This window comes from Rossellomorea aquimaris, from assembly GCF_000935355.1.
Taxonomy (GTDB): domain Bacteria; phylum Bacillota; class Bacilli; order Bacillales; family Bacillaceae_B; genus Rossellomorea; species Rossellomorea aquimaris_B.
Map to the genome: position 1 here is coordinate 115,343 of NZ_JXZC01000004.1, position 115,343 is coordinate 230,685.

Sequence of the window (115,343 nt, forward strand, 5' to 3'; positions counted from 1 at the left end):
CATCTTCCGGAACAAGTGGAAAGCCAACGGTTGTAGGGTATACCCAGAACGACATCAACATGTGGGGAGAAATTGTGGCCAGGGCCATTGCCATGTCAGGCGGGAAACCGGGGGACGTCCTGCATAATGCATATGGGTACGGACTATTCACAGGTGGTTTGGGCCTTCATTATGGAAGTGAGAAGCTTGGGATGATCACGGTGCCGGTATCAGGTGGAAACATGTCCAGACAAATTACATTATTAGAAGATTTTCAGCCAACGGTCATATGCGGCACGCCATCTTACGTTCTCAATTTAGCAGAAGCGATGGAGGCCCAGGGGAAGGATCCGGCTTCACTATCCTTGCGATATGGGATATTCGGCGCGGAGCCTTGGTCTAACGCGATGAGAGAAACGTTGGAGAGAAAGATGGATATTAAAGCGTGCGACATTTATGGCTTAAGTGAAGTCATTGGACCAGGGGTTGCCATGGAATGTCACGAAGCCCGGGATGGTCTACATATTGCAGAGGATCATTTCCTTGTGGAAGTCATAGACCCTGATACGTTAGAGCCTCTCCCGGAAGGGGAAATCGGGGAGCTTGTCTTTACGAGTTTAACGAAAGAAGCCTTTCCGATCATCCGCTATAGAACCGGTGATATTGCTTCGATTCAGTACGGAACTTGCTTGTGTGGACGAACAACGGTGAAGATGTCCAGAGTGAAAGGTAGAGTGGATGACATGCTCATCATTAGAGGGGTAAACGTGTTTCCATCTGAAATGGAACACTTCCTTCTTCAAATAAGTGAGCTTGCACCACATTATCAGGTTCACTTAAAGAAAAAAGGGGCACTCGATTTGGTGGAGCTTCAGGTTGAAGTCACAGATGAATGCTTTCAAGGAGTGTCTAACGATTTAAATCATGAACACTTGAATCAGTTGGAAGCAAAAGTGAAGAGCCTCATGAAAGACCGTTGCTACGTTTCCATGGATGTGAAAATCAGGGGACCGAAAGAAATCCCCCGTTCAGAAGGGAAAGCCATCCGGATTGTGGATCTTAGAGGAGAAGGAATGCTTCAGTGAAATTTTTTTTGAGGAAAATAGTTATCACACAATATGGTCATCACGTAGGAACTGTGTGATAAAGGAGGGTTACAATGAGTGATTTATTGTCTAATCAACAGATGACGGAAGAAGAGCATATGGCTCATTTTATGAGAAAGATCGAAAACGATGAAAAGATTGAAGCAGATGATTGGATGCCGGATGAATACAGGAATGCTTTGATCAAGCTGATTTCCATGCATGGGATCAGTGAAATCATGGGGGCTCTTCCCGAGAAGGAATGGGTTCCGAAAGCACCTACACTAAGAAGGAAGCTTGGCATCATGGCGAAGGTTCAGGACGAGATGGGCCACGGACAGCTTTTGCTTCGTGTAGCGGAAGACTTAATGAAGCCTTACGGGAAAACACGTGAGCATATTATGAGAGATTTGTTTTCAGGGGATTTGAAGTTTCATAACGTCTTCCACATGGAAGCACCTACCTGGGGAGACGCTGGGTTGATCGGCTGGCTTGTTGATGGGGCGGCAATCATCACACAGACGAATATGCTCCATGCCTCATACGGGCCATATGCCCGGGCGCTTAAACGAATTTGTGCGGAAGAAGTGTTCCACGCACAGCATGGTGAAGCTATCATCATGGCTCTGGCAGAAGGAACTCCCGATCAAAGGGCGTTAGTTCAGGATGCAGTGGACCGCTGGTGGGAATCGCTTCTTATGTTCTTTGGACCGGGTGATGCGAAAACGACAGGTTCCTCTAAACAGGACATCACTATTAAATACAACATCCGGACGAAAACAAATGAACAGCTGAGACAGGACTTTTTCACGAAATATGTTCCAAGGATGCTGTCGTTAGGACTGACACTTCCCGATGAGACAATGTATTTCGATGAAGAGCAGGATTTATGGATCTATAAGCAGCCCGATTGGGACCGCTTCAAGGAAATCATTCGGAACAAGGGTCCGAAATCAAAGGATCGCCTTCGTTTAAGAGAACTATCCTACGACAATAATGCGTGGGTTCGGGAAGCATTAAGCCCTAGTGACCAAGTAAGCTAGAAGGGAATGAGAAGGATGTCTGACAAGGGGCAGAATTTTTATCAGGAATTTGAAGTATTTAGTAAAAGGTCGGACGGGGCACAGATGCAGCATCAATTCAGCTTGTTAGCCCCGAATCATGAGCTGGCCATGGTGATGGCCCAAGAGAATTTCATGAGAAGAGAGCCGGTCTCGGATATATGGGTTGTGAAGCGGTCGGACGTCCGGATGATGACACCCGAGGAAAGAGAGAGTGTCGGTCGTCTTGATAATAAAGATTACCGGAACGCCAAAGGCTACGGTTATCTCAAGAAGAAGTGGAGACAGTACGAACAGGAAATGCTCGATGAGAAAGAAATCATGTCATGGGGAGAGTTGGTGAAGAAGAAATGATGAAAGTGAAAAGTCCTAATGACATTCCGAACGCAGATTATAAAGAAGCGCTTCTGAGCCTGCTCTATCAACTGGCCGACGATGATTTCATCCTTGCTTACCGTGGGTCTGAATGGCTGGGGCTCGCTCCTCATATTGAAGAGGACGTCGCGTTTTCATCCATTAATCAAGACACGATGGGGCATGCCACCATGTTCTACCAGCTCCTTGAAGAGTTAGGGGAAGGGGATCAGGACCATCTGGCACATGGAAGGAAGGCTTCTGAACGAAGGAATGCCATCTTATTGGAAGAAGTGAATGGACCCGGACACTACTTACAAGAACCCCGCTACGACTGGGCCTTTGCTGTTGTAAGACATTATTTCTACAGCGTCGCCAAAAAGGTGCGAATTGACTCATTAAAGAACTCCTCCTACGAACCACTTGCCGAAATGGCGATCAAAATCAACACAGAATTATATTATCACCTGCTGCACTGGAAAACCTGGTTCATTCAATTAATGAGTGCCGGCGGCGAAGCAAGGGAGCGAATGAATAAGGCGATTGAAAGAGTGCTGGATGAATTCCAGGGAGTTCTGACCTTAGGGCCTAAAGGAAAAGAAATGGCACTTATGGCGCTGATCGAAGGAGAAGAGAATCTATCGAAGCGATGGGAGCTTGCCCTTCAGCCGGTCTTCCAATCGACTCAACTATCCTTTCCTCCGAATGTACGCATGAAAAAAGGGAATGGACGCTTAGGTGAACACACTCCTGAACTTGATACGGCACTTTCCACATTAAGCGAAGTCTATAACACAAATCCCGCAGCTAGCTGGTAAAGGATGAAGGAAAAATGACTACAACCGTTTTAGATGTTCTTCAAACTGTGAAAGATCCTGAAATTGATTCCATCAGCATTGTGGATCTAGGTATGGTCAATCGTATAAACCATCACGAAGATTCTCTCATGATTGAACTTCTCCCAACCTTTGTAGGCTGTCCTGCCTTGGACATTATTAAAGGGAATGTGGAGAAGGCGTGTCGGGAGCAGCTGGGAATTCAATCCGTACAGGTTCATTTCGTGTATTCTCCTCCCTGGACATCCGACAGGTTAACCGAAAATGGCCGGGAAAGATTGAAGGAATTCGGCATCGCACCCCCGCCTGAACAGTTCACAGGGGAAGAAGATTGGGAGATTCACTGCCCGTATTGCGATTCCCCCTATACTTCAATGGAGAATCTGTTCGGTCCAACCGCCTGCAGAAGCATCCTCTACTGCAAGCAATGCCGCAACCCGTTTGAGGCCATGAAGCCGATATCCACCATGATGTGAAAAATCTATTAAACTATTGAAAATCAAAGGAGAGATTCCACTATGGTAAAACTGATCGCATTGTATAAACACCCTGAAAACAAAGAGAAATTTGATGAGCATTACTTCAATACCCACGCTCCGATCACAGCAAAAATTCCAGGACTTAAGAAGATGGATGTTACGAAAATCGTCGGCTCACCTATGGGTGGAGAAGGCAAATACTACTTAATGTGCGAAATGTATTATGACAATCATGAAGAGCTGAAAGCAGCCATGAAATCCGATGAAGGCAAAGCCTCCGGAAAGGACCTTATGGGCTTCGCCGCAGAGTTAGTCACTCTCATGATCGGTGAAGAAGTGAATGAATAAAGAGTACGAATATATCGTAGTGAGCGAAAGGGACGGACTTGGTTTCATTGAATTGAATAGACCCAAAGTTCTGAACGCCATCAATCGTCCTATGGTATCGGAGTTAGTTCATGCATTCGAGGCATTCGACCGGAACGACAGTGTGAAAGCAATTGTCTTATCCGGCAGGGGCAGAGCCTTCGCTGCAGGAGCAGACATCGATGAAATGGCGGAAGACGGGGCCATTGATTTAGAGCTCTTAAATCAATTTACCGAATGGGACCGCCTTGCCTGGATCAAGAAACCGATCATTGGAGCGGTCCAGGGATTTGCACTGGGAGGCGGATTTGAGTTAGCCCTTTGCTGCGACATTCTATTCGCTTCTGAGGATGCGGGCTTCGGTTTCCCGGAAGTGAATCTTGGGGTCATGCCGGGAGCGGGCGGTACCCAGAGGCTCACAAAGCTGATAGGGAAATCACGGGCAATGGAATGGCTGTTATCGGGAGACATGTTTACAGCAACGCAAGCCCTTGAATGGGGAGTCATCAACCGCGCCATTCCGAAAGAGCTATTAATAGAAGAAACCGAGAAATTCGCCAGAAAATTAGCTGCAAAGCCACCGCTTTCCCTTCGTTTGATCAAAGAATCAGTTCATAAAGCCGTTGATTCCTCGATTTATGAAGGGATGCAATATGAGCGGAAGAACTTCTATCTTCTCTTTGCCTCTGAAGATCAGAAAGAAGGCATGAAGGCTTTTGTGGAAAAACGGAAACCGAATTTCAAAGGGAAATAAGGAGGCTGCCGCATGTTTGAAACGATTAAGTACGAAGTGAAGAATAATGTAGCCTGGATTACCTTGAATCGCCCGGATAAACTGAATGCTTTCATTCGTCAACTCAATCTGGAAATCCAAAAGGCCGTGAAGGACTCCTCTCGAAATGAAGAAGTGAGAGCCATCGTTATCACAGGTGAAGGTCGGGCTTTTTGCTCGGGGCAGGATTTGAGTGAAGTAGATGAATCCATGGATCATGGAGAGGTGCTTCGAAATAATTACGGACCTATGGTGAAAGAAATCGAGCAGTGTGAAAAGCCGGTGATTGCAGCCGTCAATGGAGTGGCTGCAGGAGCGGGATTCAGCCTGGCCCTTGCCTGTGATTTCAGGCTCGTATCAGAGAAAGCGAGCTTTGTGCAGGCATTTGTTCATGTTGGATTAGTCCCGGATTCAGGTAATCTCTATTACTTATCGAAGATTGTTGGCTATGCCAAAGCACTGGAACTGGCTGTTTTTGGAGAAAAATTAAAAGCAGAAGAGGCTGAAAAGCTTGGCCTGGTCACAAAAATTATCTCTCTCGACCAGTGGCAAGAAGAAACAGCTGCATTTGCCGAAAGAATCGCCTCCATGCCAACGAAGGCAATCGGTTTGATGAAGCGTTTATTAAAGGGAAGCGCAGATCTATCCTTCAACGAATACTTAGAAAAAGAAGCCTGTGCCCAGCGGATCGCAGGAATGACACAAGATCATCGCGAAGGTGTAACGGCTTTTATGGAAAAAAGAAGGCCAGCCTTTCACGGAAAATAATTCAATCAAAAAGGAGATGGAGTTATGTCTACAGTAAAAGAGCAAAGCTTTGAAGTCCTTGAAATGAAAAGAGAACATTATTCATTGGTTATCAACGGTCAACGTATGGAAAGTGGTTCAGGTGAAACCTTTACGACGTACAATCCAGCGACAGGTGAAGCGATTGCCACTGTCTCACTGGCATCTGTAGAAGATGCTGAAAAAGCGGTTGAAGCAGCACGAAATGCTTTTGATTACGGCAAGTGGAAGAAGTTCCCGATCAATAAACGATCCCGCGTGCTTAATAAAATTGCAGGCATTATGAGATCACGCTTTAATGAACTTGTCACTCTTGAAATCATGGATAGCGGGAAATCACTATCAGCTGCACAAGGTCAAGTGATGCAAGCGATCGAAGACTTTGAATTCTATGCAGGAGCGATTGTGGGCCATCGTGGCACGGTCAATAATGTACCAGGTCAATTCATGAATGTTGCGGAGAAAGAGCCGGTCGGTGTATGTGCTCAGATCATTCCGTGGAATTATCCATTGATGATGGCAGCGTGGAAAATTGCGCCGGCGATTGCGGTAGGCTGCTCGGTTGTCGTAAAACCTGCAACTCTTACACCGCTGACAGCCATCGTACTTGGTGAAATCTGTATTGAAGCCGGAGTTCCTGAAGGTGTTGTAAACGTCATTCCTGGTGCAGGTTCTTCTGTCGGCAATTACTTAGTCGAGCATGAAAAGGTTGATAAGGTTGCCTTCACAGGTTCAACACCTATCGGTAAAAACATTATGGAAAAAGCGTCCCAAACGTTAAAGAGAGTGACTCTCGAATTAGGAGGGAAATCACCTAATATCGTTTTTGAAGACGCAGATGTTGATGCAGCAGTGGATGGATCCCTGTTCGGAATCTTCTATAACACAGGTCAATCCTGTGAAGCGCGCTCAAGATTATACGTACACGAAGATATTTACGATGAGTTCATGGAAAAGTTCGTTGAAAAGACGAAGAAGCTGAAATTGGCTGACCCACATGATAAAGGCACTCACATCGGGGCGATCATCAACCAGGATCAGCTTGATACGATCGATGGATATGTTCAGTCTGCCAAAGAAGAGGGAGCAACGATCCTGGTCGGGGGAAGCCCTGCGAAGGTAGAAGGGTTCGAAAAAGGCTACTGGTATGAGCCAACCATCATTACGGATGTAAATCACGACATGAAGGTTGTAAAAGAAGAAATCTTCGGCCCTGTAGTGGTGGTAATGAAATTCAAGGATGAAAAAGAAGCGATCAAAATGGCCAACGATAGCGAATATGGTCTCGGTTCAGCTGTTTGGACTCAAAACCACGGGCGTGCGACAAGAGTATCGAAAGCGATCCAAGCCGGAATCGTGATGGTGAATTGCCCGTTCTCTGCATTCCCGGGTACTCCATTCGGAGGCTACAAGCAGTCGGGATTCGGACGTGAGCTTTGCGTTGAAACGCTTGATCTTTACACAGAAACAAAGAGTATCATTTCTTACTTCGGAAATCGACCGTTAAATCCATTTGGTGTGTAAGAAGACATAAACAAGCAGGGGGGGTGTCCTATCAGGGTCAACCCCTTATTGCAAGAAAGGGGAAGACAGACATGACACAGCATATCGTAGTTGTAGGTTCCGGCGTAATGGGAAGAGGGATCGCCTATGTAAGTGCAGTAGGAGGCTTCAGGACCACACTGGTGGATATAAATCAAGAACAGTTGGATCACGCCAGGAATGAAATTCAACATATCTTTCAAAAAGGAATCGAAAGAAACAAGCTCACTCAACAGCAGTACGTAGAAGCAAAAGAACTTATGAGCTATTCAACGAATCTTTCGATTGCCGTACGGGATGCCGATGTGGTCATCGAAGCCGTCCCGGAAAAGACAGATATCAAGCGTGGCGTATTCGAAGTACTGGATGCCCATGCCCCGGAGTATTGTTATCTGGCGACGAATACCTCCACCATGAGCCCGACTGAAATCGGCTCCTTTACGAAACGGCCAGACAAAGTGATTGCCATGCACTTTTTCAATCCTGTACATAAAATGCCTCTCGTGGAGATCGTAAAGGGATTGGAAACAAGTGATGAAACGACAGAAGTCATTCAGCAGGTTGCCCGCCTGATGGGGAAGGAAACGGTAGTCATCAATGAGTTCCCCGGTTTTGTCACAAGCAGAATCTCTGCCCTTGTCGGCAATGAAGCCTTTTACATGCTGCAGGAAGGACTGGGGTCACCTGAGGAAATTGATAAGGCGATCAAGCTTGGACTCAATTATCCAATGGGTCCGTTTGAACTCGGCGATTTAGTCGGGTTGGATACACGATTGAATAACCTTAAATACCTTCATGAAAAGCTTGGTGAAAAATATCGTCCGGCTCCTCTTTTAGAAAAATATGTGAAGGCCGGGCGCCTTGGCCGAAAAACGGGTAAAGGCGTTTATGATTATTCTGAGGCAATGGAAAAGGAGCATCAATCATGAGAGAGGTTGTCATTGTCGATGCCGTCCGGACTCCCATTGGAAAATACAAAGGCTCCTTAAAAGAGGTGCGTCCCGATGACTTAGGAGCTCATGTCATAAAAGCCCTGGTGGAACGAAATCCTCTAGTGCCGGTTCATACCATCGAAGAGGTGGTTCTTGGAAATGCTAATGGTGCCGGGGAAGATAATCGGAATGTAGCCCGGATGTCGACACTTCTCGCTGACCTCCCAGTTGAAGTCGGTGCAACCACCATCAATCGCTTGTGCGGATCAGGACTGGATGCCGTGAACTATGCAGCGAGAGCCATATCGGCGAATGAAGGGGATGTTTTCATTGCAGGCGGGACTGAAAGTATGACGCGTGCTCCTTACGTCATGGCAAAGCCTTCAAAGGATTTCCCAAGAGGCAATATGGAGATGTTCGATACGACAATCGGATGGCGCTTCGTTAATTCCCGTCTGGAAGAAAAGTTCGGAACTCATTCTATGCCGGAAACAGCCGAGAATGTGGCGAAGCAGTTCGGCATTTCAAGGGAAGAGCAGGACCACTTTGCTTACTGGAGCCAAATGAAAGCGAAGCGTGCCATGGATGAAGAACGGTTCAAAGAGGAAATCGTGCCCGTCGAGTTACGTGACCGTAAAGGGAACCTATCTACGTTCCATCTCGATGAGCACCCAAGGCCCGATACCAATAGTGAGAAACTGCAGAAGCTTAAGCCGTTATTCCAAGGAGGAACGGTGACGGCCGGGAATGCATCAGGAGTCAATGATGGTGCATCTGCCCTATTATTAATGAGCAGGGAGAAGGCAGAAGAATTAGGCGTTACACCGCTGGCACGCTACATGACATCGGCCACTTCAGGACTTGAACCTTCAGTGATGGGGCTGGGACCGATCTATGCCACACAGAAGGTACTGAAGAGGTCAGGGCTTGCCCTTGACCAAATCGGCCTAGTGGAGCTGAATGAAGCATTCGCTGCACAATCCATTGCCTGCATCCGTGAGCTTGGATTGAATGAAGAGATCGTCAATGTCAATGGAGGAGCCATCGCATTCGGGCATCCATTGGGAGCCAGTGGAGCACGTATCCTCACCACCCTTTTATATGAAATGAAAAAGAGAAAGGTACGCTACGGCTTGTCCACCATGTGCATCGGTGTAGGTCAGGGAATTGCGACTTTAGTAGAGAACATCGAAACTTAATAGCTCGAGTCCTGTATGTGCAGGGCTCTTTTTGTGATTAGAATGGCCACTTTTTAGAAAAGATAGAAGTGAGGTGAGTAAGATGGAATTTGAAATCATGACAAAAGAAAGCGAGATTCCTTGTCTGGTAGTTGCGGATGAGGACAACGGAAGGTATTTGATAAGAAATGCCGATACCAGCGGGGAAGTGTTCAATAGTCAGGAAGAGCTCGTGAGATGGATCGAGGCGAATTGGTCGAAGGAGCAGGTTGTCAATACGTATGATTATGTTAAAATGCTTGAGATGTTGAGGGTATATCATTGAGGATCAGGCTCTGTAGATGAGCCTTTTTTTTGTGTGAGAAATTCCCGGTAAAAGATGAAAAATCAAGAATATTCATTTATTTTAATCGATTGTTTATGATAATATATAAACTAAACGTAAATTAAACGTCATAAACAAACGGAATATATCTAAAGGAGAGGCACCGATGAATACACGATCAATGATCTTTACACTATATGGGGATTACATACGGCACTATGGCAATAAGATATGGATTGGCAGTTTGATTCGCTTGCTCAATGAATTTGGTCACAATGATCAAGCTGTTCGTGCAGCGATTTCAAGAATGAATAAGCAGGGGTGGGTCCAGGCGGAAAAACAGGGAAACAAAAGCTACTATTCCCTGACTGAACGCGGTGTGACTCGCATGGAAGAAGCGGCAAATAGGATTTTTAAGCTGAAGCCCGAGCAATGGGATGGTAAATGGAGAATCCTTATGTACTCGATTCCTGAAGAGATTAGGAGTATTCGGGATGAGTTGAGAAAAGAGCTGGTATGGAGTGGATTCGGAACCCTCTCAACAAGCACGTGGATTTCTCCAAACAATCTTGAAAAACAGGTACAGTCCCTAATTGGAAAATACGACATTAAAGAATACGTCGATTTCTTCATTGCTGAATATGAAGGGCCCAATGAGAATAAACGACTGATCGAGAAAAGTTGGGACCTGAACGAAATCAATGACCGCTATCAGGAATTCATTTCTCACTATAGTCAACAATACATGATCGACAAAAGTAAGATAGGAAAAGGGCAAATGAGCGATGCAGAATGCTTCGTCGAACGAACCAAACTTGTGCATGAATACCGCAAATTCCTGTTCGTCGATCCCGGCTTACCGGAAGAGCTTCTGCCTGGGAAATGGCTGGGGTCACACGCTGCCACACTGTTCGGTGAATACTACAAAGAACTTGCAGAACCAGCATCACGCTTCTTTGAAAGTGTCTTCGAAGACGGCAACGAACTTAAAAACAAAGACCAAAGCTACAACGTCATGACCCATCCATTATTACTGGATTAAAAAAAACCACTTGCCCGTTCCATCCGGCAAGTGGTTTTTTTGAGGGACGGACCTCGAGAATCTTGAGGGGGTACTTGTCTAACAATTCTAAAAAGTATAACATTAATTTAACGAAGGAGGATTTTTATGAATAACCTAACCGAACTATTACATATAAAATATCCAATTATTCAAGGTGGAATGGGGAATATCAGCAATGCCCCGTTGACCGCGGCCATCTCGGAAGCCGGGGCGCTCGGTACGATCGGTGTAGGTACCATGGGTGTGGAGGAAGTGGAAACAATCATCGTTGAAACGAAAAAAAGAACCAGTAAACCATTCGCTCTAAATATCCCAATTTCCATCACCCCTTACTTGAAGGAAATGATTCGCTTAGTGGTGACACACGGGATACCGGTCGTTTCCTTATCAGCAGGAAATCCAACCCCACTGATTCCCTATTTCCACGAGCACAACGTAAAAGTGATCTGTGTCGTCGCTTCTAAAAAGCAGGGAAAGAAAGCGGAAGATGCCGGGGCAGATGTCATCGTTGCAGAAGGCTATGAGGCTGCCGGGATCAACTCCAATCTTGAAACGACAACGCTTGCCCTTATTCCACAACTCGTCGATGCAGTGGACATTCCTGTCGTCGCGGCAGGAGGAATCGGTGATGGAAGGGGTCTCGCTTCCATGCTCGCTCTGGGTGCCAGTGGTGTGCAAATGGGAACGCGGTTCATTGCTACACAGGAAGCACCTTTTCATGAGAACTATAAATCTACATTAGTGGAAGCAAAAGATGATAGCACGATCATCGTCGGGCGTTCTGTCGGAAGAGTGAGAAGGGTCATGAAAACGCCTTATGCTGCACAACTGATTCAAAAAGAACAAGAGGGGGTCGCCCTTGAAGAGTTCAGTCAAATGACCTCGGAGGATTATCACCGTGTCGGGGCACTGGAAGGGAAGCTGGATCAGGGATTCATCAACGGAGGGCAGGTGTCCGGCCTTGTGTCGGATGTTCCGGCTGTGAAGGAACTGGTAGAGAGAATGATGAATGATGCCCGTGGGATTTTCAGGAAGCTTTCGGGCAGCGGTGTGGAATCTTAATAGATTATGTGAAAGGCGCTTTTCCTTTATTGGGGAAGGGTCTTTTTTATGGTAGTGTTTCACAATTTGGCAAAAGTTTTGGTGAAAGTGGCACAAGTTTAGTAGATTCCGGCACAACAGCAAGAAAAGAAGAATGAGAAGTAGAAAAACTATAGTACGAAACTATTGAATATCCAGGATCATTGGAGTGATTCAGCTCCTCATCCACACAACCACAGAAAATTTTCTCCAAATCCCTCTAGAAATCACCGCCAATACCGACTATACTAGTAATAATTTTTAAATTTTCCGAATATTATTGACTATTTTGTGACAGGAGTGATAATATAACGTTGTATTTACGCTGATGATCATTTTTATCATACTTGGGTTTGCTAGTCTAATAGACTACTGATCATAAATTAGGAAGAGAAAAAGGGGGATTTCTGTGAAGAAGAAGAGTTTATTACTTGTTGTCATCTCAATGATGCTGGGAATGCTGGTTTTAGCGGGTTGTGGTAGTGATACAAGCTCAGGTGGAGGCGATGGTGAGAAACAATATGTTATCGGGGTAACCCAAATTGTGGAACATCCGTCTTTAGATGCAGCCTTTGAAGGTTTTAAAAAGGCTTTAGCTGAAAATGGCCTTGAAGAAGGTAAGAATGTGAAGTTTGATGTTCAAATTGCTCAAGGGGATCCTACGAATTCACAAACGATCGCCAAGAACTTCGTTGGTGATGGCGTCGACCTCATCTTTGCAAACTCAACCCCAAGTGCTCAGCACGCATTAAATGCTACAAAGGAAATTCCAATCGTGTTCACGTCAGTGACTGATCCCGTTGGTGCAGAGTTAGTGAAGTCCTTCGAGGAGCCTGGTGAGAATATCACAGGAACCACAGATACTCATCCTGAAGCAATCTCTAAGACGATTTCATTTATTACAGATGAAATGAAAGCGAAAAATATAGGTGTTATTTATAACTCTGGTGAACAAAACTCTGTTGTACAGGCAGAAGAAGTGAAAAAGCTTGCTGAAGAAAAGGGAGCAAAAGTTGTTGAAGCTTCAGTATCTACGTCAGCAGATGTAAAGCAAGCGGCAGAATCACTGGTAGGTCGTGTGGATGCGATTTACGTTCCAACTGATAATACGGTTGTATCGGCATTGGAATCAGTCATCAGTGTCTCCAATGATAAAGATATTCCTTTATTTGTGGGTGAACTGGATTCAATGAAAAAAGGTGCGATTGCAGCTAGTGGATTCAGCTACGAAGATCTTGGTTACGAAACGGGCCTGATGGCTGCAAAAATTTTAAAAGGTGAAAAGAAACCTTCTGAAATCAATGTTGAGTATCCAAAGAACTTCAAGTTAATGATCAATAAGCAGGCCGCTGAAGAGCAAGGTGTAGAAGTCCAGGATGCATGGTCTGATTTAGGGGAATTTTACGAAGAGAAATAAGAAAGGATGATGATTCGTGCCAACAGCAATATTCGCATCCTTTGAATCTGGAATCATTTACGCTATTATGGCCCTCGGAGTCTACCTGTCCTTTCGGATATTGGATTTTCCTGATTTAACCGTCGATGGCAGCTTCGTTACAGGAGCCGCTGTCGCAGCAACCATGATTGTCAGTGGCGTAAATCCAGTCATCGCAACCATTACAGCGATTGTCATCGGATTTGTTGCAGGATGTATAACAGGATTGCTTCACACATTTGGAAAAATCAATGCCTTATTATCAGGGATTTTAATGATGATCGCCCTTTATTCCATCAACCTCAGGATAATGGGGCGTTCGAATGTACCTTTACTTAGTCAGGATACTGCTTTTACAGGAGTGGAAGGGTTTTGGTCTCCACTGGGGATCGATGCCGCTCTCAATAAAATGTGGATGGCTGTGGGACTTGGGGAGCCTGTCCCGGGAACCTGGAGCATTTTATTTATCATGACGATCATTACCCTTGTGATCAAATTTTTGACGGATGGATTTTTGAAAACAGAAATCGGGTTGGCTTTAAGGGCGACAGGGGATAATCAGCGGATGATTCGCAGTTTCTCCGCTAATACCAATCTGATGATCATTCTTGGTTTAGGGATTTCGAATGGGATGGTCGCTCTATCCGGTGCCTTGATTGCCCAGTACAGTCGATTTGCAGATGTGGGAATGGGGATCGGGATGATCATCATCGGACTTGCTTCGGTTATCATCGGTGAGGCATTATTCGGAACCAAGACGATTGCCCGTACGACCTTAGCCGTTATCGGTGGGGCAATCATCTACCGTTTGGTCGTTTCCATGGCCCTTCGCGTCGATTTCCTGGAAACAGGGGATATGAAGCTGATCACGGCGACAATCGTGATTCTTGCACTTGTGATGCCTAAAGTGATGGATCGCTACAAGGATAAGAAACGAAAAGCTCAACGAATGGCAGAACGAATAAACAAGGCTCCAATCACAGATGGAAAGGGTGAGAGCGGTGTTACAATTAAATAGAATTCACAAAGTATTTAATGAGGGGACACCCGACGAAAAAATCGCCCTTGATGACATCCAGCTGAATCTGAAACCAGGGGATTTTGTCACTGTGATCGGAAGTAACGGAGCCGGGAAATCGACATTGATGAACATCGTTTCAGGTGTGCTTCTGCCCGATATCGGAAATGTTCTCATTGATGATCATGACGTCTCAAAGGTTTCCGAGTATAAACGATCAAAGCTCATCGGTCGTGTGTTCCAGGATCCAATGGCAGGAACGGCACCTTCCATGACGATAGAAGAAAATCTGGCCATGGCGTATTCACGAAATCGTACACGTACCTTTAAAATGGGGGTAACCAAAAAACGGAGAGTGTTTTTTAAAGAAGTACTGGAAACTCTTCACTTAGGGTTAGAAAACCGATTGAACGCAAAGGTAGGATTATTATCGGGCGGGGAACGGCAAGCGCTCTCTCTATTGATGGCGACATTTACTGAGCCTTCGATCCTCCTGCTGGATGAGCATACGGCAGCGTTGGATCCTGCGAGAGCCGATCTGATTACAAACCTTACAAAAGAGATTGTAGAGAAGTATAAGCTCACAACCCTAATGGTGACGCATAACATGCAGCAGGCATTGGATCTTGGAAACCGCTTGATCATGATGGATAAGGGCCAAATCATCTTAGAGGTAAATGAAGAAGAGAAGAAGCACCTCACGGTCGAGGGACTTCTACACGAATTCCAACGCATACGTGGAAGCAAACTGGCCAGCGACCGGGCACTTCTTTCATAAGATTAACAACCTTCTACAAAAAGCAACGGGACTTTGTTCCGTTGCTTTTTTGTGTTAGGAAGATTTTAATTGTCTATCTGGAAAAGAGAGTCGTCCAGCTCCGGCGGCTAGAGGCTCGAGGTCATAAGGCGAACAGGCCAAAAAGGCAAAAAACGCCTTTCTGGCCTGTTCGCCTTATGCTTGTCGCCTCTGGGCAAGCCACCTCCGCTTTTGAGTGAGGGACGGACCTTCGGCTTCGCCGATAGGTCCGTCCCTCTGCATAACTTATATTAATATAATATTTTAAATATTTTAACAATTTATTGACTATTTATAAAACAAAATGTTATTATATCGTTGAATTAACGTTATATAAAAATATATAATTTGTTGGTTTAAAGGGGGAAAGCAATGAAGTCTGGATTAGCAGAAGGACATACGGCAGTCGTCACAACAGAAGTAACCCCCAGCATGTACGCCCAGTTCGAAGGAAACGTGGTTCACCCCGTGTATTCAACGGTTTCAATGGTGTATCACATGGAATGGGCTTCGAGAAAAATCATTCTACCCTATTTGGAAGATCACGAAGAAGGGATGGGGGCAAAGGTGAACGTCGAGCATATGGCTCCGGCGAAAACCGGTTCCTCTCTTGAAATTAAAGCGAGCGTTATTAAATATGAACGAAATATCATCGTAACCGAAGTGACTGTCAGAGATAGAGAGAATGACAGACTCATTGGAAAAGGTGAAGTAAAACAAGTCGTCCTGCCTAAAGAAAAAATAAAAGAAAGAATAAAAGAAAACTAGTTTTGAGTACTTCTTGAATAAGAATGTAAAAGGAGGAAGCTTTAGTGTCCAACATAACGACAAAAGTGAAAGCGGTTACAAATAGAGAGCCGGCGGGGGGAATAGAAATGGATATGTTTCAAAAAATACAAAACCATGAGCAGGTTGTATTCTGCAACGATGAAGAAACAGGACTCAAAGCCATCATCGCCATACATAATACCACTCTCGGACCTGCACTGGGCGGATGTCGAATGAGACCTTATGCATCAGTGGATGAAGCATTGGAGGATGTTTTACGTTTATCAAAAGGAATGACCTACAAATGTGCCGCGGCCGATGTGGACTTTGGAGGAGGAAAAGCGGTAATTATCGGGGATCCCGAAAAAGACAAACATCCGGAGCTGTTCCGGGCTTTCGGTCAATTCGTTGAATCCCTTAACGGACGATTCTATACAGGGACAGACATGGGGACCACGCCTGATGACTTTGTTTATGCCTTGAAAGAAACGAACTGTATCGTGGGCGTCAATGAAGAGTATGGAGGCAGCGGGGATTCATCCGTCCCGACTGCCATGGGAGTCATTTATGGCTTACAGGCAACCAACCAAAATGTGTGGGGCTCAAAGGATCTTCATGGAAAAAGCTACGCCATTCAAGGGTTGGGGAAAGTGGGATATAAGGTAGCCGAGCGCCTACTGGAAGAGGGAGCGGACCTCTATGTAACGGATATTAGCCAGAAATCCATCGATCAGTTGGTTTCCAAGGCGAAAAGTATGGGAGCGGCGATCAAGGTCGTAGCCGGGGATGAAATATACTCTGTTGATGCGGATGTATTCATACCGTGTGCCATCGGCGGGATCATCAACGATCATACAGTAGATCAACTAAAAGTAAAAGCGGTTGTAGGATCTGCCAATAACCAATTATTAGACATGACCCATGGAATGAAGCTGCATGAAAAAGGAATTCTTTACGCACCTGATTACATCGTCAATGCAGGCGGATTGATTCAAGTGGCTGACGAATTATACGAACCGAACAAAGAACGCGTACTCCAAAAAACAAGTGCCATCTATAACAGCCTTCAGAATATTTATCTGCAATCAGAAAACCAGCACATGACTACAGTCGAAGCAGCCAATCGTTTCTGTGAAGACCGCATTCATTCACGCACAAGAAGAAACAGCTTCTTCTCCCACGCGAAACGTCCGAAATGGTCGGTCAGGACATGAAATAGTAAATCAAGTGTTTACCGTAACAAAAAAAAGCACCACAAGAGGTGATGAAATGAACGAGGAATTTCAATTGGTCCAGGTGATGGATCAAAAAGGACAATTGGTTCAAGACGGGTATGAAAAGGACATTTCAGAAGACTTGGTCCGTACATTTTATCGGCATTTAATCAGGATCCGTACCTTTGATAAGAAAGCGGTGAGCCTGCAGCGACAAGGCCGGATCGGGACCTATGCTCCTTATGAAGGACAGGAGGCATCCCAGGTGGGGAGCGCACTTGCCCTAAAGGATAAAGACTGGTTATTCCCGTCCTATCGCGATCATGGCGCAACCATGACATTCGGACATTCCCTGCTTCATATTCTCCTATTCTGGAAAGGTCGGAATGAAGGGTGTGTGCCACCGGAAGGAAAGAATATTTTCACTCCCGGTATTCCGATAGCGACTCAGCTTCCACATGCGGTGGGTGCGGCTTTCGCCGAGAAGAGAAAAGGAACACGGAATGCAGCGATTGTATATTTTGGTGATGGTGCCACTTCAGAGGGTGACTTTCATGAAGGATTGAACCTGGCAAGCGTCTGGGAGGCCCCGGTTGTATTTTTTAATCAAAATAATCACTACGCCATCTCTGTTCCCATGCACAAGCAAATGAAAACGAAAACCATTGCCCAGAAGGCAATCGCGTATGACATTCCAAGCGTACGCATCGACGGCAATGATATTTTTGCTGTTTATTTTGAAACGTTGAAAGCATTGGAGCGAGCAAGGAACGGGGACGGACCTACCTTGATCGAGTCCGTGACCTGGAGATATGGTGCCCACACGACCGCCGATGATCCGACCAAGTACCGTGATCAGCAGGAAAGTGAGATCCGTCGCAAGGAGAACGATCCTGTCGAACGCTTAACGAGATTCATGAAACAAAGAGGCTGGTTCGATGAGGAGTGGATGACTTCCGTTCAAAAGGAATGTGCGAAGGAAGTGGACCTTGCTGTCGAGGAGTTGGAAGCCTACCCGGCCGCAGATCCGAGTCTGATCTTCGATTATGTGTTTGCCACTCCGACGTGGACAATCCAGGAACAAAAAGAAAAGCTCCTTGAGCTATGGAGAGGTGAGTAGAATGAGCACCTTAACAAAAATGAAGACATTGACGATGGTTCAAGCCATCACGGACGCCATGAGGGTGATGCTTGAAGAAAACGAGGATGTCCTGTTAATGGGCGAAGACATCGGAACGAATGGTGGGGTATTTCGGGCAACGGACGGTCTTCAACAGGAATTTGGGGAAGACAGGGTTCTCGATACACCATTAAGTGAAGCAGGCTTTATTGGAGCGGCTATTGGAATGGGGTTAAACGGTTTTCGTCCTGTAGCTGAGGTCCAATTTTTAGGATTCATCTATCCAGCATACGAACAGATCATGACCCATGCTTCCCGCTTGCGTTCCCGTACTCTTGGTCATTTTACCTGCCCGTTGGTGATACGTGCTCCTTATGGGGCTGGAGTCAGAGCACCTGAAATTCACTCCGATAGTACAGAAGCGCTTTTTACACATATGCCGGGAATAAAAGTTGTTTGTCCAGCAACACCGTATGATGCGAAGGGACTGTTGATTGCTGCCATTGAAGATCCGGATCCCATTCTTTTCTTGGAGCCTATGAGATGCTATCGATCTTCCCGTGAAGAAGTGCCGGAGGAAAAGTATACGGTGGAAATCGGGAAAGGAAAAGTAGTCAAAGAGGGTGAAGATGTCACGATCATCGCTTGGGGAGCCATGGTGAAGGTTGCCGAGGATGCTGCTAAGGAAGCGGCAGGTAAAGACATTTCCTGCGAAGTCCTTGATTTAAGGACACTCTATCCCCTGGATAAGGACCTCATTTCAAGTTCTGTCCAGAAAACGGGAAGAACCGTGATTGTACATGAAGCCCATGCCACTGGTGGAGTCGGAAATGATGTGCTGGCGATTATCAATGATACATCCTTTTTATATCAAAAGGCTCCGACTGAACGGGTGACTGGATTCGATACCCCTGTTCCTTATTTCGGATTTGAAGATTTCTATCTGCCTGACAGCAAACGTGTAGTAGCGGCAGTGGAAAAAGTAGCACGCTATTAGATAAGGAGGGAGTCCATGGAAGTTAAGCTTCATGATATTGGGGAAGGCATGACCGAAGCCAATATCAATCACTTTCTTGTAAAAGTGGGAGATGTCGTAAAAGCCGATCAACCATTAGTAGAGGTTCAAACAGATAAAATGACTGCGGAAATTCCGGCACCTTTTTCAGGTGTGATCAAGGAGTTTACGGTAAGTGAAGGGGAAACGATTCCAGTGGGATCCACGGTTCTGTTGATGGATCAAGAACACGTGAAGCAGTCCTTAGGCAAGCGTTCCATTTCACAAACAACGCAAGTGATGAAGAAAAGAAGGATCCTTGCATCCCCGTATACGAGGAAAATAGCAAGGGAGAATGGTATCAACCTAGAAGAAGTGGTTGGTTCCGGAGCGGGAGGAAGAATCCTTGATGAAGATATTTTCCTCTATATGAAAGGAGAAAGTCAGACATCTCCACAGCCGGTTGAAGAATCTAAAACCGTTACTCCTGTAGCATCAAAAGAACCCGACACGATGACGATTCCATTCCGGGGAAGACGCAAACAAATTGCATCTAAAATGTCACAGTCACTCAGAACGATCCCGCACTGTACCCATTTTGAAGAAATCGATGTTACGAACCTGCTATCCTGGAAAGATAACATGAAAGCGGGGCGCGGGTCCATTTCTATGGGAGCTTATTTTATCAAAGCCATTTCTATCTGTTTAAAAGAGTTCCCGATCTTCAACGCCCGCCTCAATGAACAGGAGGAATGTGTCGAGATCCAGTCCCATCACAATATTGGAATCGCTGTAGATACGGACGAAGGGCTGATCGTTCCTGTCATTAAACAGGTCGAGCTGAAAACAATGAGGGACATCCATAGGGAAATGAAGGAACTGACCGTTAACGCACAGGAAGGCAAGTTAACGATGAAAGATATCAAAGGCGGAACCTTCACGATCAGTAACGTAGGACCCCTGAACGGGTCGATCGGAGCCACTCCGATCATTAACGAACCGGAAGTTGCCCTCCTTGCTTTCCATAAAACGAAGAAGCGTCCGATGGTGAATGATAAAGATGAAATTGTCGTCCGTTCAATGATGAATGTGTCTATGTCATTTGATCATAGAGTGGTAGATGGCGGAACGGCCGTTAAGTTTACGAATCGATTACGGGATTTGATTGAACAGCCCGAGTCCATGCTTTTGGAGTTGATGTAAATGGTAGTGGGAGAGATCACGGAAGATAAAGAGATTGTCGTCATCGGGGGAGGTCCGGGCGGCTATCATGCAGCCATCCGGGCTGCGGGTTTAGGACTGAAAGTGACCCTGATCGAAAGAGAAGAGCTGGGAGGGACCTGCTTGAATAAAGGGTGCATCCCATCAAAAGTCTTTACCCATTTTGCCCAAGAATTTAAAAAGACGAAGCACCTGAAGGAGATGGGGATGGAGTTTGGGGAAGTAGAAGCAAACCTCTCTTCTCTTCAACACTATAAAAATAAAAAGATCACCCAGCTTCGTACAGGGATAGAATCCCTGTGCAGAGCGAATAAGGTTGAAATCGTCAAGGGTTCTGCATCCTTCCTGTCAGAATCCCGTATTGGAGTTGAAAACGGCCATGAGTTTTCCCTTTTCAATTTCAAGCAAGCCATTGTCGCGACCGGTGGTGAATTTCATTACCCGGAAGGAATAGAATTTGATTCGATTCATGTACTAAAGGAGAGAGAAATCTTTCAGCTGGAGGAAATACCAGAGGAACTCATTGTATATGGGACCGATTATATTTCCCTAGAGATCGCGTCTGTTTTCTCTATATTGGGAAGTCATGTCACCCTTATTTTGAACGGGGAAATTCCATTTGACTCTGCCATATCCAAAGAGCTGTTCAGACAGTTAAAAAAGCAGAAGGTCAATGTAATCAAGAATTCTCCGCTGCAAGCTGCCAGTCAAGCTGAAGCAAAAGTCACAGTGAACCTTGACAGGGGGAACGGAGAAGTCGTTTCAATCGAAGGCTCACATTTTGTCGCAAGCGGAAAAGTTAAGCCGAACCTATCAGACCTCGGCCTTGACCGTCTCCGTGTTGAATTAACCGATGAGGATTATATCCGGACAGATCGGGAGGGACGGACCTCCATACCGAATATTTGGGCGATCGGCGATGTCACGGAAGGTCCGTCCCTCGCAGTCAAGGCGATCAAACAGGGGAAGGCGGCAGCCGAGGCAATGGCTGGGCTTCAAGTGGAAGTAGATCTTCAGTTTGTGCCGACGGTGGTGCAGATGAGTCCTCCTATTGCATGCGCAGGAATGACGGAGGAAGAAGCCGGACGGGCAGGTTATTCGGTTAAAGTAAGTGAAAACCCTCTCAGAGGAAACGGGTACGCTCAGCTGACAGAGGAGAAGGATGGATTCGTGAAAGTCGTGTCAGACAGTGAAACGGATTTGATCCTGGGTATTCATATAATGGGGATGGGAGCAGCCGAGTTGATCACCTCAGGGGTACTTGGTCTTGAAATGGCAGCGAGAGATGAGGACTTTCGTTTTCCACTTTACCCCCACCCAAACATGAATGAAAGTCTTCTGGAAGCGGTCGAAGGATTAAAGGGGGACGCCGTGCATATGCCTCCCAGAAAAAAAGAGCCCGCGAGATAAAAAGCGGTCGTGACTTCATCGCAGAGAAGCGTTTAAGCTTTACTAGCCGCTCTTGAGAAGTTCTATAAAACTATTTAATATAATATTCAGAATATACTAACGTTCAATGGAGGGATTGAGATGCAAGAGAATGTAGCAAAAAAGCAGGTTAAAGTAGAAGAAGTCTTCCCTGTAAGAGATGTTGATTATTTAGAGTATTATACGGGGAATGCAAAGCAGGCCGCCCATTTCTTCTGTACAGCATTCGGATTTAAGACCGTTGCCTATTCAGGACTGGAAACAGGAAATCGCGACACAGTATCCTATGTACTGCAACAAAATAAAGTACGATTGGTTATTACAGGAAGCCTGCACGAAGGAAGCCGTGTGTCCCAATTCGTGAAACATCATGGAGACGGCATTAAAGATATCGCCCTTGTGGTGGATGATGTTGAAAAGGCTTACACTGGAGCGGTGTCCCGCGGTGCGATTGAAATCATGTCACCTTCGACGCTCGAAGATGATAACGGAAAACTAAAAAAAGCCATCATTGGTACATACGGGGATACAATCCATACCCTTGTGGAGCGTAAAGATTATAAGGGAATCTTCATGCCAGGCTTTGAAAAGTATGATTCCGCTCTTAAAAATGAAGATGCCGGTATCATCGCTGTCGACCATGTAGTAGGAAACGTGGAGCGCATGGAAGAGTGGGTGGAATATTACGAAAAAGTGATGGGCTTCAAGGAAATGCGCCATTTCACAAATGAAGACATTACAACGGAATACTCCGCCCTTATGTCCAAGGTCATGCATAACGGCGGTCGCATCAAATTCCCGATCAATGAGCCGGCCGAGGGAAAACGTAAATCACAAATCCAGGAATACCTTGAGTTCTACGGTGGTCCAGGAGTTCAGCACATTGCCATCTTAACTGAAGACATCGTGAAAACAGTCGGTATTTTAAAAGAAAACGGGGTAGAATTCCTTAACACGCCGGATTCCTATTACGACATGCTTTCAGAGCGTGTAGGAGAAATCGACGAAGAGATTTCTAAAATCAAAGAGTTGAATATTTTAGTAGACCGTGATGACGAAGGCTACCTGCTTCAAATTTTCACAAAGCCAATCGTTGATCGTCCGACCCTATTCATTGAAGTGATTCAACGAAAGGGTGCAAGAGGATTCGGAGAAGGAAACTTCAAAGCATTATTCGAATCCATCGAGCGGGAGCAGGAACGCAGAGGAAACCTATAAAAATAAAAAATAGATAGATAGATAGAACATATATAACGGGGGTCAAAGGACCGGTCAGGGGGTTAACTCATGAAGAGATTAGCTGCTTCTACTTATAATATTGTACGCACTGCGGGTACTATATTTGAACGAGAAGATAAGCTAACACGTGAGTCAACCCCCTTCATCCATGAGAAAGGCGGGGATTCATGTATGACACTAAAGTTCAAAACAAGAGAAGCGGTCACACATATCGCTCCATATGTGCTGGGGAAAACGCTCTCAGACTTACAGAAAGAGCATGGTCTGAGCTCTATCAGAAAGCTATCAGAAAATGAAAACATATATGGCTGCTCTCCAAAAGTGAAGCAGTGGTTTAAAGAAAACGGAAGCGACTTGTTTTTGTATCCGGACGGAGCTGCCGTCGACCTTAGTCATAAGGTAGCGACATTTTTAGGCGTGCCTAAGGAACAGCTCGTGTTTGGGAATGGCTCGGATGAAGTGATCCGATTATTGACGAGAGCCTATTTGAGCAGCGGGGATGAAGCCATCATGGCCGACGTTACATTTCCCAGGTATCAAACCAATGTGTCCTTAGAAGGGGGTACCCCGGTTATCGTTCCTTTAGTCAACGGTACCCATGACCTGCAAGCGATGCACGACCAGATCACTCCGAACACCAAGCTGATCTTTGTGTGTAATCCTAATAATCCAACCGGAACCATCGTCGGTAAAAACGAACTACTGCAGTTTATCGAGAGCGTGCCGTCACACATCCTGGTAGTAGTGGATGAAGCGTATATGGAATACGTCACAACCGATGATTATTTAGAAACCCTGCCGCTGCTGTCGGCATTCGAAAATCTGATTGTTCTCAGAACTTTTTCCAAGATATATGGCCTTGCGGGTTTAAGAGTCGGCTTCGGGGTCATGAACGAAGAAGTTGCCGAACAGCTCCGAAAAGTGAAAGATGTTTTCAATGTTAATACGGTTGCTCAGAAGTCAGCGATCATCGCACTTGAGGATCAGGCATTTATAAGAGAGTGCACCCATAAGAACGAGCGGGGTCGCCTCTTTTTAGAAGGGGAGTTTGACCGTCTGGGTGTATCCTATTTCCCCTCTCAATCGAACTTTATCATGGTGGATACCGGATTGAATGGTGACACGGTCTCCTATGAGCTTGTAAAAAGGGGACTGGTTGTCCGTTCAGGAACTCTTCTTGGGTACCCCACGACCGTACGGGTCACGATTGGAACAGAAGGGGATAACAAGAGGTTCATACAGGCATTGGAAGATATATTACAAAGTGAAGGGGTGAAATAAATGGATATCAAACCTCGTACCCTTCAGTGGCAGGACGCTTATAAATTAATGGTTGGTTCGATTTTACCTCGTCCGATTGCATTCGTTTCATCTCTTGATGAAGGAGGGAATGCGAATCTTGCACCATACAGCTTTTTTACGGCCATTTGTGCCGACCCGATGCTCGTTTGCTTCTCTCCCATGAGAAAGGGAAAGGATGGCAGCAAAAAGGATACCCTTACAAATATCGAGAACACGAAGGAATTCGTCATCAATATCGTGAGTGAAGAGTTCGTGGACAAAATGAATAATTGTGCCATTGAATATGAATCGGGCGTTGATGAATTCGAACAGGTCGGTCTGACGAAGAAAGAGTCCATCACGGTAAAGCCTCCAGGAGTATTTGAAAGCAAGGTTCAATTGGAATGCGTTCTTCATGAGGTTCTTCACTTCGGCGATCATCCCGGTGCAGGGAGTCTCGTGATCGGAAAGGTAGAATGTGTAAGAATCGATGACGAACTCTATTACGACGGCAAAATAGATTCAGAGAAATTAAAGCCGGTAGGTAGACTGGCTGGACAAATGTATACCAAACCATTATCCGATTCATTTGAATTGATTCGAAAAAGGTGATGACAAGTGAAGCTTGTTAGCTTTGTAAAAGAAGGAGAATTAAGAGCAGGTATCGTTCAAGGTGAACTTGCAGCGGACCTGCATGCCATTAGCCAAGGAACTCTCCCTAAGGATATATTGTCCATTATCGATCTTGGGGAAGAAGGATTGAAAAAGATAAAAGAGATCGGACCCTTTTCTGCTGGAGATAAGGGAGTGTATCATTTGCGTGATATCACGCTAAAGGCGCCGATTCCGAGGCCTGTCAGCATACGGGATTTCTATGCTTTTGAAGAGCATGTGAAAACGGCACGGAAGCGGAGGGGACTTGAAGTGGTCCCGGAATGGTATGACGTCCCTGTATTTTATTTCACCAATCATTTAGCAGTGAAGGGTCCGAACGAGCACATTGAAAAGCCTGTTGACTGTGAGTGGCTGGATTATGAACTGGAAATCGCCTGCGTCATTGGAAAAGAAGGCAGAAACATTTCAAAGGAAACAGCAGAAGATCATATTTACGGTTATTTTATCATGAACGACTGGAGTGCAAGGGACATTCAGAAACATGAAATGAAAGTCGGTCTCGGGCCAGCGAAAGGGAAGGATTTTGCCACTTCATTCGGTCCTTATTTGGTGACGGGGGATGAACTGGAGTCTAATCGGAGAGGAAACCGTTTTGATCTGTCCATGACGGCCAAAGTGAATGGGAAGCTCTTGTCCCAAGGGAATTATCTCGATATTCATTATACGTTCGCTGATATGATCGAACGTGCCTCAAAAGACGTCACCCTTTATCCGGGAGAGGTCATTGGGTCAGGAACCGTCGGAACAGGCTGCATATTAGAACTTGGTCCTGAGACACATCCCTGGTTAAAACCAGGGGATGTGGTGGAATTAGAGATTGCCGGTCTGGGAATTTTGCGTAATACAGTTGCAAGCAGAAGAGAGGGGGAAGACCATGTATTATCGACAAATGGGGAAAATACCTCACAAACGTCACACCATGTTTAAAAAGGACGATGGCACGCTCTACAGGGAGCAGGTCATGGGAACAAAGGGGTTCTCGGGAACACAGTCGATTTTGTATCATCATCATTTGCCGACGGCTGTGGCGAAAACGGACTATTTAGGGAGTTATATGCCGGAGTTTGAGGAAGAAGGTGCACTTCGTCATCGACATTTCTTTACGGACAGAGTGGAGAAAAAAGGCTGTGCCTTAAAAAGTCGTGAATATTTACTCGGTAACACTGATCTGTTGATCGGAACCGCCTATGTCACAGAAGAAATGAAGAGCTTTTATCGCAATGGGGATGGAGATGAAATGCTATATATTCATTTCGGTAAAGGAAAAGTGGAGACGATGTTTGGAACGATCTCCTATGGAAAAGGGGATTATGTGGTGATTCCGATTGGAACGATCTATCGCGTCGTTCCTGAAGAAGAGACCAAAATGCTGATTGTTGAATCCTTTAGCCAGATTACAACACCTCGCCGCTATCGTAATGAATATGGTCAGCTTTTGGAGCACAGCCCGTTTTGTGAACGGGATTTACGGGGGCCTGAAGAATTGCAAACCGTAAATGAAGAAGGCGAATTTGAGGTGATCACGAAATCAAGAGGGGCTCTTCATTCACATATGTTAAATCATCATCCGCTGGACGTAGTCGGTTGGGACGGCTATTTGTATCCATGGGTATTTAACATTGAGGATTTCGAACCGATCACAGGACGTGTCCATCAGCCGCCTCCTGTACATCAAACGTTTGAAGGGCATAACTTCGTTGTGTGTTCATTCGTGCCGAGATTATACGACTACCATCCGGAATCGATTCCTGCTCCTTATAATCACAGTAACGTAAATAGTGATGAGCTGCTGTATTACGTCGAAGGAAACTTCATGAGCAGAAAAGGAATTAAGGAAGGTTCGATCACCCTTCATCCGAGCGGGATTCCACATGGTCCACATCCAGGAACGACGGAAGCCAGTATCGGGAAAAAAGAAACCCTGGAGCTTGCCGTTATGATCGATACCTTCAAACCATTGAAAATCGTCAAGAAAGCCAGAGATGTCGAAGATCCAAATTATATGTTTACATGGGTGTAGAAAAAGAATCAGTCCAAGACCTTGTGGGTTACTTGGATTGGTTCTTTTATTTATATACAGTTTAATAAAGGTGAACGACATACTATGGGGATTATTTGTTTCTGCGAAAAAATATTCAAGATAATAGAAGGAAGTTGAAGGATTGAAGTTGGAATTTGGAGTCCGAAAAACAAATAAATAGTAAGGATTGTCGTCTGTGAGTTGAATCAGTCCTTTTTTGCTGATTGTATTTTCTGCTGAATAAAAATTCAATCTGATATTTTATAGTAGAAAAATATTCTCAATTATATAAAGTGAATGAGAATAAACCACTCCCTCACAACGTAGGATAAAACTCCCCAAACCTCCATTCTCATGGGATTTTGTCGAAATATTTCATATAGCGACCAAGTCGAAAACTGAACCCCTATTCACCCACTGAAATAAAAAAATCCAAAAAAAATTTTATTCCCAATAAACTCTATAAGGACAAAGATGTAAGCGTTTACTTATAATCAGATAAATCTAAATAGTCAAAAAATTTACGAAAATCCTGTTGACCTTCCCGGAAAACGGGAGTAATATTGTCCTCAATTAAAAAAATATGAGCCAGCAGGAGGCAACAGCCAAAACTATTCCAACCTGCTGTTCAACAGGCTCCAAACAAACTGAAGAAATAGTCCTTCAGTGCGAAAATAAAATTCGAAAAAATCAAATAAATTCTCACCGGAAAGGAATGATTAACATGAACGAACAATGGATCTACTTAGACGGGCAATACGTAAAAAAGGAAGACGCAGTTGTATCTGTGTACGACCATGGTTTTCTATATGGAGATGGAGTGTTCGAAGGGATTCGAATGTACGATGGGAATGTGTTCCGTCTAGAAGAACATGTTGATCGCCTTTATGACTCTGCAAAATCAATCATGCTGAATATCGAAGTATCGAAAGAAGAGATGAGCGACATCATCGTCGATACATTGAAAAAGAATCAACTAGAGAATGCCTACATACGTGTGGTCATTTCTAGAGGTGTTGGAAACTTAGGTTTGGATCCATTTACTTGTAGAAAACCACAAATCATTGTCATTGCAGAACAATTAGCCCTGTTCCCTAAAAGCTTATACGAAACGGGCATCGATATCGTTACAGTAGCAAGTCGCCGTAACCGCGCGGATGTTCTTTCACCAAAGGTTAAATCGTTGAACTACTTAAATAATATCCTGGTAAAAATCGAAGCCAACCTCGCTGGTGTAAGTGAAGCGTTAATGCTTAACGACCAAGGGTATGTAGCTGAGGGATCTGCGGACAATATCTTCATTGTCAAAAAAGGAAAGATCCTGACCCCTCCTGGATATGTAGGGGCCCTAGAAGGGATCACCCGTAACGCAATCATCGAGATCGCCGAGAAGCTCGGATTCGAGATGAAGGAAGAAGTTTTCACCCGTCATGATGTGTATACGGCAGATGAAGTGTTCTTAACAGGAACAGCCGCAGAAGTCATTGCCGTTGTAAAGGTTGATGGACGAGTGATCGGAGAAGGAAAACCTGGAAAGTATACAACACAATTATTGCAGGAGTTCAGAAACAATGTCACGCAGGATGGAAGAAAAGTTTACAAACAAAATGCTCAAGTTGGCTAAGTTGGAGGTGATGACGTGCGAAGTGACATGATCAAAAAAGGAATCGACCGGGCTCCTCACCGCAGTTTACTGTACGCTACGGGAGTGAAGCTTGAAGACTTGGAAAAACCATTCATCGGGGTGTGTAACTCCTACATTGATATCATTCCAGGCCATATGCATTTAAACGGATTTGCCCAGGTGGTGAAAGAAGCGATCCGGGAAGCCGGCGGCATTCCATTCGAATTCAATACAATCGGTGTTGATGATGGGATCGCCATGGGACATATCGGGATGAGGTACTCATTACCAAGCAGGGAATTGATCGCGGACTCAGCAGAAACCGTCATCAATGCTCACTGGTTCGATGGAGTGTTCTACATTCCAAACTGTGACAAGATCACACCGGGAATGCTCATGTCAGCGGTCAGAACAAATGTCCCATCCGTTTTCGTATCGGGAGGTCCGATGGAAGCAGGTGTATCGAGCGAAGGTAAGCCATTATCACTCGTATCTGTTTTCGAAGGAGTCGGCGCCCATCAGTCAGGAAGGATGACGGCTGAACAGCTTCTTGATATCGAAGCCAATGCGTGTCCGACTTGCGGATCATGCTCTGGGATGTTCACAGCGAACTCCATGAATTCCCTGATGGAAATGCTCGGGATGGCTCCTCCGGGGAATGGAACAATCGTTGCCACCTCTGAAGAGCGGCATCAGCTAATCAAGGATGCGGCCAAATATCTAGTGGAAATGGTCAAGAAGGATATTAAACCAAGAGACATCATTACGAAAGATACAATCGACGATGCATTCGCTTTGGATATGGCTATGGGAGGCTCCACCAATACCGTCCTTCACACACTGGCCATTGCGAATGAGGCGGAAATTGATTACGACATCAACCGGATCAATAAAGTCGCAGAGCGAGTACCTTATTTATCCAAGATAAGCCCAGCCTCTGATTACTCCATGCAGGACGTTCACAATGCTGGAGGGGTCAGCGCCATTATTAAAGAATTATGTGAAATGGGGGCTGTTCACAACGATCGAATCACGGTAACAGGAAAGTCTCTTTATGAAAACGTACAAGATGCTCATATTCAAAATGACGATGTCATCCGTCGCAAGGAAAACGCCCACAGTCCAGTCGGAGGATTATCCGTCCTCTTCGGAAATATCGCTCCAAATGGTGGAGTCATCAAGGTAGGTGCAGTCGACCCGTCCATTAAAACGTTTATGGGTGAAGCGATTGTATACGAATCTCAGGATGACGCACTTCGAGGCATTGAAAGTGGAGAAGTGAAAGAAGGGCATGTAGTGGTGATCCGGTACGAAGGGCCAAAGGGTGGTCCGGGAATGCCGGAGATGCTGGCACCAACGGCAGCCATTGCAGGACGGGGCCTGGAAAAGAAAGTGGCACTCATGACAGACGGCAGGTTTTCCGGAGCATCGCGAGGCATTTCAATCGGTCATGTCTCACCGGAAGCTGCTGAAGGAGGACCGATCGGTGTTGTTGAAAATGGAGATCCCATCTTCATTGATCTGACGAATCGAACGATTTCCCTCATGGTGTCAGAAACGGAACTTCAGTTCAGACAAAAGGAGTGGGTACAGCCCCCTCCGAAGATCAGAAAAGGTTACTTAGCACGATATGCCAAGCTTGTAACGTCAGCCAGTACAGGTGGAATATTGAAAACGGAATAGTTAAAGCGTTGAAGAGGTAAAAGGGTTGGAAATCGTATTTTCAGAGAGCTGGTGGTGCTGCAAACCAGTAATACATCCAATGCCGACATCCCCTCTGAGTATCGTTCTGAACCTCTAAAAGTAGGAACGATCGAGTAGATGCTACTCGTTACAAAAACAAAGGCTGGTGAAACCGATCAGCCTGCAAAGGGAGATGATATCAAATTATCTCTGAATTAGGGTGGTACCGTGGAAAGGATGAAGGCCTTTTCGCCCCTGCGAAAGATGAACTCTGTCGTAGTGGGTGGAAAGGTCTTTTTTGTTTGGGAAAGTGGATGAAAAAAGTCAGGTGATTCACCGCCTGCGCTTTTAATATATCCAGCTCCGGCGGCTAGAGGCTCGAGGTCATAAATCAAACATACCAAAAAGGCAAAGAACGCCTTTCCGGCATGTTCGCTTTATGCTTGTCGCCTCTGACCAAGCCGCCTGCGCATTTAATATATCCAGCTCCGGCGGCTAGTCCCTCGAGGTCATAAGTCAATCTCGCCAAAAAGGCAAAAAACGCCTTTTCAGCGACCTTGCCTTATGCTTGTCGGGCCTGACCAAGCCGCCTGCGCTTTTAATAAAAGGGAGGAGATAGGCAATGAGAGCGAAGGTAGAGGCAGAACCGGCTTCACAGACACTAACAGAAAACGTCAACGGTGCTGATATGCTCATGAAAGCTTTAAAGGAGGAAAAGGTTGAGATTCTGTTTGGATATCCTGGGGGAGCGGTCTTGCCGATTTACGATGCTCTTTACAAAGCCCCGATCAAGCACGTACTTGCCCGTCATGAGCAAGGGGCAATCCATGCGGCAGAAGGGTACGCCCGTGTATCAGGGAAACCGGGTGTGGTCATTGCCACATCAGGACCGGGAGCCACGAATCTCGTAACCGGGATTGCAGATGCCATGATGGATTCATTGCCCTTGGTGGTTTTTACAGGGCAGGTGGCTTCAGGGGTGATCGGAACCGATGCATTTCAGGAAGCGGACGTGGTCGGCATCACGATGCCGATTACAAAGCATAATTATCAGGTTCGTGATATCAAGGATCTTCCGAGAATCGTGAAGGAAGCTTTTCACATTGCTTCGACCGGAAGGCCCGGACCGGTACTCGTCGACATTCCGAAAGACTTGACCCTGCAGCAAGCGTATCCGGTACACGAAGTAGAAATGGACTTACCAGGGTATCAGCCTAATTTATACCCGAATCCCCTTCAAATCAAGAAATTGGTGGATGCCATTAAGGTTTCCAGGCAGCCGGTCATCTTGGCCGGGGCAGGGGTGCTTCATGGAAAGGCAACAGAGGAACTGAAGAGATTCGCAGAGCAATATGACCTTCCTGTCATTCATACCCTTTTAGGTTTAGGTGGATTTCCTGCTGATCACCCGCTGTTTCTAGGGATGGCAGGGATGCACGGATGCTATGCAAGTAATATGGCCATCCATGAATGTGACTTGCTCATCAATATCGGAGCCAGATTTGATGACCGGTTAACAGGGAATCTTGCCACCTTTGCACCACGGGCCAAAGTGGTCCATATCGACATCGATCCAGCTGAGATCGGGAAGAATGTTGAAACGCAGATTCCGATCGTTGCAGACGCGAAACAGGCACTCGCTAAACTTCTTCAGCATGAGGCGGAAAAACCTGATTTCGATGCCTGGCATCATCATCTTAAGTCATATAAAAGGGAATATCCTTTCTGGTATAACCAGGCTCACGATGTGCTCTCTCCTCAGCGATTGATTGAACAGGTGTACGAAATGACGAACGGGGAAGCGGTTGTCACAACGGACGTGGGACAGCATCAAATGTGGGCGGCACAATACTACTCCTTTAAAAAACCTAATAATTGGGTCACTTCCGGAGGGCTTGGCACGATGGGATTCGGATTCCCGGCAGCAATCGGAGCCCAGTTGGCAAACCCATCAAGTACGGTGGTCGCCTTTGTAGGAGATGGCGGATTCCAAATGACACTACAGGAGCTGGTTCTCCTGAAAGAGCTGAACCTTCCTGTGAAAGTGGTCCTTCTTAATAACGCTACCCTCGGGATGGTGAGACAATGGCAGGAAACATTCTTTGAAGAGAGATACTCTCAATCGGTGTTCTCCACACAGCCTGATTTTGTAAAACTGGCTGAATCGTATGGAATCAAAGGATATCGCGTGAAAACACAGGAAGAAGTCGATTCAGTTTTACGGGAAGCCTTAACGAGTGATGAACCCGTACTCATTGATTGCTGGGTGAATCCAAAGGAAAATGTCTACCCGATGGTGGCTCCAGGGAAGGGATTACACGAAATGTTAGGAGTGAAACCATGAGGAAACGGATTGTAACGGCCCTCGTTCATAATCGGAGCGGTGTCTTGAACCGGGTAACCGGATTGTTTACAAAGCGTCAGTTTAACATTGAAAGCATATCAGTCGGCTATACAGAAGTCGAAGGGATTTCAAGAATGACGTTTGTCGTCAATGTAGAAGACGATCGCAAAATTGAACAGCTTTTAAAACAGCTGCATAAACAAATTGATGTCCTCAAGGTTTCAGACATCACCGATCAAGGAGTCGTCGCAAGAGAATTGGCACTCATCAAAGTGTTAAGTACAGGGCAGACGAGATCCGAAATCAATGGAATCGTAGAACCCTTCAGGGCCGCCATCATTGATGTGGCAAGAGACAGCGTAACCGTCCAGGTCACAGGGGAAACATCCAAGATAGAGGCCATCATCGATTTGTTAAGACCTTATGGGATCAAAGAAATCGCCCGAACCGGCATCACGGCATTTGCCAGGGGAAATGGTAAATCAGTCACAGATTTGAAACAGTATTCAATTGTGAACTAGAAGCTGCTGGATTCACGTTTTGAAAAAACTTATTATTCAAAAAATGGAGAGGATGAGGGAAATGGTAAAGGTATATTATAACGGAGATGTGAATGAAGAGGTTTTAAAAGGGAAGAAAGTAGCGGTTGTCGGATATGGTTCACAAGGTCACGCACATGCTCAGAACCTGAAGGAAAGCGGCTTTGATGTTGTAGTGGGATTGAGAAAAGGAAAGTCGTGGGACCAGGCAGTAAAGGATGGCTTTGATGTCTACTCCGTCCGCGAAGCGAGTGAACAGGCAGATGTCATCATGGTTCTCCTGCCGGATGAGCATCAGCCGAAAGTGTATGAAGCAGAAATCAAGCCGGCACTTTCAGCAGGCAAAGCACTGGCATTTGCACACGGATTCAATATCCATTTCCATCAAGTCGTCCCTCCGGAAGATGTAGATGTATTCCTGGTAGCTCCGAAAGGACCGGGACATTTGGTAAGAAGGACATTTGAAGAAGGAGCCGGGGTACCTGCACTCTTTGGGGTTTACCAAGACGCTTCAGGTCAAGCTGCAGAACTCGCCCTTGCGTATGCGAAAGGTGTAGGTGCCGGACGTGCCGGAATCCTTGAAACATCCTTCCAGGAAGAAACGGAAACCGATCTATTCGGGGAACAGGCGGTCCTGTGTGGTGGGGTGACATCCCTTGTAAAGGCAGGATTCGAAACGCTGGTCGAGGCCGGCTATCAAAAAGAGGTCGCCTATTTCGAGTGTTTACACGAATTGAAGCTGATTGTTGACCTGATGTATGAGCAAGGACTGGAAGGAATGCGTTACTCGATCTCAGACACAGCTCAATGGGGGGACTTCGTTTCAGGCCCCCGAGTGGTGAACGAAGAAACGAAAGCACGCATGAAGGAAGTATTGACGGATATCCAAACAGGGAAATTTGCGAAGGGATGGATCTTGGAGAATCAGGCGAACCGTCCGGAGTTTAACGCAATCAACCAGCGTGAAAGTCAGCACCCGATTGAAGTGGTTGGAAAAGAGCTTCGTAAAATGATGCCATTTGTACAGAAACCTTCTACTAAAGAAAAGGAAGTGGTTGCGAGTGCGAACCATTGAGATTTTTGACACAACCTTACGGGACGGTGAACAGTCAGCGGGCGTAAATCTTAATACGATTGAAAAGATCGAGGTAGCGAAGCAGTTGGAGAGACTCGGAGTGGACGTCATTGAAGCCGGTTTTCCTGCAGCTTCAAAAGGAGACTTCGATGCCGTGCAGAGAATCGGTTCCACGATCAAAAACAGCTCTGTTACAGGGCTGGCGCGAGCTCAACAGCGGGATATCGATGCGGTATGGGAATCCCTTAAAGGAACCGCAGAACCAAGGCTGCATGTCTTTCTTGCAACCTCTCCCATTCACATGACACATAAGCTGAAGATGACACCGGATCAGGTTATCGATACAGCCGTCCAGGCCGTTCAATACGCGAAGAAATTTTTCCCGGTTGTTCAGTGGTCAGCAGAAGATGCGTGCCGGACAGACTTGAATTTCCTGGTAAAGATCATGGAGAGAGTCATTGCAGCAGGGGCTTCCGTCATTAACCTTCCTGATACGGTAGGATATATCACCCCTCATAAATACGGAGAACTCTTTCGGTACGTAAGGGAAAATGTTCCGAATATCGATGGGGTAAAGTTGTCGGCTCATTGTCACGATGATCTGGGAATGGCCACAGCCAATTCACTGGCTGCCATTGAAAACGGAGCCGATCAAATTGAAGGAACGATCAATGGGATCGGGGAAAGAGCCGGGAATGCCGCTCTGGAAGAGATCGCAGTCGCTCTGAGGATCAGGGAAGATTTTTACGGTGCGACAACCCGCCTGAAGCTGGATGAAATCAAGAAAACAAGCTCTCTTGTCAGTAAGCTGACGGGGATGAGAGTACCGGCTAACAAAGCGGTCGTAGGTGATAATGCTTTCGCTCATGAATCAGGCATTCATCAGGACGGAATGCTGAAGGAAAAAACAACGTACGAAATCATCACCCCTGAACTGATTGGAGTGAATGCAACCCGCCTGGTTCTGGGAAAACACTCCGGACGTCACGCCTTTAAGAATAAGGTGATTGAATTAGGCTTTGAGCTTTCGGATGAGAAGCTTAATGAAGCATTTCATGCATTCAAGGATCTGGCTGATAAGAAGAAGGAAATCGTCGATGAAGATCTCTTCAGTATCCTGACGAATAAGCAAACGGAAATGACCGAAGCTGTCGGGTTTACATTAGAAAGAATGCAGGTCCAGTATGGTATGGACAATATCCCGACGGCTACGATCGAATTGAAGTTTGAGGACGGCAGCGTAACCCAGCTCGCTTCAACGGGCTCAGGAAGTGTAGAAGCCATCTACAATACAATCGAAAAGATCCTGCCGAGTCCATCCAGATTATTAGATTACAAGATCAACTCAGTCGGAGGGGGCCGGGATGCCCTTGCAGAAGTATATGTCCGACTTGAATATAACGGAGAAAACACTAGTGGACGAGGAACCGCCCAGGATGTATTAGAAGCATCGGCACGGGCTTATTTAAACGCCGTGAATCGCTCAGCTCAACGGAAATCACACTCCAGGGAGCCCGAAGCGGTGGAAGCGAGCTTATAAACGATGGGAGCCTTGTCATTCAAGGCTCCTCATACAAATCAAAAACAGGAGGTAATTCTAATGAAGAAAAAAATCGCTGTACTACCAGGAGACGGTATCGGTCAAGAGATTATGGACGGGGCATTAGAAGTACTGAAGGCTGTGGGTGATTGGTTCGGCCATGAATTCGAAGTGGAAAAAGGATACATCGGTGGATCTGCCGTTGATCGCTTCGGTACACCATTACCTCCTGAAACGATCAAGCTTTGTAAAAATAGTGATGCCGTTCTATTAGGGGCCGTAGGAGGACCAAAATGGGAGCATCTTCCGAAGGAGCTTCGTCCTGAAAAAGGTCTCCTGGCCATCCGCAAAGAGTTTGACTTATTCGCGAACCTGCGCCCGGTTAAAGCATTTGAAAGTTTACTTGGTGCTTCCCCGTTAAAGCGTGACATCGTTGAAGAAGTAGACTTAGTGATTGTCCGGGAACTGACAGGGGGATTGTACTTCGGTCAGCCATCCGGTCGTCAAGGAAAAAGGGATGAAGTAGCCGTCGATACACTGGTCTATGAAAAAAGTGAAATCGAACGGATCGTTCATAAAGCCTTCAAGCTGGCTCAAAAACGCAAGAAAAAATTAACGTCCGTTGACAAGGCAAATGTTTTGGAAACAAGTCGAATGTGGCGCGAAGTCGTGAATGAGGTAGCTCCTGAATACCCGGATGTGGAAGTGGAGCACATGCTGGTCGATGTCGCTGCCATGAAGCTGATGTATCAGCCGAAGCAATTCGATGTACTGGTGACGGAGAATATGTTCGGGGATATCCTTAGTGACGAAGCCTCCATGATCACAGGGTCACTGGGAATGCTGCCTTCCGCTAGTTTAAGAGGAGACTCCTTCGGTCTTTACGAACCGGTACACGGGTCTGCACCTGATATTGCCGGAAAAGGAAAAGCCAATCCACTGGCTATGATTCTATCGGTTGCCATGATGCTTAGGCACTCCTTCGGCTTAAAAGAAGAGGCTGAAATGATTGAAATGGCCGTTCAGGAAGTATTGAATGCAGGCTACCGAACAGGAGATCTTTGGACGATGGGCCGCGGAACCGTTGTCGGGACCGGTGCCATGAGTCAGCTGGTTGTGGAGCGCTTGGAAGCGGATCATGCCCTGTCTTCGATCCTGGCGGCTTACTTGTAAGATGGAATTTACTGGGGTTTGTGGAATCAAGCGCTACTCACTCAGCAACCATTCTACCAGACCAGTCTTAACTGAATAAAAATTTTACCAAACCAGGAGGGAGTTCATGGCAGGGAAAAATATCATCGAAAAGATATGGGAAAAACACATTGTACACAGAGAAAAAGGAAAGCCGGATTTATTGTATATTGATCTGCACCTTGTACATGAAGTAACGTCTCCCCAAGCATTTGAAGGTCTTCGCTTAAAGAATCGCAAGGTGAGAAGACCCGATTTAACCTACGCCACGATGGATCATAACGTACCGACGAGAGAGCGTCACATCATTAGAGATGAAATTGCTCGGCTGCAAATGGATACGTTGAAGAAAAATTGTGATGAGTTCGGCGTCACTCTAGCCGATATTCACCATCCTGATCAAGGGATTGTCCACGTCATCGGACCTGAGCTCGGTTTGACACAGCCAGGAAAAACAATTGTATGTGGAGACAGCCATACTTCCACCCACGGAGCGTTCGGAGCACTGGCCTTTGGGATTGGGACGAGTGAAGTGGAACATGTACTGGCAACCCAGACACTATGGCAATCGAAGCCAAAAACACTTCAAGTAGAGGTGTCCGGAGAGCTGGGGTTTGGTGTCACGGCCAAAGATGTGATTCTGAATATCATTTCAACATACGGGGTGGGATTTGGAACCGGATATGTCATCGAATTCACTGGAGACGTGATCCGCAACCTAACCATGGAAGAAAGAATGACCGTCTGTAATATGAGCATTGAAGCAGGTGCCAAGGCAGGATTGATCAGTCCCGACGAAACGACCTTTAAATATTTAGAGGGAAGAGAATATCTTCCTAAGGATAAATCGTTCGAACAATGTAAAGAAGAATGGCGATCGCTTACGAGCGACAGTGACGCAGCCTATGATCACAAGATTGAGGTGAAGGGTGAAGAAATCGAACCTCATGTGACATGGGGAACGAATCCTGGAATGGGCGCAGGCATTTCAAGGTCCGTCCCTCACCCAGAGGAGTTCCGGGATCCTTCTGATAGAGAAGGAGTAGAACGGGCGCTTCATTACATGGGGCTCGAGGCGGGAATGAGGATCGAGGACATTGAGGTTGATTATGTGTTCATTGGTTCGTGTACGAATTCACGCTTGAGTGACTTGAGAGCGGCGGCTGAAGTTGTGAAAGGTCACAGTGTAAAACAGGGCGTCACCGCATTGGTTGTTCCTGGATCGTTCAAGGTGAAGAAAGAGGCTGAAGAACAAGGTTTGGATACCATTTTCAAAGAAGCTGGATTCCAGTGGAGGGAAGCTGGATGCAGCATGTGCCTGGCGATGAATGATGATATCGTTCCACCTGGCAAGCGCTGTGCATCGACTTCCAACCGGAACTTTGAAGGCCGGCAGGGAAATGGCTCTCGAACGCATCTACTCAGCCCATCCATGGCCGCTGCGGCTGCCGTTACCGGAAAGCTGACAGATGTACGAAAGCTTGAAAAAATGCCGATTTCCTAGGAGGTGAGAAAGTGGCAATCAATCATGTGGAAGGAAAAGTGTTTCCTCTAAGAAGAGACAATGTGGACACGGATCAAATCATACCCAAACAGTTTTTAAAAAGGATCGAGCGTAAAGGGTTTGGTCAGTACTTGTTCTATCATTGGCGGTTTGAAGACGACGGTAAAGCCCTAAGAGACGACTTCTTATTAGATACACCCAAGTATCAAAACGCCGAGGTTCTCCTTGGCGGAAAGAATTTTGGGTGCGGATCTTCGAGGGAGCACGCTCCGTGGGCCCTTCAAGACTATGGGTTCAAAGTAATCATCGCCAAAAGCTTTGCAGATATTTTTTATAACAACTGTTTGAAGAATGGGATCCTGCCCATTCAACTGGATGAACAAACAGTCGATGCCCTTTTTAGAAATGAGAGTCATGTAGATTTATATAAAATTGAAGTGTCCCTTGAGCATCAGACCATTTGTGACTCGGAAGGTCAACGCGTCTCCTTTGACATCGATCCTTACTGGAAGACGATGCTTCTAAAGGGACTGGATGAGATCGATTTAACTCTGCATTACGGAAAAGATATTGAAGAATACGAAAAAAATTATGAGGTGAGTGGCTTGGGAATTTAATGGATAACACTGAAGTTGTAGAAGCAATGGAAAGAATCAGTCATCAGGTGCATCGAACACCGTTAAAGCAATCATCGACGCTGAATACGTTCACTGGTGGAGAGATCTATTTAAAAATGGAGAATCTGCAGCGAACAGGTTCCTTCAAAGTAAGAGGCGCAATGAATAAAATCATGTCATTGTCTGAAGAAGAATCGGGTAGAGGCATCATTGCCGCATCTGCAGGAAATCATGCCCAGGGTGTGGCGCTGGCTTCATCCCTGCGCGGAGTTCCGTCGAAAATCTTCATGCCGAAACGGACACCTTCCACAAAGATAGCGGCAACGAAACATTACGGAGCTGAAATCGTCCTGACCGGAGATACCTATCAGGAAGCCTACGGGGCAGCACTGGAAGAGAAAATCAGAAACGGCTCAACGTATGTTCATGCATTTGATGATCATAAAGTGATGGCTGGGCAAGGGACAGTCGCACTGGAAATGCTTCAGCAACTCAGTGATTTAGACATGATCCTCGTACCTGTTGGCGGAGGCGGTCTGTTGGCCGGAATGGCACTGGCCGTAAAAGCCTTTAACCCACGAGTGAAAATCGTCGGCGTACAGGCACTGGGAGCACCGGCTACGTATAACTTTTTCACAGGCAGAAACAAAGGATCCCTGGAACATGTGCACACCATTGCCGATGGCATCCTGGTGAAGAAGCCCGGAGAGCTCACGTTTCCGATCATCCGGAAATATGTAGACGACATGGTCACCGTTACGGATGAAGAAATCTCCTATAGCATCATGTTCATGCTTCAACGGGAAAAAACGCTGGTTGAAGGAGCAGGAGCAGCTTCCTTGGCGGCAGCCATGTGCCAAAAGGTCAAGGTGCATGGAAAGAAAGTCGGCTGTGTCATCAGTGGCGGGAATGCCGATCCCAGCAAGATACCTGTGTATCGGGATCTATCGAAAATGGCCAGACAGCTGCATCATATTGTGTAAAGATGGGACGGCTCTTAACTGCGTGTTAGTTAGGGGCGGTCCTCTGTTATTAATAGGTGTTTTTACTTTGTTCATAATTTGGCGCAACAAAGTCTAAAAGTGGCACAACAACCGAGGATAGGACTCTAAGATGTACAAAATCAGCTCAAATTTTGCCTGAAGTTCCCTTCGAAACACTGTTCACGTCACAAAAGAGTGAAAATTGAGCAAAACAAGCTAATATTCTACCAGAATTGAAAGCTCTTACATTCTAAAAATACGTAAATACCTATTGTAATAGGTAATTTTTTCTACTATAATGTCCACTATACAAGAACAAATGTACATCAGAAATAAACAAATGGAGGTTTTCGGCTTATGGAATCAATTTCAATCGGACTTTTAGGACTCGGAACGGTGGGAGCAGGAGTGGTGAAGATTGTAGAGAATCATCAGGATAAACTGTCCCATCAAATCGGCTGCCCTGTGAAGGTAAAGAAAGCCCTTGTTCAGGATTTAGAGAAAGATAGGGGACTGGAAATGGAAAACAGCATACTGACCTTAAATCCTGAGGAAGTCCTGTTTGATCCTGAAATTGATATTGTGGTCGAGGTAATGGGAGGAATTGAAGCAACGAAGGAACATCTCCTCCATGCACTGCACCAGAAGAAGCATGTCGTTACGGCAAACAAGGATCTTATGGCGCTGCACGGACCGGAATTATTGAGAGCTGCCTCAGAAAACGGCTGCGACCTATTCTACGAAGCAAGCGTCGCAGGTGGTATCCCGATTTTAAGAAGTTTAGTAGATGGCCTCGCATCGGATCGGATCACGAAAATGATGGGAATCGTCAACGGAACAACCAACTTTATTTTGACGAAGATGACGAAAGAGGGACGGACCTTCGAGGATGTCCTCCAGGAAGCCCAGGATCTTGGGTATGCAGAAGCGGATCCGACAGCAGATGTCGGCGGTTTGGATGCGGCGAGAAAGATGGCCATCCTTTCAACGCTGGGGTTCTCCATGAACGTTGATTTAGCGGATGTGAAAGTGAAAGGCATTACGGAAGTGACGGGTGATGATATCCAATATGCCGAGCAATTCGGCTTCACAATGAAGCTCATCGGATATGCTCACCGTGAAGGGGAGAGTGTCGAGGTGAGTGTGGAGCCTACTTTGCTGCAAAACGAGCATCCACTGGCATCGGTCCATGATGAATATAATGCGGTATACGTATACGGAGAAGCGGTTGGTGAAACGATGTTTTACGGCCCGGGTGCAGGAAGTCTTCCGACTGCCACAGCCGTCGTATCCGATATGGTAGGAATCATGAAGAATATGAGATTGGGAGTCACGGGTAAGAGTGCGGTGAACCCGCAATTCCCTAAAAAATTAAAAGAGCGTAATGAAATTCATTCAAAATATTTCTTGCGTCTGCACGTACAGGATGAAGTAGGTGTTTTGGCAAAACTCACTTCCATCTTCTCTAATCATGGCGTCAGCTTCGAGAAGATCCTGCAGAATCCGTTAGACAGTGACGAATTTGCTGAAATTGTCCTAGTGACCCATAAAGCATCTCTTGATCATTACGAAGATATTCTTATGGAGCTTAAGGATTATGAAGCCATTCATTCGATTGAAAGTTCATATCGTGTAGAAGGGGGAGAAAAAGGATGAGGTGGAAAGGATTATTGGAGCAGTATGGTGAGCGTCTTCCATTAAATGATGACACTCCTCTTTTAACGTTAAATGAAGGGAACACTCCCTTGGTTGAATTAAAGACGTTGTCCCGGGAATGGGGCATCGAGCTTTATGCAAAGGTAGAGGGAGCAAACCCTACCGGCTCCTTTAAAGATCGCGGAATGGTTCTCGCCGTTGCCAAAGCGGTAGAGTCAGGCAGTTCGACGGTCATTTGCGCCTCTACCGGAAATACCTCTGCTTCAGCCGCAGCATATGCAGCAAGGGCAGGAATCAAATGTATCGTGGTCATTCCAGAGGGGAAAATTGCTCAAGGGAAATTAGCTCAAGCTGTCATGTACGGTGCCGAAATCATTTCCATCGAAGGGAATTTTGATGAAGCCCTCGAAATCGTCCGTGAGCTGAGTAAAACCGAATCTGTCACTCTTGTGAATTCAGTGAATCCATATCGATTGGAAGGACAGAAAACAGCAGCTTTTGAAGTCATTGATGGATTGGGGGAAGCCCCAGATGTGCTTGCGATCCCTGTCGGTAATGCAGGGAATATTTCGGCATACTGGAAAGGCTTCAAGGAATATCACAATCTTAAAGCCTCGACTTTACCACGGATGTTTGGCTTTGAAGCGTCGGGGGCTGCAGCCCTGGTCCATGACAGGGTGTTTCCTCAGCCTGAAACGATTGCCACTGCAATCCGCATAGGGAACCCGGCAAGCTGGACGTTAGCTGTGGATGCTCTGAAGGAATCAAACGGACATATTGACGAAGTAACCGATGAAGAAATTCTTGAGGCCTATCAGCTTCTTGCAAGTAAAGAGGGGATATTTGCCGAGCCGGCGTCATGTGCCTCGATTGCGGGAATAAAGAAATCATTAGATAAAGGTTTGATCGAAAAAGATTCAAAGGTAGTGGCGGTGCTGACAGGCAATGGCTTGAAGGATCCGGTTACGGCAATGGAATGCAGTCCGGTCACTCCGGTGAAGTTGCCAAACGATCGTGAAATGGTGAAGGACTACATCAAAGGGACGATTGGCGTATGAAAAGACGTGATCCCCGCTCCTGGAAGATCATTGTCCCGGGAAGCACTGCCAATTTAGGAGCTGGATTCGATTCACTGGGCTTGGCGTTAAATGTGTTTTTAACCGTGGAAGTACATGAAGCAGAAGATTGGCAAGTGATTCCCCTTTCTCCTGCCCTTGAGATCTTTCCGGAGGATGACACACATTTTATTGTAGAGATCGTGAAAGAGGTGGCAGATGACTATGGTAAGAAGCCGTCTCCTTGCCATCTCTACGTGTCGAGTGATATTCCGTTAACGAGGGGGTTAGGCTCCAGTGCAGCAGCGGTTGTGGCGGGCATTGAACTTGCCAATGCCCTATGTGAGCTGAATCTGACCCAGGAAAAGAAACTGTCACTTGCGAATCGATTTGAAGGTCATCCTGATAACGTCGGGGCTTCCCTCTATGGTGGGTTTGTGGTCAGCTGTCAGCATGAAAAGGGTGTGAGTCTTTTATCGATCCCTGATCTTCCGATTGATGTGATATGCGTAATCCCTAAAGCTGAGCTGAAAACATCGGAATCAAGAAATGTACTTCCGACCAGTTTATCTTTTGAAGAATCCGTGGAGGCGGGCGCGATTTCAAACGTATTGGTGGCTGCGTTTTTAACCGGGGACTGGGAAATGGTTGGGAAAATGATGAAGCGGGACAGGTATCACCAGCCCCATCGTAGAAAGCTGCTTCCTCACTACGATGCAGTGGAAGAGGTAGCTGGCCGTTTCGGTGCATTCGGTGTCGCCTTAAGCGGTGCCGGGCCGACGATTGCCTGTTTTGTGGAACGGGAAGCGAGTGAATGGCTCGCACGCCAGCTGGACCAGTCCTTCCCCAGCATGGACGTCCGCAAACTATCCATCTCCCCATCGGGAAGCAGCATCACCATTCAACAACCGAAGGTCCGTCCCTCATCGCTTTAAACGAGTGAGGGACGGACCTTGTTTTTGTTGTTTTGTGCACTGTTTTTCCTGTCATGAGGCTTGAGCCTCTGAGTGGTAAGAAGGACCTGAAGTGAAGGGAAAGAAAGCCTTCTTCTCAGGTTCTTCTTATGCATGCCTGCTCTTATCGAGGGGCCATGGGCTTTATTTGTTTTATTTCTCCAGGGTGATCATAAAACAATTCTCTTTCTCATTTACTTTCATGTAGTAGGGTGATTGATGGGTCATACCCATTTCTTCCCGGATTTCCTTTGGGATGTGTACGGTACCTTTTTCTGAGATGTAACGCTTATTATGTGTGGAGTCTTTATTCGCTCTCTTAATATAGATGCAGTTGTTTTGGTAGACGAGTTCCGCAAGTTTTCCGGGTACCAGTCCAAACTGTTGTCTCCATTTATGAGGGAGGGTGATCGATCCGCTCTTACTGAATGTTTTGCTTCCATACATCATGCTCAACATGTCGCATCACCTGCTTTCACTATCATTGCTTCTCTATTTTCCTTCTCTACGACAAATAAACACGATTTTGAAAAAATAGGAAGATGGTTGGGTACGTTTAACTCGTGGGTGACAAAGGAATAAAAAAGTATAAACCCATTGTTTGGAGGTGGGAACCATCGAACCAATCCACATCCTGTTCTTGCTAGTAATCGGCTACAGTGTGTATACCATTGATAAAAAGAAAAAGAATTTCCCTGTTCCCGTTGTTTTACTCCTGCTTGGAATGGGTCTGTCGTTCATACCTGCCTTTTCTGACGTCACCTTAACGAAAGACATTATCTTTGAATGGTTTTTACCCTCACTTTTATTTATTTCGGCATATCAATTTTCACCAAAAGCCTTGAAAAAGCATGCGGGAATCATCTCTCTTTTAAGTACAGTCGGCATCGTCATCACGATCATCCTAATGAGTGTGCTTTTCTATTACGGTTTACATCCGTGGCTCTCAATTTCGTATGTAGAGGCTCTCTTGATCGCAACAATCTTAACGCCTACTGATCCGGTTTCTGTTGTGTCGGTGTTGAAGGAGGCTTCGAGTCGCAGAGACATAGCGGATATAGTAGAAGGGGAGTCAATGATCAATGATGGTACAAGCGTCGTTCTCTTTACGGTCGTCGCAGGTATCTACTTTGGGGAAGAATCCTTTTCTGTTTCTTTGTTCCTTTGGGAATTTCTTTTGGTTTCCTTTGGAGGAGTCGTGATCGGTGGTTCACTCGGCTGGCTGGCGAGTAAGGCCATCCATTTCACAACGGACTCCAGGTACCAGATCATGCTTAGCATCATTCTTGCTTACGGTACCTTTTACATAGGGGAAGAACTTGGTGTTTCAGGCGTACTGGCTACTGTCTCTTCAGGTATCATGCTTTCTTATGAATACGGAAGAACGATTAAAGAGAAACATTTCAGGAGGGATCTGGATGGTTTCTGGACCGTCATTGAACCGACCATCCTGACCTTTCTGTTCCTGTTAATCGGAATCCAGGCGACGCAATATTTGTCTTTCTCATTAATCGGGTGGATCATCCTCCTATTTATTCTCTCCTTGCTGGTTCGCTATGTTATTATTATTGGTGTTGTCAAAATGAAAAAAACGTGGAGAAAAACGTACGGGTGGAAGGAAGTATCTATATTAACGTGGTCCGGCATCAAAGGCACCATGTCTGTTGCTTTGCTGCTTGGTATGGATGGGCAAGGACCTCAGCTCCTGCACTCCTTAACATTTGGGGTTATCCTGCTATCTCTCATCATTCAAAGCGTAGGAATATACCCGTTGTCCACTTTCTTTCTGAAACGAAAATAAGTCCTTAAAGAATTTTATGATAAATTGGTAAGAACTGAGAAACCATAGGAGAAAGACTATTTTGAATTTAGGTGAAACCTCTACGATGAAACAAGCAAAAGACATTGCCTTAAGAATTTCCATCACCTATGTGTTGTTAGGCGTTGTGTGGATTATATTGTCGGATTATTTTTCCATGATACTCGCTCACGAGAAGCTTAGCATGTATATATATTTTCAACGCTACAAAGGCTGGTTATTTACACTTGTAACAGGTATCATTATTTTTCTATTGGTATACCGGAGGACACATGAATTAATCCTCTCGAATGAAAAGTTAAAAAAGAAAGAGAAGCAGCTCCAAATAAGGAATCAGCATTATCATTCCTTATTTGAACAAAATCCGGACGCGGTATTAGAGTTGACCCTTGACGGGAATGTGGTGTCTGTGAACTCTGAAGCAGAGGGATTGCTTGAATCCACCCATGAAGAGTTGAAAGAAGTGAAATTCAGCAAATTTTTGGATGAAGGTGAGATGAAACGAGTAAGGGAGTACTTTTTCGAAACATTCAAAGGCTGGTCATCAACGTTTGAAACGAGCATTCATTTAGCTAATAACAAACAGAAGATCCTGCGATGTTCACTCGTCCCGATTATTATTAATCGAAAAGTGACAGGAATGTTTGCCATTGCGAGGGATATCACTCTTCATCGTGAAAATGAAGAAATGGTGGTCGCTTCCGAAAAGCTTTCTGTCATTGGACAGCTTGCGGCTGCCGTAGCACATGAAATCCGCAATCCCCTAACATCTTTGAAAGGGTTCATTCAGCTTATGCAAACAAGCAATAGAATCAACCATGATCATTTGGACATTATGCTTTCTGAAGTGGATCGGATTGACCTGATTTCAGGTGAGATGCTGATACTTGGTAAACAGCAGGAAGTCCATTTCCGTCCCGAAAAGCTGGATGACATCCTTAGACAAGTGCTGGTACTAATGGAAGCCCAGGCCCATCTTGATAATGTATCCATTTATTATGAAAACAAGGCGGAAAATCCTTTATATGTGTTAGGTGAAGGAAATCAGCTTAAACAGGTGTTCATAAATATTATTAAAAATGCAGTTGAATCCATACCTGACTATAAGGATGGGATCGTTTCGATTACATTGGAAGATCGAGTCTCGGCTGCCCGTGTAATCGTGACGGATAATGGGGTCGGCATGGATCCGGAAAGAATCGGGCACCTTGGAGAACCATTCTATTCAACGAAAGAAAAAGGAACGGGTCTGGGACTGGCCGTCTGTCAAAAAATCATTGAACGACATAAAGGACATATACACTTTCAAAGTGAAATAGAAAAAGGAACTGCAGTGGAAATCAGCCTGCCAATCGTAGAAGAAGAGATACCGGGTGCCACTGCGGATTAAGAAAGGACTAAAAGCATGAACTCAATTTCAACCATTATCAAGACACCGTCAATTCAGAAGAACTGGGAAGAATCCGGCTTCACTTCACTAACCCCTGTACAGGAGCGCGTAGTACCCCTCATCATGGAAGGGAAAGATGTTGTTTGTGAATCACCGACGGGTACAGGGAAGACGCTTGCTTATCTTCTTCCGATCATCCAAGCCATTGATCCATCAAGAAAACAGGCTCAAGCTGTGATTCTTGCTCCATCAAGAGAGCTTGTCATGCAAATCCACCAGGAAATCCAGAAATGGGCGAAGGGTACCGACGTCACGAGTGCGGCGTTCATTGGGGGAGCAAATATCAAGAAGCAAGTGGAGAAACTGAAAAAAAAGCCGCATATCGTAGTGGGTACAACGGGTCGCTTGATCGAACTGATGAAACTGAAGAAGCTGAAAATGCATGAAGTGAAAACCATCGTCGTCGATGAGTTCGACTTAATGATTTCATCAGAACATATCCGTGAAGTGAAGGATATCATTAAAGCAACGTTAAAAGAACGTCAGGTTTTATTCTTCTCTGCGACGTTGTCAGACGAAACCGAGCACGTAGCGGAATCCCTATTGCAAAACCATGAAATCGTGAAAATGGAAGCGAACCTTGATAATCCAAAAGTAGATCATGTGTATGTGTACAGTGAGCTGAGAGACAAAATGGAAGCTCTAAGAAGCATCTCCTACTTCAAAGGAATCAAGGCCCTTGTATTTTTTAATCAACTTGAAAAGCTCTCTGAAATAGAAGAAAAGCTGAAGTATAAAGGAGTCGAGCTGGAAGTATTGGCAGGGGAATCAAACAAGATGGAGCGTAAGCAATCTTTGGATCGCTTCCGGTCAGGGAAAGTGTCCATGCTTCTGACAACAGATGTCGCAGCACGTGGACTTGATATCACAGACGTCACACATGTTGTCCATTACGACTTCCCAAGCGATACAAAACAATATATCCACCGCTCAGGAAGAACCGGACGCATGGGAGCGGAAGGAACCGTCATCTGCCTCGTCTCGAAACGCGAACTGAGCTTCCTTGAAAAACTAAGCAAAGAACTCAATCTCCCATTCCAAGAAAAAACCATCCGGGGCGGGGGACTGAAAGCGCCGGAACAAAAATAAGATGAATCTGTAGAGGTCCGTCCCTCAGGTATGAGGGACGGACCTCTGTTTTTTTGAGACGACGTCACGATTTATGATCCTGAATTCAAATATATGAAGCTTTTGTCGAATAAAATAGATTTCTATCTCTCCATTCATCAATCCAACTCTACTTTTCAAACACAACCTCCCCGTCCATCACCGTCATCCATACATCCGTCTCCAGGATTTCCTCGGCTTCCACTTCAAATAGATTGTGGTCCAAAACGACTAAATCCGCTTTCTTTCCAATTTCGATCGTCCCTAAATCATGCTCTCTGAAGTTTCCATAGGCAGGGGATTTCGTATAATGAAGCAATGCATGTGCTAATGATATTTTTTCATGAGGATTCCAGCCGCTTGGTGGAGTTCCGTCCTCATGCTTTCTGGTAACCGCCCGGTAAAGACCAAGCATGGGATTCAAATCCACAATCGGGAAGTCCGTGCCAAAGGCCACAAGCGCTTTATGATTCTGCAAGGACCCGATCGGCCATGTGAATCGTGACCGGTCACTACCCAATCTATCTAAGTAAGCATGGGTATCCATGGACCCTGATGTCAGGTGTTCAGGCTGGATGGATGCAATGACCCCTAAGTTCGCAAACCGATGGAAATCACTTGGATCGCATACTTCAATATGCTCGATGGTATGACGTGAATCCCGCACCCCGTTAACACGCCGGGCATGCTCATACAAATCCAGTCCCAACCTGACCGCAGCGTCTCCACATGCGTGAAGGCGAATCCGGAATCCTTCCCGGTCAGCATCTTCAATCCATCTTTGGTATACATGAGGTTCATAAATCGTGCCGCCCAAATCAGAAGGACGATCCGAGTATGGTTGAAGTAAAAAGCCGGTATAGGTGAGGGGAACACCATCCAGAAACTGCTTCAAACCTGAGAATTGAAGCTTATCGGATTGAAACCTTTCCCTGAATCGGATACCACGCTCAAGATCCCCATCCAACACATCCAAAAAATGAATCCTGGTCGTCAGCTTTCCTTTTTCCTCAAAGCCTCTGTAAAAAGCAGGATCCCCTAAAGTATATCCGGGCAGAGGAAGCATATCAGAAACAGAGGTTATACCGCAGGATGCAGTCTTTGCCAGCATCCCGTCCATCAGCCTGGTTTTCACTTTCTCATCAAAGGAAAAGGCTTCAATGACATATTTAACAGCCGTTTCGTACAAGAAACCGGTCGGCTCCCCATCCTCGTCTTTTTCAATCTTTCCAAAAGGGGGTTCAGGAGTATCCCGATGAATTCCCAATTTCTTAAGGGCAGCTGTATTCAGCCACGCACTATGAGCTTCTTCATTCAGAAGCACAACGGGTCGGTGGGGAAAGTACTGATCCAAAGAGTGACGGGAGGGAAGAGTCTGCCCTGGCCAGCGTATGTGATGCCAGCCGAACCCAAGAATCCATTCTTCATCTGGATGATCCTTTGCATACTCCGCAACCATTTTTGCCGTCGCTTCTTCTGAATGGCCGAATGTCAGCTGACAGAACCCCTCGAACATCGCCCCTAAAAACAAATGAAGATGAAAGTCATGAAAACCTGCCATCACCAGTCGGTTTCCAACATCCCATGTTTCTGTCGACGGTCCTGTAAAACTTACCATCTCTGAACGGGGACCGACTCCAACAATCGTATCATCCCGAACAGCCACGAAACCGTCAAAGGGGGACATAGCCGTTCCAGTAAATATGGCTTCACTTACTATGATTTTGTGAGCTTTATGTTGCATCTTCGCCTCTCCAATCCTTTTCAACATGTTAAATCGATTGTAACCAGAATTAGGAAATAATACAAACAAACGTTTCTCATCACCAGTACAAGATTTTAGAAAAATTCAATTTTCAAGAAGGCATTAAAAAATACAATGTTGAATAGTTAAGGAGAACAAGAAGAAAAGGAGAATGATTATGCTGACAAGAACCTTCCCGTTACTTGAAACAGAAAGATTCCGCTTAAGACAGATGGAAGAAGGGGATGCCCCACAAGTATTTGATTATTTTTCAAAAGATGAAGTCACACGATATTATGATTTAGAATCGTTTCAAGAAGAAACACAAGCTGTTGAAATCATCAATAGATGGAGCGAGAGATTTCAGGTGAATGAAGGGATCAGATGGGGGATTGCTTTAAAAGAAACAAACGAAATCATCGGAAGCTGCGGTTTTCATCAGTGGGAAAAAGAACACTTTAAAGCCGAGATCGGATTTGAAGTCCATCCAACGTATTGGAAACAAGGGGTTATGACCGAGGTGTTGAAACCGATCCTGCAGTACGGCTTTGAAGAAATGTCTCTGAATAGAATAGAAGCTTATTATGATCCGTCAAACACGGCTTCAAAGAAATGTCTTGAAAAAGCAGGATTTACGTTCGAAGGAGTCTTAAGACGAGCGGCATTTGAAAAAGGCGTCTTTTGTGATGCAGTCGTTTGTTCACTGTTAAGAGAAGAGTTTTAAACAAAATTTAAGACGCTGCTTATGCCTATATCACATAAACAGCGCCTTAACTTAAGTAAACCTTATTCAATTAACTTTACTATCCTTTCTTACTAATACACATACTTAACATTCATTTAAATTAATGGTCTTGCATGTATTATTTAGTTTATTTTCTCTTGCCGCTGATTTCCCCACACGCCCACATGTTACGAAGATAGTTTTCACGGGCTATCTTCTTGCGTACCATGATGTTAGCATGCTTCGCTTACACTCTTCATTGGAATCATCTCCTGAAATAAGATTGCGCATTCCCACATATCCACACATCTTGAAATCAGTTTTCACGGGCCGATCTCAAAAGCGAGATGTGATGCTGATATGCTTTGCTAGCTTACTTCATTGGAATCACGCCTTCCTTTAAAGTTTGTGTTTGTTAATCATTTATTAATTATATATTAACAAATTCTAAAATTAATGCAAATGTTCAGAATAATCAATATAATGCGATTTGGGCTGTTTTTTACGATGAAATAGTGGGTTATCTTACCTTATCTCATTCTTTCTTATTTTTTGAAACTTTTTTACGAAAAGTAGCTAGAAGCTTCTAATTGAGGGTTTCAATAAAACAAGGACCGTTCCTTTCCGCTGCAGGTGCTCGCTTTCCGCGGGGCGGGCGGTGAGCCTCCTCAGCTTCGCTTCCGGGGTCTCACCTGTCCCGCTTCTCCCGCAGGAGTCGAGCACCTTTCGCTCCAATCCACTCTGTGCTTCTTCATTATTTGTCACTATAAGAATTAGAAGTAGATAGACCAAACACTAAAAATCATTTAACAAAAGAATTGAACGTCACTTAAAAAGCAGCCACTCTACACAGTAACAGCACGTAGTTCCTTTCTCATTTTAAAAAATCCATTAATTGTGCAAAAAAACAGTCCCATTATTCCAATCGTCTATTAAGATAGTACTTCTCTAAATCAAGCTCCCGGTTCACAAGCAGCTCCATTTCTTCTAGATGATGTGTTTCCACGACGGGGTCAAGGTGGGACCAGTGAACTTTATTGACGAAGTAATAGTTTCTGATCTTTCTGAGGATGACAAGGGAGTGGGGGAAGTGATCAAATTCTGCTTTTATGCTGTTGAAACGGGTAAAGCCCCATTTTGTTAGATTCATGTTTTATCACCTAATGTTCTATTACCTTTTCTTTCAATATGTTAATCCCCTGGGAGCATATCCGATTTAAACAAACGTTTGATTAGTACTTCAAAACATTTATTCTACTAGGGTTCAAGGGATTAAACAATCGTTTAACAGTATTTTCATATCTATCAGTCTATCCCTATCATCCTGAGATTGTCATTGCTATTTTTGAAGGGCTCTTGTTATGATGAGAAGGTTATGAATCGTAAAGAAAAGCTAGGAGAATGAGCTTTGAATAAAGTATTGAAGAACTATTCTATTTACCCATATGAAGCGGAAAAGAAGGAAATCCCGGTAGCGCCACTCCATAAAGGGGAAACGACGAAACAGCTGATATCCTCTCATGAAGAGGATTCTTTTTTCTTTCGGACGATGGAGGATGCCGGCATTCTTTTGAATGCTTCTCAGATAGATGCTGTGCGCCATGTGAAGGGACCGTGCTTAACCCTGGCCGGTGCCGGGACTGGAAAGACGACGGTTCTCGTATGCCGGGCAGGTTACCTGATGTCAGTGAAAAATATTCTGCCGAGGAATATTTTACTTGTGACATTTACAAAGAAAGCAGCGGAAGAAATGAAGCAGAGGATTTCAAGTCTGCCGGGGACAGAAGCCTTCGGACAGGTGCATGCCAGTACGTTCCACGCTCTGTTTCTTTATTTATTGAGATCCCGCCATTATACACAAGAAGTGATCGGGAACGAACGCTATAAACAAATTATCTTGAAGCAAATTCAGAGAGAAATGAATATATATGACCCTTATGATGCGGAGACTCTCCTTGCAAAACTCTCTCATTATAAGCTGAATCAAAAGGATATCAGGGATCTTCCGCAGAAATCCAAGTCAGAAAAAGAAGTGCGAGACATTCTCTTAAAATATGAAGAGTGGAAGCGGATGAATCATAAAATGGATTTCGATGATATTTTGACAGAGGCATATCAATTATTACTTTCGAATCCTAACCTCCTGACCTCCCTTCAGCATCGTTTTCAGTACGTGATGGTAGATGAATTCCAGGATACGAATCTTGTACAATATGAGCTTATCAAGTTGATTGCGGCTCATCGGAATTTGTTCGTAGTAGGGGATGATGACCAGACGATTTACACCTTTAACGGAGCAAGAAACGAATTCATTTTGGATTTTGATGAAGAGTTCCCCGACGCAAAGGTTGTAACATTGAAGGAGAACTACCGATCGGATGCCTATATTATAGGGCTCGGGAATGAAGTGATTGGACGAAATGATCACCGCAGGAAAAAAGAGCTGATTGCCACGAAAATAGAAGGACAAAAACCGCTTTATTCAAGACCGGCAACTGCTGATGAAGAGGCTGTCTGGATCACAGAAGAAATTCACCGGTTAATAGAAGAAGGCTATACATATGGGGATATGACGATTCTTCATCGCACGATGAGCAGCGGGCGGGCAGTCTTTGAGCAGCTGCTATTAAAGGAGATTCCGTTCACGCCTTATAATCAGAAAGATTCCCTCTTCTATGAGAACTGGACGGTGAAACCGGTGGTGGATTACTTGCGTTTATCGATTGTTCCAAGGAATTTTTCAGCCATGGAATCCCTGCTGCCGACTTTATTTATAAGAAGGGACCGGGGGATGGCTCATATTCTGGAGGAAGATCGTAAAGAGAGAAAGAAATATCCTCTCATCCATTTGACGACATTATCAGGATTGAAGCCGTTCCAGGTAAAGAATATTAAAGAACGGATGAAGTTTCTAAAGTCGATCGGAGACCAGTCACCTGAAGCTGCGATCAAACGGATCAGGAAAGAGTTCTATCATCAATACATCGATGCCCAGGAATCACATGTGGTAACAGAACAGAAGGAACTCATTAAAGAAATGCTGGACGAGCTTGAAGGGTCGGCGAAGCGTTTTGATTCGATTTCGGGTTTTATTACTTTTATTGATGATATGAAAGCAAAGTATGAGGAAATCTATACAAATCAAAGTCAAAAGAAGAATACGAACAGTGTTTCCCTCATGACGATCCATCGTTCTAAAGGTTTGGAATTTCCCGTCGTGTTTTTAATCGGAGCCATTGAAGGGAACCTTCCTCATAGCTCGGCCCTGAATGCCAATAAGCTTGAAGATAAGGTATACAAAAATCCGAATCAAAAAGAAAAGGTCCTGGGTGCAGTAGAGGAAGAAAGGCGGCTCGCGTATGTAGCCATAACGAGGGCAAAAGAAAAATTGTTTATTTCCTCTCCTGCCTATTATCAAGGTGAACAGCGGAAATGCTCGCGTTTTATTGCCGACTTATTTACGAATACTCCCCACACGGATCAGACTAAGACAAATAAAAAGGCGAGGAGCGGGAAGGTGAGTAAAATCCTGGCCTGGGTTTGCACAAATACCAAGTGCATTGCCTGGCAGAGACCGGAAACCCATGAAGATACGGAATCCAAAGTTTGTCCCCTATGCTCAAGTCCAATGAAGCTTGGCGAAAAGGAAATCACTGAATAAAAAAAGCTCGGGCGTCCTGGTAGACAGGATGTCCGGGCTTTTTGCTTTGCCGACTGTAAAGATATTAACCGTTATACGGATTTATCGACTTTTATGGGAAGATATCCACCTTTATTAGAGTTTATCAACCGTTCTTTCATTTTATCAACCGTATTTTCAAGATACCGACTGTTCTGCAAAAAATGACAAAATTCGCTATCGGTTATGAAGGCCCAAACCATCATTGTGAAAAATGATCATGATCATGAGAGTCGATCTTTTTCGAATCATTTGAATCCAAAGCTTGTCTTAAGAAATAAATAAGAATGCCCAAAACCATCCCAAGCATTACGACTAAACCCAAAGTGATTGTGATTCCCATTGTGCCGCCTCCTTTTTTAAATCAGCTATGGTCCAATTTTCATCATTTTAAACATCTATATCGTTATTCTATGAACAGGAGGAGGTATTATATGCGATTTAATCTCACTTATAGGCAGAATCCATTCAGTAAAAAGGAACTATTTTCTAAATACGCTCTAAAATTTAGAACATATGTTCGATTTTTGTGTTAAAATAAATGTACGGTGTACATAGCTGGGTGGGCAAGAGGCAGCTCCCTGAAGATGGGAGGTGATGAGCAGGAATGATCGAAACGGCAGACGTACTACAATTGATGATTGCCTTTGGTACATTAACAGTAGCAATAATCGCAGTCACGCAACAAAAAAAGAAGTAACCCACCCACTATGACAACTGCTAGGGAAAGGTTACTTCTATCTTATTAAAGGATAAATTGCTCACGGCAATGTATACTGTCAGAGTTCTGGTGGCAGCCAGGACTCTGTATCAATGAATGAACTTCTCTTTTTTATTATACAAAAAGCAACGAAAATCTGTAAAGAAATCTTCTTATTTTCGATCGATTAAAATGGCTCGAACGGGAGAGCCATCCCCTTCTTGAAGAGGGAGTGGAAGAGCCACCAATTCGTACAGGCCAGGCTCGACATCGTTAAGGAGAATCCCTTCCAATATCCCGATGTCATTTTCACGCAATGAATGATGGGCTACCAGATCCTTACTATCCAAGGGATCAACAGAAGGAAGGTCCACTCCTATCAGATCAATGCCCTTCTCCTTCAAAAAGGGGGAAAGTTCTTTGGTGATGGGAGGGATGCTTTCAGGAAACTGATCCGGGCTCTTCCAGGCATTGGTCTTAAAAAGAACCTTCTTAATTCCTGAAAAGTCGATACCTTTCATTTGTTCAGGGCTTATTTCTGCCGCATCCTCCACCGATACAACGATGGCGGGTCCCATAAACCTCTCTAATGGCAGGTCCAATATTCTCTTTCCACCACTGTCAAAGTGGAAGGGAGCATCGACGTGTGTTCCAGTATGGGAACTCATGGTAAGCTGACCGACATTAACGGATCCGGTTTCTTCTTTCGTCCAATTCAATGAGAAAGAAAAGGGAGTGTCCCCTGGCCAAACAGGAGTATCATTGTGCAATGGGCGTGAAATATCAATGATTTTCAAGCGGTCTCATCCTTTCCATACTAAAGAGGTTATGCTACGACATTCCGCGTATTTTCAAACTGCTTATATTCTTCATTTTCCATGATCGTCTTCAGGATCTGAATCGTTTCCCATACATCCCCGAATGAAGAGTACAGGGCCACAGGAGCCAGGCGAATCACATTTGGTGATCTGAAATCAGGTGTAACCTTGTTCACCTTCAGGGCTTTACAAATTCTTGCGGCTTCCTCATGCTTTAAACTGATATGGCCACCTCTCTTATCATCTTCAAGTGGATTGCAGAGTGTAAATCCATACTGGGAAAGCTCTTGTTGAAATAAATCCATCATAAATCGGGTAAGAGAAAGGGATTTTCTTCTCAGATTCTCAATGCCGGCTTCTTCAAATAACTCCAGGGAGCCAAGTAAAGGAGCGTTGCTTAATATATGCGGTGTCCCGATTTGGAAGGCACCCGCAGAATCTGCATGGGTCAATGTATGATCCATATCAAACTGCTTATCCTTACGGGAACTGAACCAGCCGGAAAGGCCAGGTTTCTTCCCTTTATGCCTGTTATGAACAAATAATCCACCAACACCACCAGGACCGCTATTTAAATATTTGTAATTGCACCACACGGCAAAGTCCACTCCGTCATCATGCAATTGATGAGGAAGAGCTCCAATGGAATGGGCTAAATCGAATCCTATCACAATGCCACGTTTATGGGCTTCGTCAGTCAATCGTTTTATATCCAAAAGCTGCCCGCTCCGATAAAGAACGGACGGCAATAGAATTAGGGAGATATCATCGGTCATGTTTTCAATGATGTCTTCTTCCCGCAGTGTATATCCGTCCTGGCTTTTTACCTGGATCAAATGCTCCTCAGGTGAGTAGCCTTTTAACTCCAACTGACTTTGGATCGCGTAAATATCCGAAGGAAAAGTCAATTCATCTGCTAAGATTTTGGTGCGTTTTCCATCAGGTTTATAGAATGTGGCAAGTAATTGGTGAAGGTTGGTCGTAATGGATCCTGTCACAATCACTTCTTCTTTTTTGGCTCCCACTAAAGGGGCTGTCATTTCGCCAAGCTTCTCAGAATAATAGAACCAGGGCTCCTGGCCATCCATCCAGCCATCGATCCCATGTTCCTTCCAATCTTCCAATGATGTGAGTAACGACTTCTCAGCCCGTTTAGATAATAAGCCTAAGGAATTCCCATCCATATAAAAGTGATCTTTCTTTATGTAAAATTCATCGCGGAAATGTGCCAATGAGTCCCGCCTGTCCATTTCCTTAGCATGCTCTACCGTTAATTTTTCTCCATGTGTCATCCCTATCCCACCTTAAACAGTCTTACCAAAATGATAATTGAAATGGTTTGAATAGTAAAATAATTTCTTGGTTTAATAGAGTGAAAAATATTTATTTTTGAATAATTTATTCAAAAATGTATAAAAAGTCAAAAAACTTTGGTATAAATGAATTAATATAAAAATTATCAGGATAATTATTCATTGTTGAATAATTTCAAGACTTGCAAAGGGGATGCTGTCTTTGACTGTAAAGAAAAAAAGTTGGAATGAGAATGAAGCGATCCTTCACTCACTGCAAGATGATATTTTAGTAACCAATACAGATGGGATCATCTTGAAAGTGAGTGACGCAACCGGGGATATTTATAACGTGAACTCGGCAGACATGGTAGGGAAATCTGTCTATGATCTGGAAAAAGAAGGCGTTTTTTCTCCGATATTAACCCCGATCGTTCTAAAAGAAAAGAAAAAAATAACGTTGGTCCAGACGAGTAAAGAAGGCAAGAAACTGCTTGTTACAGGGATCCCGGTATTCGATGAGACTGGTGAACTAGTGAGAATCGTAAGTTATTCCCATGATGTAACGGAATTATTGAATATGAAAAAGTACTTAACAGAAATGGAAGATGAGATGGAAAGGGTGAAAAGTGAGCTTGAAATCTTAAGGAGCCGTCATTATTATTCAGAAGGGATCATTGCCACAAGTAATGAGATGAAAAAGGTGTTACAGGTGGCCCTGCAAGTAGCAGAAGTCGATGTGAACGTCCTGCTCCTGGGAGAATCAGGTGTCGGCAAGTCCCATATCGCGAAATTCATACATAACAAAAGTCAACGAAGAGGCGGCCCGTTCATTGAGGTCAATTGTGGAGCGATACCAGACTCTTTGTTTGAAGCAGAGTTCTTTGGGTATGAACCCGGGTCTTTCACTGGGGCTGACCGCAAAGGGAAAGTAGGATTAGCGGAACTCGCTGAAGGCGGCACCCTATTTTTAGATGAAATAGGGGAACTATCTCTATCGAACCAGGTCAAAATTCTAAAGTTCATTCAGGAGAAACAATTTTATCGCGTAGGCGGTACGAAACAAAGGAAGGTTGACTTCCGGGTTCTGGCAGCTACAAACAAGGATTTAGAGGCGGCTGTAGAGGAAAAAGAGTTCAGGAGGGATTTATATTTCCGTTTGAATGTGGTTCCCATTACGATTCCTCCATTAAGAGAGAGAACATCAGACATCATTACGATGATCGAATACTTTGTAAATCATTTTTGTAAAAAATATCAGCGCCAAAGAGAGCTGGATGAAGGAGTAGTTCACCAGTTGTTGATTCAAGATTGGAAAGGGAATGTCAGAGAATTGATGAATTTAATTGAAAGACTGATCGTGACATCTTCCAAGCCATTAATTGAAATGGAGAATTTGCCTGGCTCTTACATAAAACATATGGGTGAAATTCCAGGCTTTGAGCACAATGGTCAATCGTTAAAAGACATTCTTGAAACAGTCGAAGAACAAGTATTAAAAAATGCGAGGGAGAAGCACAAGACTACTACTCAAATGGCCCAGGAACTGGGAATCAGTCAACCTTCAATAGTCAGAAAACTTAAAAAATACAAAATAAAATAAACGATTGGCATGAAACTTGCAAGTAATAATGTGAAAAGAACTGAAAGGTAGAGAAGGGGGATATTAATAGACTCATAAGTGATTTTCGAATGGTTAGGGGTTATGGATAAATTATAAAGGGGTGTTTGACAATGGAAGTCGGAAAACAAAATGTTAGTCAATTAGAAACCCGGTCGACAAAGGAAGCGATGAAGTTTATCATTCCGTCCTTATTGGGTGTATTGTTGTTCTTGGTGCCTGTTACGTATGAAGGGAATATGACAATCGGGGTAGGGATATTTGCTTCTTATTTTCAAGGGATGCTGGAAGGTGTACTGCCTTTATTCATGACAGTGGTTTTTGGTGTATCAGCTCTTATGGCTATTTATACAAAAGTTTTTAAACCTCAGTGGATTGTCAATCAATCATTTTTAAAAGGACTATTCGACGTAGGATACTTCTGGATCGCTGTTCGTGTCCTCGGTGCGATATTTGCGGTGATGACGGTAAATGGAAGTGGTCCCGAGTGGATTATTTCTGACTTTACAGGAGGAACTGTATTGTATTCGTTAGTTCCTGTCTTAGCCACTTGGTTTTTATTTGCTGGCTTATTGATGCCATTGCTTTTAGATTTTGGGTTGATGGATTTCTTCGGTACCCTGCTGCAGAAGATCATGAAGCCGCTTTTCCAATTGCCGGGAAGATCCTCCATCGATGCCCTTGCATCTTGGATGGGGAGTGGGACCGTCGGCGTATTGATCACAACGAAACAATTTGAAGAGGGTTACTACACAAAGCGGGAAGCGGCAGTCATTGCGACAAACTTTTCCGTTGCTTCAATCGCTTTCAGTCTTGTGATTGTCAGCTTCATCGGATTGGAATCAATGTTTGTTCAACTGTATGGGACAGTGGTTATTGCAGGGATAGCAGCTGCGGTCATATGTCCGCGTATCCCGCCCCTTTCCCGAAAGAAGGATACCTATTATGAGCCGGTTGGCATGCAAATATCTGAAACGGTTCCTGAAAATGTATCCCGTTTTCAATGGGGCTTTGAAAAAGCAGTAGAAAAAGCTTCAGAAGTGAAGAGTGTCGGAGAGGTAACGAAAAAAGGATTCCAGAACGTCCTGGATATCTGGTTTGGTCTTATTCCTTTAGTCATGGCCCTTGGAACGATTGCTTTAGTTGTAGCGGAATATACACCTGTGTTTGATGTATTGGCTTATCCGATTGTGCCACTATTAGAACTTTTGCAAATTCCACAGGCGGCAGATGCGGCTCCTGCCATGATCGTTGGTTTTGCAGACATGTTTTTACCTGCTGTAGTAGGGAGCGGAATTGAGAGTGAGTTAACAAGATTCGTCATTGCCGCCATGTCTTTGACTCAATTAATCTACATGTCCGAGATTGGTATTCTACTAATCAAATCCAAGATTCCGATCAGCTTTTTAGATTTATTCATCATTTTTATCCAGCGTACGATTATCACGTTACCAATCGTCGCGTTATTGGCTCATTTCTTCTTTATGTAAGACTCATTTCGTTAAGTTTGTTTGTTGTTATTGTAGAGGGGAAAGTACTAGTTTATTTCCGCTCCAATCAGCTTTCTGAGCATATATCCTTAATAGAAATCTTAATAGAAATCAATAAAAAACAAATTTGTCAGTCACATATATGGAGGTTACTAGAATGGAACGAACGTTTGAACAGCTTATTCAAAATATGCCTAATCGCCTGGCACCCAGTATGGCAAAGGATCACCCGAACTTACCGGTAGTAAAAGAAGAGGGGTGCTATTACTACGGGTTGGACGGAAAGAAATATCTTGATTTCACTTCTGGAATTGCCGTAACGAATGTTGGACATCGTCATCCGAAAATCGTACAAGCGATTAAAGATGCAGCAGATGGGCTTATGCACGGTCCTTCAGGTGTGATCATGTATGAATCGATCCTTCGATTGGCTGATGAGCTTGCGGAGATTCTTCCAGGAGATTTAGATAGCTTCTTCTTTGCCAATAGTGGTACCGAAGCGATTGAGGGGGCGATCAAACTTGCGAAATATGTAACGAAACGCCCTTATGTCGTTTCCTTTACCGGTTGTTTTCACGGACGTTCTCTTGGTGCATTAAGTGTCACGACTTCTAAGAGTAAGTATCGAAAGTTCATGCAGCCATCAGGCCTGACGTATCAGGTTCCATATGCGAACGAACGGGAGTGTCCAGAGGGGTATGACTCGGTCGGGTATGTTGTTGAGAAGCTTGAAAAGGATTTCGAAACTCTCTTTAATCATCAGGTCACTCCTGAAGAGGTAGCATGTGTCATCCTGGAACCTGTCCTTGGTGAAGGTGGGTACATCGTTCCTCCGAAAGCATGGCTCAAAAAAGTAAGGGAGATTTGTGATCGTCACGATATTTTACTGATTTTCGATGAAGTCCAAACAGGCTTTGGACGTACGGGAAATTGGTTCGCCGCTCAAACCTTTGATGTAACACCGGATATCATGGCGATTGCAAAAGGGATTGCCTCGGGGCTTCCCCTGAGCGCGACTGTTGCATCGAATAAGCTCATGAAACAATGGCCTCTTGGAAGTCATGGGACGACGTTTGGTGGAAACCCCATTGCATGTTCCGTTGGACTTGCTACATTGGAAGTCATGAAGGAAGAGAATCTTCTAGATAATACGAAAACAATGGGGGCTTATGCTGTATCAAGGCTGGAACTACTGAAGGAAAAACATCACGTAATCGGCAGCATTCGATCAGTCGGATTGATGATTGGCATTGAAATCGTTCATCCTCAAACTGGAAAACCAAATAAGGAAGGCTTAATGGATATTCTTGACCGGGCCCTGGATAAAGGCGTCTTATTCTATTTGTGTGGAAATCATAGTGAAGTGATCCGTATGATTCCGCCACTTACTGTAACAAAAGAACAAATTGATGATGGACTGCGGATGCTCGATGAAGCGTTAACGGAATACGAAGAATCGTTAATGAGCCATCTTGATTAAATTCCCATAGCATAAGAAAAGGTTGATCAGTTTCACACTGATCAACCTTTTTTATAGTCTTTTAACCGAAATAGCCTTCCTCATTTTCCGGAGTGCATCCTGACCTTCGATTTCCCTTCTCATCATCAGGTTTACATAAAGAGCATCAATTAGCGTTAATTGCGCAATACGGGAAGAGAGGGCCTCGGAGCGATAGTCGGTTTCTTCGGACACGGTGAAAAGTGATGTATCGACTCTTTGGCTCAATGGTGATTTTGCAAAATTGGTGATGCAGATTGTCTTTGCCCCGGTTTCTTTGACAATGTCTAGAACCTGGAGGATATCTTTCGTTGAACCTGAGTGGGAAATAAATACAGCACAATCATCACTCGTCATTTGGGAAGCGGTCATCAACTGGATATGACTGTCGCTCGCAGCATGCACACGTAAGCCGGTTCGAATGAACTTATGATAGGCGTCAAGTGCGATGACGCCTGATCCGCCACTACCGAAAAATTCGATTGAGCGTGCATTGATCATAATATCTACAGCTTTTAATAGTTTCTTTTCATCAACAACCATTAAGGTGTCTTCGATGGTTTTGATGTTCGAACGGAATACTTTTGTAGCAATCGTTTGAGCCGTGTCTCCTTCATCGATTCGCTCGTGTATGTCCTTAAGTCCCGTCACAATTTCCGAAGCAAGAGCGATTTTCATCGCTTGATATCCTTTAAAGCCGATTCGTTTGCAAAAGCGGAAGACTGTGGAGTCCGCGACCCCTAAATCTTCTGCTAAACCATTAATGGTTGAATGAATGATCTCGGTTGGGTTTTCAAGTATATAGTCGGCAATTTTCTTCTCAGTCACGCTAAACTGAGGATAGTGTGAGCGTATACTCGCTAAACAATGCTGATGTTGACTCATAGACATCACTCCTGTAAGGGTTTACATAGTTTTATTATACAAGAATAATAGAAAAATAAAAATAATTTCTGTAAACGGTTGCAAAAAGAAAAATATTTTTTATAATAGAGTTAGATGGAAAATAATTTTCCTTAGATATCTGGAACTGCGAAATGGAATTCCAATGTTGAATTCGGCAGATTTGAGAGTAGAAGTTACATAGAGTGAATTGTAAACGTTTTACTTTCCCGATTATTCAGGATCAATCGTTATAAAAAATCTGGCAGCCAAGCTGTCGTCATGAAAGAAAGGTAGGGATAGAGATGTCTGATCAAATGCTTATTTTAGTTGCATTAGCCGGAATTTTTCTTCTATTATTTTTAGTTATCAAAACGAAGCTTCATGCTTTCGTCGCCCTATTATTAGTAAGTTTGATTGTAGGGATCGCCGCAGGCATGCCTCTCCAGGAAGTTGTCGCTTCGATACAAAGCGGAATGGGCGGGACCCTCGGGTTTGTCGCTGTCGTAGTTGGTTTAGGTGCAATGTTCGGTCGTATGCTTGAAGTTTCAGGGGGAGCGGAACGACTGGCTCAAACCCTGATTAATAAATTTGGTGAAGATAAAGCGCAGTGGTCGTTAGGTATTACAGGTTTCTTGGTAGCCATTCCGGTATTCTTTGATGTAGGATTCATCATCCTTGTACCGATCGTATATGGTTTGGCAAAGAAAACTGGCAAGTCGCTATTATACTATGGAATCCCTTTACTTGCGGGACTTGCTGTAACCCACAGCTTCATTCCGCCAACTCCAGGACCAATTGCTGTAGCTGATTTAATCGGTGCTGACCTTGGCTGGGTTATCTTATTCGGTACTCTTGCAGGTATCCCATCCATGATCATCGCCGGTCCACTTTTTGCAAAATTCATTTCGAAACGAATTCATGCAGTGGTTCCGGATTATATGCAAGTGGAAGAGATCGAGTACGATAAAGAGCTTCCAAGCTTTGCAATGATTGCGTCACTTATCTCGATTCCTTTAGTGTTAATTTTATTGAATACACTTTCTGGTGTTCTATTAGATGAAGGAAATACCATTCGTTCAATCTTAACGTTCCTTGGTCATCCGTTCGTAGCGTTAACGATTGCGACTCTATTGACGTTTACATTATTAGGAACAAGACGTGGATATTCCCGTCAGGAAGTTCAGGACATTGCGACAAAAGCACTTGAGCCGGCTGGGATCATCATCCTTGTTACAGGAGCCGGTGGAGTGTTCAAACAAGTTCTGATCGACTCGGGTGTCGGTGAAGTACTTGGTGAAATGATGGCAGGTTCAAGCTTGCCTCCGATTGCCCTTGCTTTCTTAATTGCCATGGTCGTTCGTGTGGCACAAGGTTCAGCGACTGTATCCATGGTCACGGCAGCGGGACTAATGAGTCCATTAATTTCCACTCTTGGTTTAGAAGGGCCGGTCCTTGGTTTAATGGTCATTTCCATTGCAGCAGGAGCAACTGTCTTCTCTCATGTAAATGACAGCGGATTCTGGCTAGTGAATCGTTATTTTGGATTAGATGTGAAAGATACGTTAAAATCATGGACAATGATGGAAACGCTCATCGGTTTTGTAGGATTTACTGTAGTATTCATTATAGGGATATTCATCGGATAAAATAGGATAGAATAATAGTGGAAGAGGGAAGAGCCATGTCGCTTCTTCCTTTTCTCTATTTGTTTAGGAGGAACGAAAATGTCAGAATTCATGATTGGTGTCGATATCGGGACAACCAGTACGAAAGCGGTACTTTTTAATAAAAAGGGAGAAGCGATCGATCGTCATGGGGTCGAATATCCATTACATACACCGGCACCGGGAACCGCCGAACAGGACCCCGAAGAAATCTTCCGTGCCGTCATCAGTTGTATAAAGGAAGTGACCTCGAAAACAAGTGAGAAAATCTCGTTTGTGTCGTTCAGCTCTGCTATGCACAGCTTGATCCTGGTGGATGAGAAGGACCAGCCTCTGACTCCTTCCATTACTTGGGCTGATAACCGAAGTGCCGAATGGGCGGATAAGATAAAAAAAGAAATGAATGGGTTGGAGATTTATCGCAGAACAGGGACTCCCATTCACCCGATGTCCCCCCTTGTAAAGCTTGCCTGGCTGCAGCATGAAGAACCCGAATTATTTTCCAAGGCAGCTAAGTTCATTTCCATTAAAGAATTTGTGTTCCACCGCTTTTTCGGAAAATATGTTGTGGATTATTCAATCGCATCTGCAACAGGTATGTTCCATCTGGAGAACCTTGCTTGGGATGAAGAAGCGTTGAAGGTGGCAGGTGTCACCAAGGATCACCTTTCGGTTCCAGTCTCAACGACTGAAAGCTTAGTTGGCTTGAAATCTGAGTACACGGACATGATGGGCTTATCAGCCGACACACCGTTTGTCGTCGGAGCAAGTGACGGAGTCCTATCGAATCTTGGCGTCAATGCCATTGAACCGGGTGTCGTAGCCGTTACGATCGGAACGAGTGGTGCGATACGCGCTGTAACGGACCGTCCGGTAACGGATCCGAAAGGCCGCATTTTCTGTTATGCCTTGACGGATAATCATTGGGTGATTGGCGGGCCAGTCAACAACGGTGGTATGATCTTTCGTTGGGTGCGGGACGAACTGGCTTCTGCAGAGGTTGAAGTGGCGAGCCGGTTAGGGAAAGATCCTTATGAAGTCCTTACGGATATTGCATCTAAAGTAGAGCCGGGCTCGGAAGGATTACTCTTCCATCCGTATATGGCCGGAGAGCGTGCGCCTCTTTGGAACGCAAAAGCCCGCGGCTCATTCTTTGGACTCGGTATGCATCACAAAAAGGAGCATATGATCCGAGCCGTGTTAGAAGGAATTGTGATGAATTTATACAGTGTTCTATTAGCATTGGAAGAATTAATCGGAACACCGAAACGAGTGCAGGCAACCGGTGGCTTTGCCCGTTCTGAAATTTGGCGTCAAATGCTTGCCGACGTATTCGATCAGGAAGTGGAAGTTCCGGAAAGCTTCGAAAGCTCATGTCTTGGAGCAGTTGTCCTTGGGATGTATGGCAACGGGATGATTGACTCCCTGGAAGAAGTGAGTGAAATGGTCGGTTCTGTACATTCCCATCAACCGGATCCGAAAGCAACGGAAGCATATACGAAACTGATGCCTATCTTTATTCGCGTTCCACGTTTGCTGGAAGAAGAATATGAAGCGATAAGTGCATACCAGGAAGGAAGCTGACTCATCCGAGTCGGCTTTCTTTAGGTAAGAGTGGCAAGGAATCTACTTAGCCAAAAATAGTTGTTTTCATGTATAATAGAAACGAAAATACCTTTTAAGATTGAAAGTATCTATAGATAAATGTGAAAGAGAGTGAAACAATATGGGACGTAAATGGAATAACATTAAAGAAAAGAAAGCGTCTAAGGATGCGAATACGAGTCGTATTTATGCGAAGTTCGGTCGTGAGATCTATGTTGCGGCCAAGCAAGGTGAGCCGGATCCGGAACTGAACCAAACGCTGAAATTTGTTCTTGAGCGTGCGAAAACATACAGCGTACCGAAACATATCGTCGACCGTGCCATCGAAAAGGCAAAGGGTGGTTCAGAAGAGAACTATGACGAGCTACGCTATGAAGGCTTCGGGCCGAATGGTTCCATGGTCATTGTTGATGCCCTGACGAACAATGTAAACCGAACTGCATCCGAAGTGCGTGCTGCTTTCGGGAAAAATGGCGGTAACATGGGTGTAAGTGGATCTGTAGCGTATATGTTCGATGCAACAGCCGTAATCGGTATTGAAGGGAAATCAGAAGAAGAAGTAATGGAGATCCTGATGGAAGCGGATGTAGACGCCCGTGATATTATCGAGGAAGATGATGCTGTGATCGTTTACGCTGAACCAGATCAATTCCATGCAGTTCAAGAAGCGTTTAAAGGTGCAGGTGTCACTGAGTTTACAGTGGCGGAACTGACAATGCTTGCGCAGAATGATGTCGAACTTCCAGAAGATGGTCAAGCTCAATTCGAAAAAATGATTGATGCGATCGAAGATTTGGAAGATGTTCAGCAGGTTTATCATAATGTTGATTTAGGTGAATAATAGAATGAAGGACCTCTAATGCTTTGTGCATTAGGGGTTTTTTATTGAGAGAAGGAATGGATCAGTATGATAGAGCCGATTTTCAGTTTCCTATTGTTGTTAAATACCGCACCAAACCCTAATCAAATCTCACCCCCTCTCAGTAAGAATCTCGCCGCTGATTATGTCACTTTACCACTTTATTTGTCGAATAGATTGAAAATTCAGCAAAATACTTCATTCTCCCAATTTGCTTTGTTATGCTAAAGAGGAATCTGAATAAATACGTGATAAGGGGAGAGGAAAATATGGGACTAGATCAACTTGAATTACAGCAAGCAGAACAGAGCGTAAAGGACAAGACCAAACCCTATCTAACGGCATTGATCGGCTGGAGTCTGCCGGCAATCGAAGCGTGTACGAAGCTAAATAGGCCTTTCGTCGTTGTTGGCCCGCCTGATTTTGAGGCATATGCAGAAAAACATGATATTGCCTTTATCGGCTGGGATTTCGATCGGTTAAATGAAGGTTCAGATCATCTTTATAAGCAGTTGAAGGCAATGGGTGCAGAAGTGGCTGTTCCTTTGTATGAAGAGTGTGTGGAGTGGTCCGGGGCATTGAACTCCCGTTTCCGAAACGAACCGCGCGTCTTCAACCGTTCTCTTCTATTAAGAGATAAAGGGATGATGAAGCGTAAAGCGCAAATTGCCGGAATCAAAGTGGGTGTATTCGAAGAAGCACGGGATAAGGAGGATGTAAGGCGCTTCTTGAAACGTGTGAATGAAGCCCTCCTTAAAGTGGAAGGAGATAAGAACGATCCCATTCACGTAAAACCACTTGATAAAGCAGGGTCTGTCGGACACCGTGCCATTGAGAATCCTGAAGATATCGATGCTCTCACCGAGTCTGAGTTCCCGCTTCTGATGGAAAGTCATTTAGACGGACAGGAATTCTCGTGTGAAGCGTTCATTCATAACGGAAAGATCCAATTTTTAAATATAACGGAGTATGTGCGATTAGGCTACTCCAATTTCGTACCTGCATCCCCGACCCTTGAGGAAAAGCGTCCGATCATCCTTGAGGCTATTCAACAGCTCATTGATGCGTTTGAGATTGAATACGGTGTTATTCATCCGGAATATTTCATTACGTCCGATGGTACTCTTCATTTTGGTGAAGTCGCAGCCAGGGTTCCCGGCGGACATATCTTTGATTTGATTGAGCGTGCTTATGGATTTAATGCTTATCAAGCTCAAATCCTTTGTAGTGATCCCAATACAACAGAAGAAGAGCTTAGAGAGTTCTTCCCTTCTACAGGTGAAAAGGCAAAAGCCCATGCAGGTTGTTTAATGGTCCATCCTCATGTCAATTATGTGGAGAAGCTGGAGGTGCCCGATGAACTGGAGAACCATGCCTATTTTGAAAAACATGATATGTTCAGTCCGGCCCAAGGGAAAGTAGCTCAGCGAATCGGCTTCGGTAATCATTACGGAACGATCTTCTTCTACGGGGAAGACAGTGAAATCATGAGGGGTCTATTAAAGGAATACGAACAGTTTAACTTCTATATCTAATTCTTTCATCCACTGGTATTTTAATTGATAAAGGAGTTTTGAAATGGCATTTGAATTAACGTCCAAGCTGGAAGATCGATTTCTGCAAGCGCTTAATGAACTGGAGAGCGCAGCTTCATTTGCGAAATCAATGTATCAAACCGACGTCTATCAGGAAGCGCAAAGGCTATTGGATACGGATGAGGGACTGGGGATTCTATATCGGAGCGCAAGTCGCTTTGAAAAGGCCGGGGTCTTCCAGGACGGTCCTTGGGAAAAAGCGTCCAAGCTTCAGCCGCCTCTTGTGGCCGGGTCACTTCAAGCGAAGGGGCTTCCTTCAATCATTGAGATTCTTAGTGAGTTAAGAATGCTAGCCATTGCAGAGGGTCAATATGATCATCCCGATGTTTCGACTGAAATGGCAGAGGATTTCCTCAATGAAGTAATGGTTCTCAATCTGAACCTGCTTTTCCCTGAAGCAACAGAAGCAGCACGGATCGAAGGTGGAGAGCAAAGTGAAAGAGCAACGGAGTTATTTCGATTTCTATCTGATAAGCTTTCCTATCAAGCACTTACGACTACACTGATTAAAGAAATTGAACGGTTGACGGCACAACGTCCGATTATGGTGAAGCGGACAGTGTCGATGATTGAAACAGCGAAAAAGATGCTCCATTCAGACTTAAGTGCAGCGGAACGACTTGTTTTAGAAAAGTATGTGTCTGCTATTGAAGGTCCTTCCCCCATAAGTAAAAGTATTGTCCAGCCGGGTGAATACCGTAAGAAGCTGATGAATTTGTCTAAGGAAGAGCTGGAGAAGGAAGCTGTCTCGTTTGCCATGTCCATGCGCAAAACGGGGCTTGTTGCCCCTCAGCATGCGATTTTACTAAGATTCCTGAGCAGAAAGGTTCAAGAGCTTGTTCCGGCTGCCCTTCAGTTAAATGACAAAGGAAAAGCAAACTTGGGTGAACATACCGAGCTCGTATTCCAGCTCATAAAAGTGGCAATTTATCCAGCCACAAAGCAATCGGTTTACGGGCTCGCTCTTATGCTTGAACGGGGAGTATTATCATCATCACCAGTATCACCAGGATTGAAAAGGCTGATTGAGCTTGATATTCGACCGGAAGTGCGGAAGACGCTCCTTAACTCGTGTAAAGCAGGAGACGGGATTACAGCAAATTCTGTCCTTCTTGCCGGTGTCATCAATGTCCTCGGTCAACCGATCGGGATCGGTCAAGGTTTAAATCCGACCTGTCAAACAGCGCGGGGAATCAGTCTCTGGGCACAGCATGCCCCGGGATACTTACTCGAACTGATTCCACGGGCAGCGAGGGACGGAGATATCGATATTATGTTTGAGGGAACACCGGTCCATTCCAAGGAATTGAGTGGAGGACTGGCGCCCGAGCTTCATCAAGAGCTTGATCCTGTGTCGCTTGTTCTCGTCCCTCATCTTGATCGTATCTATAGTGAGATGATGAGGCGTGTATCGCTGAGAGGGGAAGATGGACACCGCTGGGTGAACCCCGAATTTTATGGAGATTGGGTTCAAAAAGGGTTTAGTACAGTCATTGATTCACTGACTGGCCTCATCTCAGACTATCCTGGGTTCGTTCGCCTGTTCTATGCCACTCACCACCCGGAATACAATGATGACTACGGGTTGATATACCCGAATCCGGTCGGGATCTTCATCACAAATGTTCATGGGAAGCTCCTTGGATTCCATGCCGTTTCTATCTTAAGAATCACGCAAGATCCCAATGGGGAATACCGGATCTATTTCTATAATCCGAATAATGATGGCTCTCAGAACTGGGGGCAGGGTATCGAACCTTCCGTCATGGAAAACGGGGAACTGGAAGGGGAATGCTCTCTTCCGTTTCACGAGTTTGTTTCCCGCCTTTACGCTTTCCACTATAACCCTTATGAACAGGGAGATGCTTTTGCGGTGGAAAATGAAATTGTCGATGAAATCAAAGACCTTGCCCGGGATAGCTGGGGAAGGGATTATACGTGGGTTTGAAGATGAATGAGGGCGTTAAGCAGCTTAAGTTGCTTAACGCTTTTTTGAGCTAAATGAAGTTTGGATGATTCTTTTATCAGTAGCCATACTAAAAAATGGAGGTGGAATATATGAGAGATCATAAGAGACCTGAAGAGTTGCGGATGGACACTCCGTTAAATCCCGAATTCACAATGAATAACCAGCTTCGTAATCCCAGTCAAGTGTATGTTCCGGGAGAGTCAGTAGAGGAACATCATGCAATTGAAGAAGGGAACGGGTTCATGGCAGAAAAAGAACTCGGACAAGCAAACGAAAATAGTTAAGAGGTGAAGAACGATGATCAATAAAGAGTTTCCGGTGGCAAACCTATCAGAAGATACGTTGAATCAAGTGCAGAATATGGAGAGTGAGCTTCGTCATCAAACGAAAGAGGATATTATTCTAATCGCATATAAGAATGGAGGTGGAATGATTGAAGAAGGAAGATGAAGTGAATAAAGGGAATAAAGACATGCCGGATTTCAAACAGTTAAACGACCGTGTCATAGCAGAGGAACCAAAAGGACCGTTTTTTGCAATCAAAACCAATATGGATACGGCAGGAGTCAAGGATAATCCTTATGCGTCAGAAAAAGCGAGCCCTGAACAAGAAGAAAAGTTACAGCAGTTTTTTGAGGATGAAGAGCTGTAAGAATTCATCGTGCTTGGAAGTATCATCAATAGAAAATAAGAAGCGCCAATCATCAAGTAGATTGGCGCTTTTGATATTATTTCGTTTGACGGAACTGTTCAACCAGTAACTCTTTTGACACTCTTGGGGCCAGCCAGAGCATTGGAAGCAACAGAAGAGAGACGGGAACAGCGGTGACCACGATAAAATTTTGAAGGGCACTGACACTGCCATCACCTATATAAAGAAGGATCGCAGCGATGGATCCCATCAGGATTGCCCAAAATACTCGTAAAGATACTTTGGGATCTCCTTCACCTGAAACAGCCATTGCAATCGTGTAAGACATAGAGTCTCCTGTTGTGACAACAAAAATGATTGTCAGTAATAAAAAGAGCGGTGAAATGATTCCTGCCAGTGGCAATTGATTCGTTATGGCAATCATTGCAGCAGGCATACCACCACTCGTTAGTTCCTGTGAGATACTTCCCGGATTTTGGAGTTCATAGAAGATACCTGAACCGCCGACTACGGTAAACCAAAAAGTTGTGACAATGGGGGCGATGATCGCAATGGCCAATATGATTTGGCGGATCGTTCTTCCACGTGATATGCGGCTGACAAGTATCGCCATCATAGGTCCATATCCAATGAACCAACCCCAGAAAAACACCGTCCAGCTCCCCAACCAACTTTTATCCGACCGGAATGTACTGATCTGGATGAAGTGGTCCATATAGTATCCGAAAGATGAGACGAAGGAATCGATGATGAAACCTCCAGGACCGAATAATAAGACGAAGAAAATCAACCCGAAAGCCAATCGCACATTGAAATTACTCAGGATTTGTATTCCTTTATGAATACCTGTCGCAGCTGACACGGTGGAGACAATCACTAAACATATAATAATGATAAGCTGCGTCGAAAATTGATCAGGAATGTTGAAAAGAGCAGACAGACCGTAACTTGCCTGTAAACCGAGGAAGCCAATCGGTCCGATTGTACCAGCGGCTACTGCAATGATGGCAAATGCATCAATGATTGTTCCGAAGATGCTCGTTTTAAGCTTTTCTCCGAATATGGGATACAGGAGAGTTCGCGGTTTCATAGGCATCCCTCTATGGTAATGACCGTACATCATGACGACGGCACTCAATGTTCCTAATATCGCCCAAGCAAGAAAGCCCCAGTGCATATAACTTTGGGACAGGGCAGGCATAATCGCTCCTCGAGTAGAGGGATCGATTCCTTCATGCATGGGAGGAACCGTCATGAAGTGGTACATAGGCTCTGCGGCAGCCCAGAATACTCCGCCCCCTGCAAGCAGGGTAGCCATAATGATGGATAACCATCTAAACGTTCCGATTTCCGGTGTTTCCATATACCCTAATCGGACATTCCCGTATTTAGAGAATGCAAGGTATAGTGCTACTAGAAAATGTACTAGCATTAAAACCTGCCAGAAAGCGCCAAAGTATTTCGAAGACCAAGCGAATCCTTCGTTAACAAATGAGGTGACAGTATCGAGACTGGTGAAAGCCGCAATTACAAAAATAATGAGTAATCCACCACTGATTGCAAAAACGGGCCAATCAATCTTGGATGTGTGCTGCTGTTTTGTAGACATATAAGATAAATGCTCCTTTATTTTTCTTTGGAAAAACACAAGTTCCTACTATCTCACAGATGGAAAAGAGAAGTAAAGGAAATGAAAAGAATTCATAAAAGACAATTTTTGTAACGGTTAAAATTTTGAAAATTACATCTTTTAATCAGAAGAAAAAGGACTATACTAAAGAGGAAGTATAAAACAATCTGAAAAAGGTAAACTTGTTGAAAAGCAAGGACTAAAAAAGCTATGGGCCTGCCCGTTTATCGAATGGTTGCCAAGCTGCCAGGCTCCTCATAAGAGTCAAGGTTTGGAAAGAGGAGAATGTAGGATGAGTAAAGGGTGGAAATGGGTTTGTATTTGTTTGATCACGATGAGTATGATTTCTTACCCATCAACCGAAAAGACAGCTGGTATGGACATGAGAGGGAAAAGTACGTGGCTCTGGAATACAGTTGAGATTATCACACATAAGGAAGAGATCTTCGGCTTCTTAAGATCTCATGGAGTAGATGAAGTGTACCTTCAAGTGAGTCCGTTCGTAGAGAACGAACACTATCAACAATTTATTGAAATGGCAAATGTAGAAAATATACACGTATACGCATTGGACGGAGCACCAAAATGGGCCACCGTTAAAGGACAATCCTACCTTATTGCTTTTTTTGATTGGCTGAAAGTTTATCAACTTGAAGCAAGTGAGGATCAAAGATTCACCGGTGTTCATTTGGATGTGGAGCCTTACCTTTTATCCGGATGGTCAACCGCCTACGGCAAGACGGTGTTGAATTATCAGAAGCTGGTAAATGAAGCAGTGATTCAATCGGATTTGCTTCAGCTTCCACTAGGGATGGATATCCCATTTTGGTTTGATGGGAAAACATATAACAATGAATTAGGAAAAGGTAACCTGGCTGAGTGGGTAATCGGGAGGACGGACGAAGTTGGTGTAATGGCATACCGGGACCTGGCGAATGGGGAGAATGGAATCATTGAACTTGTAAAGAACGAGATGGAATTTGCCCAGTCTGCAGGGAAAAGGGTGAAGGTAGGAGTGGAAACCGCTCCATCTGTTGAAGGGGGTTTCCTTACCTTTCACGAAGAGGGAGAGCAAATCATGCTTGCTGAACTTGCCCATGTTGATGCCCACTATGGTACATATTCTTCCTATAATGGAATCGCCGTCCACCATTACGGAAGCTGGAATGATTTATCTGAATAGAGACAAAGTGGAAATGAGGAATGAAAGATGCCGAAAATAGCCTTGGTTGCAGGATCGACGGGCCTGGTCGGGTCCAACCTGCTTGAGATACTCCTGATAAGTCCAGAATATGGCAAAGTGATTTCATTTGTGAGAAGAAGCAGCGGAATGAATCATGTCAAGCTGGATGAACGGGTCATTCCATTCGACGGGATGAAGCTCTTGCCTCACGAAGAAGTCGATGATGTGTTTTGTTGCCTGGGAACGACGATCAAGAAAGCGAAGACGAAAGAAGCTTTTAAGAAAGTGGACTACGAGTACCCTATCCAGCTAGGGCGGCTCGGTAAAGACCATGGAGCCAAACAATATATGGTCATATCGGCCATTGGAGCGAGCTCGGGTTCCCCGTTCTTTTATAGTAAGGTGAAAGGAGAGTTGGAGGAAGAATTAATAGCACTTTATTATCCGGCACTGCACATATTCAGGCCATCCCTTCTTTTAGGTGAGAGAGATGAATTCCGCTTGGGAGAAAAAGCGGGAGAAATCTTTTCCAGAGCCATCCGTCCGGTGATGGTAGGTAAGTTGAAAAAATACAGAAGTATCTCAGGGCGCCAGGTGGCTTATGGAATGTACCGTGCCGCCAATGGCTCTGGCAGTGAAAAAGTAACCATCCATGAATCAGATCAAATTCAGCAGCTGTAAAAAGAGACCCGCTTACGAGAAAAGCGGGTCTTTATTTGTCAGATTTTATAATAATGTCTCAAGGCATTCATCAGATGCTTAAGCGTTGGGTCATCCTCAAGATTCTTCATCATCCCTTTAATGACAACGATACGGGTCTCATCCTTTTGAATTTCTTCTTTGATGACTTCCAATGATATTTGGCTGTTTTCGTCCTCTGCTATTTCAACAGCATCTTCAATCATATGAACAAGGGTGGATTCGTTGATTCTGTTTGAAGAAGTGAAATCCTTCACCAGATCATCCAATTTTTCAAAGGAAAGAACAGGCTCATCCCCACTTTTTAGTAAGCCCTCCACTAAATCATCCGTACGTTTCAAGATGAATCGGGATAGATAAGCAAAATCCAATTCGATTTTATCAAGCATCACCAATTCTAAATAAGAATGAAAGAAACCTTGAATCATCATGGTGATATCCCAGAAGTAGGGCTCGATTTTTTTTCCGTAAATCCCATATAATCTTCTTTTATAGTAACGATGGGTGTCCATTTTCATCTCGCTGAGGAGATCATGGATTTCGTCGTTGAACGGCATGGCATTCTCTCTGATCTGCATAATGATGAACTCTTTATGTTTACAGATTTCAATTAACTGACATTCTAATTGCTTTTGGAATTTTTCATAAGGAGGCAGATCCTCGTTTTCAATCTCATTCACTTTAGCTGTGATCATTTTAAAATAGTAGTTCATGATAGCTAACAGAAGGGACTCCTTTGATTTAAAATACAAGTAGAAGGCACCCTTCGATATATCACACTCCGTCACAATCTCTTGAACCGAAGTCGCGTTAAACCCTTTTGTGGCAAACAGTTTAATGGATGTTTCAATAATTAATTTCTCTTTTTCTTTCATCTTTTCCTCTCCTTGATAAACTCCTTGACTCTATTATGACCGATTGGTCACAATAAATAAACCTTTTCTTTTATTAATATATTGACTTATGACTGTACGGTCAGTTATATTAAAATACGATATGACTAGTCGGTCAGAAAAAAGAGAAGGGGCGAATAAAGAGTGAACAGTATTATAAACTTCGTACTCAAGAATAAGTTTGCCGTATGGTTAATGACCATCATCGTCATTATTGCAGGCTTATATTCAGGATTCAATATGAAGCTCGAGACCTTACCAAACATTAATACACCTATTGTGACTGTCACAACAGTTTATCCGGGAGCTACTCCTGAAGATGTCGCTGATAAGGTATCAGAACCGATTGAAAAGCGTTTGAAGAATTTAAATGGGGTAAACGTTGTCAGCTCAACGTCTTACCAAAACGCTTCAGCCGTTCAGATAGAATACACATTTTCGAAAGATATGGATGAAGCAAAGACCGAAGTAGAAGATGCTCTATCAGATCTTTCTTTTCCAGAAGGAGTCAATGAACCGGAAGTCTCAAGACTGAGCTTTAACGCTTTCCCGATCATTGCGCTTAGTGTAGCAAATGAAGACCAATCTTTAGCTGAATTAACCTCAACAGTTGAGGAAACCATCGTTCCTCAGCTCGAGGGCGTGGACGGGGTAGCTTCTGTTCAAGTTTCAGGTCAACAGGTTCAAGAAGCACAAGTCATTTTTGATCAAGAAAAGCTTGCCGAATACGGCTTAACCGAAGAAACGGTCCAAAATATGATCAAAGGTTCTGATGTGACAGCACCATTAGGACTTTACACGTTTGAAGACAGCCAGAAATCCGTGATGGTTGACGGGAATATTTCAACGATCGAAGATTTGAAAGAGATGAAGATTCCTGTGACGCCAAGTACCGCCGGGTCCATGGGAACTCCACAAGGACAGCCACCTGGGGGGCAAGCTCCTCAAGCACAGCCTGGCGGTGAAGCTCCTGCCGGCATGAAGATCCCGACGATTCAGCTTTCGGATATTGCTGATATCGAACTGGTCGGAAAAGCGGAATCCATTTCCAGAACCAACGGGAAGGAATCGATCGGCCTTCAAGTGGTGAAGACAGCGGATGCCAATACAGTGGATGTTGTGAATGCGGTAAAAGAAGAAGTGAAAGCTTTTGAAAAAGAGTTGGATGGGGTAGATATCATCTCTACCTTTGACCAGGGAGAACCGATTGAAGAGTCTGTCAGCACCATGCTGAATAAAGCTTTATTCGGTGCCGTATTTGCCGTCATCATCATTCTGTTATTCTTACGGGATATTAAATCGACGCTAATCTCGGTCGTATCGATTCCACTATCGCTGTTAATCGCAATATTACTTTTAAAACAAATGGACATTACATTGAATATCATGACCCTTGGAGCGATGACGGTAGCGATTGGACGTGTCATCGATGATTCCATTGTAGTAGTGGAGAACATTTATCGACGGATGTCGCTTAAAGGGGAGATGTTGAAAGGGAAAGAATTGATCCGTGAAGCAACGAAGGAAATGTTTGTTCCGATCGCGTCTTCCACGATTGTAACGATCGCTGTGTTCCTTCCATTAGGATTGGTTCAAGGGATGATCGGGGAACTATTCCTTCCATTCGCCTTAACGATCGTGTTTGCTCTATTGGCTTCACTTCTAGTGGCCGTGACAATCGTGCCGATGCTTGCACACTCGATGTTTAAAAAGGGTGTAGGGAAGAAGCACGTGGAAAAGCGAAGCCGCTTAGCCCAGTGGTACAAAGGCGTATTGAATTGGACGCTGAATCATAAGATCATTACGTCCATCCTGGCGATCGCGATGCTTGTCGGAAGCTTGTTCCTGGTTCCGCTCATCGGTGTGAGTTTCCTGCCATCAGATGAAGAAAAGATGATCATGGCCACGTATAAACCGGAACCAGGTCAAACAGAAGAAGATGTAAATCAAATCGCTCAAGAAGCTGAAGAGTATTTCCAAGGACGTAAAGGGGCTGAAACGATTCAGTACTCGGTTGGTGGAGAAAACCCAATGAGCCCGGGAAGCTCAAACAATGCAATATTCTATGTTCAATACAGCGATGATACAGAGAATTTCTCTGAAGAAAAAGAACAAGTCATTAAAAAACTTCAAGAAACAACAGATAAAGGGGAATGGGCTTCACAAGACTTCTCCGCCAGTGCCGGAAGCAATGAAATCGTCGTGTATGTGTACGGTGAAACCCTGAAAGAAATCGAACCTGTTGTAAACGATATTCAAGCTATGATGGAAGATAAAGAAGATTTCAAAAAAGTGGGATCAAGTATCTCTGAATCGTACGATGAGTATTCGTTCATCGCAGACCAGGAAAAGCTGAGTGAGCTTGGCCTGACAGCGGGTCAAATCGCCATGGAACTTGGTCAGACACGTCAGCGTCCTGTCCTCACCACCATTGAAAAAGATGGAGAAGAGGTAAATGTTTATTTAGATATGGAAAAAGAGGAATACGAAAGCATCAACGACTTGACGGATAAAACCATTCAATCACCACTGGGCATTGAAGTCCCGATTAAAGACGTCGTTGAAGTTCAAGAAGGCAAGACATCCGATACTGTTTCACGACGCGACGGAAAAGTATTTGCTCAAGTGAGCGGAGAATTAAAATCGGATGATGTATCAAAAGCATCACAAGCGATTCAAAAAGATATCGAAGAGCTCGATTTACCAGCCGGTATCAACGTAGATATGGGTGGAGTAACAGAGGACATCCAGGAATCCTTCACGCAATTAGGATTAGCGATGCTTGCAGCCATTGCCATTGTGTACTTGATCCTCGTGATCACGTTCGGCGGAGGGCTTGCACCGTTTGCCATTCTGTTCTCGCTGCCATTTACGATCATCGGGGCATTGGTTGGACTATTGATAGCAGGAGAAACAATCAGTATCTCCTCCATGATTGGTGCCCTCATGCTGATTGGTATCGTTGTAACCAACGCAATTGTCCTGATTGACCGGGTGATTCATAAAGAAAACGAAGGTCTATCAACAAGGGAAGCGTTACTCGAAGCCGGTGCCACCCGACTTCGCCCGATCCTTATGACAGCCATTGCTACAATCGGAGCTCTGTTCCCGTTGGCATTGGGTCTTGAAGGAAGCGGATTGATTTCGAAAGGTCTGGGTGTAACCGTTATTGGCGGATTGACAAGTTCGACCCTCTTAACGCTTGTCATCGTACCGATCGTGTATGAAACCCTCATGAAAATCAAAGGTAAACTTGGTGGACGAAAGCGTAAAGCTGTGAAAGAATAGGTTGAGAAAAAAGCAGTCCTGTAGTGGGGCTGCTTTTTGTCGATATTATATGGGGTGGGGGTATTTCACGGGGACTGTTCACAATTTGGCACAACTATTGGCGAAAGTGGCACGACCAAGTGGGAAAGTGGCACGAGTTAGCCGGAAACTGGCACAAGTTTGCCGCTAAGTGGCACAACAAGCACCTCGCATACCCGTCTTCCTCCAATAATACCCCCTATATTTTCTCATCAAGCGAGGGGATTCTTGTAAGAATGACAGAAAGAAGCCAGTCATCATCAGCCTGAGAAAAAAATCCCCGGTACTTTTGAAAATTTTCTAAAAATAGTATTGATTCCATCAAAAGTCTGGACTATAATAACAATTAACGAAAGCGCTTTCGATGAAGAGGAGACAACAATGGTTACAATCTATGACTTAGCAAAACGCACTGGGTTTTCCAGTACGACAGTTTCTAAAGCCCTAAACAATTACACAGATGTGAGCCAAAAAACGAAGCAAAAAATCCTGGATGCAGCAGCTGAAATGGGTTATTTGCCAAATGCCCACGCTCAGTCTTTATCGACAAAGAAATCCTGGACGATCGGTGTAATGTTCGCTGAGGACAATGAGGTCGGGATGAAGCATCCTTTCTTCAGCGCCCTTATTGAAAGTTTCCGGAAGCATGTAGAACGGGAAGGGTATGATTTAATCTTTGCTTCTCGTAATCTGCGAAATCGGGATACTAGTTATTTAGAACATTTTTTATACCGTGCTGTGGATGGAATTGTCGTGATTTGCTCAGACCCTAACGATCCGCAGGTACAAGACATGATTAACAGTCATTTACCCATCGTCGTGATCGACATGAGCAATCAGAACTGCAGCGTTGTCTATTCCGACAATATTGAGGGTGGGAAGTTGGCTGTGAATTATCTTCATTCACTGGGCCACAAGAGAATCGCTCATATTTCAGGAGATCCCAAGATTGATGCAGGAGCACAAAGAATAAAAGGGTTTTCTAAGGCCATGAATGATTTAAACCTTCCGATTCATCAAGAATACCTGGTGAGTGGTGGAATGTTTTCCATTGAAGAAGGAAAAAGAGCGATGGAATCACTCCTCTCCCTTGACATATTGCCGACTGCTGTCTTTGTAGCAGGTGACCATATGGCCATTGGGGCGATGGAAGCCATTAAAGAGAAGGGCTTGAAAATCCCTGATGACATCTCAGTGATTGGTTATGATGACATTGAAATGTCCGCTTATGTTACACCGAAACTCACTACGGTCAGACAAGATACGGACCGGATCGGCACACGTGCCGGACACTTATTGATTAAACAAATCATTCAAAAAAAGAAACTTTTAACAACAGAGATCATTCCGGTAGAGTTGATCATTAGAGATTCTTGTACAGCAATAAAAAAAGAAAAAAATACTTAATTTTTATTTTTTAGTAATTCCGAAACCGGTTTCGGAATTTTTATAAGAAAGAAATCGAAACCGCTTTCGAAACTATATTTAAATTAGAACAAAGGGGGATAATGATGAAAAAGTTTTTAGGAATATTTATGACGCTTGTACTGCTGGCAGGGGTGTTGTCAGCTTGCTCCGGAGATTCAAAATCATCGGGCAGTTCAAAAGATAAAGATGTAGATTTGAAGGTTTGGTCATTCACGGATGAGTTAAAGAAACCGATCACGAAGTTTGAAGAGAAAAATGGTGTGAAGGTTGAATTGACGATTGTTCCGATTGCCGATTACCCGACGAAATTAAAGCCGGTACTTGAAAGTGGTGTGGGAGCACCGGATGTATTCACGGGTGAAATTGCTTTCCTTAAACAGTGGGTTGACGCCGGCTATTGGGAGAATTTATCGGAAGATCCTTACAATGTGAATGAAATCAAAGATAAATACGTCCCTTACGTATTCGACTTAGGAAAAGATAAAGACGGAAATGTAAGAGCATTATCATGGCAGACGACTCCTGGCGGAATCTTCTATAAAAGAAGCATCGCGAAAGAAGTGCTTGGTACAGATGATCCAACCGAGGTAGGAAACATGATGAACTCAATGGACAATGTATTCAAAGTGGCTGAAAAGATGAAGGAAAAAGGCTACAGCATGTTCCCGGATGAGGGCTCTATCCGCTGGTTCTCTCAAGGAAATAATCCACAACCATGGGTGAACGACAAGAATGAGCTGCAGCTGACAGATGAAAAGATCGCGTATATGGATTCAGCGAAGAAACTTCGTGAGAACAACTATACAGCTCTTGCTGCTGAGTGGTCTCCATCATGGTTCGAAGCGATGGATAAGCCGATCAAAATGAAAGAAAACGGTAAAGAGAAAGAAACAGAAGTATTCTCTTATGTTCTTCCGACTTGGGGACTTCACAGCGTCCTGAAAACGAATGTTAAAGAAACAGCCGGAGACTGGGCTGTGACTAGTGGACCAAGCCCGTACTTCTGGGGTGGAACATGGTTAGGGGTTTACAACAAATCAGAAAACAAAGAACTTGCATATGACTTTGTAAAAATGATGACACAGGAAGATGAGTTCCTGACGGATTGGGCGAAGGAAACAGGAGATGTCCTCTCTTATCTACCAGTTACCAATGAAATTAAAGATGATTTCAGTGACGAATTCCTTGGCGGTCAAAATAACTATCAATTCTTCCTTGAGCAAGCGAAAGAAATCGAGCCTGGTATCGTAACGAAATATGACCAACAGCTTGATACGTTCTATGGAAATGCTGTTCAACAGTACGTTGACGGGAAGAAATCAAAAGAAGAAGCCATTAAAGAATTTTATAAAAAAGCACAAAACGCATATCCGGACATAAAAGTACCAAAAAATTAACAAGAAAAAAATCCAGGGCAGGTGGCATGGAACCGTGCCATCTGTCAAATCTATCAACTAGGGGGGCTGGGGAATGAAGAAAGTAGATCGTTTTGGTTATCTGTTTATCGCCCCGTTTTGGATCATCTTTTTAATATTTAGCATTTATCCCGTTGCGCTGACATTCTACTACAGCTTTACGAACTATACAGGAAGCGGGACAGCAGAAGTTGTCGGTCTTGCCAACTATACCCGTTTACTCACGGACAGCTATTTTGTGGAAGCGTTTTTTAACACATGGAAAATTTGGGGAATCAATTTTGTCCTGCAAATCGGGCTTGCCCTTGTACTCGCATTAATCTTCTCTGATATGAGAATGAAGTTGAGAGGTTTGGCATTTTTCAGATCGATCTTTTATTTACCTAATTTAATTACGATAAGTTCGGTCGCTCTGCTGTTTGGTATTCTACTGGACTGGCAGCACGGATCATTAAATATGATTCTATTAAATATAGGTCTTATATCAGAACCGATTAATTGGTTGAACGAGCCCGCGACTGCACAGCTATCTGTATCCCTGATCCTTACCTGGATGTGGTTCGGTCATTCGTTCATTGTCGTCATGGCGGGGGTTTCAGGAATATCGAAGGACTACTATGAGGCTGCACTGATCGACGGAGCAAACAGATGGCAGACCTTTACGAAAATCACGATTCCTTTATTAAAACCAATCTTACTTTATATCATGATCACGTCCCTGATCGGCGGCCTTCAGCTGTTTGATCTGCCGATGCTTCTGACAGACGGAATCGGTTCTCCGGATGGATCACTGAATACCATGGTGTTATATCTGTACAATCAGGCATTCAAGTTTAACAATTATGGATACGCATCAGCTGTCGCATATGGATTGTTTGTCATTACCTTGATCTTCTCGGCGATTGTCTTCAAAGGGATGTATGGAAATGAACGCAAACAAGCAAGGAAGGTGTAAAGCATGTTGGGAAAAACAGCCGTTGAAAAAAATGTACCGGCACAAAAGGTAGAAAAACAAAAGCCAGAACTTTTGCCGCATGAGTCCAAACTAAAGACCAGAATTACCATTGTGAAAAGCATCATCTATACCCTTCTTGTATTGATGGCGATTGTTTGCTTCATCCCATTCCTTATGATGCTTGTGAATGCCACAAGATCAAATGAAGCGATACTTTCAGGATTCACGTTGATCCCCGGCAGTTCTATCGTCGAAAACTATACCACGATGATGGAATACGTAAACATTTGGTCGGGGTTCAAGAATAGTCTGATCATCTCTGTCCTTACGACTTTATTATCAGGGTATTTCTCAGCTTTGACTGCCTATGGATTTGCCTTTTACACATTCAAGGGAAAGAATTTCTTGTTCGTCTTCATGCTTGTGATGATGATGGTTCCCGGGCAATTGGGGCTGATCGGATTTTACGAATTGAGTAAGAACCTGGGGATACTGGATTCCTTCATCCCACTGATCGTTCCGGCCATAGCAAGTCCGTTCGTCGTATTCTTCTTAAGACAATACATCCAGACGACGCTTCATCCAAGTTTAATCGAAGCAGCCCGTATTGATGGGGCAAGTGAGTTCAAAATTTTCCATACCGTGGCGATTCCGATCATGATGCCGGCAGTTGCAACGATGTCGATCTTCACGTTCATCGGATCATGGAATAACTACATCATGCCACTCGTGATCCTGTTCTCGCCTGAAAAATATACGTTGCCAGTATTAATGGGATTCTTAAAGGGATCTCAGGTAGCACAAAACTTAGGTTCAATGTATTTAGGGATTGCCATTTCTGTTGTACCAATCATGATTGCCTTTTTATTCCTGTCCAAATATATCGTAAACAGCATTTCAGCAGGATCAATCAAAGAATAGAGGAGAGAATGACATATGCATTTTGATAAAACATTTACCTTTGGAACCGCCACATCATCGTATCAAATCGAAGGTGCCCATAATGAAGGAGGAAGAACTCCTTCCATTTGGGATATGTTCTGTGACATTCCTGGAAAAGTATATAAGCAGCACAATGGTGATGTCGCATGTGATCACTATCACCGATTCGAAGAAGACATCCAGCATATCAAACGACTGGGAGTGGATACGTATCGTTTCTCCATTGCCTGGCCGCGAATCTTTCCTGAAAAGGGTAAGTACAATAAGGAAGGTATGGACTTTTACAAAAACCTTGCAAAAAGACTTCAGGAAGAAGGCATCAAGCCTGCGGTGACACTGTATCACTGGGACTTACCGGTGTGGGCCCATGAAGAAGGCGGATGGGTCAATCGTGAATCCGTACAATGGTTCCTGGAGTATGCAAGAGCGTGCTTTACAGAGCTTGATGAAGTAGTCGATTCTTGGATCACTCATAATGAGCCATGGTGCGCAGGGTTCCTCGGTTACCATCAAGGGGTCCATGCACCGGGCCATACCAACATGGATGAAGCAGTGAAAGCTGTCCACCATATGTTGTTATCACACGGGAAAGCGGTGGAAATGCTGAAAAAAGACTTCCAATCCCAAACGGATATCGGGATCACGTTGAACCTGTCACCGGTTTACCCTAATACGGATTCCGTGAACGATCTTCTTGCTGCAAACAATGCGGACGGTTACTCGAACCGCTGGTTCCTTGATCCGGTATTCAAGGGAGAGTATCCGAAAGACATGATGAATTTATTTTCAAAATATGTCCATTCCTATGACTTCATTAAAGAAGGGGATATGGAACTGATTTCAACAGAATGTGATTTCTTCGGTATCAACTATTATAGCCGCGGGATCGTCGAGTTCAGTGCCGCAAGTGACTTCTTGCACAAAGGAGCCTACTCTGATTATGAGAAGACAGGGATGGGCTGGGATATCGCGCCGAATGAATTCAAAGACCTCATCCGCCGCCTGAGACTGGAATATACGGATCTGCCAATCTATATTACGGAAAATGGAGCGGCCTATGACGATGTTTTGGAAAATGGAAGAGTACATGATCACGATCGTGTGAACTACTTGAACCTGCATCTTCAAGCGGTATCTGATCTGAATGAGGAAGGCATGAACATCCAGGGTTATTATTTATGGTCCTTGATGGATAACTTTGAGTGGAGCTTCGGATATGATAAGCGATTTGGCATCCTTTATGTCGACTTCAATACGCAGGAGCGGATCTGGAAAGACAGTGCCTTCCGATATGCAGAAATCATCCGGGATCATAAAGGGAAGCATGGCCTTCACACAAATGCTGAGGAAGTTGCACAATGAATGCAAAGCAAGTAAAGGTGATTTTGACAGCTAAAGGTACAGGAGATCGGTTCTCAGAAAAAGAACCGGTTTCTTTTTCTGAAGGTCTCGCTTCTACCCGCATAGAGCTTGAGCCAGAGCGTAAATATCAGGAAATGTTGGGGTTTGGCGGCGCGTTCACAGAAGCTGCGGCTCACAGCCTTTCCCTCATCAGCCCCGAAAAAAGGAAAGAGATCATTCAACGTTACTTCGATCCGATAGAGGGGTTGGGCTATCGTTTCGGTAGAACACATATCAATAGCAGTGATTTCTCATTAGGGAATTATTCGTATGTGGAAGATGGAGATACTTCGTTAGAGAGCTTTTCCATCGAACGGGAGAAGAAGCTTGTGATTCCCTTTATTCGAGAAGCGATGGAAGTGGCAGGGAGAGAGCTTTCCATTGTGGCATCCCCATGGAGTCCTCCTTCATGGATGAAGACGAACGGCGAAATGAACAATGGCGGGAAACTTTTATCAGAGTATGAAGCTGTTTGGGCCGACTATTATTCAAAGTACATAGAAGCGATGGAAGAAGAGGGGATCCGGATCTGGGGAGTTACGATCCAAAACGAACCTGAAGCAAAGCAGGTGTGGGATTCTTGTCTATATACGGGAGAAGAAGAGCGCGACTTTATCAAAAACCATCTAGGTCCGACCCTGGCGGAAAATGGCCATGATGATGTGAAGGTCATCATTTGGGATCATAATCGTGATGTGATTTATGAGCGTGCCCATGCTGTGTTATCTGATCCTGAAGCAGCTAAATACGTCTGGGGAACAGGTTTGCACTGGTATGTATCCGAGGAGTTTGAAAATCTTTCTAAAGTGCATCATGCTTTTCCGGACAAGCATCTGATTTTTACAGAAGGGTGCATGGAAGGCGGGGTCCAAGTAGGTTCATGGGATACCGGTGAGAGGTATGGCAGGAATATCATCGGTGACTTGAACAATTATCTTGAAGCCTGGATTGATTGGAACCTGGTATTGAATGAAGAAGGCGGACCCAATCATGTAGGGAATTATTGTGATGCGCCTGTTATTGTCGATACAGTTAAGGATGAGGTTCACTACAACAGCTCTTATTATTACATCGGTCATTTTAGTAAATATATCAAAGAGGGAGCGAGACGTATCGGGTGTCAGGTTTCCAATGACTCCATACTGGCCACTTCCTTTGAAAATCCAGACGGGGAAATCGTAGTGGTTGCGATGAATTCGAATAATGGGAATGAAGAAATTTCGATATCGTTTGCAGAGGGATCGATGTCTACAACACTTCCTTCTCATTCTATAGCTACACTTATTATTAGATAAAAGATTGAAAGCAGTCCTTGAGTGGGCTGCTTTTTGTTTCGAAAATAGATAGCCTGGCAGCCCCTTTACATATTACCCGGACAACCATCATAGAATAGACCATCTAAAATAAAGGCAGGGTGCAAACAAATGAGTGTGTTTTTAAGAGGTACGTTGGTACTGGTGGTGACGGCTTTTTTAGGTGAGTGTCTGGAGTTTGTGATCAATATCATTTTGGCTCGTGAGCTTGGGGAAGCAGGTCTCGGAACGTATATGTCGATCCTGCCGACTGTGTTTCTGATTGTGATTTTATCAAGCATGGAGCTGCCGATCAGTCTTTCCAAGTTCTTTGCCGAACGGGAAGAAAAGTATCATCGGGGCATGCTTCACTATGCTTTTCGATTTGCGGTCATCACGACGTGCATTCTCTTGATTCTAATGGTTCTTATATATGCCTGGACCCCTTTGTTTGAAGGGTACCATCCGGGGATTCGCTGGCTTATTTTGATTGTGATTCCCATTGTTGCGTTTACCTCGATTACGAGAGGGTATTTTATGGGGATCCAGCAGATGGGCAAAATTGCAGTGGCCAATTTTCTGCGTAAAGGAATTCAGCTGTTTTTATTAGTTTCGATCTATAATTTTCTATCGTTTGGCATCAATACGTCAATCTTCATAGCCCTTGGGACACTGATTGCCAGTGAAGCGGTCGTTTTTGTTTATTTAATTCATGCTTACGTTCTCGAAATTAGGGGTAAAAGAAAGAAGAGCCATTCTTCATTATCAACAATTGAAATGAGAAAGTCAGTATTATCTGTGTCGATACCGACGACAGTGCTGCGGATTTTCCACGCTCTCACCCATGCGGTTCAGCCATTCTTGATTAAATGGGCGTTAGTTCTTTCAGGTATGGGGACGCTTGAGGCGAATGAGCATTTCGGGATGCTGGCCGGAATTGCCCTTACTATCGGCTTCTTCCCATCGTTTATCGCCTTTTCGATGTTGATCGTGTTAATTCCGACTGTATCGGAAAAAGTCTCATCTAAGGACTTTGATGGGATCCTGACCCATCTTAAGCAGGTCATGTGGATTACATTAGGTTATGGTGTGCCTGCAGTATTCATATATTATTTGCTTGGGGACTACATTACAGAAAGATTCTTTCATTCTGTGGCATCGGCCTATTATCTGAAGCTGCTGTGGCCGTATTTTCTTTTTCATTTCCTGGTGTTTCCTCTCCAAGCCTTTTTAATCGGATTTGGATTGGTGAAGGATGCTCTTCTTCATACCATATGGTCGAGTGTATTTTCCTTTACATTGATTTATTTGCTTGGATCCCGTTTTGGAATGGATGGAGTCATTATTGGCATGAATGCTGGTGCCGTTCTGATCGCCATGCTTCATTACTTTACGATCTGCAGGGAATTGGAAACGACTCTCTGGTTAAAATCAGCAATAAAAATGTAAACTATACAAAAACGGATGTGCCCTTTTGAACTTATTTTTTTGCACGGAGAGGGACCATTCTTTTATTCTGGTAACAGGTACATACTATCTACTGTTATGATGGCTTATTTCATAACCTTCAAAGGAGAAAGCTATGATCGATTCTATTTTATTCAACATCATGTTAGTCGGAGTACTCGGGATCGCTTCCCAATGGATTGCCTGGAGATTCAGGCTTCCTGCCATCGTCGTCATGTCGATTGTCGGACTGCTGGTGGGACCTATATTCGGTCTCATCAATCCAAAGGACGATTTTGGGGAAGTATTCAAACCCATTATATCAATGGCGGTTGCCATCATCCTTTTTGAAGGGAGCTTAAATCTTAATTTTCGAGAGGTAAGGGGATTAGGCAAGCCTTTATTTAGAATTGTAACCTTTGGAGCTTTACTCGCTTGGATATTAGGTTCACTTGGTGCTCACTATGTAGCCGGTTTGTCCTGGGCTGTTTCCTTTGTGATTGGTGGGTTGTTCATTGTTACCGGTCCAACCGTCATCCTGCCCCTGCTCAGGCAGGCAAAGCTTAAACCAAGACCGGCAGCCATCCTGAAATGGGAAGGAATAGTGGTCGATCCATTCGGTGCACTTCTCGCTGTATTCGCTTTTGAAATCATCAACTTTTTAATTAGCGATGACGTAACAGGTTTAACCTTATTACTGTTCTTTGCTGCTTCCCTGTTTGCCGTGGTCTTCGGATGGGCACTGGGGAAATTCACAGGCTTTATCTTTGAAAATGGACATGTGCCTGAATTCCTGAAATCACCCGTTGTCTTTGCACTTGTTCTTGCCTGCTTCACGATTTCAGATCAGATCACACATGAAACAGGCCTGTTAGCCGTGACGGCCATGGGTATGACGTTAGCGAATATGCATATCTCATCCATCGATGACATGCGTCACTTTAAAGAAAACATTTCGGTCCTGCTCATATCGACGATTTTCGTCATGCTGACAGCATCGTTAACTGTAGACACACTTTTACGAATCTTTAACTGGAACATTGTCGCGTTTGTCCTGCTTATGCTATTCATTGTCCGACCGCTATCGATCTGGCTATCCACGATAGGGACGGACCTCTCTAACAAGGAAAAACTTCTTGTCGGGTGGATTGCACCGAGGGGGATTGTCGCACTGACCGTTTCAAGTTATTTTGCATCGGTATTATTAGAAAAGGGCTTTGAGGATGCAGCAATTCTAACGTCCTTAACCTTTGCTCTTGTATTCTCTACAGTGTGTGCACATGGTTTCTCCATTAAGTGGCTGGCGAAGAAATTGGATTTAGCCATTGATGAAAGACCGGGAGTGATGATCGTGGGAGGGAGCAAATTCAGTACTGAGTTTGCCAAGACCCTTCAAGAGCTGAAGATCCCGGTATTGATCACCGATTCATCCTGGCAGCGATTGTTTTCAGTCAGAAAAGCCGGGATCCCATTTTACCGGGGCGAAATTTTATCGGAACAAACGGAATATTATTTGGATATGACGCCGTATGAATACATGATTGCAGCTACGGAGCTTGATTCTTACAATGCTCTTGTGTGTACGACATTTGTTCCGGAAATCGGCCGAAATAATTTATTCCAACTGAGCCTGCGGAGCCAGAGGGACGATGATCTTGAAGATATGGTCCACACGATTGGTGGACGGATCCTTTTCCAAAATCATGTGACGTGGGAAGAGCTGAACAAACGTGTTGAACGTGGAGACGTGTTTAGAAAAACAAATATCACTGAAAAGTACACCTTCGAATCGTATCTGCAGGAGCGGGAGGAGCATACATTATTGATGTTCGCCCTTAAACCTACAGGCAGGATCGAATTCTTTACGGAAGGGGCTTCACCTAAGGTTGAGCAGGGAGATGTCATTGTCAGTCTCACTCAGCCCTGTAAGGAGAAGAATAAGATCCAGGAGAAGCTTACGGTTCAACGTGAAAAAGAAATCATTAAAGCTCAAAACGAAACGAATAAAGAAAGCGCCGACTAAGTCGGCGCTTTCTTTTTGCGATACTCTATTTCTTTCCGCTATATTGCTCACCCAGTAACTGTTTCACTTGATTATACGTAAGACCTGAATGCTGATTGAGACGTTTGACTTCATCAATATCCGTTCCGGAACGAGTGACGTTTCTCTTCTGCTGCTCCATACAAAACACCCCCTTCATTTAATGTAAGTCATCAGGAGGTTTCCTATACAAAAAAAGAAGGTCCGAGGGACGGACCTTCTTTCACATTATGATTGTCGTGTACGCTTGTATACCAGGTCAAAGATGAGGATGATAAAGGCGAGTGCATAGGCAGTATAAGAATAAGTTGAGTGTTCTGCCATGTTTTTTACTCCGATACCGATAAATGCCCAGACAAACACAAGTGGATAGAGCATGTCATGCTGCCCGATGCGGAACCAGAAGGCAAGTACCGTAGCAACAAACAGTCCGAGATATGCCCACACCAATCCTGAAATGCCGAACCCGTCCCAGCCAATATCCGTTAAGTAATACGTGATATTTACAATCGTGGCAATGGAAATCCATCCTAAGTAAATTGAAAAAGGGGCTCTATCCAGGAGGGACGGACCTGTTCTCTTCACCCGTCTATAAAGGGCGATGAGAGTTGATAGGAGTCCGAGCATGATAAATACAGAAACGAGAAAATAATTGTAGTGCCACACGAATATCCATGCCGAATTCAATAAGGAACTGAGGATGAAAAGTCCGCTTGTTTCCTGATAAAGAGGAAGATTCCTTCTGTCTTTGGGGAATTGTCGGATGATCCATATCCCGATCAGCAGATAAATCAGGCTCCAGATGGAAAAGACATACCCTGCAGGAGTGATCATGATATCAAGCCTGTCACTGATTTCCCCCGTCGATTGATTATTCAAAGGCAAAGTCACAGCCAGCGTATTCATCACAATCACTAAAGCGAAAGCTAAAAGATTCAAGATCAGTTTCATTGCGTATACCCCCTGTAAGTAGTGGTGTTATATACTATTCCACTCTTATCATAATAAAAACCAAATGAAGAGAGTTAGGAAAAAAGGATTAGTGAAAGATCATGAAGGATTTAAGGGATTTATCGAGAATTAGAAATAGGATAGGGACAATGAGAAAATCTATTAGGGGGACATTATGGACCGTACAAATCATACATATTCGGATGTTTGGGATTTAGATGTTTTTTTTCAAGGAGGAAGTGAATCTCGGGAATTTAGAAAGCATCTCGATACGTTAGAAAAAAAGAAAAATGACTTTGCAGAAAATGCACTCGCTTTCCATCCGCCTCAATCGGCAAAAGACGCTGACCTGGTGTGGAAGCTTATTGAAGAAGCAAAAGAAGTGATGTTGTATTTGCGTCAGGCAGGTGCATTCGTGAGCTGTCTGGAAGCTCAAAATATGAATGACAGAAAAGCAGATTCCCTCCGCGGGGAAGTCACAAGCCTAAGTGCGGACTTTTCTTCTACTTTTACAAAGTTTCAGCAGCAGCTTTCAGATTGTACAGAGGAAATCTGGAATGAGCTGCTTCAGCATGATCACCTGAGTGAGATTAGGTTTGTCCTGAATGAGTGGAGACAAAAAGCGAAAGATAAGCTTTCAAGTGCAGAGGAGTCACTTATCCAGGCGTTAGCTGTCGACGGCTATCACGGCTGGGGACAAATGTATGACACGATCGTGGGGGCCATGGAGATTGAACATGATGGAAAAAAACTATCTGTTGGTCAGGCTAATAATCTGCTCTCAAGTCCAGACACCAATACGCGCCAAAAGGTTTTTGAAAAATTAGAGAAGGCCTGGGAACAAAATGAGGAACTCTTTGCACGGACCCTCAATCACTTGGGTGGCTTTCGCTTAAATGTCTATAAAAAGCGCGGCTGGGACGAATTGATGAAGGAGCCACTGGAATACAACCGGATGAAGCAAGAAACGCTGGACGCCATGTGGGGAGCCATTTCAAAGCACAAGCAGCCTTTTGTTCAGTACCTGGAGAGAAAAGCGGATTTAATCGGGAAAGAACGTCTGGACTGGTACGATTTAGATGCACCTGTCGCAGAGTCGACGAGCACGATGCCATATGATGAGGGAGCGAAATTCATTCTAAAGCAGTTCTCTCGTTTTGGAAGTGAGATGGCCCAATTCGCTCAAAAGGCATTTGAGAATCAATGGATCGAAGCGGAGGATCGTGCTGGAAAGCGTCCAGGTGGATTTTGCACCTCCTTCCCGTTAAGCGATCAATCCCGTATCTTCATGACATATTCAGGCTCCATGTCGAATGTCTCCACCCTTGCACACGAGTTAGGGCATGCGTTTCATTCTTATGCGTTAAAACCGATGCACACATTGAATCGTAACTACGCCATGAATGTTGCCGAGACTGCATCCACTTTTGCCGAAATGATCGTGGCAGATGCTGCCGTAAAAGAAGCGGAAACGAAGGAAGAAAAGATTGCCCTCGTTGAAGATAAGCTGCAGAGAAGTGTCGCATTCTTCATGAACATCCATGCCCGTTACTTATTTGAGAGACGGTTCTATGAAGAGCGTAAGAAAGGGATTGTATCTGCTGATAAGCTTAACGAACTGATGGTGGACGCGCAAAGGGAAGCATTCTCTGACTCTCTTGGAGAGGTTCACCCGCGCTTCTGGGCATCGAAGCTCCATTTCTATATTACAGGAGTGCCATTCTATAACTTCCCGTACACCTTCGGATACTTGTTCTCACTGAGTATTTACGCCAAAGCACTGGAATCAAACGAAAGCTATGAAGAGAAGTATATGGCCTTACTGCGTGACACAGCCGTCATGAACGTAGAAGAGCTGGCGATGAAGCACCTTGGTGAAGACATCACAGAAGAAGCCTTCTGGGAAAAAGGTATCAAGCTATGCATTGCGGATGTGGAAGAATTTCTTGAATTAACAGAATAATGTTTGCAGGGTCCGTTCCATTTTGGGGACGGACCTTATTTTTGTAGTGGAACAACTTTATCGACTGTTATTTCACGTCTATCAACCGTTCTTTCATTTTATCAACCGTATTTTCAACATATCGACCGTTCTGCGAAAAACGACAAACTTCGCACCCTCCAAAACACCAATAATCGACAAGTCCTACCACACCTAAGCCTCAAGTCTGATACGAAAATAAAGCTCGGGCTCGTTATGGGAAATTCGGAAAATAGGTAGGATAGAGACATGAAGAAGAAAGGAGGCAACAACATATGAAGAAATTCGGATTGCTTTTAGCCGGAGGGATTGCAGCCATTGTCCTGCTTGCCAATTTAGGACCGATTGTAGGGCTTGCCATCTCCTTAGTGATCATGTACTACAGCTTTAAAGGGTTTGTAAAAACAGACTCGACAATGAAGAAGATATTATGGGCACTGATCGGTCTTGCGGCATTCAGTGCTTCGATATCGAACTTCCCAGCGATCATCGGATTGGTTGCTCTGTACGTTCTGTATGTCATCTACAAGAACTGGAAAAAAGAAGAAGTCATGATAGAAGAAAAATCATCGGATCCATTCACTAATTTTGAAAGAGAATGGTCTCAATTAAAAAACTAAAGGAGAGATTCCACTATGGCAAACCTATTTCAACGAATTAAAAATACAGTCATGTCCGACCTGCACGAAGCATTAGATAAGAAGGAAAAGAAAAATCCAATAGCTGTATTGAATCATTATTTAAGACAGTGTGAGCAGGAAGTAGAAAAAGTAAGTAAGCTGGTTGAGAGACAATATCTATTAAAAGAAGAGTTTCAAAAAGAGTATCAGCAGGCTTCTGCTTTAGCTGACAAACGAAAATACCAGGCTGAGGTTGCATCGAAAGCAAATGAAGAAGGTTTGTATGAATTTGCCCTTCAGGAACAAAAATACTATGAAGAGCGTGCCGCGCGCATCCAGGAATCAAAGCTGAAAGCAACGAAAGAGCTTGAAGAGCTTGAACGGAAATATGAAGAGATGAAGCACAAGCTGAAAGATATGTACATCAAGCGAATGGAGCTGATGGGAAGGGAGAATATCGCCCGTGCCCATAACAAGGTGAATTCTGTGCTTGAATCTTCTTCCGGTTATAACAACCAGGCGTTCTCTAAATTCGATGAAATTGAAACATACTTAGATCATTTAGAGCATGGTGTGAACTCCTCTTATTATCGAAATACGATTGACGCAAAGATCGCCAAATTAGAAAAAGAAGTGAAAAAAGAGGAAACGGAAGCCATTCCTTCATAAAACATGGTATTCTAGGTTAAGAAAAACTCTACTGCTATATAAAAGGGGGAGCCCAACCGGGTTCACCCCGTTTTATCATCAGATATAATTTACCGTGTTTATTTCATACATAACCAGGAAGGAGGAACCCCCTTGTTCAATCGTTTACGATCTGACGGAATCAGCTGGATCATTTTAATAGGAACATTGTTAATACTGTTGGAAGTGTCATTCTACGATGGGGGGGTTCTCGTCTTCCTCTCGATTGCAGCCTTCTGCATCTATATTGGAAGAAAGAAGCTTCCGAGTACCTTTGGAAAGATTCTGCTGTGGTTTGGGATCATCAGCTTAGCGATCAATATCTTTAATACCGTAGCGTTTAAATTTTTATTGTTTGCCATTCTTCTATTTATCATCGTCCGTTTTGCTGATTCGAAGAAACATCCTAAATACATCACTCCGACGATTAAGGAAACGTTCACTAACACAAGTGAACCACTCGTCATGAGGAAGTCAGCCCTTCAAAATGAATGGTTCGGGCCGAAACGTACTCCGGAAGACGTATATGAATGGAATGATATCAACATCCAGGGTGTGATCGGGGACTCGGTCATCGATATTGGAAATACTGTGCTCCCTAAAGGGACGTCCGTCGTTTCGATTCGAAACATATTGGGCAATATTGAGATATTGATTCCGTATGATGTGGAAGTGAGTGTTCATCACTCGGTCCTCGCCGGTTCGATTGAGATTTTTGAAGAAGTGGAGCCGAAAGCAATCAATGAGTCTCTTTATTATCAAACGCCCGGCTACGAAACGGCTGTCCAGCGGGTGAAGATTGTCACCTCCATGTGGATCGGGGATTTAGAGGTGAAGAGAATATGAGCACGGTCAGTAGGCAGATTGTTGCAGGCATTCTCTTTTCCCTTGGGATGGTGATCTTTTTATCGCTGTCATATTTTTATTTGTATCCCTTGAAGGATTGGTCCTTATTATGGGAAGTAGAGATTATGGATATACCGGGGGCCGGGTTTATCCTCGTTGTAAGCATCCTGATCGGAATCGTGTTCGGCATCCGGACAGGGGTGAAGGATAAACGGCAGCTGAGGGAGATTGAAGATGCCCTCATGAATGTGGAACAGGGACGCTCGATCACACTCCCTGAAACGGCAACCTCAGAAGTACAGCAGGTTTGGAAAAAGGTCGATGCATTAGGAAAACATCTCTCGGATCAAGCGCGATATTCCCAGAAGCTTGCCAATGAAAAAGCGGAGGAGCAGGAAAAGAGGATCCAGGAAATCGTTTCCCAGGAGCGGAACCGCCTGGCGAGGGAATTACATGACTCGGTCAGTCAGCAATTATTTGCTGCATCCATGCTGATGTCAGCCATCACGGAAACACCGACGCCTGGCCGGACTCCCCATGAAGAGAAGCAGCTCTCCATGGTGGAGCAGATGATTCATCAGTCTCAGCTTGAAATGAGGGCACTACTCCTTCATCTTCGTCCCGTAGCGTTAAAAGGAAAGAATCTTCAAGAAGGAATGAAGGAGCTGCTGGTCGAATTAGCTCAGAAGGTCCCGCTGGATATTGAGTGGAAAATAGAAGACATGAGTCTTGATAAAGGAATCGAAGATCATCTCTTCAGGATCTTACAGGAGTCGGTGTCAAACACCCTGCGACATGCGAAGGCGACTTCCTTAGATATTCGCTTGATCAAAAGGGAATCGATCATAATTTTACGGGTAGTGGACGATGGGCAAGGTTTTGATGTGAACGAATCGAAAGTAACCAGCTCCTATGGGCTTCAGAACATGAGGGAGCGGGCCATTGAAATCGGTGGTACGTTTAAAATCATCAGTGTACCGAATAAGGGAACACGCCTGGAAGTGAAGGTTCCCGTTGTAGAGAATGAAGGTGAAAATAATGATTAAAGTGGTATTTGTCGATGATCATGAAATGGTAAGGATCGGGGTTTCTTCTTATTTATCCGCGCAGGCGGATATTGATGTCGTAGGGGAGGCGTCGGATGGGAAAGAAGGCGTCCAGCTTGCTCTGGAGCTCCGTCCGGATATTATCCTCATGGATCTTGTGATGAAAGAGATGGATGGCATTCAAGCGACGAAGGAAATCATTCAGGAGTGGCCTGAAGCGAAGATCATCATCGTCACAAGCTTCCTGGACGATGATAAGGTGTATCCAGCCCTGGAAGCGGGGGCGGTCAGTTATATGCTGAAAACGTCAAAAGCGAGTGAGATTGCCGAAGCGGTTCGTAAAACGTATAACGGCCAATCGATTCTCGAACCGGAAGTCACCGGGAAAATGATGACACGCATGAGACAGAAGACAGTCTCTCATCCACATGAAGAGCTCACCAACCGCGAACTGGAAATCCTTCTATTGATGACGCAAGGGAAAACGAACCAGGAAATTGCAGATGAACTATTCATTGCCCTGAAAACAGTGAAAACCCATGTGAGCAATATCCTCTCCAAGCTTGGAGTACAGGACAGAACACAAGCTGTGATCTATGCTTTTAAACATGATTTAGCTAAATAATCGTGAAAAGTGACCCAAAAAGAAAACTTTTTGGGTCACTTTTTCGTATAGAAAGAAGAAAGTACACGGATTTCCTTGACCAAAATGGCAAGCATCAGAAATCAAACATGAAATATACATCTAGTAAGGCTTGATGCATTTGGGTAACAAGTATGAAAAAAATGCAATTCTTTCCTCAACGGAAGGAGGAATAATGGTAGAATAAGCGATATATTGTCAAATATTGAAAAATAACCGCTGGGGGGATATAACGTGAACGCAAAATTCAGTAAGCCTAAAGGGTTCGGTGAAATACTGGACCACACATTTCGATTAAGCAAGAACCGCTTTAAAGACTTTTTTCTTATTTTCCTAATTTTATTAGGGCCTGTTTATTTACTGCAGGCACTCATCGAACTGGCAGCAGGGGTCAGTTTTTTTAGAACCGTCGGCACAGGGGAAACCTGGTTCGATGGGATTGTCAACAGCTTTTCAGGCGAGCTTACGACTGAAGGAGGTCCGGAAGTGAATCTGGCAGCAGAGCTTGGTACAGGTCTAATTGGACTTATCAGTATTATCCTCGCTCCAATCGCTCAAGCGGCGATTTTATTTGCTCTTAATCATATGAGGAAGAATGAAGAATTCACGGTGAAGCTTGTGATCAAGGAAGCATTCTCCCGTTTTTGGCCGATTATCGGAAGCAGTCTCCTATTCGGTGTGATCGTATTCGGTATCGTTTTTGTTCCGATTTTCGTATTTGGTTTTGCCGGGGTATTCGGTGCTGCACTTCTGGAGCCGGGAGTCGGGATTGTGGTCGCCGGAATTGTTCTGCTGCTTGCATTCGCGGTTGCAGTAGCTTACTTCTTAACGCGTTGGAGCTTCTATTTTGGAGCGGCAGCCATAGAGAACGACGCCCCTGGCCTCGGCAGGAGCTGGAGGCTGACGAAGAAGCGTGGATGGATCCTTCTTGGGTTATTCATTGTTTTCGGCTTGATCATTGGAATCGTAAGTTCTGCCTTCGAATTGACGTTTGGACTGGTCTTAGGGAATAGTGTCCTGTACGGCATGATTATAAACGTTGTAACTTTATTTACGTCGATGTTGTTTGCCGTCGGATTCGGGGTTATGTTCCTTGATCTTAAAACGAGACATGATGCAGATGATTTGAATGAAATGATCGATGATTACAACGCAATCCAATAGCTTCGTTGAAAAATCGAAGTAACCAGTCTGGGTCCGGAGACCTCATGCTTCCGGGCTCTTGATCTGAAAGCTAGGTGAAGAAAGTGTTGAATGAAAATAGAGCAAGGGATCAATTAGAAGAAATACTGGATGGGGAGGAGTATAAGGCCTATCATGATGAATCTCAGGGACTGCTCGCCAGTTGGTGGGAGAAGGCAAAGGAATGGCTTTCAGAACAGCTGCAAAAACTGTTCCCTTCTCTTGAACCGACAGGCGGGGCGGCATCGGGCATCCTGATCACGTTGATTGTCATTGTTGTGGCCATTCTCCTCGTCGTTGCATTCTTCGCCATTCGAAACGGAGTCCGAAAACGGAAATTCCGTTCGAATAAACCACTCCAATCCATGAATGAGATGGATTGGTCCTATGATAGACATTTAGAAGAAGCCCATAAACAAGAGGGGCTTGAAGATTATTCGAAAGCAACCCGTCATATGTTCCTGGCCCTCCTTTTATACTTTCATGAAAGAGACTATCTCGAAGCAAAGGTCTGGAAAACAAATTGGGAGTATTATGATGAACTGCGTAAAGTGAATCGGGATTGGGCAGAGCGCTTCTACAGGCTGGCCCTTCTGTTTGATGAGGTGGCCTATGGTGAGCGGGAAGTGGAGGAAGAAGAGTATCTTCCCTATAAACAGGAAGCTCTGAGCTGGTTGGAACATGAAACGGATTCACAGCCTTACGCATAAGAGAAAGGAGGTAGGAACGAGCATTGAAAACAAATAGAAAGGCGTGGGTCTGGCTCGCCACACTTCTAAGCTTATTTATCATCATCGGTGTATTTCTTTCTCCTGAAAAACCTAAGGAGTATCCGGCCTATGTTTCCGAGTCTCCCTCTCCTTCTGGAATAAAAGCCCTTTATACCTATTTGGAAAACGAAGGTGTTTCTATACAACGCTGGTCTTTTTCACCTGATAGGCTGCCTGCGGCTGAATCTGATCAATTACTGATTATGATAGAACCGTTTTCAATCCCTGAACAAGAAGAAATGGAAGCTTACGAGAATTTCATGAAAGCAGGGAATACGATTCTTCTTTTAAAGGATAATCCAAAAGGGATGTTTGACACGAAGACGGTCTTAATAGGGGAAGGGGCGGGCAATCCGCTCATCCGTGATGGAAAAGGAAATACATATCAAACAGATCTATTATCAGGCGTAAGATTAGAAACGTCGGATGATGATACCATTCTATTGGATGATCTGGATGGAACGATTGCTTACAGCTCTCCTATAGGAAAGGGTCAATTGATTGTCTCTACTTCACCGGGATGGGTGATGAACGGGAATATTCTTGAAAGTGATCACCTCCCGCTGGTTCTCACTCTATTAGAAAGCGGTGGAGCCGACCGGAAAACGATCCTCGTCGATGAATACCTTCACGGGGGAGAGAGTGAGGCAAGCCTTACTACCCTTTATCCCCAATGGCTGTTACTTCTAATCCTTCAATTGCTGATCCTCACCGTCCTATGGCTCTGGATGCGGGGAAAACGATTCGGAGGTATTCTCATACCAAGGGAAGAAACGGTCCGATTCAGTGATGAACGGATCAAGGCGCTTTCAGCCTGGTATTTAAAAGGGCATCAATACAAAGAATCTTTAGTGATTCAAGCCGAGTATGTCAGAGTTCTGTTTCAGGAACGCTGGGGGATTCCGACGAGCAAGGAATGGTCGGAATTGAACGGGACGTTGGAAAGGAAATTAACCGCCGTTTCCAAAAAAGAAATCGATTCGTTTTTATCAGAGATAAGGAATGTATTAGAAAAAGAACGCATCAGTAAACAGGAATACGTACTATGGTCGAAAAGAATAGAACTATTCAGGAAAGAGGTGGAGGATCGTTGAAACCAGAAATCACATCCTTAATGGAGAAATATGAAGAGCGTATTGTAGGACAGAGCACGAATCTCAAACTCTTGTTATCTTCCATCCTCGCAGGAGGGCATGTGCTGGTTGAAGGAGTGCCGGGTACAGGGAAAACACAAATGGTGAAGACTCTTTCCAGGTTGCTCGGGGGAAGCTTCAACCGGATTCAATTCACTCCGGATCTGTTACCGAGCGATATCACTGGAAGTACGATTTACAACATGAAGGATAGCAGTTTCCAGACGATCAAAGGGCCTATTTTCACGAATGTATTATTAGCCGATGAAATTAACCGGACACCGGCCAAAACCCAGGCGGCACTCCTTGAAGCCATGGAAGAAAAGCAGGTGACGATTCAAGGGTCGACGTATCCACTTGAAGAGGTGTTTTTTGTGGTGGCCACCCAGAATCCGATTGAATTTGAAGGAACCTACCCACTGCCTGAAGCACAGCAGGATCGATTCCTCTTTAAGCTCGACATTGATTTTCCTTCTTTTGAGGAAGAGAAAAACGTTTTAAAACAAGTGATTGAGAATCATTACGATGCAAGTGAAGTGGGAGCGGTTCTAGACATGGATACCTTCCTCTCCATCAGAAGGGAAATCGAGGATGTCACACTTAGTGACTCAGTACTTGACTATATTATGCAGATTGTGAGAAAAACCCGTGAAACGGAGTCGATCCGCTTCGGGGCAAGTACAAGGGCGGCGATTTCGATTGGAAAAGCGGGACGGGCATGGGCCTACCTGTCAGGACGGGACTATGTCACACCGGATGATATCAAGATCGTGGCAAGACCTGCCCTGAGACACCGCATCCAGCTATCCCCGCATGTGGAATTGGAGGGAGTGACCATTGACCAAGTCATCCAAGAGCTTGTTGGGTCGATTCCTGTTCCAAGATAAGGGGATATTGCCGACGGGGAAGTTGTTGATCGCGTATCTCCTATTTTCCGGCCTCCTTCTTGCAGGGACGTTTATTGGGCTGTCATGGACGCTCATTTTTGTATTGAACGGTTTATTTATCATCGTGAGTCTCATCGACCTGACTCTGTCACCATCCAAAAAGGAAATAGACGTCAAGCGCCATATTCCGGATCAAATGGAAAGGGGTCTTGATTATGTCGTAGAACTTGAAGTCATGAATAGATCTTCCCTTGGCATGGAGTTCCGGATCCTGGATGGTACCCCGCAAAGCTTTCTAACATCGTTTCCCTTAGAAGGGAAGCTTGAAAAGGCTTCAGCAGGAACCCTAACCTATGATGTGTTGACACCGGTAAGGGGAGACTATAACCTGAAGAAGCTGTATCTTCGCTATCGAAGTTCCCTCGGTTTATGGGAAAAACAAAAAACAGTGGAACTCCACGATGGGGTCAAAGTCATTCCGGATCTTACTGAAACAAAAAAAGTATTGGAAAGTGCTCAGCAGTTCCTACTGTATGAAGGGGTGAAGATCCGTAAGCAGCAAAGCGGTGCAGGAGAATTCTCCAAGATTAGAAATTATGTACTTGGGGACGATCCGAGAAAGATCAACTGGCGTCAAACCGCAAAGCTCCGGGAAGTGATGACCAATGAATATGAACCTGAGCATGGGAAGTACATCACGATACTCATTGATTGCGGAAGGATGATGGGAGCGGAACTGAAAAAAGGAAACCGATTGGAGAAATCCCTGGAGGCTGCCCTGACCGTGACGGCAGCGGCCCTTCAAAATGGGGACTACGTTTCGGTCCTTGCTTTCAGTAAAGATGTGAAGGTATATATCCCTCCGGCAAAAGGGATGGCGCATTTGCAAACGATCCTTCATCGCATTTATCATTTGGAAGTGGACGCAGCCGAGTCCAATTATGCTGCCGTCCTCCACTATGTTCAAACGGTTCAGAAAAAGCGGAGTCTGCTCTTATTATTCAGTGACGTACACACCTTCCTCCATGAAGACAGCGCCCTGTTTTATTTACAGCGCCTGCGGAAACAGCATCTCTTTTTAACGATTGGGATAGAAGATGAAACGTTGGTCAAACGGATCAAGACAGAGCCTGTCGATTCAGTGCAGGCGATGATGAAGAGCATGGCTCAGAAACAGATGCTCGTGAAGAAAAGGGAGAAAGCCAAGTGGGAAAAGCAGGGCCTCCTGATGGTGGAGGCCCGTGAAGAGAAACTGGCCGCTACGGCTGTTTCGTACTATATCGATATGATGAATCGGGGGTTACTGTAGTCTTGCTTTTAGCCGAAGCCTTCCGATCATCATATAGAGAATCAGACCGATAACCGTTAAAAAGGCAACCATATATTTTGCGAGTAGCGGTATGGCAGCAGGCGTGATGAATCCTTCGATGATCCCGGCGATCACAAACAGGGGTACAGTTCCGAGCAGCAGCTGGACCGATCGTTTCGCTTGATGCTTTAATTGGTAGCCCCGTGTGAAACGTCCGGGTACAAAAAGCTTATAGCCCATCAAGAGTCCCGCACCACCTGCAATGAAGATGGCTGTAAGCTCAATCATTCCATGGGGCACGATGTAAGCCCAGAATTCATAGCTCATTCCCTGATGCCAGAAGACAGCGGCCAGAGCGCCTACAATGATTCCATTGTACACAAGCATATAGACCGTCAAAAGACCAAACGTCACACCGCCGGCAAAGGCAAGGAAGGCGACTTTGATGTTATTGGTCATAATGGCAGCGGACATAAGTGAAGAATCCACTCTTCCGTCACTTTTCCCGAGATTAGAAGGATCCACCCCTTGGGACATCTCAGGTGGTAGAATGGAATAAAGGTGAAGTGGATCATTCACGACAGAAATGAAGGCACCGAGTGCACCGATCGTAAATAAAAGCATCGCCGTGACAACGAACTTCCACTGCTCAAGCAGTAATCCGATAAATGTCGTGGAGAAAAAATGTCTAATCTGTTTTCCACTTGAGATTTGGTCTTTATATAATAGATTGTGAGACTTTGATACGAGGCCGTTCAAATAATCGGTCACTTCTTCTCCTGGAAAATAAGTCTGGCTGTAGGAAAGATTCTGGGCAGCCTTTTGATAAAGACGGTTGAATTGATCAATGGCAGGGCCAGTGGTGTTCTTCCTCTTACGAAGAGTCCCGAGGAGATCTTCTAACTGCTTCCAGTCGTCCCGGTGCTGTTTGACAAATTGCTTCACGTTCATTGTGACACCTACTTGTTCTTTTGATTTCTTATCTCTTATTATAGTAAGTCTAGAAAAAAATAGAAACCGTTAAAGGTAATTTCATCCATAAGGAGGGGATTGTATTGCATGAAGAACAAGTCGATATTAAAACCCCTGAATATGTTTCCCTGCAGTTCCAACCTGCAGGATTAGGAAGCCGGGCTGCAGCCCTGATGATCGATCAGCTGCTGTTAACGGTCGTAAACATCCTGATCTTTGTGCTCCTGTATTTCGCGACGTCCGGGGATAATGGCATATTTAGCATGTTGGAAATCGACTTCACATTATGGGGGATCGCTATCATCGCCATCTTCTTTCTCAACTGGGGGTATTTCTTTGCTTTAGAATACTTCTGGGGTGGAAAGACGGTAGGAAAGCGATTACTGGGGATCCGGGTAATGCAGGAAAACGGACACAGCGTCACTCTCTTATCCTGCTTTATTCGCAATCTATTAAGAATCATCGATATGCTTCCCGTCTCTTATTTTATAGGTATGATCATGATCTTCCTGCATTCTAAACATAAGAGGGTGGGAGATCTCGTTGCCGGAACCATCGTTGTCCATGAGAGACGTGTCAAAGGAAAACGAAAAGAAAAAGCCATCGAGAAGGAAATCCTCCGCCGCGGCTTGAGGAAAGAGAACTTTATAGTGGAAGAATGGGAATTAAAGCAGCTCGGTGCGAAAGAATGGAATCTGATCAAAACGTACAGTAACCGATTCGTTCAGCTCCCCCTTTCAGAGCGAAACCAATTAACCAAAAAGCTAGCCCTTATCCTCTATCCTAAACTTGGATTAGACGTGCAGGATAAAACATATGAGGAGCTTGAGGATACCCTTCTCCTTTTATACCTGGCATTAAGGGAAGAATGGGAATTTGAACTGTAGAAAGCAGCAAAGTCTGGAGAGGCTTTGCTGTTTTTTTATTTGTCAGATGACAAGGCCTTTATACCCAATAAAGATTCCTCGTCGCTATTAAAGGAATCTTTCAATAAATTAAATGTTTACATAGAAAATTAAGTAAAAATAGTAGGGAAATAGGTAGGATGGTTTACAAAATCTCTATACTATTTACAAAATAATTAGAAAAATAGTGTCCATTATCCCATTACATTACAAAAAACGACAAAATATACTTGTACTGTAATCATTTAAATACATTTGTTATTTACATTGAAAGGGGAAAGGGTATGAGGACGAAAAAGATATCTTTATCGATTATCAGTATACTGTTTTTACTTACTGGAGGGTTCATCCAGCCTCAGGAATCTATGGACAAGAGTATGGCTGCCGCACCGGGGTCTGCTGTCATCAATGAAGTGGCCTGGATGGGGACAACGGGATCCTATAACAATGAATGGATTGAATTGCACAATACAACCTCATCAGAGTTATCCCTGGATGGATGGGTGCTTGAAGCCCTGGATGGATCGCCGAGTATCGGGTTAAGCGGTACAGTGTCGCCAAACGACTATTTTCTTCTGGAAAGAACGAGCGATGCCACGATTTCAACTGTCGCAGCGGATCAAATCTATACAGGAAGCCTTGGGAATTCCAATGAAGTTCTGTATTTAAAAGATGCCTCCGGCGCCCTCATCGATGAAGTGAACAGCTGGTACGCCGGTGACAACACTACGAAAGCCACGATGGAACGAAATGACCATTCTATAAGCGGTACGGATCCAGCCAATTGGAGCACTGCAACGGCTTCCTATGAAGGTGGATTTGGTACCCCTAAAGCAGCCAACTCAACGGCTCCGATCAGTAATGGCAGCGAATCCCTCACGAATGTAAGCGAGGAACTTGGAGCCATCAACGTCTATTTCAACAAAAGCGCCTCCACTCAATATGCAATGCCGGGCAACGAAGCAAACTACAACGTGAACCTTGAAGATCGTCTCATTGAACGTTTGAATGAAGCAACCACGTCCATTGACTTTGCCACTTATGAAATCAATTTGCCGAGAGTGGTCGATACGCTGATGGCAAAAGCAGCACAAGGTGTGGACGTTCGTATCCTGGCTGATGCCAAGGATGGATCCGATCCTCATTACGCTGAACGCTATGAAACCATGCGGTTATACTTGGAAAAGCTTGTACGCGGTCAGGATGGAGTAGTAGGATCAGCGGATGACGCTCATATTTTATCGGATTCCCCTATGTTTGTAGTCGAAGATACCGTGAAGCGGGCAGCTTATGATTTACCTGCAAGCTTCAGTGATTTTCCACAACGAAACGTGACTGTGGGAAGCACTGCGACAACGGGCTATATGTTTGTTGAAGGAGAATTGAAAGAAACGGACAGCTATTATTCTCCTGGGAATCAGATGCATAATAAATTCGCCGTGGTAGATGGGAAGTGGGTCTTCACAGGGAGCTGGAATTTCACGATTACTGGTCTTTACGGCTCCGAAGAAAACATGAACCAAGGAATCCTTGACGGAAACCAGCAGCATGTCGTGGAGGTTCACTCTCCGGAACTCGCATCCATTTATAAGACAGAGTTTGAAGAAATGTGGGGAAGTGGAACCACGACGCCGAATAACACGGTATCCAACTTTAGCACACGGAAAGTGGATAACACGCCCCATACGGTGACGATCGGCGGGGATACGGTGGAAGTGTATTTCTCATCCGGAGACGATGCCGTTGGACGTATGACAGAACTTGTAAAAACAGAAGCAGATGAAAATGCCTACTTTACCATCTTCGCTTGGAGCGACCAGGCCCTTGTGGACGAATTAAAGAACAAATGGGAAGGTAGCTATGTGGATGACCAGGGGACGCTGACAGGCTTTGATGTAAAAGGTCTATTCGATGCAAGCTTCTGGAATCAATGGTGGTCGGCAAGCATTGAAATGACAGGAAGAACGGCTACGCAAACGAGCACCAACAATCCAAACACGCGCTGGGCAAACCCTGCACCCGTGTACCAGGCAAATGAAAGCCGGAAGCTCCATGCCAAGACCATGCTCATCGATGCCGGCACAAACAGCGACCCGACCGTCATCGTAGGGTCGACCAACTGGAGTGAAAACGGTAATAATGTGAATGATGAAAACATGCTTATCATCCATGATGATGCCATCACGAATCAATTCCTGCAGGAGTTTAACGCGAGGTACGTGAATGCTGGTGGGGTTGTGCAGTAAGGGTTAGAGAATTGAAGTGAGAAGATGTGTTATATAAATGAAAACGGATGGTTCTCATTGGAGAATCATCCGTTTTTCCATTGGTGCCAGTATTTACTCCATCCCGGGAGCCTTCTGAATTTCAAAAATAAGTACAATTGCAGTGATCGCATGGGCAATCAATCGGATGACCGGGAAGAAGTTTAAGAAGGAAGCAAGGATACCGAGGGCACTTCCAAGGATCGGTTGATCTTCTGACCTTGAAATATACAACACGCTCGCATGCCACAGAGCCACTAAGCACAGGAGAAAAGGGATTGCGTCTCCAGCAATATTGCCAAAGATCGGAACCGCTAAGAACAATTCGATTGAAAAGGATAACCATTTAATTCGTGAAAGCACGGACACACACCTCCTTATTTCAGTGTATGAATGAATGGGGGGCGTGTGCCTGTTTGAGGGAATTGTTTTTGTGGGATGGAGAGGTTGATGACGGTGGTGGTGGACATTGTGTTGATTTTTATCCAAGTATGTAAAACGGCATATAAAAACAGAAAATGGCAGATAAATATGAAATAGGGCACGCAAATCCCGGAAATGGCAGATAACCTTTATCTTGGAACGATCCAGCGGAAATCCAATCTCGCCTAACGGTTAACCAATAGGCCCACCGTCTCATTCTAAGAAGGTGGGCTCTACGATTATGCCAGCAGTTTTTCCACAACCTTATGCTCATTCTCATTCAGCAAGTTCTTACCAATCGTTTCGTGGACCTCTTTATTCATGCTTTCTTCCAATACAGCGGCTTCTTCTTTATCCCCAACGAGGACGATACGTTCCCATTTTTCATCGGCTGCCTTTTTGTCCAGGATGCTGCCAAGGCTTTTCCACCAGCGCTGCTGGTTGGCCTTGAGGCGATTTTCGAATTCTTCCTGCTGATTGGCCTTTCCTCCGCCGCTTCCCATGCTGACGTCTGCGTGGTGAGGCCCTTCATGTTTTCGCCAATCATCTGTTTCTAAGTCGAACTCCATAAATTCGCTGGACTGAATCTCTCCAAAGGCAGAGGTAAGGATTTTGATTTGATTTTGCTGAAGAAGCACGAGTCCTGTGTAAGGATAATCTTTGTGCAGGGATTTTAATTGATCCAGATGAGGGTTCTCCTCCCAATAGAAATTCGTTTCGACAGGTACTTGAAGTTCGAAGGTTTCCCAAATACCGCTATCTGCTGAGGCGAAGATGATAAAGCTTCTTGGCAGCTCACGCTCTAAACTATACACGTAGTTTTCTACCTTCGGGCGGATCGATTGAAGCCTTTCTTTTTCCTCGGGAGCACTTTCAAGGTATTCTTCCAGACGGTTGAATCCGTTTTTGAGGGCGATTTTCCATTCGCCTCCCTGTTGATCGGGGTCGCTGCGGTCCGTATTCAAGTAAACCGTCAATAGCTTATCCGGCTTCTGTAAGTATAAGTTTTCCAATACGCTCAGTGTTTTTTTGAAAGACATGGAACTCCTCCTTTAAGAATTCTTACTGTTCATATAAACGGTAGAGGTCCTGCTTAAACATATTTTTTGTAAAAAAAGGGAATTGACGAATATCTATAACGTAATGTGCTTGTATGTCTTTTTTTCTTGAAGAAATCAGATAAATCATGTTTTATGTTCTTTCCATCGGGTAAATATGTACTAAATAACACACGACGGGAGAGAATAAAGTGAGCTATATTAACCAAGGTAGAGAGCGCATTCAATTTGATCGCAAGGGTAAGAAAAAGGATCTACATATACTGGAGTGCACACATTGTGAGAATGAATTCCGTTCAACCATGAATGTCAATCAAATCGAGTGCGCGCATTGTTCAACATCCACAGATCCTAAATTGGACCTTTCGATTTTCAAAGTCATCGGATTTATTGAGAATCTTCAAGGGAGTGAAGTTCGTTGCTAAACAAGGATAAACTAGCCGATTTGAAAATGGATTTTCACGATATTCTTTGGATGAGTTCTGGAGTTGCTATTATTCTATTATTACTTGCTTTAGCCAATTTTTTTATCATAGCCTAATCAAATGACCGGTTGAAAAGTCCTGACTGCTTAGCGGGGCTTTTTTTGTTGGGTGAACCTCTCCATTGAAAAAGCCTGCCCGCTTTTAGGATTAAAGCGGGCAGGCTTTTCTTTAGGTTGTTATCCTTTATAGTTCTCATCGTACTCAAGATAAACAACATGTGTTTCCAGGTATTCGTTAAGTCCGTGTTTACCATCTGCTCCACCAAGTCCTGATTGACCGCGGCCAGCGTGGAAACCGTTGATGGCTTCGAAGTTTTCACGATTGACGAAAGTTTCACCGTATCGAAGTTCATTGGCGGCTCTCATGATTTCATGGAGATTTTCACTGAAGATGGATGAAGAGAGGCCATATTCGGTATCGTTGGCCAGTTCGATGACTTCATCGAAATCCTTGTATGTCATAATGGGAAGGACGGGTCCAAAGATCTCTTCCTGGATGATGTCCATATCCTGCTTTACATCTATGAGAATGGTAGGCTCGTAGTAGAACCCTTTATCCACATTGAGCGGTTTCCCGCCGGTAAGGATTTTCGCCCCGTTTTCTACTGCTGTATTGACCATTTCAGTTACGGTTTCAAGTCGATCTTTATTCACAAGAGGTCCGATGTCGTTGTCCCGGTTGGTCGGATCCCCGACTGTCGTGTTTTTCATCGCTTCGGTCATTTTGCTGATGAATTCTTCTGCTACATCCTCGTGGACGTACACCCTTTCCGCATTCGTACATGCCTGCCCGGAGTTGGTGATTCTTGACGTTTTGATCTTTTCAACGGCAAGGTCAATATTTGCATGCTTGGTGACGATGGCAGGAGCCTTACCGCCCAGCTCCAGATTTACTTTTGTGATGGACTTCGACGCGGCTTCCATTACTTTTGAACCAGCCGGGTAGCTTCCCGTCATGGATACCATGCGTACTTTGGGGTGACTGGACATTGGGTTCCCGATATCGGACCCTTTACCGGTCACAAGGTTGAAGACTCCTTTTGGCAGCCCGACTTCGTCTATGATCTTAGCAAACTCACATGCCGTATTTGGTGTATACTGACTTGGTTTCAGGACAATGGTACAACCTGTCACAATCGCAGGGGCCACTTTCCTGGCCAGAATGAACATCGGGAAGTTCCACGGAACGATTCCCGCTACGACGCCGATCGGCTTCTTATACACAAGAATGTTTTCATTGGAGCGTTCACTCTCAAGAATTTCGCCTTCGTACCTTAACGCCCAACCAGCCATGTAGCGGAAATACTCGATGGCAACATCCAGCTCATCTTCTGATGAATTCAATGTTTTGCCGTTTTCTTCGGTCAGCATCTGAACAAACTGGTCTTTTCGTTCTTCCAGCTTATCGGCTATCTTATATAAATAGGAAGCACGTTCCTTGGAAGGGACCTTCTCCCACGAAAGAAAAGCAGAATGAGCCGCATCAATCGCGTGATTGACATCCTCTTCCGTCCCCAACTGAATGGAAGAGATCGTCTCCTCATTCGCAGGATTGATCACGTCCAGCGTATCCTTCGACGTACTATCCACAAACTCACCATTAATATACAACTGATACTTCTTCACGTTTACTCCTCCTTGTAAAACTGTTTCATATTCATACCTCCTCCTTTTCCCGTTTAATGGGTAGGGGTAAACATGGGGATGTGCGAGGGACGGACCTCGTTCCACCCATTTATTAAGCTGAAACCTTTATATAAAGGGGGTTAAGTGAGTAAGCGGGCTCGCTTCTGGAAATGTAATGAAGAAGTAAAGACAGAGGGACGGACCTCATTCACTCAATCCTTCAACCAAAATGTTGAATGAATAGGATTTGAGTGAAAATGAAGGTCCGTCCCTCAAGTTAGGTTATTTGCCTGGGTCGGCGATTTTGACGAGTTGTTTGCCGATGTTTTTGCCTTGGAAGAGTCCGAGGAAGGCTTCGGTTACGTTTTCCAAGCCTTCTGTGATGGTTTCTTCGTATTGGAGTTTTCCTTGGGAAAGCCATTGGCCAAGTTCTGTTGCTCCTTCTTTGAAGCGGTCATTGTAGTCGTTGACGACAAATCCCTTCATAAGTGCGCTTGATTTGATCAATCTGGTTTGTACGCGTGGTCCCAGATCGCGATCCGTTTTGTTGTAAGAAGAAATCGCTCCGCACACTGGTACACGTGCATGTTTATTTAGTAAACTTAGGGCAGCGTCACCGATTTCGCCACCAACGTTTTCGAAATACACATCGATGCCGTTTGGACAGGCTTCTTTTAACGTAGCATAGATATTGTCCGTTGTTTTGTAGTTGATTCCTTCGTCAAATCCAAGCGTATTTGTCAGGTAGCTTACTTTTTCATCTGAACCTGCAATCCCGACAACACGGGCTCCTTTGATTTTGGCGATTTGTCCAACTACAGAGCCGACTGCACCTGCAGCGCCCGATACCACCACGGTTTCCCCCTCTTTTGGCTGGCCAATATCGAGGAGTCCAAAATAAGCGGTCAATCCAGTCATTCCCAGTATGCTCAAGTGAGTAGAAATAGGGGCGACATTCGGATCGATGGAGCGGACCTGCTTCTCATCGGCAAGGGAATACTCCTGCCAAGGCAGCATTCCTACCACGAAATCACCTTTTTGGAAGTGTCCGGATTCTGACTCAACGACTTCTCCAACGGCTCCGCCAGCCAACGCTTCGTTCAACTGGAAGGGTTCTACATACGACTTGGCATCAGACATTCTGCCCCGCATATAGGGATCCACGGAAAGATAAAGAGTCTTGACTAATACTTGTCCTTTGGATGGTTTAGGAACTTCAATCTCTTTGAAGTTAAAATCCTCTTTTACAGGCATTCCTTCAGGACGGGCGACTAATTGAATTTGTTGCTGCTTTTCGGGTAACATCATGATTCCTCCTCGTAATTTAACTGGAAATTTTTTTTTCCGATTAATTGAAACTTATCACATGGAGTTTAGGTTCTACAAAGAATAACACTTGAGAAAGGTGGTTAGGATGTGGCGAATAGTTGGGATGCTGAGATTGCTGTCACAATAAGTCAGGCAAAAACATTAATACAGAATCAATTTCCGGAACTTCATCCTGAAAAAATGGACATCATTGACTATGGTTTCGATAACACGGTTATGAACGTAAACAATGAGTGGGTTTTCCGGTTTCCAAGAAGGGAGATCGCCGTGAAGCTTTTAGAAACAGAAGGAAGGCTCTTACCACTGCTCGATGATATTAGCCTTGGACTCCAAATCCCGGTACCGATCTTTTTTGGAGAGCCTTCCCCTCAATACAAATGGCCCTTTCTCGGCTACCGGTACGTTGAAGGAACAATTCCATCCCGAGCACGTGGGGTAAATAGAGGAGGGGATTCAGCCCTCAAATTGGCATGGTTTCTAAAGAAGCTGCATCTTACGGATGTTTCAGAGGCCGGGAAACAGGGGGTACCTTATGATGAATTGGACCGGTTAGATGTTGAAAAACGGATTCCGGCCTTGGAAAAAAACATTCATGAAATCAGAGAATTAAACCTTTTTCACCAGGTTGGAAAGTTAATGGACTATCTTACAAACGTACCAAAAAAGCCATTACCCCCAGAAACCAGGCTGGTTCATGGGGACCTGCATTTTAAAAATGTGGTTGTGAATGAGAACGGGATCTTATCAGGTATTCTGGATTGGGGCGACGTCCACATTGGCCATCGAGCCATTGATTTAAATCTAGCATATAGTTATCTCAATCCTGCTGGAAGGGAGTTGTTTTTCAAAGAATATGGCGAGGTTGAGGAAGTCGAATTGGAATATGCCCGGTTCAAAGCCGTCTACACCAACGTCGTCCTGCTTCTATATGGTCATCATGAAAAACAGCCTCATACGGTTGTAGAAGCACAAAAGAGTTTGGAGCTTGCATTAAGAAGAGGGACGGACCTTGTTGAGTAACAAGGTCCGTCCCTCTTCTGATATCATTTAACGTTTTTTTGAATATACTTCACGATTTTTCTCAGTTCATTTGCATGTGGACGGCCAAAGGGGCTCGTCTGTCTTTGCTGGTACATGGTTTGTCCTTTTTCGTTCACAAGGAAGTATGCCGGTTCACCGTGCTGTCCGTGATCCTCATAGGGGGCATCTTCACCGTGATAGAACACATCATAGGCTTTGATGGCCTCCAGTTTTTCGTCGGCTAATACTGGGAATGTTAAATCCTCTTTGTTCGCAAACTCCTGTAAGTCCTCCAATTTATCACTGGAAATCGCAAGTATGTGAACGTTATGTTTTTCAAAATCCTCTTTGTTTGCTTGAAGTTCTCTTAACTCTTCCTGACATACCGGGCACCATGAGCCCCTGAAGAAAACGATGAGATGCCAGCTTTGATGCTCTTTTTGATGGTCCTCGAACGAGAATGTCTCACCTGAAACTGCCGGGAGCGTGAAATTTGGTACCGTATCATTTAAATGAAAAGTTGCCATTATTCATTCCTCCTATTTGTTTTCTTTCTAGTCAGATAGGCGTCAGGACAATCCTGACGGAAGCGTGATGCATAGAATAGAGTAATTAATTTGCTTACATGGATTGTATTTCCCCTTGTGAGAGAAACAAAACGTACTAATGTGCAAAGTGAGTAGAAAGGACGAAGGATATGAGAAGAATGAAGACAGGTCCAAATCTGTGTATTTTCCCGGGATACAAGTGGTGCGGACCGGGATGCAGCGGACCCGGCGCCCCCATCAACTCAGTTGACGCAGCATGTAAAGACCATGACCTGTGCTATGAGCGATACGGTCCAAGTTGTCAGTGTGACCGAATGTTTATGAGAAAGCTTAGGAACCATATTGATCCCGATACTCGAGAAGGAAGACATGCCTATCTAATGTATCAGTATATGAAGTTGCAGACGAAGGTCACATGTCAGGAAGATCGGTGCCCTAAGTCTTGGATATAGATAGGGGCCGCTTGGATTGTTCAAGCGGTCTATTTTAGTTAGTTTGAGACCATTTCTTATCCACTTATTCCCTCTTTTTCAAGTAAATTGGTGTTGAATTTTGTCGATATTTGTATAAAAATGGCTAGTGTACTCTAATAAGACATTGTTCTTATTTTTGCAAATGAAGAAAATTAGCGAATTTAATCTTTTATACCTTTCACGCTGATGACAGGCGTTTTCTTAAAGGAACGATGGTATGAAAGTATTCTATAAGGATTTAGAACAAAAGTTGCTTTTTACATTTGTTCACGGATTTTTATGCCTGATTCTATTACAATTACCTATGATATTGACAGCAAGAAAGGGGAGAGACCGTGTCAACACAAAAGAAAAAATATCTTTTTGAAATTCATTTTTTAAGAGCATTTGCTTGTTTAGCTGTATTGGGAGTTCACGTATCAGCTACTTATTACTCAATGAATGATAATACGTTCAATTGGTTTTCATACTTTTTAAATCAAGTAGGCCGTTTTGGAACGCCTATATTTGTTGTGATTGCCGGTTTTCTATTATTCTATCAAGTAAAAAGAAACACGTATTCCTTTAATAAATTTATCTCTTCCAGAATATCGAAAATCATTATGCCCTTGATATTATGGAGCTTGGTCTATCGTTTCTTACTCTATTATTTTGATAATCAACAGATTGGAGCAATAAAAACAGAGCTTGTTAAAATCTTTACAGGCGGTCACTTCTATCATCTCTATTTTATTGCTATTATCGTTCAATTTTATTTTATTTTTCCTATCCTGCAAAAGGTATTCAGAACGAAAATGGGATTGATTATTTTAACGGTCATTTCATTCTTTATCAGTTATAATATGATCGGTTTTGATCCTGGAATCGAAGGGTTCATCGGAGAGTTTATGGCAAGTAAATCGTTCATGCCGTTATGGATGTTCTATTTTTCATTCGGTGGGCTATTGGCCTTCTTCTGGGATGAAATCAGGGATTTTGCAACTGACTTTCCATGGATGATGCTAATCCTATCAATACTCATAACAGCAGGAGCAATCGTAGAGTATACGCTCAATGGAGATCTTACGAACCGAAGAGCAAGCAATTTATTGAATATTCCTCTATTAAGCATTGCCACTATCGGAATGTATCCTTTACTTTCCCATTGGAGTGTTCTGAAAAAACCTCTGACGTTATTAGGAAAGTATTCAATGGGGATTTACCTGGTTCATCCTTTTGTTCTTCACTTGATGAAAATATATTTACCTGCTTCTACGTGGAATATGATGTATCTGCCAATCACATTTGTCGCCGTTTTATTAATTTGTGTAGGTTTGATCCGACTTATTCAGCAGGTTCCATTTAGCAGTTATTTCATTCCTGTACCAAAAATCAAAAAAACACCAAACAAAGAAAGTGTAAGAACTGTTTCATCAAAAGAAGCTACGGCATAGACGAAAGAACCGGGTTGAACGCCCGGTTCTTTTTTTGTGAGATTCTACTGTTTTTACATGGAATGAGCAAGGCCGATGAGCTCAGGTAACCGTTTCACCGTAAGGAAAGTGTGTAGTGATACACGGTCTCTTCCTTTATATAACCATTCTTTTCATACAATCTCTGCGCTTGAACATTGTCCCAGTCGGTTTCCAAAATAAGCGACTTTCCATTGGTTTGCTCAGCGTGCTTTTTGGCAGCGTCCAACAACATCTGTCCGGCACCCTGATTTCTTACTTCTTGAGATACATAGAGGTCGTTCAGCTTCCATATCCGTTCCATGTAAATAGAGGAGAAAGAAGGGTACAACTGGGTGAAGCCTACATACCTTTCTTTTTCAATCGCAACAAAAATGACAGATTCATCCTGCGACAATCGTCCTTCAAGATACCGTTTTGCTCCAGACCTATCCGACACTTGATGATAAAACATACGATAAGAATTAAAAAGGTCCACAATTCCTTCTAAGTCTGAAAGTCGTGCCCGAGCTACCTTCATCCAATCCCTCCCTTTATACATTATTTTATGAGAGTGGGGAGAGAACATGCTTCTGATGATGGTCCCAGAATTAATCTACTCCCGGCTCAATTCAATAAAAAAACCAGCCCGCATAAAGCAGGCTGGCGGACTCAGATTAAAATGGTTTGATAGACATTAAGATAATAAGAATAATGGCTGCACTATGTATAATGATATTGAATGGTTTTAATTCTGAGTTGATTTTTCCGTAAGACTCAGGGACGTCATCACCTTTGTGACTGTGGATGATCTCGGCCATTTGCTTCACTTTTTTGGGCATGATGCCTGCAACGATGAATTGAACACCTATGTAAATCACGATGGACGCGATATACCAACCCGTTTTGAATAAATAAGGGTTCATAATACCCATAATGAGACCGGTAATAAGTAAAACGATACTGCCGACTTTTGCAAAGGTTTCGATCTTTTTGCTAAGCTCTAATGAGAATTTAGCCTGATGGGAGGTTTCAGGTGTTTTCATCACGACCGGCATGGCAAAGCTTGCACCAAGTCCAGCGACTGCAGCAACGACATGGACAAGAACCAATAATCCATAAATTGACATGTTATTCACCTCC

The 115,343-nt window shown here is 44.4% G+C and carries 105 protein-coding genes, 1 riboswitch and 1 other annotated feature (1 of these 107 cut by a window edge); of the genes, 86 read left to right on the forward strand and 19 right to left on the reverse strand.

The window, feature by feature from the left end; all coding sequences use genetic code 11:
• The 41 genes from TV75_RS12475 to thrB form a co-directional block, all read left to right on the forward strand.
• A protein-coding gene (locus tag TV75_RS12475) for a phenylacetate--CoA ligase family protein (protein WP_044339105.1) crosses the window boundary here: on the forward strand, positions 1 to 1,064 show its 3' portion. It extends 262 nt beyond the left edge of the window; the window shows 1,064 of its 1,326 coding nt (coding positions 263-1,326); the start codon falls outside the window, past its left edge; it ends in the stop codon at positions 1,062 to 1,064.
• Between the two features lie 74 nt (positions 1,065 to 1,138).
• Complete coding sequence (gene paaA / locus TV75_RS12480; RefSeq protein ID WP_044339106.1) at positions 1,139 to 2,107, forward strand: 1,2-phenylacetyl-CoA epoxidase subunit PaaA; 969 nt, start codon at positions 1,139 to 1,141, stop codon at positions 2,105 to 2,107.
• 15 nt (positions 2,108 to 2,122) lie between these two features.
• Positions 2,123 to 2,479 (forward strand): 1,2-phenylacetyl-CoA epoxidase subunit PaaB, encoded by a 357-nt coding sequence (gene paaB, locus TV75_RS12485; RefSeq protein WP_044339107.1) that lies wholly within the window; start codon positions 2,123 to 2,125, stop codon positions 2,477 to 2,479.
• Complete coding sequence (gene paaC / locus TV75_RS12490; protein WP_044339234.1) at positions 2,479 to 3,297, forward strand: 1,2-phenylacetyl-CoA epoxidase subunit PaaC; 819 nt, start codon at positions 2,479 to 2,481, stop codon at positions 3,295 to 3,297. The genes paaB and paaC overlap by 1 nt, the downstream gene beginning before the upstream one ends.
• 14 nt (positions 3,298 to 3,311) lie before the next feature.
• A complete protein-coding gene (gene paaD, locus TV75_RS12495; protein ID WP_044339108.1) occupies positions 3,312 to 3,791 on the forward strand; it encodes a 1,2-phenylacetyl-CoA epoxidase subunit PaaD in 480 nt (159 codons plus the stop codon).
• A gap of 42 nt (positions 3,792 to 3,833) precedes the next feature.
• The gene (locus tag TV75_RS12500) at positions 3,834 to 4,142 is read left to right on the forward strand and encodes an EthD family reductase (protein ID WP_044339109.1); all 309 of its coding nucleotides are present in this window, start codon (positions 3,834 to 3,836) and stop codon (positions 4,140 to 4,142) included.
• The gene (locus tag TV75_RS12505) at positions 4,135 to 4,914 is read left to right on the forward strand and encodes an enoyl-CoA hydratase/isomerase family protein (protein WP_044339110.1); all 780 of its coding nucleotides are present in this window, start codon (positions 4,135 to 4,137) and stop codon (positions 4,912 to 4,914) included. Before TV75_RS12500 ends, TV75_RS12505 begins: the two co-directional genes overlap by 8 nt.
• Before the next feature lie 12 nt (positions 4,915 to 4,926).
• The gene (locus TV75_RS12510; RefSeq protein ID WP_044339111.1) at positions 4,927 to 5,700 is read left to right on the forward strand and encodes an enoyl-CoA hydratase-related protein; all 774 of its coding nucleotides are present in this window, start codon (positions 4,927 to 4,929) and stop codon (positions 5,698 to 5,700) included.
• Between the two features lie 24 nt (positions 5,701 to 5,724).
• Complete coding sequence (locus tag TV75_RS12515; protein WP_044339112.1) at positions 5,725 to 7,242, forward strand: aldehyde dehydrogenase family protein; 1,518 nt, start codon at positions 5,725 to 5,727, stop codon at positions 7,240 to 7,242.
• A gap of 71 nt (positions 7,243 to 7,313) precedes the next feature.
• On the forward strand, positions 7,314 to 8,189 hold the full coding sequence (locus tag TV75_RS12520; protein WP_044339113.1) for a 3-hydroxyacyl-CoA dehydrogenase: 876 nt from the start codon (positions 7,314 to 7,316) through the stop codon (positions 8,187 to 8,189).
• Positions 8,186 to 9,391 (forward strand): thiolase family protein, encoded by a 1,206-nt coding sequence (locus tag TV75_RS12525; RefSeq protein ID WP_044339114.1) that lies wholly within the window; start codon positions 8,186 to 8,188, stop codon positions 9,389 to 9,391. Before TV75_RS12520 ends, TV75_RS12525 begins: the two co-directional genes overlap by 4 nt.
• An 82-nt stretch (positions 9,392 to 9,473) precedes the next feature.
• The gene (locus tag TV75_RS12530) at positions 9,474 to 9,695 is read left to right on the forward strand and encodes a hypothetical protein (RefSeq protein WP_044339115.1); all 222 of its coding nucleotides are present in this window, start codon (positions 9,474 to 9,476) and stop codon (positions 9,693 to 9,695) included.
• A gap of 166 nt (positions 9,696 to 9,861) precedes the next feature.
• Positions 9,862 to 10,737: a phenylacetic acid degradation operon negative regulatory protein PaaX gene (gene paaX / locus TV75_RS12535; RefSeq protein ID WP_044339116.1), complete on the forward strand. Its 876-nt coding sequence runs from the start codon at positions 9,862 to 9,864 to the stop codon at positions 10,735 to 10,737.
• Between the two features lie 126 nt (positions 10,738 to 10,863).
• On the forward strand, positions 10,864 to 11,820 hold the full coding sequence (locus TV75_RS12540) for an NAD(P)H-dependent flavin oxidoreductase (protein WP_044339117.1): 957 nt from the start codon (positions 10,864 to 10,866) through the stop codon (positions 11,818 to 11,820).
• 463 nt (positions 11,821 to 12,283) lie between these two features.
• Positions 12,284 to 13,255, forward strand: a complete 972-nt coding sequence (locus TV75_RS12545) for an ABC transporter substrate-binding protein (protein ID WP_044339235.1) — start codon at positions 12,284 to 12,286, stop codon at positions 13,253 to 13,255.
• Between the two features lie 16 nt (positions 13,256 to 13,271).
• A complete protein-coding gene (locus TV75_RS12550) occupies positions 13,272 to 14,291 on the forward strand; it encodes an ABC transporter permease (protein ID WP_044339118.1) in 1,020 nt (339 codons plus the stop codon).
• A complete protein-coding gene (locus TV75_RS12555; protein ID WP_044339119.1) occupies positions 14,275 to 15,069 on the forward strand; it encodes an ABC transporter ATP-binding protein in 795 nt (264 codons plus the stop codon). Before TV75_RS12550 ends, TV75_RS12555 begins: the two co-directional genes overlap by 17 nt.
• 390 nt (positions 15,070 to 15,459) lie before the next feature.
• Entirely contained in the window at positions 15,460 to 15,855 is a 396-nt protein-coding gene (locus TV75_RS12560; RefSeq protein WP_044339120.1) for a thioesterase family protein, read from the forward strand.
• 107 nt (positions 15,856 to 15,962) lie between these two features.
• On the forward strand, positions 15,963 to 17,069 hold the full coding sequence (locus tag TV75_RS12565; protein ID WP_044339236.1) for a Leu/Phe/Val dehydrogenase: 1,107 nt from the start codon (positions 15,963 to 15,965) through the stop codon (positions 17,067 to 17,069).
• Between the two features lie 55 nt (positions 17,070 to 17,124).
• The gene (gene pdhA / locus TV75_RS12570) at positions 17,125 to 18,189 is read left to right on the forward strand and encodes a pyruvate dehydrogenase (acetyl-transferring) E1 component subunit alpha (RefSeq protein WP_044339121.1); all 1,065 of its coding nucleotides are present in this window, start codon (positions 17,125 to 17,127) and stop codon (positions 18,187 to 18,189) included.
• A 1-nt stretch (position 18,190) separates the two neighbouring features.
• The gene (locus tag TV75_RS12575; protein ID WP_044339122.1) at positions 18,191 to 19,186 is read left to right on the forward strand and encodes an alpha-ketoacid dehydrogenase subunit beta; all 996 of its coding nucleotides are present in this window, start codon (positions 18,191 to 18,193) and stop codon (positions 19,184 to 19,186) included.
• Between the two features lie 15 nt (positions 19,187 to 19,201).
• Positions 19,202 to 20,386 (forward strand): dihydrolipoamide acetyltransferase family protein, encoded by a 1,185-nt coding sequence (locus tag TV75_RS12580; protein WP_044339123.1) that lies wholly within the window; start codon positions 19,202 to 19,204, stop codon positions 20,384 to 20,386.
• Positions 20,387 to 21,814, forward strand: a complete 1,428-nt coding sequence (gene lpdA, locus TV75_RS12585; protein ID WP_044339124.1) for a dihydrolipoyl dehydrogenase — start codon at positions 20,387 to 20,389, stop codon at positions 21,812 to 21,814. It begins immediately after the preceding gene.
• A 120-nt stretch (positions 21,815 to 21,934) separates the two neighbouring features.
• Positions 21,935 to 23,050, forward strand: a complete 1,116-nt coding sequence (gene hppD, locus TV75_RS12590) for a 4-hydroxyphenylpyruvate dioxygenase (protein WP_044339125.1) — start codon at positions 21,935 to 21,937, stop codon at positions 23,048 to 23,050.
• Positions 23,051 to 23,119: 69 nt separating this feature from the next.
• Entirely contained in the window at positions 23,120 to 24,352 is a 1,233-nt protein-coding gene (hisC, locus tag TV75_RS12595; RefSeq protein WP_367379313.1) for a histidinol-phosphate transaminase, read from the forward strand.
• Complete coding sequence (locus tag TV75_RS12600) at positions 24,353 to 24,964, forward strand: flavin reductase family protein (RefSeq protein WP_044339126.1); 612 nt, start codon at positions 24,353 to 24,355, stop codon at positions 24,962 to 24,964.
• A gap of 6 nt (positions 24,965 to 24,970) precedes the next feature.
• On the forward strand, positions 24,971 to 25,954 hold the full coding sequence (locus TV75_RS12605; protein WP_044339127.1) for a fumarylacetoacetate hydrolase family protein: 984 nt from the start codon (positions 24,971 to 24,973) through the stop codon (positions 25,952 to 25,954).
• The gene (locus TV75_RS12610) at positions 25,902 to 27,047 is read left to right on the forward strand and encodes a homogentisate 1,2-dioxygenase (RefSeq protein WP_044339128.1); all 1,146 of its coding nucleotides are present in this window, start codon (positions 25,902 to 25,904) and stop codon (positions 27,045 to 27,047) included. Before TV75_RS12605 ends, TV75_RS12610 begins: the two co-directional genes overlap by 53 nt.
• Before the next feature lie 724 nt (positions 27,048 to 27,771).
• The gene (ilvE, locus tag TV75_RS12615; RefSeq protein ID WP_044339238.1) at positions 27,772 to 28,671 is read left to right on the forward strand and encodes a branched-chain-amino-acid transaminase; all 900 of its coding nucleotides are present in this window, start codon (positions 27,772 to 27,774) and stop codon (positions 28,669 to 28,671) included.
• A gap of 15 nt (positions 28,672 to 28,686) precedes the next feature.
• Positions 28,687 to 30,354, forward strand: coding sequence for a dihydroxy-acid dehydratase (gene ilvD, locus TV75_RS12620; protein ID WP_044339129.1), 1,668 nt, complete (start codon positions 28,687 to 28,689; stop codon positions 30,352 to 30,354).
• Positions 30,354 to 30,614, forward strand: a binding site (T-box leader). (Overlaps the previous gene by 1 nt.)
• A gap of 362 nt (positions 30,615 to 30,976) precedes the next feature.
• Positions 30,977 to 32,698: an acetolactate synthase large subunit gene (gene ilvB, locus TV75_RS12625; protein ID WP_044339130.1), complete on the forward strand. Its 1,722-nt coding sequence runs from the start codon at positions 30,977 to 30,979 to the stop codon at positions 32,696 to 32,698.
• Positions 32,695 to 33,219, forward strand: a complete 525-nt coding sequence (ilvN, locus tag TV75_RS12630) for an acetolactate synthase small subunit (protein WP_044339131.1) — start codon at positions 32,695 to 32,697, stop codon at positions 33,217 to 33,219. The genes ilvB and ilvN overlap by 4 nt, the downstream gene beginning before the upstream one ends.
• 61 nt (positions 33,220 to 33,280) lie before the next feature.
• Positions 33,281 to 34,312, forward strand: a complete 1,032-nt coding sequence (gene ilvC / locus TV75_RS12635) for a ketol-acid reductoisomerase (protein ID WP_044339132.1) — start codon at positions 33,281 to 33,283, stop codon at positions 34,310 to 34,312.
• Entirely contained in the window at positions 34,299 to 35,852 is a 1,554-nt protein-coding gene (locus TV75_RS12640; RefSeq protein ID WP_044339133.1) for a 2-isopropylmalate synthase, read from the forward strand. Before ilvC ends, TV75_RS12640 begins: the two co-directional genes overlap by 14 nt.
• 60 nt (positions 35,853 to 35,912) lie before the next feature.
• Entirely contained in the window at positions 35,913 to 37,025 is a 1,113-nt protein-coding gene (leuB, locus tag TV75_RS12645) for a 3-isopropylmalate dehydrogenase (RefSeq protein ID WP_044339134.1), read from the forward strand.
• Positions 37,026 to 37,131: 106 nt separating this feature from the next.
• Entirely contained in the window at positions 37,132 to 38,547 is a 1,416-nt protein-coding gene (leuC, locus tag TV75_RS12650; protein WP_044339135.1) for a 3-isopropylmalate dehydratase large subunit, read from the forward strand.
• 11 nt (positions 38,548 to 38,558) lie between these two features.
• A complete protein-coding gene (gene leuD / locus TV75_RS12655; protein ID WP_044339136.1) occupies positions 38,559 to 39,164 on the forward strand; it encodes a 3-isopropylmalate dehydratase small subunit in 606 nt (201 codons plus the stop codon).
• Positions 39,164 to 40,147 carry a threonine ammonia-lyase gene (gene ilvA / locus TV75_RS12660; protein ID WP_253275527.1) on the forward strand — a complete coding sequence of 328 codons (984 nt, stop codon included), beginning with the start codon at positions 39,164 to 39,166 and terminating at the stop codon, positions 40,145 to 40,147. The genes leuD and ilvA overlap by 1 nt, the downstream gene beginning before the upstream one ends.
• A gap of 357 nt (positions 40,148 to 40,504) precedes the next feature.
• Positions 40,505 to 41,803, forward strand: coding sequence for a homoserine dehydrogenase (locus TV75_RS12665; protein WP_044339137.1), 1,299 nt, complete (start codon positions 40,505 to 40,507; stop codon positions 41,801 to 41,803).
• Complete coding sequence (thrC, locus tag TV75_RS12670; protein WP_044339138.1) at positions 41,800 to 42,861, forward strand: threonine synthase; 1,062 nt, start codon at positions 41,800 to 41,802, stop codon at positions 42,859 to 42,861. Before TV75_RS12665 ends, thrC begins: the two co-directional genes overlap by 4 nt.
• The gene (gene thrB / locus TV75_RS12675) at positions 42,858 to 43,793 is read left to right on the forward strand and encodes a homoserine kinase (protein WP_044339139.1); all 936 of its coding nucleotides are present in this window, start codon (positions 42,858 to 42,860) and stop codon (positions 43,791 to 43,793) included. The genes thrC and thrB overlap by 4 nt, the downstream gene beginning before the upstream one ends.
• Positions 43,794 to 43,964: 171 nt before the next feature.
• On the opposite strand, the gene TV75_RS12680 is transcribed toward thrB, so the two are convergent.
• Positions 43,965 to 44,270, reverse strand: a complete 306-nt coding sequence (locus tag TV75_RS12680; protein WP_253275528.1) for an AbrB/MazE/SpoVT family DNA-binding domain-containing protein — start codon at positions 44,268 to 44,270, stop codon at positions 43,965 to 43,967.
• 148 nt (positions 44,271 to 44,418) lie between these two features.
• On the opposite strand from TV75_RS12680, the gene TV75_RS12685 reads away from it, so the two are divergent.
• The 3 genes from TV75_RS12685 to TV75_RS12695 all read left to right on the forward strand — a co-directional run bounded on the left by TV75_RS12685 (position 44,419) and on the right by TV75_RS12695 (position 48,169).
• Positions 44,419 to 45,612 (forward strand): cation:proton antiporter, encoded by a 1,194-nt coding sequence (locus tag TV75_RS12685; RefSeq protein ID WP_367379314.1) that lies wholly within the window; start codon positions 44,419 to 44,421, stop codon positions 45,610 to 45,612.
• A gap of 61 nt (positions 45,613 to 45,673) precedes the next feature.
• Entirely contained in the window at positions 45,674 to 47,020 is a 1,347-nt protein-coding gene (locus tag TV75_RS12690; RefSeq protein WP_253275530.1) for an ATP-binding protein, read from the forward strand.
• A gap of 15 nt (positions 47,021 to 47,035) precedes the next feature.
• Positions 47,036 to 48,169, forward strand: coding sequence for a DEAD/DEAH box helicase (locus tag TV75_RS12695; RefSeq protein WP_044339140.1), 1,134 nt, complete (start codon positions 47,036 to 47,038; stop codon positions 48,167 to 48,169).
• 148 nt (positions 48,170 to 48,317) lie between these two features.
• Here the strand turns inward: TV75_RS12695 and TV75_RS12700 are convergent, their stop codons facing one another.
• Positions 48,318 to 49,931: an amidohydrolase gene (locus TV75_RS12700; protein WP_044339141.1), complete on the reverse strand. Its 1,614-nt coding sequence runs from the start codon at positions 49,929 to 49,931 to the stop codon at positions 48,318 to 48,320.
• 178 nt (positions 49,932 to 50,109) lie between these two features.
• On the opposite strand from TV75_RS12700, the gene TV75_RS12705 reads away from it, so the two are divergent.
• On the forward strand, positions 50,110 to 50,655 hold the full coding sequence (locus tag TV75_RS12705) for a GNAT family N-acetyltransferase (RefSeq protein ID WP_044339142.1): 546 nt from the start codon (positions 50,110 to 50,112) through the stop codon (positions 50,653 to 50,655).
• A 916-nt stretch (positions 50,656 to 51,571) separates the two neighbouring features.
• Here TV75_RS12705 and TV75_RS12710 read toward each other — a convergent pair.
• Positions 51,572 to 51,805: a hypothetical protein gene (locus TV75_RS12710; protein WP_044339143.1), complete on the reverse strand. Its 234-nt coding sequence runs from the start codon at positions 51,803 to 51,805 to the stop codon at positions 51,572 to 51,574.
• A gap of 258 nt (positions 51,806 to 52,063) precedes the next feature.
• Here TV75_RS12710 and TV75_RS12715 point away from each other — a divergent pair, with 258 nt between their 5' ends.
• A complete protein-coding gene (locus tag TV75_RS12715) occupies positions 52,064 to 54,316 on the forward strand; it encodes a UvrD-helicase domain-containing protein (protein WP_082051275.1) in 2,253 nt (750 codons plus the stop codon).
• Between the two features lie 220 nt (positions 54,317 to 54,536).
• Here TV75_RS12715 and TV75_RS22125 read toward each other — a convergent pair whose 3' ends face one another.
• Positions 54,537 to 54,677, reverse strand: a complete 141-nt coding sequence (locus TV75_RS22125) for a hypothetical protein (protein WP_172655744.1) — start codon at positions 54,675 to 54,677, stop codon at positions 54,537 to 54,539.
• A 264-nt stretch (positions 54,678 to 54,941) separates the two neighbouring features.
• On the opposite strand from TV75_RS22125, the gene TV75_RS22370 reads away from it, so the two are divergent.
• Positions 54,942 to 55,034: a putative holin-like toxin gene (locus tag TV75_RS22370; RefSeq protein WP_220154057.1), complete on the forward strand. Its 93-nt coding sequence runs from the start codon at positions 54,942 to 54,944 to the stop codon at positions 55,032 to 55,034.
• Between the two features lie 173 nt (positions 55,035 to 55,207).
• Here TV75_RS22370 and kynB read toward each other — a convergent pair whose 3' ends face one another.
• Positions 55,208 to 55,831: an arylformamidase gene (kynB, locus tag TV75_RS12720; protein ID WP_044339144.1), complete on the reverse strand. Its 624-nt coding sequence runs from the start codon at positions 55,829 to 55,831 to the stop codon at positions 55,208 to 55,210.
• A gap of 29 nt (positions 55,832 to 55,860) precedes the next feature.
• Complete coding sequence (gene kynU / locus TV75_RS12725; RefSeq protein ID WP_044339145.1) at positions 55,861 to 57,144, reverse strand: kynureninase; 1,284 nt, start codon at positions 57,142 to 57,144, stop codon at positions 55,861 to 55,863.
• 214 nt (positions 57,145 to 57,358) lie between these two features.
• On the opposite strand from kynU, the gene TV75_RS12730 reads away from it, so the two are divergent.
• The 3 genes from TV75_RS12730 (at position 57,359) to TV75_RS12740 (ending at position 61,735) form a co-directional block, all read left to right on the forward strand.
• Positions 57,359 to 58,747, forward strand: a complete 1,389-nt coding sequence (locus TV75_RS12730; protein WP_044339146.1) for a sigma 54-interacting transcriptional regulator — start codon at positions 57,359 to 57,361, stop codon at positions 58,745 to 58,747.
• A 131-nt stretch (positions 58,748 to 58,878) separates the two neighbouring features.
• Positions 58,879 to 60,255, forward strand: coding sequence for a YjiH family protein (locus tag TV75_RS12735; protein ID WP_044339147.1), 1,377 nt, complete (start codon positions 58,879 to 58,881; stop codon positions 60,253 to 60,255).
• Between the two features lie 157 nt (positions 60,256 to 60,412).
• The gene (locus tag TV75_RS12740) at positions 60,413 to 61,735 is read left to right on the forward strand and encodes an aspartate aminotransferase family protein (RefSeq protein WP_044339148.1); all 1,323 of its coding nucleotides are present in this window, start codon (positions 60,413 to 60,415) and stop codon (positions 61,733 to 61,735) included.
• Positions 61,736 to 61,786: 51 nt separating this feature from the next.
• Here the strand turns inward: TV75_RS12740 and TV75_RS12745 are convergent, their stop codons facing one another.
• Positions 61,787 to 62,638 carry a MurR/RpiR family transcriptional regulator gene (locus TV75_RS12745; protein ID WP_044339149.1) on the reverse strand — a complete coding sequence of 284 codons (852 nt, stop codon included), beginning with the start codon at positions 62,636 to 62,638 and terminating at the stop codon, positions 61,787 to 61,789.
• A gap of 302 nt (positions 62,639 to 62,940) precedes the next feature.
• Between TV75_RS12745 and TV75_RS12750 the strand changes: the two genes are divergently transcribed.
• From TV75_RS12750 to TV75_RS12780, 8 genes are all read left to right on the forward strand, one after another.
• Positions 62,941 to 64,284: a GntP family permease gene (locus tag TV75_RS12750; RefSeq protein ID WP_044339150.1), complete on the forward strand. Its 1,344-nt coding sequence runs from the start codon at positions 62,941 to 62,943 to the stop codon at positions 64,282 to 64,284.
• A 90-nt stretch (positions 64,285 to 64,374) separates the two neighbouring features.
• A complete protein-coding gene (gntK, locus tag TV75_RS12755) occupies positions 64,375 to 65,886 on the forward strand; it encodes a gluconokinase (RefSeq protein ID WP_044339244.1) in 1,512 nt (503 codons plus the stop codon).
• Positions 65,887 to 66,028: 142 nt separating this feature from the next.
• Positions 66,029 to 66,748 (forward strand): YebC/PmpR family DNA-binding transcriptional regulator, encoded by a 720-nt coding sequence (locus TV75_RS12760; protein WP_044339151.1) that lies wholly within the window; start codon positions 66,029 to 66,031, stop codon positions 66,746 to 66,748.
• A gap of 287 nt (positions 66,749 to 67,035) precedes the next feature.
• Complete coding sequence (locus TV75_RS12765; protein WP_044339152.1) at positions 67,036 to 68,301, forward strand: ATP-grasp domain-containing protein; 1,266 nt, start codon at positions 67,036 to 67,038, stop codon at positions 68,299 to 68,301.
• Between the two features lie 43 nt (positions 68,302 to 68,344).
• Entirely contained in the window at positions 68,345 to 70,309 is a 1,965-nt protein-coding gene (locus TV75_RS12770; RefSeq protein WP_044339153.1) for a hypothetical protein, read from the forward strand.
• A 110-nt stretch (positions 70,310 to 70,419) separates the two neighbouring features.
• A complete protein-coding gene (locus tag TV75_RS12775) occupies positions 70,420 to 70,614 on the forward strand; it encodes a hypothetical protein (RefSeq protein ID WP_044339154.1) in 195 nt (64 codons plus the stop codon).
• A gap of 13 nt (positions 70,615 to 70,627) precedes the next feature.
• Positions 70,628 to 70,780, forward strand: a complete 153-nt coding sequence (locus TV75_RS22130) for a hypothetical protein (protein WP_172655746.1) — start codon at positions 70,628 to 70,630, stop codon at positions 70,778 to 70,780.
• Complete coding sequence (locus tag TV75_RS12780) at positions 70,764 to 70,982, forward strand: hypothetical protein (protein ID WP_253275532.1); 219 nt, start codon at positions 70,764 to 70,766, stop codon at positions 70,980 to 70,982. Before TV75_RS22130 ends, TV75_RS12780 begins: the two co-directional genes overlap by 17 nt.
• A gap of 76 nt (positions 70,983 to 71,058) precedes the next feature.
• On the opposite strand, the gene TV75_RS12785 is transcribed toward TV75_RS12780, so the two are convergent.
• Positions 71,059 to 72,591 (reverse strand): BCCT family transporter, encoded by a 1,533-nt coding sequence (locus tag TV75_RS12785; protein ID WP_044339155.1) that lies wholly within the window; start codon positions 72,589 to 72,591, stop codon positions 71,059 to 71,061.
• A gap of 186 nt (positions 72,592 to 72,777) precedes the next feature.
• A riboswitch (cyclic di-GMP riboswitch) is annotated at positions 72,778 to 72,863 on the forward strand.
• Positions 72,864 to 72,904: 41 nt separating this feature from the next.
• Here TV75_RS12785 and TV75_RS12790 point away from each other — a divergent pair.
• Together TV75_RS12790 and TV75_RS12795 are read left to right on the forward strand one after the other, a co-directional pair.
• Positions 72,905 to 73,795 carry a hypothetical protein gene (locus TV75_RS12790; protein ID WP_052504554.1) on the forward strand — a complete coding sequence of 297 codons (891 nt, stop codon included), beginning with the start codon at positions 72,905 to 72,907 and terminating at the stop codon, positions 73,793 to 73,795.
• 27 nt (positions 73,796 to 73,822) lie between these two features.
• Positions 73,823 to 74,476, forward strand: a complete 654-nt coding sequence (locus TV75_RS12795; RefSeq protein ID WP_044339156.1) for a hypothetical protein — start codon at positions 73,823 to 73,825, stop codon at positions 74,474 to 74,476.
• Positions 74,477 to 74,514: 38 nt separating this feature from the next.
• On the opposite strand, the gene TV75_RS12800 is transcribed toward TV75_RS12795, so the two are convergent.
• Entirely contained in the window at positions 74,515 to 75,369 is an 855-nt protein-coding gene (locus TV75_RS12800; RefSeq protein WP_044339157.1) for a TetR/AcrR family transcriptional regulator, read from the reverse strand.
• A gap of 162 nt (positions 75,370 to 75,531) precedes the next feature.
• Here TV75_RS12800 and TV75_RS12805 point away from each other — a divergent pair, with 162 nt between their 5' ends.
• From TV75_RS12805 to TV75_RS12845, 9 genes are all read left to right on the forward strand, one after another.
• Entirely contained in the window at positions 75,532 to 78,675 is a 3,144-nt protein-coding gene (locus TV75_RS12805) for an efflux RND transporter permease subunit (protein WP_044339158.1), read from the forward strand.
• 399 nt (positions 78,676 to 79,074) lie between these two features.
• Positions 79,075 to 80,100: a LacI family DNA-binding transcriptional regulator gene (locus TV75_RS12810; protein ID WP_044339159.1), complete on the forward strand. Its 1,026-nt coding sequence runs from the start codon at positions 79,075 to 79,077 to the stop codon at positions 80,098 to 80,100.
• A gap of 104 nt (positions 80,101 to 80,204) precedes the next feature.
• Positions 80,205 to 81,518, forward strand: a complete 1,314-nt coding sequence (locus TV75_RS12815) for an ABC transporter substrate-binding protein (RefSeq protein ID WP_044339160.1) — start codon at positions 80,205 to 80,207, stop codon at positions 81,516 to 81,518.
• Between the two features lie 73 nt (positions 81,519 to 81,591).
• The gene (locus TV75_RS12820; RefSeq protein WP_044339161.1) at positions 81,592 to 82,491 is read left to right on the forward strand and encodes a carbohydrate ABC transporter permease; all 900 of its coding nucleotides are present in this window, start codon (positions 81,592 to 81,594) and stop codon (positions 82,489 to 82,491) included.
• A 144-nt stretch (positions 82,492 to 82,635) separates the two neighbouring features.
• Entirely contained in the window at positions 82,636 to 83,412 is a 777-nt protein-coding gene (locus TV75_RS12825; RefSeq protein WP_044339247.1) for a carbohydrate ABC transporter permease, read from the forward strand.
• A gap of 15 nt (positions 83,413 to 83,427) precedes the next feature.
• The gene (locus TV75_RS12830) at positions 83,428 to 84,795 is read left to right on the forward strand and encodes a GH1 family beta-glucosidase (RefSeq protein ID WP_044339162.1); all 1,368 of its coding nucleotides are present in this window, start codon (positions 83,428 to 83,430) and stop codon (positions 84,793 to 84,795) included.
• A complete protein-coding gene (locus TV75_RS12835) occupies positions 84,792 to 86,129 on the forward strand; it encodes a glycoside hydrolase family 30 protein (protein WP_044339163.1) in 1,338 nt (445 codons plus the stop codon). The genes TV75_RS12830 and TV75_RS12835 overlap by 4 nt, the downstream gene beginning before the upstream one ends.
• A gap of 129 nt (positions 86,130 to 86,258) precedes the next feature.
• Positions 86,259 to 87,575, forward strand: a complete 1,317-nt coding sequence (locus TV75_RS12840) for an oligosaccharide flippase family protein (RefSeq protein ID WP_044339164.1) — start codon at positions 86,259 to 86,261, stop codon at positions 87,573 to 87,575.
• A 133-nt stretch (positions 87,576 to 87,708) separates the two neighbouring features.
• Positions 87,709 to 89,595 (forward strand): cation:proton antiporter, encoded by a 1,887-nt coding sequence (locus tag TV75_RS12845; protein WP_172655750.1) that lies wholly within the window; start codon positions 87,709 to 87,711, stop codon positions 89,593 to 89,595.
• Between the two features lie 25 nt (positions 89,596 to 89,620).
• Here TV75_RS12845 and TV75_RS22540 read toward each other — a convergent pair whose 3' ends face one another.
• Together TV75_RS22540 and TV75_RS12850 are read right to left on the reverse strand one after the other, a co-directional pair.
• The gene (locus TV75_RS22540) at positions 89,621 to 89,755 is read right to left on the reverse strand and encodes a hypothetical protein (RefSeq protein WP_301280427.1); all 135 of its coding nucleotides are present in this window, start codon (positions 89,753 to 89,755) and stop codon (positions 89,621 to 89,623) included.
• Positions 89,756 to 89,841: 86 nt separating this feature from the next.
• Positions 89,842 to 90,564: a TspO/MBR family protein gene (locus TV75_RS12850; RefSeq protein WP_044339165.1), complete on the reverse strand. Its 723-nt coding sequence runs from the start codon at positions 90,562 to 90,564 to the stop codon at positions 89,842 to 89,844.
• 175 nt (positions 90,565 to 90,739) lie between these two features.
• Here TV75_RS12850 and TV75_RS12855 point away from each other — a divergent pair, with 175 nt between their 5' ends.
• The 11 genes from TV75_RS12855 to TV75_RS12905 all read left to right on the forward strand — a co-directional run bounded on the left by TV75_RS12855 (position 90,740) and on the right by TV75_RS12905 (position 101,668).
• Positions 90,740 to 92,527 (forward strand): M3 family oligoendopeptidase, encoded by a 1,788-nt coding sequence (locus TV75_RS12855; RefSeq protein ID WP_044339166.1) that lies wholly within the window; start codon positions 90,740 to 90,742, stop codon positions 92,525 to 92,527.
• A 293-nt stretch (positions 92,528 to 92,820) separates the two neighbouring features.
• Positions 92,821 to 93,165: a hypothetical protein gene (locus tag TV75_RS12860; RefSeq protein WP_044339167.1), complete on the forward strand. Its 345-nt coding sequence runs from the start codon at positions 92,821 to 92,823 to the stop codon at positions 93,163 to 93,165.
• Between the two features lie 15 nt (positions 93,166 to 93,180).
• Positions 93,181 to 93,834: a PspA/IM30 family protein gene (locus tag TV75_RS12865; protein ID WP_044339168.1), complete on the forward strand. Its 654-nt coding sequence runs from the start codon at positions 93,181 to 93,183 to the stop codon at positions 93,832 to 93,834.
• A gap of 132 nt (positions 93,835 to 93,966) precedes the next feature.
• Positions 93,967 to 94,698, forward strand: coding sequence for a cell wall-active antibiotics response protein LiaF (liaF, locus tag TV75_RS12870; protein WP_044339169.1), 732 nt, complete (start codon positions 93,967 to 93,969; stop codon positions 94,696 to 94,698).
• On the forward strand, positions 94,695 to 95,744 hold the full coding sequence (locus TV75_RS12875) for a sensor histidine kinase (RefSeq protein ID WP_044339170.1): 1,050 nt from the start codon (positions 94,695 to 94,697) through the stop codon (positions 95,742 to 95,744). Before liaF ends, TV75_RS12875 begins: the two co-directional genes overlap by 4 nt.
• Positions 95,737 to 96,369, forward strand: a complete 633-nt coding sequence (locus TV75_RS12880; RefSeq protein WP_044339171.1) for a response regulator transcription factor — start codon at positions 95,737 to 95,739, stop codon at positions 96,367 to 96,369. The genes TV75_RS12875 and TV75_RS12880 overlap by 8 nt, the downstream gene beginning before the upstream one ends.
• A 252-nt stretch (positions 96,370 to 96,621) precedes the next feature.
• Positions 96,622 to 97,551 carry a hypothetical protein gene (locus TV75_RS12885; protein WP_044339172.1) on the forward strand — a complete coding sequence of 310 codons (930 nt, stop codon included), beginning with the start codon at positions 96,622 to 96,624 and terminating at the stop codon, positions 97,549 to 97,551.
• An 83-nt stretch (positions 97,552 to 97,634) separates the two neighbouring features.
• Entirely contained in the window at positions 97,635 to 98,279 is a 645-nt protein-coding gene (locus tag TV75_RS12890; RefSeq protein ID WP_044339173.1) for a DUF4129 domain-containing protein, read from the forward strand.
• 23 nt (positions 98,280 to 98,302) lie between these two features.
• Positions 98,303 to 99,433 carry a DUF4350 domain-containing protein gene (locus TV75_RS12895; RefSeq protein ID WP_044339174.1) on the forward strand — a complete coding sequence of 377 codons (1,131 nt, stop codon included), beginning with the start codon at positions 98,303 to 98,305 and terminating at the stop codon, positions 99,431 to 99,433.
• The gene (locus TV75_RS12900; protein WP_044339175.1) at positions 99,430 to 100,359 is read left to right on the forward strand and encodes an AAA family ATPase; all 930 of its coding nucleotides are present in this window, start codon (positions 99,430 to 99,432) and stop codon (positions 100,357 to 100,359) included. The genes TV75_RS12895 and TV75_RS12900 overlap by 4 nt, the downstream gene beginning before the upstream one ends.
• The gene (locus TV75_RS12905) at positions 100,310 to 101,668 is read left to right on the forward strand and encodes a DUF58 domain-containing protein (protein ID WP_253275533.1); all 1,359 of its coding nucleotides are present in this window, start codon (positions 100,310 to 100,312) and stop codon (positions 101,666 to 101,668) included. Before TV75_RS12900 ends, TV75_RS12905 begins: the two co-directional genes overlap by 50 nt.
• Here TV75_RS12905 and TV75_RS12910 read toward each other — a convergent pair.
• On the reverse strand, positions 101,660 to 102,619 hold the full coding sequence (locus tag TV75_RS12910) for a stage II sporulation protein M (protein WP_044339176.1): 960 nt from the start codon (positions 102,617 to 102,619) through the stop codon (positions 101,660 to 101,662). The two genes, TV75_RS12905 and TV75_RS12910, sit on opposite strands and share 9 nt — an antisense overlap.
• Positions 102,620 to 102,723: 104 nt before the next feature.
• On the opposite strand from TV75_RS12910, the gene TV75_RS12915 reads away from it, so the two are divergent.
• Both TV75_RS12915 and TV75_RS12920 read left to right on the forward strand, forming a co-directional pair.
• A complete protein-coding gene (locus TV75_RS12915) occupies positions 102,724 to 103,527 on the forward strand; it encodes an RDD family protein (protein WP_044339177.1) in 804 nt (267 codons plus the stop codon).
• Between the two features lie 302 nt (positions 103,528 to 103,829).
• The gene (locus TV75_RS12920) at positions 103,830 to 105,791 is read left to right on the forward strand and encodes a phospholipase D-like domain-containing protein (protein ID WP_082051277.1); all 1,962 of its coding nucleotides are present in this window, start codon (positions 103,830 to 103,832) and stop codon (positions 105,789 to 105,791) included.
• A 93-nt stretch (positions 105,792 to 105,884) separates the two neighbouring features.
• Here TV75_RS12920 and TV75_RS12925 read toward each other — a convergent pair whose 3' ends face one another.
• Both TV75_RS12925 and TV75_RS12930 read right to left on the reverse strand, forming a co-directional pair.
• The gene (locus tag TV75_RS12925) at positions 105,885 to 106,172 is read right to left on the reverse strand and encodes a hypothetical protein (RefSeq protein WP_044339178.1); all 288 of its coding nucleotides are present in this window, start codon (positions 106,170 to 106,172) and stop codon (positions 105,885 to 105,887) included.
• A 299-nt stretch (positions 106,173 to 106,471) separates the two neighbouring features.
• Positions 106,472 to 107,272 (reverse strand): VLRF1 family aeRF1-type release factor, encoded by an 801-nt coding sequence (locus TV75_RS12930; RefSeq protein WP_044339179.1) that lies wholly within the window; start codon positions 107,270 to 107,272, stop codon positions 106,472 to 106,474.
• A 209-nt stretch (positions 107,273 to 107,481) separates the two neighbouring features.
• Here TV75_RS12930 and TV75_RS12935 point away from each other — a divergent pair, with 209 nt between their 5' ends.
• Positions 107,482 to 107,715 carry a hypothetical protein gene (locus TV75_RS12935; RefSeq protein WP_044339180.1) on the forward strand — a complete coding sequence of 78 codons (234 nt, stop codon included), beginning with the start codon at positions 107,482 to 107,484 and terminating at the stop codon, positions 107,713 to 107,715.
• A 236-nt stretch (positions 107,716 to 107,951) separates the two neighbouring features.
• Here TV75_RS12935 and aldA read toward each other — a convergent pair whose 3' ends face one another.
• Entirely contained in the window at positions 107,952 to 109,400 is a 1,449-nt protein-coding gene (gene aldA, locus TV75_RS12940; protein WP_044339181.1) for an aldehyde dehydrogenase, read from the reverse strand.
• A 282-nt stretch (positions 109,401 to 109,682) separates the two neighbouring features.
• The gene (locus TV75_RS12945; protein ID WP_044339182.1) at positions 109,683 to 110,708 is read right to left on the reverse strand and encodes an MDR family NADP-dependent oxidoreductase; all 1,026 of its coding nucleotides are present in this window, start codon (positions 110,706 to 110,708) and stop codon (positions 109,683 to 109,685) included.
• 108 nt (positions 110,709 to 110,816) lie between these two features.
• On the opposite strand from TV75_RS12945, the gene TV75_RS12950 reads away from it, so the two are divergent.
• On the forward strand, positions 110,817 to 111,749 hold the full coding sequence (locus TV75_RS12950; RefSeq protein WP_044339183.1) for a phosphotransferase: 933 nt from the start codon (positions 110,817 to 110,819) through the stop codon (positions 111,747 to 111,749).
• Between the two features lie 23 nt (positions 111,750 to 111,772).
• Here TV75_RS12950 and TV75_RS12955 read toward each other — a convergent pair whose 3' ends face one another.
• The gene (locus TV75_RS12955) at positions 111,773 to 112,276 is read right to left on the reverse strand and encodes a peroxiredoxin family protein (protein ID WP_044339184.1); all 504 of its coding nucleotides are present in this window, start codon (positions 112,274 to 112,276) and stop codon (positions 111,773 to 111,775) included.
• Positions 112,277 to 112,455: 179 nt separating this feature from the next.
• Between TV75_RS12955 and TV75_RS21540 the strand changes: the two genes are divergently transcribed.
• Together TV75_RS21540 and TV75_RS12960 are read left to right on the forward strand one after the other, a co-directional pair.
• Positions 112,456 to 112,749, forward strand: coding sequence for a phospholipase (locus tag TV75_RS21540; protein WP_082051278.1), 294 nt, complete (start codon positions 112,456 to 112,458; stop codon positions 112,747 to 112,749).
• Between the two features lie 356 nt (positions 112,750 to 113,105).
• Complete coding sequence (locus TV75_RS12960; RefSeq protein WP_044339185.1) at positions 113,106 to 114,203, forward strand: acyltransferase; 1,098 nt, start codon at positions 113,106 to 113,108, stop codon at positions 114,201 to 114,203.
• 94 nt (positions 114,204 to 114,297) lie between these two features.
• Here TV75_RS12960 and TV75_RS12965 read toward each other — a convergent pair whose 3' ends face one another.
• Positions 114,298 to 114,741: a GNAT family N-acetyltransferase gene (locus TV75_RS12965; protein ID WP_052504555.1), complete on the reverse strand. Its 444-nt coding sequence runs from the start codon at positions 114,739 to 114,741 to the stop codon at positions 114,298 to 114,300.
• A 136-nt stretch (positions 114,742 to 114,877) separates the two neighbouring features.
• Positions 114,878 to 115,330 (reverse strand): DUF2269 family protein, encoded by a 453-nt coding sequence (locus TV75_RS12970; protein WP_044339187.1) that lies wholly within the window; start codon positions 115,328 to 115,330, stop codon positions 114,878 to 114,880.
• Positions 115,331 to 115,343: the final 13 nt, after the last annotated feature.

What these genes read in the sequence shown, in the direction of transcription:
- paaA (WP_044339106.1), top strand. Translation starts at nt 1,139, where the DNA reads ATGAGTGATTTATTGTCTAATCAACAGATGACGGAAGAAGAGCATATG.
- paaB (WP_044339107.1), top strand. Translation starts at nt 2,123, where the DNA reads ATGTCTGACAAGGGGCAGAATTTTTATCAGGAATTTGAAGTATTTAGT.
- paaC (WP_044339234.1), top strand. Translation starts at nt 2,479, where the DNA reads ATGAAAGTGAAAAGTCCTAATGACATTCCGAACGCAGATTATAAAGAA.
- paaD (WP_044339108.1), top strand. Translation starts at nt 3,312, where the DNA reads ATGACTACAACCGTTTTAGATGTTCTTCAAACTGTGAAAGATCCTGAA.
- TV75_RS12500 (WP_044339109.1), top strand. Translation starts at nt 3,834, where the DNA reads ATGGTAAAACTGATCGCATTGTATAAACACCCTGAAAACAAAGAGAAA.
- TV75_RS12505 (WP_044339110.1), top strand. Translation starts at nt 4,135, where the DNA reads ATGAATAAAGAGTACGAATATATCGTAGTGAGCGAAAGGGACGGACTT.
- TV75_RS12510 (WP_044339111.1), top strand. Translation starts at nt 4,927, where the DNA reads ATGTTTGAAACGATTAAGTACGAAGTGAAGAATAATGTAGCCTGGATT.
- TV75_RS12515 (WP_044339112.1), top strand. Translation starts at nt 5,725, where the DNA reads ATGTCTACAGTAAAAGAGCAAAGCTTTGAAGTCCTTGAAATGAAAAGA.
- TV75_RS12520 (WP_044339113.1), top strand. Translation starts at nt 7,314, where the DNA reads ATGACACAGCATATCGTAGTTGTAGGTTCCGGCGTAATGGGAAGAGGG.
- TV75_RS12525 (WP_044339114.1), top strand. Translation starts at nt 8,186, where the DNA reads ATGAGAGAGGTTGTCATTGTCGATGCCGTCCGGACTCCCATTGGAAAA.
- TV75_RS12530 (WP_044339115.1), top strand. Translation starts at nt 9,474, where the DNA reads ATGGAATTTGAAATCATGACAAAAGAAAGCGAGATTCCTTGTCTGGTA.
- paaX (WP_044339116.1), top strand. Translation starts at nt 9,862, where the DNA reads ATGAATACACGATCAATGATCTTTACACTATATGGGGATTACATACGG.
- TV75_RS12540 (WP_044339117.1), top strand. Translation starts at nt 10,864, where the DNA reads ATGAATAACCTAACCGAACTATTACATATAAAATATCCAATTATTCAA.
- TV75_RS12545 (WP_044339235.1), top strand. Translation starts at nt 12,284, where the DNA reads ATGATGCTGGGAATGCTGGTTTTAGCGGGTTGTGGTAGTGATACAAGC.
- TV75_RS12560 (WP_044339120.1), top strand. Translation starts at nt 15,460, where the DNA reads ATGAAGTCTGGATTAGCAGAAGGACATACGGCAGTCGTCACAACAGAA.
- TV75_RS12565 (WP_044339236.1), top strand. Translation starts at nt 15,963, where the DNA reads ATGGATATGTTTCAAAAAATACAAAACCATGAGCAGGTTGTATTCTGC.
- pdhA (WP_044339121.1), top strand. Translation starts at nt 17,125, where the DNA reads ATGAACGAGGAATTTCAATTGGTCCAGGTGATGGATCAAAAAGGACAA.
- TV75_RS12575 (WP_044339122.1), top strand. Translation starts at nt 18,191, where the DNA reads ATGAGCACCTTAACAAAAATGAAGACATTGACGATGGTTCAAGCCATC.
- TV75_RS12580 (WP_044339123.1), top strand. Translation starts at nt 19,202, where the DNA reads ATGGAAGTTAAGCTTCATGATATTGGGGAAGGCATGACCGAAGCCAAT.
- lpdA (WP_044339124.1), top strand. Translation starts at nt 20,387, where the DNA reads ATGGTAGTGGGAGAGATCACGGAAGATAAAGAGATTGTCGTCATCGGG.
- hppD (WP_044339125.1), top strand. Translation starts at nt 21,935, where the DNA reads ATGCAAGAGAATGTAGCAAAAAAGCAGGTTAAAGTAGAAGAAGTCTTC.
- hisC (WP_367379313.1), top strand. Translation starts at nt 23,120, where the DNA reads ATGAAGAGATTAGCTGCTTCTACTTATAATATTGTACGCACTGCGGGT.
- TV75_RS12600 (WP_044339126.1), top strand. Translation starts at nt 24,353, where the DNA reads ATGGATATCAAACCTCGTACCCTTCAGTGGCAGGACGCTTATAAATTA.
- TV75_RS12610 (WP_044339128.1), top strand. Translation starts at nt 25,902, where the DNA reads ATGTATTATCGACAAATGGGGAAAATACCTCACAAACGTCACACCATG.
- ilvE (WP_044339238.1), top strand. Translation starts at nt 27,772, where the DNA reads ATGAACGAACAATGGATCTACTTAGACGGGCAATACGTAAAAAAGGAA.
- ilvB (WP_044339130.1), top strand. Translation starts at nt 30,977, where the DNA reads ATGAGAGCGAAGGTAGAGGCAGAACCGGCTTCACAGACACTAACAGAA.
- ilvN (WP_044339131.1), top strand. Translation starts at nt 32,695, where the DNA reads ATGAGGAAACGGATTGTAACGGCCCTCGTTCATAATCGGAGCGGTGTC.
- ilvC (WP_044339132.1), top strand. Translation starts at nt 33,281, where the DNA reads ATGGTAAAGGTATATTATAACGGAGATGTGAATGAAGAGGTTTTAAAA.
- leuB (WP_044339134.1), top strand. Translation starts at nt 35,913, where the DNA reads ATGAAGAAAAAAATCGCTGTACTACCAGGAGACGGTATCGGTCAAGAG.
- leuC (WP_044339135.1), top strand. Translation starts at nt 37,132, where the DNA reads ATGGCAGGGAAAAATATCATCGAAAAGATATGGGAAAAACACATTGTA.
- ilvA (WP_253275527.1), top strand. Translation starts at nt 39,164, where the DNA reads ATGGATAACACTGAAGTTGTAGAAGCAATGGAAAGAATCAGTCATCAG.
- TV75_RS12665 (WP_044339137.1), top strand. Translation starts at nt 40,505, where the DNA reads ATGGAATCAATTTCAATCGGACTTTTAGGACTCGGAACGGTGGGAGCA.
- thrC (WP_044339138.1), top strand. Translation starts at nt 41,800, where the DNA reads ATGAGGTGGAAAGGATTATTGGAGCAGTATGGTGAGCGTCTTCCATTA.
- thrB (WP_044339139.1), top strand. Translation starts at nt 42,858, where the DNA reads ATGAAAAGACGTGATCCCCGCTCCTGGAAGATCATTGTCCCGGGAAGC.
- TV75_RS12680 (WP_253275528.1), bottom strand. Translation starts at nt 44,270, where the DNA reads ATGTTGAGCATGATGTATGGAAGCAAAACATTCAGTAAGAGCGGATCG.
- TV75_RS12695 (WP_044339140.1), top strand. Translation starts at nt 47,036, where the DNA reads ATGAACTCAATTTCAACCATTATCAAGACACCGTCAATTCAGAAGAAC.
- TV75_RS12700 (WP_044339141.1), bottom strand. Translation starts at nt 49,931, where the DNA reads ATGCAACATAAAGCTCACAAAATCATAGTAAGTGAAGCCATATTTACT.
- TV75_RS12705 (WP_044339142.1), top strand. Translation starts at nt 50,110, where the DNA reads ATGCTGACAAGAACCTTCCCGTTACTTGAAACAGAAAGATTCCGCTTA.
- TV75_RS12710 (WP_044339143.1), bottom strand. Translation starts at nt 51,805, where the DNA reads ATGAATCTAACAAAATGGGGCTTTACCCGTTTCAACAGCATAAAAGCA.
- TV75_RS22125 (WP_172655744.1), bottom strand. Translation starts at nt 54,677, where the DNA reads ATGGGAATCACAATCACTTTGGGTTTAGTCGTAATGCTTGGGATGGTT.
- TV75_RS22370 (WP_220154057.1), top strand. Translation starts at nt 54,942, where the DNA reads ATGATCGAAACGGCAGACGTACTACAATTGATGATTGCCTTTGGTACA.
- kynU (WP_044339145.1), bottom strand. Translation starts at nt 57,144, where the DNA reads ATGACACATGGAGAAAAATTAACGGTAGAGCATGCTAAGGAAATGGAC.
- TV75_RS12730 (WP_044339146.1), top strand. Translation starts at nt 57,359, where the DNA reads ATGCTGTCTTTGACTGTAAAGAAAAAAAGTTGGAATGAGAATGAAGCG.
- TV75_RS12735 (WP_044339147.1), top strand. Translation starts at nt 58,879, where the DNA reads ATGGAAGTCGGAAAACAAAATGTTAGTCAATTAGAAACCCGGTCGACA.
- TV75_RS12740 (WP_044339148.1), top strand. Translation starts at nt 60,413, where the DNA reads ATGGAACGAACGTTTGAACAGCTTATTCAAAATATGCCTAATCGCCTG.
- TV75_RS12745 (WP_044339149.1), bottom strand. Translation starts at nt 62,638, where the DNA reads ATGAGTCAACATCAGCATTGTTTAGCGAGTATACGCTCACACTATCCT.
- TV75_RS12750 (WP_044339150.1), top strand. Translation starts at nt 62,941, where the DNA reads ATGTCTGATCAAATGCTTATTTTAGTTGCATTAGCCGGAATTTTTCTT.
- gntK (WP_044339244.1), top strand. Translation starts at nt 64,375, where the DNA reads ATGATTGGTGTCGATATCGGGACAACCAGTACGAAAGCGGTACTTTTT.
- TV75_RS12760 (WP_044339151.1), top strand. Translation starts at nt 66,029, where the DNA reads ATGGGACGTAAATGGAATAACATTAAAGAAAAGAAAGCGTCTAAGGAT.
- TV75_RS12765 (WP_044339152.1), top strand. Translation starts at nt 67,036, where the DNA reads ATGGGACTAGATCAACTTGAATTACAGCAAGCAGAACAGAGCGTAAAG.
- TV75_RS12770 (WP_044339153.1), top strand. Translation starts at nt 68,345, where the DNA reads ATGGCATTTGAATTAACGTCCAAGCTGGAAGATCGATTTCTGCAAGCG.
- TV75_RS12775 (WP_044339154.1), top strand. Translation starts at nt 70,420, where the DNA reads ATGAGAGATCATAAGAGACCTGAAGAGTTGCGGATGGACACTCCGTTA.
- TV75_RS22130 (WP_172655746.1), top strand. Translation starts at nt 70,628, where the DNA reads ATGATCAATAAAGAGTTTCCGGTGGCAAACCTATCAGAAGATACGTTG.
- TV75_RS12785 (WP_044339155.1), bottom strand. Translation starts at nt 72,591, where the DNA reads ATGTCTACAAAACAGCAGCACACATCCAAGATTGATTGGCCCGTTTTT.
- TV75_RS12790 (WP_052504554.1), top strand. Translation starts at nt 72,905, where the DNA reads ATGAGTAAAGGGTGGAAATGGGTTTGTATTTGTTTGATCACGATGAGT.
- TV75_RS12795 (WP_044339156.1), top strand. Translation starts at nt 73,823, where the DNA reads ATGCCGAAAATAGCCTTGGTTGCAGGATCGACGGGCCTGGTCGGGTCC.
- TV75_RS12800 (WP_044339157.1), bottom strand. Translation starts at nt 75,369, where the DNA reads ATGAAAGAAAAAGAGAAATTAATTATTGAAACATCCATTAAACTGTTT.
- TV75_RS12810 (WP_044339159.1), top strand. Translation starts at nt 79,075, where the DNA reads ATGGTTACAATCTATGACTTAGCAAAACGCACTGGGTTTTCCAGTACG.
- TV75_RS12815 (WP_044339160.1), top strand. Translation starts at nt 80,205, where the DNA reads ATGAAAAAGTTTTTAGGAATATTTATGACGCTTGTACTGCTGGCAGGG.
- TV75_RS12820 (WP_044339161.1), top strand. Translation starts at nt 81,592, where the DNA reads ATGAAGAAAGTAGATCGTTTTGGTTATCTGTTTATCGCCCCGTTTTGG.
- TV75_RS12825 (WP_044339247.1), top strand. Translation starts at nt 82,636, where the DNA reads ATGGCGATTGTTTGCTTCATCCCATTCCTTATGATGCTTGTGAATGCC.
- TV75_RS12830 (WP_044339162.1), top strand. Translation starts at nt 83,428, where the DNA reads ATGCATTTTGATAAAACATTTACCTTTGGAACCGCCACATCATCGTAT.
- TV75_RS12835 (WP_044339163.1), top strand. Translation starts at nt 84,792, where the DNA reads ATGAATGCAAAGCAAGTAAAGGTGATTTTGACAGCTAAAGGTACAGGA.
- TV75_RS12840 (WP_044339164.1), top strand. Translation starts at nt 86,259, where the DNA reads ATGAGTGTGTTTTTAAGAGGTACGTTGGTACTGGTGGTGACGGCTTTT.
- TV75_RS12845 (WP_172655750.1), top strand. Translation starts at nt 87,709, where the DNA reads ATGATCGATTCTATTTTATTCAACATCATGTTAGTCGGAGTACTCGGG.
- TV75_RS22540 (WP_301280427.1), bottom strand. Translation starts at nt 89,755, where the DNA reads ATGGAGCAGCAGAAGAGAAACGTCACTCGTTCCGGAACGGATATTGAT.
- TV75_RS12850 (WP_044339165.1), bottom strand. Translation starts at nt 90,564, where the DNA reads ATGAAACTGATCTTGAATCTTTTAGCTTTCGCTTTAGTGATTGTGATG.
- TV75_RS12855 (WP_044339166.1), top strand. Translation starts at nt 90,740, where the DNA reads ATGGACCGTACAAATCATACATATTCGGATGTTTGGGATTTAGATGTT.
- TV75_RS12860 (WP_044339167.1), top strand. Translation starts at nt 92,821, where the DNA reads ATGAAGAAATTCGGATTGCTTTTAGCCGGAGGGATTGCAGCCATTGTC.
- TV75_RS12865 (WP_044339168.1), top strand. Translation starts at nt 93,181, where the DNA reads ATGGCAAACCTATTTCAACGAATTAAAAATACAGTCATGTCCGACCTG.
- TV75_RS12875 (WP_044339170.1), top strand. Translation starts at nt 94,695, where the DNA reads ATGAGCACGGTCAGTAGGCAGATTGTTGCAGGCATTCTCTTTTCCCTT.
- TV75_RS12880 (WP_044339171.1), top strand. Translation starts at nt 95,737, where the DNA reads ATGATTAAAGTGGTATTTGTCGATGATCATGAAATGGTAAGGATCGGG.
- TV75_RS12910 (WP_044339176.1), bottom strand. Translation starts at nt 102,619, where the DNA reads ATGAACGTGAAGCAATTTGTCAAACAGCACCGGGACGACTGGAAGCAG.
- TV75_RS12920 (WP_082051277.1), top strand. Translation starts at nt 103,830, where the DNA reads ATGAGGACGAAAAAGATATCTTTATCGATTATCAGTATACTGTTTTTA.
- TV75_RS12930 (WP_044339179.1), bottom strand. Translation starts at nt 107,272, where the DNA reads ATGTCTTTCAAAAAAACACTGAGCGTATTGGAAAACTTATACTTACAG.
- TV75_RS12945 (WP_044339182.1), bottom strand. Translation starts at nt 110,708, where the DNA reads ATGATGTTACCCGAAAAGCAGCAACAAATTCAATTAGTCGCCCGTCCT.
- TV75_RS12955 (WP_044339184.1), bottom strand. Translation starts at nt 112,276, where the DNA reads ATGGCAACTTTTCATTTAAATGATACGGTACCAAATTTCACGCTCCCG.
- TV75_RS21540 (WP_082051278.1), top strand. Translation starts at nt 112,456, where the DNA reads ATGAAGACAGGTCCAAATCTGTGTATTTTCCCGGGATACAAGTGGTGC.
- TV75_RS12965 (WP_052504555.1), bottom strand. Translation starts at nt 114,741, where the DNA reads ATGAAGGTAGCTCGGGCACGACTTTCAGACTTAGAAGGAATTGTGGAC.
- TV75_RS12970 (WP_044339187.1), bottom strand. Translation starts at nt 115,330, where the DNA reads ATGTCAATTTATGGATTATTGGTTCTTGTCCATGTCGTTGCTGCAGTC.